A 115,343-nucleotide genomic window follows, 5' to 3' on the forward strand; every position below is an offset into this window, starting at 1 on the left:
TTTGCGGTGTCTGGTACGTTCGAACACCTTCCGGTTGATGAAGAAGAGTAGTCAGATCTAAATATTTTGCTTTCCAATGGCTTTGAGCTCGTTCACTTATCGTCAGGACATCAGTTCGGCCAACCATTTCTTCAAGGGTCCGGAAACCAAGCTCAGCCATGGTTTCCCGAACTTCCTCAGCAATAAAGCGCATAAAGTTAACAACATGGTCTGGATCGCCAGCAAACTTAGCACGTAATTCTGGGTTTTGGGTAGCCACCCCCACTGGGCAGGTATCCATATGACAAGCACGCATCATTACACAGCCAAGTACAACGAGAGGTGCTGTCGCAAACCCAAATTCTTCAGCACCAAGAATAGCGGCCATAACGACATCTCTGCCGGTCATTAACTTGCCGTCTGTTTCAAGGATAACCCGTTCCCTTAACCCATTTAGCATTAAGGTTTGATGAGCTTCCGCAAGACCGAGTTCCCAAGGCAGGCCCGTATGTTTAATACTTGTTTTCGGTGAGGCTCCTGTTCCCCCGTCATATCCGCTAATGACAATGACATCAGCTGCTCCCTTGGCAACACCTGCAGCAATAGTTCCAACACCAGCCTTTGAAACTAGTTTGACGCTAATACGTGCCTCTCGATTTGCATTTTTCAAATCATGAATCAGCTGAGATAAATCTTCTATCGAATAAATATCGTGATGCGGCGGCGGGGAGATTAAGCCCACACCAGGTGTAGAGCCACGAACTTCAGCAACCCATGGGTACACCTTGTTCGCTGGTAATTGACCGCCTTCACCAGGTTTTGCTCCCTGTGCTACTTTTATCTGGAGTTCATCGGCATTCACGAGATAATGACTATTTACGCCAAAGCGCCCTGAGGCAATTTGTTTAATTCCGCTGCGGCGGTTGTCACCATTTTCATCTAGCTTATAACGGCTTGGATGCTCCCCGCCTTCACCGCTATTGCTTTTTCCGCCTAAACGATTCATGGCAATAGCTAACGTTTCGTGTGCTTCTTGACTCAATGATCCAAAGGACATCGCTCCTGTCTTAAAGCGGCGAACAATGGATTCAACCGATTCAACTTCATCAATAGCAATGCTTTTAATACCTGGATTGAATGAAAATAAGTTACGTAAAAAACCAAGCCGTTCTTCATTAGCAAGGTGTGAGTATTGTTTAAATAAGGTGTAGTCATTCTTGCGGCAAGCCCACTGAAGGGTATGAATGGTTTTAGGATTAAATGCGTGATGCTCACCGTTTTTACGCCACTGAAAATCGCTTCCTGATTCTAAGGTTTTGTCATAATTATCTGCATATGCTGATTTGTGGCGAGTTAGTGCTTCGTCTGCGATCGTCTCAATGCCAATCCCGTTTAATTGTGAAGCCGTCCCTGTAAAATGCCGATTAATGACTTCCGAACTAATACCGACTGCTTCAAATATTTGAGCACCGCGATAGCTCTGAACCGTTGAAATCCCCATTTTCGACATGACTTTCACAATACCTTCTGTCATTGCGTGAACGTATTTACTCACCGCTGCTTCATAGCTGACAGTTAGTGCGCCTTCTTCTATTGCCTGTTGATAGCTCGCGTAAGCAAGGTATGGATAAATAGCATCTACACCATAGCCTATCAAGGCGGCAAAATGATGAACATCTCTTACTTCTCCTGATTCAACGATAATACTAACCTTCGTGCGATTCCCTTTGCGAATTAACTCTTGATGCAAAGCGCTTGCTGCCAGAAGAACTGGGATGGCTGCTTTTTCTTTATTCATATTTCGGTCTGACAAAATTAATAAACTAGCTCCCGCATCGATTGCAGCCGCTGCTTCTTCAAACAGGCTGACTAACCCATCATTTAAATGATCAGTAAATAAGGTTTGGATCACGCTGCATTTAAAAGCAGGGTCTTTGCATTCCTTTAGCTGCTTCATCTCGCTGCTTGTCAAAACGGGGGAAGTAATTTGAATCCGACGACAATTGCTCTCATTGGGATGAAGTAAGTCTGCTTCTGCTCCCAGATATGAGACGGTAGACGTTACAAGCTGTTCCCGAAGTGAATCAATCGGCGGATTCGTGACCTGAGCGAATAATTGTTTGAAATAATTGAACAATGATTGCGGCAAGTCTGATAAGACCGCGAGTGGTGTATCATTCCCCATCGAACCAAGTGGATCCTTTCCTTCGAGGATAACAGGCAGCAAATATTTATGAACATCTTCATAGGTGTACCCGAACGCTTTTTGGCGAGAAAGCAAATCGGATACTCTCTCTGTTTCAATGACTTCTTCTTTAATAAGAGTCACCATTTGTTCATCCAGCCATTTTTGATACGGCAGCTCTGCGGCCATCTCCGTTTTAATTTCTTCATCAGAAATAATGCGTCCTTGCTCTAAATCGACGAGCAGCATTTTACCTGGACTTAATCTGTCTTTATATAAAACATTTTCTGGTTCAACTTCAACCACTCCCACTTCTGAGGAGAAAATAATATAATCATCTTTTGTGACATAATAACGAGCTGGCCGCAGTCCATTTCGATCTAGGATTGCCCCAATTTGCGTGCCATTTGTAAAGGAAATAGCTGTTGGACCGTCCCACGGTTCCATCATCGTACTATGGTATTCATAAAAAGCTCGTTTTTCCGCTGTCATATGTGGATTTTCTGACCACGGCTCGGGGATCAGCATCATGGCAGCGTGTGCCGGTTTCCGACCGGCCATAACAAAGAATTCAAAAGCATTATCAAGAATAGAAGAATCACTGCCGTTAGCATCTAAAATCGGCAGAACCTTTTTCAAATCATCCCCAAAGGCATCAGAAACAAATTGCTTCTCACGGGCTTTCATCCAGTTCATATTGCCTTTAAGCGTATTAATCTCGCCATTATGAACCAAATAACGATTCGGATGAGCACGTTCCCAGCTTGGGAATGTATTCGTACTAAAGCGGGAATGCACTAAAGCAAAAGCCGACACGAAAGCCTCATTCTGTAAGTCCAGATAAAAGGCATCCACTTGTTCAGGTGTCAGCAGCCCTTTATAAACAATCGTCTGACTAGAAAGGCTGGCAAAATAAAATGTTTTAGTCTGAGCTTTTCCCCATGCTTCTGCCTGCTTACGAATAATAAATAATTTCCGTTCAAATAATTCGTTGCTTGTTTCGTCACTTGTTCCAATAAATACCTGTCGAATAACCGGGCAGGTATTCTTGCCGGTTTCACCAAGTTTAGTCACGTCGACAGGTACGGTTCTCCAGCCTAACACCTTTTGCCCTTCATTTTCTATATAGTCAGTTAATTTATTTTCAATTTCAACTTGTTCTTTGTGGTCAGTGGAGAAGAAGACCATTCCAACACCGTACCGCCCTTTTTCCGGTAAATTCATTTCGGGGCAGATCTGATGAAAGTAAGTATTCGGTATTTGCACCATTAATCCGGCACCGTCTCCTGTCAGTGGATCACTGCCCTGTCCGGCACGATGATCAAGCTGGCAAAGCATTTGGAGTCCTTTTTTGACAATATCATGCGTTGCCTGCCCTTTTATATGTGCATATAGACCGATACCGCATGCATCATGTTCAAATTCAGGATGGTAAAGACCTTGCGCTTTCGGAATTTGATTGTATGTCATTTTTCATCGCTCCCCGTTCGTTGTACTTAACACGGCTATGTTAGTTATTTACTATTTTAAGTTTTCAAAATTAAATAAACAATATATAATTCTACTAAACCTATCTCGGATTGAGATGAATGAATGATTGAATGGAGGAAGTGCATTGGAGTTACGTCAATTAATCTATTTTGTAGAAGTAGCTGAGCGAGAACATGTTTCAGCTGCTGCAGAACATTTACATATCGCACAGTCTGCCATCAGCCGGCAAATTGCCAGACTAGAAGAAGAACTTAGTGTACAGTTATTTGAACGAGTCGGGAGAAACATTCAACTCACACCAATTGGGAGAATCTTTTTGATTCATGCGAAAACAGCCATTAAAGCAATTGATTATGCCAAACTTCAAATTGATGAATACCTAGACCCTGAGCAAGGATCCATTAAAATCGGTTTTCCAACTAGTCTTGCCAATCATTTGCTTCCTACGGTGATTTCCGCTTTTCGTGAAGAACAACCGAATATATCGTTCCATCTTAGTCAAGGTTCGTATGCCTCGTTAATAAAGTCGGTAAAGAATAACGAAGTCGGTCTTGCTTTTCTTGGGCCGGTACCAGCTGATGACTCTCTCATTAAAGGAGATATTCTGTTTACAGAAAACATGTCAGCTCTTTTACCCATTAGGCATCCTCTTGCAGACCGACCAAGCCTCCGACTCAGTGATTTGCGGAAAGATTCCTTCGTCCTTTTGCCTGATGGTTTTGTGTTACGAAAAATGGCGATTGAAGCCTGTAAGCAAGCTGGATTCGACCCGATTATTTCGTCGATTGGAGAGGATATGGATTCGATAAAAGGTCTTGTCTCGGCTGGCATCGGCGTCAGTCTTTTACCTGACAGTACTTTACACGAATCCACACCAAGATTAACGGTAAGAATTCCAATTGAAACACCTGATGTAAAGCGATCTGTTGGAATTATCACCTCAAAAACACGGGATCTATCACCGTCAGAAAAGGTTTTTTACCAGTTTATCATCGACTTTTATTCAGTTCTTGAACGGTATAAGTAAAGGATGATTAAACTATTTTCATGGAGTTTCCTTTCAGGTGCTGTCCTACCGGGGTTAAAAACAGCTAACAATTACTGATCTTTTCTCGGTATTTAGTAAGGAAATTAGAGACTATTCTTTTTCTCCTTACTAAATGTTCCGGAAAGTATTTCTATAACAAACCAATACACCAGTAAAGCAGCTGCATTATGTACGGATACGATTCCTGCAAAAAACAGGTGCACGAATGAAAACCCGCCCAGCAAAATGAGACATCCTGGGAGTATACCGGCGAGCATAAATAATCCTAACCTCTTAAAAATAGAAACATTTAGCTGATTAATCCATATAACAAGTGAGGCTCCAAATAAGAAATATACAGGCGTTGCTACTAATAGAGTAAACTCCAAAAATTCCAAAATTCTTGGAAAATCATTAAAATTTAAGATACTGCTATAAATAAATGAAGAAATAATCGCTGCATATAGCGTCTTTAGCAGGTACAATCTATTAACTGGCTTTATCACTTAACCCACCTTCTTTTTTATATTCAATTTCTTATTGCACACTTCTATCCCGCCCACATATCTTGCATATAGGCTGAAAAATTCGGAGTAGAAAGGATACCTTTATGAGTTCAACGATTGACTATACATCGCCTTCCACCCAATTCTTTTTTGACTTAAATAAAAATACTAGCTTTAAAAAAGATAATCAAAATTTCATTAATGAATTAAGTATTGATCAGGTAAACACATTAAACAATACGGCACTGCTGGATATATTTTTAAGTGCCAATAACCTGATTGAACCCCATTATCACCAAAATGCTGCGGAACTCGTGTATTGTATTTCAGGATCTGCTACGATTTCCGTACTTAATCCATTTACAAAGCAATTTAATCATTACCCGATTACACCTGGTCAAGTTGTAAATATTCCTCAAGGCTGGTGGCACTACGATGCTGCGGATGTTGATGATACCCATTTACTCGCTATCTTTAATGCACCTACCATCGATACCGTTTTAGGTTCAGATCTTTTAGCGTTAACGCCTGCCAATATTATCGCTCACACCTATTGTTTAGATGAAAAACAATGGAAGAAAGCGGTTGGACCTGTTCGACCTGGAACCTTTATTGGACCTCGCAGGAACTGCGAAGCATACAGCATCCATCATCCCCATCCAAACGTCCAACATTCACAGCCATATAACGCTCCCATATTTCCATCACACTATGAGTCTGCTTATCCAATCCAGCCAAATGCACACTACTATCGCTACTAGCTAAATATAGGCGTGGAACCTTTCCATGCCTGCTTATATGTTAGGACTCCTTCGCAGATTGGCAGCCTGTTCAAATGCAAACCCAAGCTTGATTAACATCCCTTCACTAAATGCCGTACCTGCCATGGTCACACCAAAAGGCCGGCCGTTTTTCTTATAGCCTGCTGGTAGGGCGATTGATGGATATCCAGCCTTGGCAGAGATTGTTGAGCCAATATAGGCTGGAAATAGAATGGCATCAAGGTTATATGTTTTTAAGGCTAAATCAATTCCTTGTTCTTGAGAAAAATATAAATCTTCTAATCTTGCGTTTATGTATTCAGGATTTCGTAATGTATTGGGAAAGTGCTCTCGCTTTTCCAATTTATCTTGACCGTACTTTAGGGCTTCTCCTGCTCTACTTTTATTAAACTGAATTAATTCTGTAAGAGAATGGACAGGCAGCTGCGGTGGTAATTCTGTTAGATAGTTCTCTAAGCTGTGTTTTAATTCAAACATAGAAACATCCCAACTCCATTCTCGGTGAAAAGAAGGAATATCTATTTCTTCGTTCACTTTAGCTCCCTCCCTTTTTAGTACATTGATCACATCCTCAAACAGTTGATCGTCGTATTCAGCTGATTTATAAAACTCAACTGGCCCTTTCCTAAATACACCGATCTTAGCACCTGATAATCCCTTAGAATCCAAATACTTTGTATAATCCTGCTCTATTCTTCCTACACTTTTATATGTAGCAGCATCATTTTTATCTACACCCGTTAATGCACTTAATAAGATTGCTGCATCTGTTACAGTTCGTGCGATTGGTCCTGCCGTATCCTGTGAATAGGTAAAGGGGATCATTCCCTTACGGCTGATTAACCCCACAGTTGGTTTGATCCCAACCACAGAATTCGTAACAGCTGGACTTAAAATAGAAGCATCTGTTTCTGTTCCTACAGATAAAACAGTTAGATTTGCCGCAACGGCTACTGCAGAGCCTGAACTTGATCCTCCAACAAATAAATTGCTATCTCCATACGGATTCACTACCTGTCCGCCTCTTGCACTGTACCCCGCCCACATTTCAGATGACATCCCATTGGCTAGTTCTGTCATATTGCTTTTTCCTAAAATAACAGCACCAGCTTTACGCAATTTTTCCACTAAGAAGGCATCTCTAGGGCTCAAATGATTTTCAAGGGCAAGAGTACCTGCGCTCGTATGCATAAAATCATTTGTTTCAATATTATCTTTCAACAGAACTGGAATACCATGTAACGGTCCTCTAGCACCGGATATTTTCCGTTCTTGATCTAATCCTTCGGCAATAAAAATAGCTTCGGGATTTATCTCCAGAATAGAATTTAGTTTGATTCCACCCTGATCGTACTTAGCTATGCGATATAGATAAAACATGATCAGCTCTTTTGAAGTAATCTCCCCGTTTTCCATCGCATGCTGTATTTGGTGAATCGTCAATTCCTCTTTGAAAAAATCGTTAAATTTAATTTCCATTAAAGTTCTCCTATACCATATTTAGTTATTTTATTTTATTTTACATTACTTTGGAAATTAAAATGGATTTTTTACTATACGAGGTACCTACATGACTTTGACAAAACTATTACTTATCAGCAGCGAGCCATTTAAAGCTAATAAGAAGACAAGCACCTTCAAAACGAGAACAAGATCTGCTGCAAAGACTGTTACTGAATGCCAAGGGGCCTGAACAATCATGACAAACAGTGGGATAAGACAAATAGATAACGTTAAGCAAAGGATACCGAAAATCCTATAGCGTAGTGCAGAAGTCTTTCGATTTCTTTTTTTTAGGTTCCCAAATAACCAGCAAGATAATATAAAAAGTAAACAAACGATGAAGCCTAAAAGCAGTTGAACAATGGGTCTGCTTTTTGATATTTTTTCTGGAGGATGTCCATTAATAATCCGAATGATTCCTTCTTTTAAATGAACAAGCTGTTCCTCCTCGAGAATATGATTTTTATTGGTTAAAATAACCCCGCTCCACTTGGTTTCAGGATACATAAATACTTCTGCGCGTGAATCAGGTGTCGATCCAGCATGCCAAATACTTTTGTCTTCCTGTTCTATATTAGAAAACCTCCAGCCAAAACCGTAAAACTTATCATTTAATTGACTAAGCGGAGATAAATAAGCCTTCATAGACTCATTGCTGAGGATATCACTTTGTTCATCCCCTGAATTAAACACCGTAAGAAATTTCAACAGATCTTCTGTACTAGCAGCCATATACCCGTATGGAGAACCTCCGTTATCATAAGGTACTTGACTTTTAATCGGCATGCCAAACCAAGACTGGTAGCCCGCTGCATACCCATTTTCATACACGGTAGGACGATCAGCACCTGCTTGATTCATGTCTAATGGGAGAAAAATATGCTGTTTTAGGTATTCAGAAAAGGATAACCCTGAAATATGTTCAATAAGAGTCCCAAGAATTAAATAGTTTGCATCGCTATATTGATAGATTTCTCCAGGCTTTTCAGTCAGTTTAACATTTGCTAGTTTTTTAATACCCTTTTTAATTGTATTATTTTCTTCGTTTCCTCTGTCCGCGATTAATAAGCCATTGGAACGGCTCAGACCGCTGGTATGGGTAAGGAGCTGTCTAATCGTGATCTGTGAAGCATCTTCTTGATCGTTGAGAGTAAACCATGGAAGATGCTTTACAATAGGATCATCAAGTACAAGCCCATCTTCTTCTACTAGTTTCAATACTGCTAATCCTGTAAATGCCTTACTAATGGAACCAATTAAAAAAGGCGTTTCTGTTGTGACTGCCTTCTTTCCTTCCCCTGTTATCCCCCATGCATTGGCATAAAAAATTTCATCATGATGAGAAATTCCAACAGATGCACCTGGAATTCGATTATCAGCTAAGAATGTTTCAATATATGTATCCAGTGTCTCTTTTACCTTTTGCCCTGCCATTGCTTCTTCAGGGGCCAGTAAAGCAAGGAAGCTTATTGTAAAGAGAAGAACATATTTTTTCATACCATCACCTCATTTTTATTAGTTACACTTAATAGTAGAAGTTAGTAAGGAATGAACCCAGACGCATGAGACGTATTTCTGGCTAAGACTTCAGTCTTATTTCAAAATACTGGCAAAAGGAACGATCGTTGAATACCATACTATACCATCTCTTTTAAGGAGCGTTTCCTATGACTATTCGCGGCGAAGACCTCCTTATTACAGGAGCATGGGCACTCCTTATAGGTGCTATTGTTGATACAGTTGGGCAGACTCAGCAAACGTTAACGAGTTCAGATTTAGGCAAGGATTTAGTCATCAAAGGAAATGAAATCGAAGCCTTTGGAAATGCTCTGCAAGCTATTGGAAGAACGAAATTACTGGCATCCCCAGCGGAATTACCTGCTATTTTCACGATTTTCGGGAGTTGGATTGAAGGTGCTGGTAATACAGCGAATGCGATTGGTGTAAATATTGAAAAGAATGTCGATGAGGATGAAGGCTTAAAAATTGATGCCCTAGGAAGCGGAATACAAGGTCTTGGATCAGCCTTTGAAGCAGTTGGCGCCTATATAGCAACAGACTCATCCTTTCGATCACTCAATATTACTGCTAATAGTCTCGTTACGTTAGGTTCTTTTATAGAGTCCACAGGGGATATCTTTCTTCTTCAAGATAAAATCAAAGCCGGTGAATACCTTTTATTAATTGGAAGCTGGATACAATTATTTGGCATCATCATTTTACTCGTTGCAATTACTCTTGAGGTCGAAACGATAAGCGTTAGGTAGAAACAAAAAACCCAGTCAAAGGACTGAGTTTTTGTTTTAGTTGATTTCATATACCTGTAGATCATGAATAGACAACCCATGATTCATCTTGCTTTGCTGTTTCGATGATGTGATCATTGATTCACCTTTATAAAGAGTTTTCCCCGTTTTTAAATCTGCGATTAATAGTTGTAGAGGCTTGTACGTATCAAATTGGCTCTCGTGTTCATTGAAGCCAAGCAGATACATACGTTCATTTTTTATTGAAAAGAGGAAATCATCATATAGCAAATCAAAAGAAAATTCATCAATAATCGTTTGATTGCTTAAGCTAAATGTTATCAAATGAATTTGTTGGTCACTAACTTCATAAAAATAGATGTTATTGCTAGTATAAAAGATTTCCTCATCAGGAATTAAGTCTTTTTTTGGAAGTGTGATAGTCTCTTCTTTTCCGGTCTCAAAATCATATTTATAAAGTGTGGTTTCTTTCGGCACAAACTCATCTGATTCTGAATAGGTACCTTTCACTAACGAGTATAAAAATACATGACTTTCTCCAATAGTGTTTGAAGCAGTCGGATAGTGTATTTGTACAACGTTATCCATAGCATTACTAGTTAATTCTGATAGAATTACCTTGTCATTTATGACTTTTTTATTAGCTAAGTCAAGTGTATAAACATGAATCTCCTCATTCGAATCCTGTGATTCAACCTGATTATTAACGACTACCTGAAGCTTTGAATCTATCATTTGAACGTCTAATATCCTTAAATACTCTTTTTCTCCTTGCTCACTTACATCCAGTTCAAAAGAAGATTCTTTTTTAGTTTCTTTTTCTAGTAACGATATCTCAAATGTAGTTACATTTTTATTATTACGATACTTATTAGTCAATGAAGCATAAGCAAGAAAATCTTCATCTTCGTAAAAAGAATCTAAATCATGTTTCCCACGTATAAATGATTTATATTTCTTTAGCCGCTTTTCTACCTCATCTTCTCCACTGAATTGCTCTACCAAAGATTTTTCCCTTTCATAGGTTAACTGATTCCCCTCGAAGATAATTGGTTCAGAAATACTGTCTTTATTAGCGAATCCCCTTAGAATGACTGGTTTCAATTCTTTTTCATTTCCTTCAATTGTTTTAAATTCGTACCCCGGAAGGTTCGCTAGGGAAGCTGCTTGTGTACCATAATAGGTGCCGATGCTTCCGATAACTATAAGTGTCAATACAAAACTGCTAATATATCGTTTCAAGCTATATCACTCCTTTTTTTAAAACTATACGGTAATTTTTTTGATGAGCAGCCAACGACTGACCCAAAGCGTTAATCCAGTTATGCATATACAAAGAATGAGTAATAAACCAAATTTTTCTTCAAGATACAGATAGTCTCCTCCGAAGTACACAGGTCCCACAATCATGGTAGAAGCAGCGACTATGTACAAAACTCCCATAACAATCCCTTTGACACGGTAACTTCTTTCAAACAAAATGATTGCAAATAGGATAAACATAATCATTAACACCATGCCGCAGTAAATGAGGAATAAACTGAATGATTCTGGAATAATAATACGTAATAGGTCACTTGAATTAATAATTGAATTAATAGTGATACTAGAATTTAAAAAAGTTTCCGGAATCATCCATTCACATAACTTATATTCCAGTGGAAGAATCATCAATTGAAAAGCAACTAATCCTAGAACCATTAAAAATATCGCTGTAGCTTTTGATAGATAAACTGACATTCTTGATGTCGGAAGCATTAACAGCCGATAAACAAAAGTGTTTTTACCAAACCAATCTCGGTACCAAATCAAGAAAATGTAAAAGATAAGAGCTACTAATGAAAGAGCAAACGGTCCGATGAACAAGAGGAAATCAGTAATATATGAAAAATAAAACCCTCCATATTCAAGGACATAAGCTTTTTCTGTTAAATTTTCTAGTTTCATAATTTCAAAAGTACGTTTAAGATAACTCCTTGTTTGGAATAGTACCGCTGCACTTTGCGAAAGTAAGGTAAGGACTAACAAAGTAAAATAAATCTTTTTAAAACGGTTTAATTCAAAATTCACAAGTTTCAGATATCTAATCATGCTCGATACACCTCTCTCATTACATCGATGACATTTTTCCCTTCATTCTCACGCATGTCTTCTGTGTGGAACTCTTTAAGAACTTTGCCATTATCCAATATCACGACTTTATCGATTAAATGCTCAATGTCACTGATTTCGTGTGTGGTAATGAGTACTCCCCTGTCCTCAATCAAATGACTGGTAAATACTTCAGCAATTTGTTCTCTACTGAACATATCGATTCCTGAAAATGGTTCATCCATTAATATATAGTCAACATCTAAAGCCAGGCCCATTAGTAAATTAACCTTGGCTACGTTCCCTTTTGATAATTCTGAAATGCGCGTTTCTAACTTGAGTTTGAAAAACTCTAGCATTTGATCCGCTCGATCTTGGTTCCACACTGTATAAAAATCACTCATAAACTCCATCGCTTGTTTAATCGACATTTGCGGTAACATAATCGCCGCATCTGGAATGAAGGTGATTTTTTCGTATGTATGTTTCGTTAATTTTTCATTGTCGATGAGAATGTCGCCGCTATAGGGGGTCAATCCCATAATCGCCTTGAGTGTAGTTGTTTTACCAACCCCATTTATGCCAATTAAACAGGTGATTTCTCCTTTATTTGCTGTAAAAGAAACACCATCTAGGATTGTCTTTCGACCAAATTTCTTACTGATCTGCTTAACTTCAATCATTGGTCTCCCCCTGCTTTCCTTCATTTATATATTTTTCTGTAACCACTTGAAGGAGTTCTTCAATTGGTACATTGATCGGTCGAATTGTCTCAACAAAGGACTCAACGGCTGCAAAAATTAGTTCCTGTCTAATCGACTTCAATATCCTTTCATCGGTTGTGATTTTGCTCGGGAAATTCCGTTCTGTATGGATCAATCCCTGTTCCTCCATTTCTTTATACGCTTTTTGAGCAGTATTCGGGTTAATATTCAGTGTTGCTGCCAGCTCTCTACGGGAAGGAATTTCTTCACCAGCCACGATCCTGCCTGTTGCAATTTGTTCCTTGAAGTACCGAACCACCTGTATATATACAGGCTCTCTTGTATTAAAATGACTGTTCAAAATGTACCTCCTATTTACCATAAAATCCTCTGAAAATCACATGATGTATAGTGTATGTATTATGTGGTTCATACACCTTATATATGTACTATACGTGTAATACACCTAATCAGTCAACCATAATTTAACTTATTTTCCTATAATCTAGTATTTTGTGAGAATAGAGAGAAAAACATACATGCTTCTTCCGCTATTTTCATATATATGTATAAAGCAAATCACCCTAATTAGAAAGGGAGTAAGGCATTGTTTAAATTACTAGGAAGAGTCATCCCAACTGATAAAAATAGAGAGGTCAAACCAGCTGTTTCATTGAAAATAAAAGAAACGTTGCTGCGTATCTCCTCTATTACACATACATCTGTTCATGAGGTTGCGATTGAAATTTGTGAATCAAGCGTCGTGTCAAAAAAAGTCATTGATGAAATGTCCCCACATTTTCAGCATTCCATTTGGCTGGATCAAACCCTATATAGAGGAAGCCAATCTTGTCCATCTGTAAAAAATATCACGATTACAGGACCTAGGGAACGAATCCCTATGCAGTTTTCTGAGATTTCTTTTGAAAATATCAGAAAACTCAGCTATGCATTAGATGTAACCCCTAGCACAGCCGCTGAAGCTCTTCTTGATATAAGTCTAAAAAATGGTGAATTCATCAATGACTATGTACGCCATTTTTTTAACAAGCACGCCAATAAAAAAAGAATACACGAATTAAAACATACTTTTAAATTTACCAGTGCAAGCACTCCTTACGAAGAAGAACTGTCCAAACAAGTCCTCCTTTCTTATATCTTTGATGAAACAGCGGCTGCGTCTGAGCACTATATGGGGTTATAGGTTATAAAAATCGTGGGGGTATCTTGATGGATTTGGTGCTGAAAATGAATTATTCCCGCCTGCGGGATGCCAGCTTAAACTCCAAGCAAAAAATACCCCCTGCTGTATCCCATCTTTACAAGCGGACACAAGGGGGTTCTCTCTAAATACTTTCTTGTTTTAATCCATCGATGATATTTTCTTTTTTTACTTTTGAGCTGGAATAGAGCATAGCTGAACTGACGATGACAAATACGGCTGCAAAGCAATAGAGTAAACTTGCCCATGGCAGTGTGAAAGAATAAGTAAAACTACTTTGTGTTGCTCGATGGATTAGGATCATCACGATGATACTAAGAGGGATTCCATAAAGCAGGGATTTGATGCCATAGAACACACTTTCATAGTGAATCATTTTATTAAAGCCTTTTGGTGTCATGCCTACAGATTTTAACATCGCAAATTCACGTTTACGCAGTGAGATACTTGTTGAAATCGTATTGAATATATTCGCAATCGATATCGCGGTAATGAGGACAATAAACCCATAAGAAAATACCGACATTAACAAAATCATTTGCTCTTCTCGTTGTCTATTTTGGAACAAATTAAATATAGATATACCAGTTACTTTCATTTTTTCAATTTCCTGCTGCGTTTTTAGAGGATTGTCACTATTTAGAAAAAGTGACACCTGATAACTATTGTTGGCTTGCTTTTTAATAAGCGCGTTCATTACTTGTTCGGAGACGATAACATGTAATTCACCATATGATGTTGAAACAATTCCCATTGGTTTTTTATCAGTTAATGCAGCAATTTCCACTTGATCTAACTCTTTCTCTTCCCCTGTATCCTCATCGTTATATCGTAAATCCAGTGTTTCACCCTCTTTTTTATAAATTGTCTTTGTTTCTACTTTTTTGTTGGTACCCGCTTCCTCGTATTTCATCGTATCTATTAAAATGACACCATTTTTTTCTGCATCAACCAGCCGGTCATATGCTACCCCAACTTCTTTAGCATATGCTTTTAAGGCATCCTCTTTTAAAGAGTGAATGGTCATGTAATAAAGATATTTATCGTTAATGATACTTTGTTCATTTTTTGCTATTTCTTTTAAAAAATCTGACATTGACTCTTGATTAACCCAAGAGAGAGCAGATAATTCCTTCATTTCACTAAATTCTGTTACGTCTTCAAGGGATACAATCGGTTTCACAAATTGATCTGCATTAGAGGAATCCATATATACCTGGATATCATAATTCAAACCAGATTGGTTCAGTTCAACCGATTTTTTTAAACTGGTTGTGTAAAAGGAAACAACTAAAAATAAAAGTATACTTATAACAAGTGAAAATATGGTTGCTTGGTATCTTCGTTTGTTTCTTTTTAAATTTTTTAAGGCAAATTCTGCTTCAATTCCAAAGATTCTGCGGACGATTTTTGACGTTTTGACTGATTTTCGTGTCAGTTTAATATCGGTACTTTGCCGAATCGAATCGATAGCAGATATTTTAGAAGCCTTTATAGCCGGAAGAAGTGTTGAGATAAAAATGGTCAGTGCTGATACACCACTAGCAAGTAAAAGTGAGAACGGAGTGACTGTTACTGTTAGCTTTTCCGTGACTCCTAATGCAGACTGGATGACCGAGTTAATAAACAAAAAGGTGATCCCAATACCAATTAATCCGCTGATAACGCCAAGCGGGATACTTATCAAACCAATCAAAAAGCCTTCAAAAAAGACTGAATTTCTTTTCTGACGTTTTGTTGCACCTACACTTGAAAGCATGCCTAAATGACGAGTTCGTTCCGAAACGGAAATCGCAAACGCATTATAAATTAATGAAACTGATCCTATGATAATGACTGCCAAAATGATGAAGATTAATGAGTAGAGAGTTGTCCGTAAACTATCATTATTCGTTACTCCATAATAGCGTAATAACTCACCATGAAAGGTATAGGATTCTATTTTATTCGTTTTGGCTAATTCTTCTGCATGCTCATATAAAGAACTGGTGACTTTATTCAGGACAACCGAAGCATGGACTGTATCATTTTCTCCCATCAGCTGCTCATCTTTATAAGCAATGAGTGTATAGCCCGGTGCCCATGCCAGTTCCCAAGTTGGACGTTCCATGAAACCAACAACCGTATAACTAACAGCCTTTTTAGGTTTAAATTCTTCCAGGATTTCTCCATTATCTACTTCTAAGGAATATACCTGGTCCAAAACTTCGCCATTCTCATTGGATAATCGGTCACCTACATTTAATGTGATCGTGTCACCCATTTTATGAATAACCTTAGCGTTTGCGGCAACTTCCTCAGATATGATTACTTCATTAGCTTTTTTGGGCCATCTCCCTTTGCTTAATTGAATGGGAAACTCTTTGAATGCCTGGGGACTATATTCTTTAATAAACAGAAATGGCTTATTTTCATTCTGGCTTTCTTCTAATTTTGCATAGCCAAGATCATTTGAAAGGATTACCGATTTTGTATTTTCATCCTCTTTTATTGCTTTAAGCTGATCCTTATTCACATTTTTATATTGTACATGCCATTCCCCGTCATTTGCTATTGTCTGCCGTTGCATCAATTCCATAAATGAGACAGAAAGAGTGGCGACAGCAGTGATCATGGCTGCAGATATAATCACTCCCAAGATCGTAACAAGAGTTCTTTTCTTATTTTGTTTCATATGCCTTACTGTTACTTTATTAACAATGTTCATGTACGAATCACCTCATCACTAGCAATCCTTCCATCCTTTATGGTAAGAACTCGATCAGCTTGGAGAGCGATCCGTTCATCGTGAGTAATGATAATTAATGTTTGATTATATGTTTTATTAAACATTTTTAATAGTTCTATAATTTCTCCGCTATTCTGGCTATCTAGATTTCCCGTCGGCTCATCTGCCAGCATAATCGCTGGGTTACTAATCAGCGCTCTCCCAATCGACACTCTTTGCTGCTGTCCTCCTGAAAGCTGGTTGGGTAAATGATTTAATCGATTTTCTAAATTTAGGATCTCGACGATATGGCTGAATTGTTTTTTATCTACCTTATGCTCATCTAACAGTAAAGGTAGCGTTATATTCTCCTCAACTGTTAAAACCGGAATTAAATTATAAAACTGATAGATTAACCCGATTTGTCTGCGTCTGAAAATGGCTAGTTGTGTTTCTTTTAGACTGTAGATATCGGTATTTTCAATAAAAACTTTTCCGCTAGTTGGTTGATCTACACCGCCTAGCATGTGTAAAAGAGTTGATTTACCAGATCCAGACGGACCAATAATCGCTACAAACTCCCCTTTTTTCACTGAAAACGAAACATCATCAAGCGCCTTTACCGCCGTATCGCCTTTCCCATAAATTTTAGACAGATTTTCTATTCGCAACATCTCCATTGTGCGGCCTCCTTCATTTATCTTGACCCTATTAGCTTATCTGTCTAACATGACTATCAAGTGACTGTTACATGACTATTTAGTCACTTTACCGGTTTAGGATAAAATTTAATTAAAAACTGTGTTCCTTTCCCCTGTTTGCTGGTCACCTCAATATCTCCGTTTTGGCTTTTAACAATACTTTTGGCCAATGCCAGTCCAATTCCAATACTATCCTCGCTTGCGTTCTTTCCTTTATAAAAACGATTAAAAATATTAGGGAGGTCTTCTTTGGAAATCCCTTTCCCATTATCCGTAATGAGTATTTCCGTAAATAATACGTTTTTTGATATAGAAATCGTAATAAGTCCACCCTTTTGCGTATGCTCTACACAGTTTTTTAAGATATTAATAATCGCTTCAGCTGTCCAATTAAGATCCCCTATAAAAGTGACACTTTCTTCTCCTTCTATTAAAAGGGTCTGATCTTTAATGTCCATTGGGATGGAAACAGCCTCTACGGATTTTTGAATGAGTCTTTCAATCGGTATAACATTTTCTCTAAACGTCACGGTACCTGCGTCAAGTTTCGAAAGCTTTAGCAAAGACGCAACGAGCCAGTCTATCCGTTCGAGCTGATTGCTAATATTCCTTGTGAATTCCACTCTTTTCTCAAATGGGAGTTCTGGATTACTCAACAAGTCAGCCATTACCATCATCGATGTCAAGGGAGTCTTGAGCTGATGAGAGATATCTGATATAGCGTTGTTTAGAAGTAATTTATCGTTTTGTAAATATTCTTTTTGCTCTGACAGCATCAGGGTCATCTTATAGATGTCGCTCTTCAAAATACTAAGCTCCCCTTCATGATTATCACGAATATCCAGTGCATAATTCCCACCACTAATTTGACGCAAATAACCTGACAACTTTTCTATTTCTCTATATCTCCATCTCGTAAACAGGACACTACAGGTGATTAAGGCTACTGATGTACTTATAATCAATACAGCCGCTTCCAACGATAAAAAAAGAGCAGCAACAATTGCTGCCGCAAACGTAATACAGAACATAATGAGTAAGAGAATTCGAAATTCTAAATTACGTAACATGTTGTTCACCTACCTTATAACCTAATCCACGAACGGTTATAATCATAGTTGGATTTTGTGGATTATCTTCTAGTTTCTCTCGTAATCTTTTTATATATACGGTTAATGTATTATCGTTAACGAAGTCACCTGCCACATCCCAAATCTGTTCCAATAACTGATTTCTTGAGAGAACCTGACCAAGATGATTAGCAAAGACAAGCAATAAACGATACTCTAATGCCGTCAATAAAACTTCTTCATCATTTTTATGTACTTTTCCTGACAACGTATTAATCCGCACGTTTCCTATGTTTATTACATTATTTGCTGCAGGTTGTTTATGATATCGTCTTAAAACTGATTTTATCCGTGACAAAAGCTCGCGAATACGAAAAGGTTTAGTAATATAATCATCAGCACCCATATCAAGACCCATGACCACATTTACCTCATCATCAATCGCCGTTAAGAAAATCACGGGAATATCACTACGCTCTTTCACCAATTTACATAGGTCGTATCCGCTCCCATCTGGCAAAGAGATATCAAATAAACACAGCCCCAACTGATCTATTTGTTCTACTATTATTTCTTTTGCTGCCTCAACGTCATAGCATAAAACCGTAGAAAAGGATTCTTGCTGCAACGAATACTCAATTCCCGAGGCTATCGTTTTATCATCTTCAACTAACAAAATCTTCATTTATGACTCACCCAATTTCCACATTTGATTATCGGAAAATTATACATTTCTTTCATTCTAAACGAGGGCATGGAATCTATCAACAGCGACTTCACTTGCAACTAAATGGAGGAATACAAACTTATTATGTCTAAAATCCCCGAATATTTTCCCTAAATTATGGTATTATTTTCACATAAGCTAATTCGTTTAAAAAACAGGTAAAGGATAGAGGGGGAAATATAGATATGTATCAATATTTTAATGGGTTAGTACTTAGGGAAGGCACTGAAGGGGTACCCGCTGACTATGTTGAAGCTCTTTTTGAGGATGCTGGCTGGGCTAGAAATACTCCATCCTGGCAGAAAGAAAAGTTTTCTTTACTATTCAGTAACTCTACTTGGGCATTTACTGTTTGGGATAATGACAAAATGATCGGAATGATAAGAGTTATCTCAGACAAAATAATGGCTGCAAATATAATGGATTTGGTTGTTTTATCTGATTATCGTGGTAAAGGAATAGGAAAAAAACTTGTAGAGCTATGTCTTCAAAAGCTACCGCACGGAGATTGGTTTGCTCACACTTCGGCTAATAATTTCAAATTCTACGAGACGTGCGGATTCGAAGTAAAAGATTTATCGCAAAATGGAACCTGTGCATATTACGGTTACATTCAAGCACGTAAAGATGGACATAGGTTAAGGTAAGGAAATGGGCAGATTTTGATAGAATTTGGGCGGGATAATGTGGGAATCCCGTCTGGATTGGCATATTCCCGTCTGGCACATGGGTATTCCCGTCTGCGATCGGCATATTCCCGTCTGACACACCATTATTCCCGTCTAGACCTATATTTCAAGCCTATAATACCCCCTACTGTATCCATCCAATTAAAATGACTCGCTTTTTTTGACGGGCGGAAATCTCAGGGGGGGTATTTTGATAGTCTTGGTGATGGAAAATGTACTATTCCCGTCTGCGATTAGCATATTCCCGTCTGGCACATGGGTATTCCCGTCTGCGATCAGCATAATCCCGTCTGACACACCGTTATTCCCGTCTAGGTCTATATTCTAATCGTAAAATACCCCCTGCCGTATCCATCCATTAGACGGGCAGAGGATCCCAGGGGGTATGTCAAAAACTATTCCTGACACGCAAGCTGGAATAGGATCTATTCAAATAAAATAGGGACGAATCCGGCTGCGGAATCGTCCCTATTTCTTATTTACGAAGTATATAGTCTTTTGGTAATTGTGCTTTCATTAAAATGTCTGTTTCCCGCACTCGTACTGTATTATAGGAAGAACCTGCTAATAAAACTGTATCTAGATACGCGGGATGTGTCATAATTTCTAGACTTTTACCATTCGTTTCTAAAGATTGCAGATTAGCAAAATAATTGTCTACTACTCCTTCTCCGTAAAAATCATCCAAGAAGACATCGGATACCGTTTCTATATCTACAAAATGAGGTGCGGCCTTACGAACGGGCAGGTGATAGTGCTCTGAAAGCTTTTTCACGATTGGATAAAAAGCCTTTATTCCATGAACGTGATGATGGCTATCCAAATGTGTCGGTACAAGTCCGTTTGCTAGTAGCAAATCAATTTGCGCCGACCATTCTCTTTCTAATTCGTGAAGAGAAATCTCGGTTGGGTTCTCTATGAGTACCGATTGTTTTTTAAAGAATCCGTCGTCATCAACCAAGCTTGGTACATCAGATAATAGTGGTTTTCCCCATGTTAAAACCAGATGGACACCCACCTTTAATGTTGGAGTATCTTTAGCTAGTCCAATAGCATGCTGGGTCGCTGGGGCATTCATCATAATGGTCGTTGAATTGACAATTCCATACTTATGGCTATCGATAATCCCATAGTTTACACCACGACTGAAGCCGAAATCATCAGCATTAACAAGCAGGTCAATCATGATAGACTCTCCTCTTTTTTATCAAAAAACTGCGGTAAAAATGCCTTATGCGCTTCAAGCATTTCGTCCAGAATAAGTTTCGCAACACGGTCGCTTGGGACCAATGGGTTAATGGTCATCGCAAGCAGGGCACTATCGTAATCTCCTGAAATCGCAGCGTCAATGGCTACTCGTTCAAACGATTTAATTTGCTGAATTAACCCACGGACAGCTATCGGCAGCTTACCAACATTAATTGGCTTCGGCCCATCCTTAGTGATTACACAGCTCACTTCAACAGCTGAGCCATATGGTATTCCTTCGATTGCTCCATGGTTAATGGTATTGACTGCTTGGATATCACGTTTATCCGTATAGATTGAGTAAATTAATCTTACTGCTGCTTCACTATAATAAGCTCCCCCGCGCTCCTCCAGCTGCGGCGGCTTCGTTGCTAATTCCTTATTTTTATAAAGTTCAAATAAACCTTCTTCTAATCTTTGTACGACTTCGGCACGTGTTTCTCCTTTTTCAGCGTCTTTTAGCTCTTGAGCTAACACATCCCCTGTTTTGTAGTAATAATTATGATACGGACAAGGAAATAAATTGAGCGCACGAAGGAATTCAGGCTCCCATCCCATCGCGTGAATATTTTTCATCGTAATTGCTTTGTCCGGATCTGTAATCATTTCAATCACTTGATCCTTCACGCTTACTCCATCCACGAATACATCCAAACCGTAGACCATATGATTTAAACCAGCAAAGTCGATGCGGACTCTAGATGGATCAACCTTCATTAAGTCTGCAACACCGCGTTCCATTCCAATCGGTACATTACATAAACCGATTACTTTGATTTTAGTGTGACGAAGCACAGCTTCTGTCACCATTCCAGCAGGATTGGTAAAGTTAATCAGCCATGCATGCGGACAAACTTCCTCCATTTCACGAGCAATCTCAAGTATAACTGGAATCGTCCTGAATGCCTTGAAAAGTCCACCAGGTCCATTTGTTTCTTGGCCGATTACTCCGTGTTTTAAAGGGATTTTCTCATCAAGAGCACGTGCTGCCAGCTGCCCGACTCGTAGTTGAGTCGTGACATAGTCAGCTCCTTTGAGCGCTTTCTTGCGGTCCAGCGTTAGGTGAATTTCAATAGGTAAACCGGCTTTTTCAATCATTCTTTTTGCTAGGTTTCCGACAATTTCAAGCTTCTGTTTACCAGCTTCAATATCAACAAGCCAAATTTCACGTACCGGAAGTTCACTATAGTAATTAATAAACCCTTCTATTAGTTCGGGGGTGTAGCTGGATCCTCCGCCTATCGTAACAATCTTTAACCCCTTGCTCATTCTATCGTCCTCACTTTCCACTCATCTCTTGTCGCATATCTATCATTTCACTTGCCAGATCTTTCACCGTCATAGCTGTCATTAAGTGATCCTGAGCATGTACAAGGATAATGGGAATATCAAACTTGTCCCCGCCTGCTTCTGCCTGAATGAGCTGCGTTTGAAATTTATGGGCCTTCAGTAATTCTGATTCTGACTCGGCAATTTTCAACTTCGCAGCAACAAAATCCTTTTCCTTTGCTTCTTGCAAGGCTTCCATTGCCAGACTTCTCGCGTTTCCACTATACAAAATCAATTGAAAGGATAGCTGATATAACTCTTCTTTTTCCACTGTCATCACTACCTTCTTAGAGACTTAACGTATCTGAATCCTTAGTTAGCTCTGGTTTATTTTTTGAGTCGATTCTCACCTGTGCATAAACGAATGGTAAATAGATTAGAGTAGAAATCATCAAATTAATTCCGGCTAATATAGCACCCGATGCATGCCCGCCTGTCGCTAAATACCCGCCTATAATCGGAGGTGTAACCCAAGGAATCTTAGCAACAATCGGAAAAACTAATCCAGAACTTACTGCTAAATAAGAAATGACTGTTGTAATCACAGGGCCCAACACAAAAGGAATGAACCAGATAGGATTAAGTACAATTGGCAGACCGAATAGAATGGGTTCGTTAATCTGAAATATTCCTGGTGCTCCGCCAAGTGCAATCATTTGTTTATACCGTTTTCGTCCAGCAATAATCATCGCAATAATCAGACCTAGTGTAGCGCCTGATCCTCCTAGATAAACGAATGCATCAAGGAATGACCCAGCAAGTACTCCATATTCACTCATGTCGGTGACACCTTTAGCGTACAAATCAATATTGGTTACGCCTGATCTTTCAAATAACGGTGTTGTAATCCCACCAAGAATATTTGGACCATGGAGACCAATCATCCATAACAAGTGAACTAGGAAGACGAGCAAAATCGCAAATGGAAGGGAATCCACAGCACTTTGTAATGGTGAGACAATGACCTTACCAAGCCAATCATTTAAGATTTGTCCGTCCGTAACTTTGCGGAAAAGCAGACCGAAAACACCGGCAATGAAAATCGTGGCCATCCCCGGAATCAGCTTAGCAAATGAACGGGCTACTGCTGGAGGAACACCATCAGGTAGTCTGATGACCAAGAATTTAATTCTTGATAGTCTCACGAATATCTCTGTTGCAACTAGAGCGACGATAATACCCGTAAATAAAGCAGTTGCATTAAAGTAATTTACACTTACGAAACCCCATGCACCGCCTGAAACCGCTTCTTCATTGACAGTCAGCGTTACGTTACCAATTTGCGGTAATAGTAAGAAGAAACAAGCTGCAGCAACCAGCATAGCTTCAAATCCGTCATCATCGTAGGATCGTGCTAATTTGTATGAAATTCCAAATACAGCGAAGACCGTCATAAAGGCAAACGTTCCAAACCATATATCACCGCCAAGTGTTGACCATGCCGGCCCGAAAATGTACTCCATCATTCTACCGTATGGCTTGATTACCTGACCTAGATTATTAAATAAAACAGCAAATGATCCTACCATTGTAATCGCTATCATTCCAATCAAAGCATCACGAATGGCGAGTAGATGACGGTTATTACCTACCTTCACAGCAATCGGCATAATGTATTTTTCGATAAAAGTCATCATATCCTTATTCTCCTTTAATCAGAGTAATGGCTTGTTTTAGCACTTCTTCTCCATTGCATAGACCATAAAACATGGGATTGATTGTCGCTACTGGTATCCCTTTTTCTTTTCCTGACTTCTCAAGCTTCGTTAATAAATAACGGACCTGTGGACCTAATAAAATGACGTTGGCTTTCTCCATTTCTTTGTTGACTTCTGAAGAACCTACAGCCCAAATCGTACAATCGATTCCTTGTTCCTGTGCACTTTTTTCCATTTTGGTTACTAACAAACTCGTTGACATTCCCGCCGAACAACATAATAAGATATTCATGTTTACTTCCCCCTTTTAACTTTTTTTATTTTCAAAATTTTAACTAGGAAATATTTTCTTGCTTTTGTTATTTACATTGTAATTACAAATATCTAAAATATCAATACATATATTTATTTGTTATAACAAATTTACGTTTATAAGTTGATTATTTTTTCCAACCAAGATAATCTATAAGTAACTTTAAGCGTATATTTAGGAGGAAAATACTTTGGAGACCGTGAATAAAGATGGTGCTTTACACTCCATCATTAAGGATTCTATTATCGATTTGATTAAAAATGGCGAGTACAAACCCAATACCAAATTACCGACCGAAGCAGAATTTTGCGAAACGTATAAAGTCAGTAGAACCACCGTTCGAACGGCTTTGCAGCAATTAACTGTTGAAGGTTATATTTATCGTGTCCAAGGCAGAGGGACTTTTGTTTCAGAAAATAAAGTAAGACAATTTCTTACCAGCACGGTCGAACAATTTTCCGAACAAATTACCATGCAAGGAAAAAACCCCTCCATTAAAGTCCTGAGCTTAAAGGTGATTGAAGCAAATTCATTCCTTGCCAACCTCTTAGGACAAAACATTGGTGATCCCATTAATAAGCTCGAACGAATTCGCTACGTTAATAACGTCCCGCTTCAATATGAAATCGCCTACCTTCCTTGGTACAAAACCCCTGGACTTAATATTGAAGCGTGTGAAAAGTCATTATTTAAGGTGCTTGAATCTCAATTCAACCTTAAAGTAAAACACACAGTTGAACATTTAGAGCTGACTCATGCTGATGAGGTCATTTCAGAGAAATTGGACATTCCTGCAGGTTCCCCATGTTTCTTATTAGAGACACACACCTATACCGAGGATGGATTGGAGATTGAATACTCCAAGACAATATTCCGAGGTGACCGCGCTCACTTTGTCATTGAGCGAAATTATTAACTACTCTCTCTTTTTTAAAAAAATAAGATAAGAGCTAGTTTTAATTTCTTCAAAGTCTATTAACAATCTATCCACCTTTTGTTTGCCATTCCTATTAAAACCTGTTATAGTAAAGAAGAATTATTTTTGTTCAGTACTAGTATTCTTAAAGTTAAATCTTTTCGTATCATTGGTTACTTCGAGCAAGAATAGTTAAAACATGTGTGGTAACACACTAGGAGGCAACAAAAATGGAACAAGGTAAAGTAAAATGGTTTAACGCAGAAAAAGGATTCGGCTTCATCGAACGCGAAAACGGAGACGATGTATTCGTACATTTCTCAGCTATCCAAAGCGAAGGCTTCAAGTCTTTAGACGAAGGTCAAGAAGTAACGTTTGAAGTTGAACAAGGTCAACGTGGACCCCAAGCAACTAACGTTCAAAAAGCTTAATTCAACCTTTTAATCCCAGACAGATCCTGTTATACAGGATCTGTCTTTTTGTGTACATAAAAAAAACCCGTTCACAAATGAACAAGGTGACCTGGTACAAGTAAAGGAAAAACCGTTAAAGGTTCCCTTTAGTATTGCCTATCTTTTCTCCTCAAAACCAACTTCCCCAATTTTTAAAAAGATTAAAACCCCATCATGTTTTGTAAGAAAGGTTAATCGTTCTTTCCGAAATATCAAAACTCATCCCTAATATTGTTTGATCAGCGTGAACAACAAGACTAGTACACAATGAGAAGCGCTCCCTACGCTTGAATGCTTTCAATATATCACAGCAAAAAACTCACGCTAGCATCCTTATAAGGATTTTATGTAGGAAAACAACTTTACTCCGCAGTATATGATTAAGATCAGTAGACCTATTGAAGCTAGTGGTATCAAGGTATTAAACAGCAAGTATGATTCCTCCAATATGTTTTTTTCATTTCCTTTACTATACCATTTAGCTCTATCTTAGGTGTCAAATTGATGACATATTCTATATACTTTGCTTCCTTTTTGATATACAATTAAACAACCATTATTTAACATTTATGCATTGGAAGGAGCGGTTCATATATGAGCCTTAAAAGTGGTTTAATTATTATCACGTTACTTTCTGCGTTCTTCTTTTGTTCCTTCATCATTGTTGCCTCGCTTTCCCCTCTTGCTGACTTAGGTTCTGCAGCAAATACTTTTAACTCGTTCGGAATGTGGGCAGCTATTGGTTCCATACTCGCTTTTTACATCCCTCCTTTAACCTTATATATTTTTGGGGTAGATTCAATGAGGTTTGTTATGTCTGTCTTCTGCGGATTTGGGTTGTTCATTCACACTGCACTGTTTGTCTTTATCATAGCAATCGGTTCGATTGAAGGGATTATTCCGGATTTACGGGGTGTCTTGGGGATTTGTGCTGCTATGTTTATCACCAATGTGGTCTGGTTTTTCGTTGCTTACCGCTCCTCAAAGCTAGACGCTCAAAAGCCAGATATAATCGAAAACTCTCGATACAACGGTGAACCTAACTAACCCATATAGGAGTTAGTTAGGTTCGATCCGATTTTCTCCCATTTGAATCTGTTTGTCTCTATATAATTGTACTACTATGACTTTTTAAAAAAATAAAGCTCGTTTCTGATCCGACTGCTGGTACACGTTCAACCCACCTTCATCCTTCGCCATTATCTTCGTCAGAAACTCCAATTTCCTTTCTATATAAATTATCATCAACCTACATATTGTTTTCAGGTAAACTAATTGACCATAAGAGCAAGAATGAGGACGAGTTCTTTACGATTTTCTTGATAGAATAAAATAAAGAAAGGATGAGATGGGATAGATGGAACTGCTTTCGTTTGAAGAAATGTGGGAGAAAATTATAGCTTGTGATAAAAAATACGACGGTTTGTTTTTTACAGCAGTGAAAACAACAAAAATTTACTGCAGACCTTCTTGCCGGTCTCGAAAGCCTAAAAAAATAAATGTAGAATTCTACACAAATATAGAGGCTGTTGAAAACGCGGGTTATCGTGCTTGTAAACGGTGCCAGCCTGAAGTCGAACACTCGCCCCATATCGAACTAGTACAAAGTGTAAGGACTTTTTTAGTTAGTCATTCAAAGCAAGATGTTCGTTTAGAGGATATTGCGAATCATGTGGGAATCAGCTCTTATTATCTTGAACGGCTTTTTAAACAGGAAACGGAAGAAACTCCGCGAACTTTCTTAGAAAAAATTAGGATTGATCAGGCTGCACACCTACTGAAAACATCAAAACTGACCAATCTTGAAATTTGCTATGAAGCAGGCTTCCAAAGTCCGTCTAATTTTTACAGGGTCTTCCGTAATGTGAAAAGGTGTTCGCCCAGTGAATATCGAACGGCTATAAGCAGGACTTGTAATGAAATGGACTAATCATGAACAAACAGTTGAGATATTTCCTCCTAAAGAATTTAATTTTAAAGTGCCTTTGTTTTTTAAATCGATCTGATCAAGAGATACTTCACGAAATAAAAGATGGCATCTTATCTAAACTGGTTAAAATGAACGGAGATCTTATTTTAATAGAACTCAGCTGGTCTTCGCTTTCCATTATCGTAAATCTCCCACACTCAAATCAATCAATACTCGTTCGTAAAAAGATAGTGGCATATATCTGGGAATGGTTTGATTTGGATCGGGACTTATCAAGCTTTTATATACTAGCTGCTCAAGATAAGGTCTTGCACAACCTTGCCTGTCAATACAATGGTTTACGAATGATATGTATACCAGAATTATTTGAAGCGATAGTTTGGGCCATTATTGGACAGCAGATTCACTTAACCTATGCCTATACATTAAAGAAGCGTTTAGTTGAACAATTTGGCGAATGCCTTATTATTGAAGGAAGGACTTATTGGCACTTTCCTTCCTATCAAAAAATAGCTGATCTAGATGTAGACAGTCTGCGAACATTTACACATACAAGTAAAAAAGCTGAGTATATCATTGGCATTGCCAAAGCGATGATGAAAGGTGAATTAACGAAGGAAACCTTACTTATGAAACAAAACTGCCGTGATTACTTACTGACCTATAAAGGGATTGGGCCATGGACGGCGGAATATGTTATGATGAAATGTCTTCATATCCCTTCCGCCTTTCCCATTTCTGATGTGGGTCTTCACCAAGCATTAAAGCAGCAATTAGGTATTGAACGGAAGCCGACAATAGCCGAAATCAAAGAGTTGGCTGTCAATTGGGAAGGCTGGCTGGCATATGCCGTCTTTTATCTCTGGAGGTCATTATATGAATAAACTACATACCCTTCATTTTGCTTCTCCGATTGGGAATATAGAAATTATTGGGACAGACGAAGCAATCTGTTCAATTATGTTCACTGAGGACGTAAAAGATTCGGCCACAACCGGCGAACCCACTAATGTCTTAACGGATTGTTACCAACAGATGACTCAGTATTTTAATGGTGAACGTCAAGAATTTACATTTCCTTACGTTCAGGAAGGCACTCCCTTTCGTAAAATCGTCTGGGCTGCTTTAACAAAAATACCTTATGGGGAAACAGGTTCTTATAAAGACCTTGCAGCTTCCATCGAGAATCCTAAAGCCATTCGAGCTGTTGGAAGTGCCAATAGCAAGAATAAATTAAGTATTGTCATCCCCTGCCATCGTATTATTGGCAGTACGGGGAAATTAACTGGTTATGCTGGGGGCTTATGGAGAAAAGAATGGCTGCTTCATCATGAACAGTCCTTTAAAAAAGAAGCTGAATAGGGAAAGAGCGGCCAATTTAATGGCCGCTCTTTCTTCGGTATTAACGTGAAGTTTTAGGTGCAGAGCACTCAGAACAACTTCTTTGATTGCTGCCTTTGAACTTGGTCCAAGGCTTTTCAAAGGTATTCCCGCATGAACACTCAAACTGTAGTTTTTGCGAGTATCCAAGATATTCAGTGGAAAGTAATTTACTTTTTGAATTCTTTGAGACATAGTCACGAATATTTTCGATCGTCCACTTTTTATTCATATTAATACACCTCCGATAATGCAGGCGAAGTATCGGATAACTTCCCTTTAAGTAAAGAACTTATCTACCTGAACACCCTATTATAGCATTATTATCTGTATTGGTCAGCGTCTCATTCATGCTTATTCTTTAAATTTTTCCCCAATCAAAAAGGCCAATAAAAATTGGCCTTATACTAGTTTATAATAGTGATTGGAAAGCGTTTCTTACCACGTCTCCACGGCTGATTATTCCTGCCAATACCCCGTCGCGTTCAACAGGTAATTTTTTAATATGTTTATTTCCTAGGATGGAAGCAATATTTTCTGCACTTTCATTATACTGAACGGTAACTACCTTTTTCTGCGCAATTTCCATTACATTTAGATTCATCATTCTTTTTACTCGTTCTTCGAATTTTTCGTCATCGCCTCTTATGACATCTACAAAAAAGAACGAACTGATGACGATATCTTTGTGTTTTCCAATGAAACGCATAATATCTCCGTCGCTTATGTAAGCGACAATTTCATTTTTTTGATTAATAACGGGAAGACCGCTAATCCCATTTTCCAAGAATTTTTCAATAACTGAACGAACCGTTTCATTTTCCTGTACAGTTAATACATTGCTTTTCATAATTTCATGAGCTTTCATGAAAGTTCCCCCTACCATTTGGATAGTACTTTTATTTACATTATAAAAGGTAGTTCCTACTTATATTATACTCCTTATTACATGATATGGGATAGAAATACCTCATTCTATGTACTATTTTTCAATAACATTAAAAAAGATAGGTTTACGAACAAGCTGCCCTACGATATTGATTTACGTCTTTACCATTGATATATCATAATTTTAATATATTATCCTCCTTGAATTTCCTTTATACTTTTTCCCTCTAAATAAGCATGACCATTTTTCAGGTTCGCTACAGTTTGGAACCCATATTTTTGATAAATTTTCTCAATGGTTTCATTGATTGGAAAAACCCAAAGTTGCTTAATTTTCCGCTTTATTATTTCGTTTTGGATAAACTGAATAAGCGCACCTATGAGTCCTTTCCCCCGATACGCTTCGAGCGTCGCTACACTTTCAAGACGAGCTTGATCACCATCAACAAAGATACAGGCAGTTGAGCAAGCTATTCCTTCATAACGAAGCAGATAATGAGTAAATGCCGTGTGATTAAATTGTTCTTGAAATATATTTTTAATCGTTTCCATCCCGCCAAATTCAGTAATACTCCCTTCAATCTCCAAGGCCTCTTGATAGTTATCTACCGTTACCTTTTCAATCGTTACTCTACTGTTAGTCTCGATTTCGATGATTTTATGATTCCATAGCTTTACGGGATTATTGAATTCTTCATAATGATAATGTTTAGCTTTCGCTACTGAAATAAAAGCTTGAAGTTGTTCTATATTATAGAGATAGAATCTAGGAATCATTCCTTTGTCTTGATAAAAACTAGTAACTTCATCGATCACCGACATTGGATGATCGCATGTTCGTTGAATATAAGCGTGATTCGCATCATAATAATTCGGTTGGTTTTCATTATAAAAAAGCATTCCCCACGACGTATCGATTTTTGTAGTAAAGGTAGAGAGATATGCACAATCCATTTTAAAAACAGCTTCTAAACTAAACATTGATTTCCTCATTTCTATCATCTTCTGAATATTTCTGTTCGTACGAGAGCGGTGTTAAGCATCAAAAATGAGGCAGGTGAATTCACCTGCCTCCCTTTATTCTTTATAACCCAGCTTACTAGAGATTAGGCTGCCGATTTCGATGATTCGTGTTTTGAGTATATTCAGGCGCTCCTTTGTCATTCGCTCAGTCGTTCCTGAAATACTTACGCTGGCGTAGACGTTTCCTGAATGATCAAAAATAGGAGCGGCAATACATGTAATTCCGTGTTCATTTTCTTCTAAATCAAGGGCATATCCCTGCTCCCTAACGGCATCCAGCTCTTCCAAAAACTGATCTAGATCCGTAATGGTTTCATCTGTGTGCCGCGGCATTCCTTTTCTCTCTAAAATGTCGATGGCTTCCGCTTTTGGTAGATTGGCAAGAATCGCTTTCCCGACAGATGTGCAGTGCATCGGTGCGCGTTTTCCAACCCTTGAATGCATCCGCAGCAGTTCATTGCCTTCGAGTTTTTCAATATAGACTACTTCCCCTTGATCAAAGACAACAAGATGAATGACTTCATTTGTTTCATTTTCAAGCAGCTGCAAGTATGGTTTGGCTTCAGTTCTGAGATCAATCGATTCCAATAGCTGTGAACTAATGGTTAAAAAGGCATACCCAAGCTTATAGCGCCCGGTTTCGATATCTTGTTCGATATAGCCATATTGGACCAATGTTGAAAGAATTCGGTACACAGAGCTTTTATTAATATCCATCTGATTGGCAATCTCCGTAACCCCGAGGCCGCCTTTTTTTAAACTGACCATGGCGATAATATCGAGCGCTCTGCTTACCGATTTCACCATATTTTCCCGTTCCATTTGTCTCACCTCATGTCCACAAACTTACTTAGCTTGTACTAACGTATTCCGAAGCGTCCCAATTTCATGAATCACACATTCAATCGTATCGTTTTCTTGAATCAGCTCGGCACCCAACGGACTGCCTGTCAAAATGACATCGCCTGGGTGAAGGGTCATAACCGTTGATAAATAGGCAATCATTTTTTTTAATGGGATAATCATGTACTCTGTTGGACTATTTTGTTTTTCAACCCCGTTTACTTTGGCTTCCACGCGTACAACGGCCGGATCTAGTTCCGTTTCAATCACTGGACCCAGCGGTGTAAAGCTGTCAAATGACTTCCCTATCGTCCAGTGGCCATCACGATGAAAGTATTGCGGGGCGGTAACATCATTCCCAATGGTATAACCAAATACATAGTCTAATGCTTCATTTTCTTCAATGTTTTTTGCCGTTTTGCCAATTACAACTGCTAGTTCAGACTCGAATTTCACTTCATGAATATCCCTTGGGATGACAATTTCCTCTCCAGTCCCAATAACTGAAGAGACTGGTTTAAAGAAAAACACCGGTATTTCTGGTAGTTCATTCGGCAGATCCGCTTTGTTTCCTACATAATTCGCACCGATTCCAATAACTTGATTGGGTTGGACGGGTGCTAGCAGCTTAACTTCCTTTATCGAATACGTATCACCGGTATACGTCCATTGTTCAAATAGATTCCCTTGTATTTCGTTAATTTCTTCATTCTCTACGATTCCTATATGCTCTGAATGATTTACATGAAAACGAACAAACTTCATCAAAATCCCTTCTTTCACAAGAGTATGTACCAAGGGCATTCCAGACCAATGGAATGCCCTTAGATTGACTTAAATGGTAATCCCAAACTTCTCTTTGGCTTCAATTCTCCGTTTATGCAAAATGGGTTCTGTATAGCCATTCGGTTGGTCAAATCCTTTGAAGACAAGATCGCATGCAGCTTGGAAAGCAACTGACTCCTCGAAATGACCAGCCATATTACGGTACATGGAATCCCCAGCATTTTGTTCATCAACGACCTTCGCCATCCGCTTCATTGTTTCCAATACTTGTTCCTCCGTACAGATACCATGGTGCAGCCAGTTGGCCATATGTTGACTTGAAATTCTTAGGGTCGCTCTGTCTTCCATTAAACCAATATCATGGTAATCAGGTACTTTAGAGCAGCCAATTCCTTGTTCAACCCAACGTACCACATATCCTAAAATTCCTTGTGCGTTATTATCCAGTTCTTCTTGAATTTCTTCACTACTCCAGTTAATCTCCTTGGCAAGCGGGATTTCAAGAATTTCATCACGGCGGTCAGTTAGTTGTGCCATCAGATCTTTCTGTACCTTTGTAACATCAACTTGATGATAGTGAATCGCATGAAGGGTCGCTCCAGTTGGTGACGGTACCCATGCCGTGTTCGCACCTGCTTTCAAATGCCCAATTTTCTGTTCCAGCATATCTGCCATTAAATCGGGCATGGCCCACATTCCCTTACCAATTTGAGCAACACCTTGGAAGCCAGTTTCAAGACCGGTAGTTACATTGGATGCTTCATAGGCTTTCAACCATGTAGCCGATTTCATGCTTCCTTTACGAATCATTGGTCCAGCGGTCATGGAAGTATGAATTTCATCGCCTGTCCGGTCAAGGAATCCTGTATTGATAAAGACGATCCGTTCTTTGACTTTTTCAATGCAGGCTTTTAAATTAAGTGATGTTCTTCGTTCTTCATCCATTAAGCCAATTTTAATCGTATGTCGTTCCAAACCAAGCAAGTCTTCGATTCGGTCAAACAGCAGATTGGCGAATGCCGCTTCTTCGGATCCGTGCATTTTTGGCTTCACAATATAAATCGAACCCTTTTTGGTATTTTGATAAGTTCCTGTGCCGAGTAATGTATGTTTAGCGATTAAACTCGTCATGACTCCATCAAGTATACCTTCATGAATTTCATTCCCATCACGATCGAGAACCGCATTAATTGTCATAAGATGGCCGACATTTCTAACGAACATCATGGTGCGTCCTGACAGACTCATTTCTTCTCCTGTTGCTGAGGTATAGATTCGGTCTGGGTTCATGGTCCGTGTTGTGAGTTTATTCCCTTTCTTAAACGTTGCAGCTAATTCACCTTTCATAAGCCCAAGCCAATTTTTATAGACAAGCACTTTATCCTCTGCATCCACTGCTGTAACAGAATCTTCGCAGTCCATGATTGTCGTCACTGCCGCTTCAAGAAGAAGGTCTTTCACACCTGCTTTGTCTGTTTTCCCAATGGTATGTCCACTGTCAATCTGAATCTCAATATGCAGCCCATTATTTTTGATAAGAATTGCAGTCGGCTCTTCTGCTTCACCGTTGTATCCAATAAATTGTTCATCATTTTCTAAGTAAGCGTTTTCTCCATTTTCCAACGTAACGACAAGCTGAGCATCTACTACTGCATATGATACGACTTCACTGTGTGAGGCACCAATGATTGGGGCCGCTTCATCAAGCAGCTTTCTGCCATACTCAATGACTTTCTGCCCTCTGACTGGGTTATACCCGCCTGCTTTACTTGCTCCTGCTTCCTCACTGATCGCATCTGACCCGTAAAGAGCATCATATAAACTTCCCCAGCGTGCATTGGCTGCATTAATTGCATAACGAGCATTATTAATAGGAACAACCAGCTGTGGTCCAGCTTGAAAGCGAATTTCATCATCAACATATTTCGTACTGATTTTAAAATCTTCCGCCTCATTTTCTAAATAGCCGATTTCTTTTAGAAAGGCCTTATAGTTGGCTGCATCTTGAATATCATGTTTACGGTGCCATTCATTTATTTGACTTTGCAGTTCATCACGATGTTGAAGTAATGCCTTATTTTTCGGTGTCAATTCTTCGATCAAATCACTGAATCCGTTCCAAAAAGCTTCCTGCTCTACCTCAGAGTTTGGTAAGACTTCCTGATTAATAAACTCATATAATTCATTGGCAACCTGAAGTCTACTAGCCCTTACATAGTTCGTCATCTTGCATCCTCCTTTTATGTTTCTTATTACCAAACAGCGTTTCAATTAAATTCTATTTTTATTTTATCTCATTTTTCAAAATAATTCAAAATATTTTTTCTTTTTATAAAATGGCTGCTTTCTTTTCCATTTTTATCTCGACGCATTTGCCTGGTGAGGGAAATAGCTTGCCTGCATTTAGTAAATTCACTGGATTAAACACACTGCGGATAGTTGTTTGAGCTGCAATTTCTTCTTCATTAAAAACAAACCGCATTTCTTCTCGTTTTTCAATTCCTACCCCGTGCTCTCCAGTAATTGTTCCACCCACTTCTGCACAGGCCTGAAGACAAGCACTTCCAGCTTCTAATGCTTTCTCCGTCTCCCCAGGAATTTTCGCATCGAAGAGAATTAACGGATGCAGATTGCCATCACCTGCATGAAATATATTAGCAATACGGAGTCCTGAGTGTTCACTAATCTGCTCAATTCTCTCGAGAACCTGTGGAAGCTTGCTGCGAGGGATGACCCCATCTTGTACAAGATAATCTGGGGAGATAGCTCCCATAGCACCAAAGCCCGTTTTACGGTTTGCCCACCATCTGCCCCGTTCTTGTTCATCTTGAGCCACCTTGACATCTCGAACCTTAAATAGCCTGCAGACAGAAAGAATTTGATTAATTTGTTCTTCGATTCCTGCAGAAATTCCATCAACTTCAATTAATAAAACAGCAGCAATATTCTTCGGATGTCCGACAGGAAAAGCGGCTGCCTCGACTCCTTCAATCGCTGTTTTATCCATCATCTCAAGTGCTGCCGGGATAATGCCTGCCGATATAATTGCAGACACTGCCTGACTTCCGTCTGTAACATCATCAAAATAAGCCAAAACTGTCTGTTTTGCTTCTGGGTTTTTCAATATTCTAACCGTGATTTTTGTGACGATACCAAGTGTCCCCTCAGAACCCGTAATGAGCCCTAATAAGTCATACCCAGGTGTATCCGGTATTCCGTTATCGCCAATTTCAATAATTTCCCCAGTCGGCAGCACCACTTCAAGACCCAGAATATGATTTGTGGTGACGCCATATTTCAAGCAATGAGCACCGCCTGCATTTTCAGCTACATTACCGCCAATCGTACAGCAGGATTGGCTCGATGGGTCTGGGGCGTAATAATAGCCTTTATCTGAGATTGAGTTGGTAAGCTTCAGATTGACGAAGCCAGGCTCAACTACAGCTCGCCTGTTTTCTAGATCTACACTAATCAGGTTCTTCATTTTGACCAGACTAATAATGACCTCTCCGTTTAAAGGAATCGCACCGCCGCTTAAACCAGTTCCAGCACCCCTGGCTAAAAAAGGAAGCTCATTTTGACAGCAATAGCGAACCAATTCAGCTACCTCTTTTGTATTTTTTGGAAAGACGACAGCTTTTGGTAAATGCTTATGAATGGTGAAGCCATCACAATCGTAAGCAAGCAGGTCTTCTTTCTTATACAAAATAGAACGTGTATTAACTACAATCGCAGCTAACATTTGAATATGCTTGTCCTTACTCTGAATCTGCTTCACCTTCATTGCTTAGCCTCCTGATCTTCTTTTTGATAGGCCCAGTCGAGCAATTGAACCGTATGAACGACTTTTTGATTTTTGCCGTATTTTTTTACGCCCATCGCCATTTGTAACATACAGCCAGGATTCCCCATCGAGATCATCTCCACATCTTCAGGTACATTTGCCATTTTACTTTCTAGTACCTCTCCCGCCATCTCTGGGTTCGTTATATTGTAGATACCAGCACTACCACAGCAACGGTCCGCATTTGGCATATGAACCATTTCTACACCAGGAATATGCAAGAGAATATCTCTCGGCTGCTCCCTGACGCCCTGACCATGCGCTAAATGACAGGCATCGTGATACGTAATCTTTGTATTCAGCTCCGATTTGGGAATTTCATACCCGGTGTCATACAAATATTTGGATATATCTTCTACTTTTGCGGAAAAAGCCTCGGCGCGGTCGTACCATTCCTGATCTTCTTTAAACAATTCCTTGTATTCCTTCATCATGCAGCCACAGCCGGCAGAGTTTAGAATGATTTTCTCACTGTTTTCAAACGCCGTAATATTTTGCTTTGCAAGCTTTCTGCCCGTTTCACGGTCTCCCGCATGAACATGCAAGGCTCCACAACAGGTTTGTTTTTCTGGAATCGTCACATCATTTCCATTTCTGCGTAGTACATTAATGGTCGCTTCATTAATTTCACTAAACATGACATCCATGATGCAGCCCGTCATAAAGGCCACTTCCGCTTTGCTATCTCCTTTTGCTTTAAGTACTTGATCCTTCTTATATTTCTTTCGAACGGGTTTATTTACCTTCGGCATAATCGCTTCCATCTCAACCAAATGCTTAGGCATGATCTTCATCATCCCTGTTTTTCGAACAGTAGTCTGCAGGCCGCTTTTTTGGTAAAACCGAAGCAGACTTCCGACGGTATTTAAACGGTTTTCATGCGGAAATAATCCCTGTAGTAACAATTTACTAACGTTTCCCTTCCATCCTTTTAACGGAATAGCTTGACGAATCTGCCCGCGCGCCTCTTCAATCAACCCTCCAACATCAACATCCGCTGGACAGGCTGTCGTGCAAGCGCGGCAATCGAGACACGCAAAAACAGGATCTGCGAAAGACTCATTCAACGCGATTTTCCCTTCAGCTACGCTTTTGATTAAATGGACACGTCCCCTGGGGGAATGCTGCTCTTGTCCGGTGATTTCATAAGTTGGACATGATTCCAAACACATTCCGCAATGGACACAATCATCCCACTTTTTTTCATCGGGATGGTCTTTAGCAAAATAATTACTCAAACTAGTTTCAGCACATACTGGACTGGATTTCACTGCCGACTGAGTCGCCATTCTTAGATCCCTCCTACGTATCTTTTTTCATTAAGAACGTTATTCGGATCAACTTTTTCTTTAATGTTTTTCAGTAAGAAAAAGTAGGAAGGATTATCATCCCAAATATTGATCTTCAATCGCTCTGGAAACGGCAGATGCTTAACAATCGCATAACCGCCTTTGGCTGAGGTAAGCGTCCTAATTTCTTTGATTGCTGAGAGTATTCGATCAAATTCACCATAAAGATAAACTTGACTAATACCATGTCCCAGTCCCCCATGAGCAAGTATATGAAATTGGGAGCTGTTTAGCTTATCGGTTACTTCAAGTAATTCAAATACATCCATATTTTTAAGTCCAATTTTCACAGCTGCTGATTTGGTCTTATTTACAGTGTCCAATCCAGGGTACAAGTCATAAAAAGCTTGCCAAAATAAGTGAGCATCCTCCTGTTGAAGAATCGAGAAAGTACCCCCTTCAGGTTTCAAATTTTCCAGATAGGTAGTTTGATAGTGAACAGAACTTTCAACATCCTCGAATTGAATAGCTACGGTATACTCCTCTCGTCCGGTCAGCTTCGCTGCAAGAGTTGGGCTAAGAAGTTCAAGAGTTACTGGCTCCATCAACGAATCGAGAACGCTTACAACAAACTGTTTGATTACTTCTAGATTACCTGTCGGGAAAGAGAGTAAAACAAGGCTTTGATAGTTTGCTATCGGTCTTAACTTCAACGTAATTTCGGATACCACTGCGAGCGTTCCCATCGAGCCGATAAAGAGTTTATTCATATCGTATCCTGCTACATTTTTAACAACCTTCCCTCCAGCCCGGATCAGACTGCCATCAGGATAAACAAGCCGCATACCAATCACGACATCTCTCGCTGAACCGTACCCAAGCCGCTTCGGGCCGCTGTCATTCGCTGCAATCACCCCGCCGATACTTGTTTCCTCATTGGCAAAAGGATCAAGGGAAATCATCTGGTTAAAGCCAGCAAGATAGTTCTGTATCTCTAAAAAGGGTGTACCAGCTTTTAAAGTGATGGTCATATCTCCAGGATTATGCTCGACAATCCCCTTATAGTTCTTTAGAGATAGACAAATATCTGCATATTCCACCAGTCCGCCAAACCCCTTCTTTGTGCCGCCGCCTTCAATAATCACTTTTTTTCCGTTTGAATGAGCATAGGAAATAAGATTGCCAATCTCCTCTTCAGTAGTCGGTCGTACTGTCACCTCGGCTCGATTGCCAAGGTCGTGGCTGCTATCATCTAGTAAGATTTTTTCTTTGGAGAAAATAGTATTTAACTGATTCTTCACATTAACTACCAACATGCTCACCTCGCTTAATTCGTCATTGAACGATTCCTATATCATTCTCTTTCGGTCAACTTCTCTCTATTCGACGCATTTTTTAGGCTTTGTAAAAACAAGTCTTCTACAAACAATAAATGCTCGGTCATCATCTGTTTAGCCTCCACAGCACTGCCTGACTCAATGAAAGAAAGTAACTGTTCATGTTGCTGGTTAATTTCTATGATAGCTTGCCCTTGATCTGCAATATATCTGTAAAAGTCAATCATCGTTTGTTTCATGCTCTCTGAGATAAATTCACTCAACTGAATAAAAATATCATTACCTGTCGCAATAGCGATTAGTTTATGAAACTGGTAATCAGCTTCCCATCCATTCACATCTGACAAAAAAAGTGTTTCCTTCATTTTGCTAATATCATTGTCATTTCGAGTCTTCGCTGCGATTTCTACAATGCCTGTCTCCATGATTTTCCTGACCTGAAATAGTTCGGTTAAATCCTTAACGTCAACGGGTATGTTAGTCTGCTTAAAAAGCTTCGTTGAATCAAAACCGCATACATAGGTCCCTTCTCCTTGTTTTACATCAACGAACCCTTTTCCTTTTAAGGCGGTAATGGCGTCTCTAACTGCAGAACGGCCGACCCCGAATAATTCACAAAGCTCACGTACAGAAGGAAGCTTTTCCCCTGCTTGAAAGGTTCCTTCGGTAATCATTTTTTCTATTTTCTCACCAATACGATCCGAAACTTTTTTAATTTCTAACTTTTCAATAACCATGCATGCCTCCTAACTTTAAGTTATCACCTATCTGACAAGTCCCAATTCTACTACCATTAAAACACCCATTATTGGTCAAATCAATCATTTTTTTGAATAATTAAATAATTTTATTAACCTGTACTATATCAATATAATCATTACCGCTAAAGGTTTTATTATTTTTCTGTACAAATATCGACACCTGTTTTATAACAGTTATCCCCAAATCCATAAACTTAATAGAAGATTCAAATGAAGAAAAGAGGAATTCCTTAATATAGGAAGTCCTCTTTTCTCGTTTGACTAATAATTGTTCCAAGGTACTTTAAGATAGCCACTTGGAATCTTATATACCTCAATCGACAACTAAACTAGTATCTAGGTCGTATAAATGACAGGCGACAAAATGATTTTCAGAAACCTCTTGCCACTTTGGCACGACTTCTGAGCAAACCTGCATCGCTTTCGGACAGCGCGTGCGGAAGCGGCAGCCACTCGGGGGATTGATGGGACTTGGTACATCCCCTGTTAAAATAATTCGTTCTCGTGTTCTCTCCATTCTCGGATCTGGAATTGGAATAGCCGAGAGAAGAGCTTGCGTATACGGGTGAAGAGGATCATCATATAATGTTTCACTATCAGCGAGTTCAATCATTGAGCCTAAGTACATCACGATAATACGATCGCTGATGTACTTGACCATTGATAAATCATGTGCAATAAATAAATAGGTTAAATTTTTTTCTAACTGTAAATCCTGCATAAGATTTACAATTTGCGCTTGAATGGAAACATCTAATGCTGCAATCGGCTCATCTGCAATGATAAATTCTGGCTCTACCGCAAGCGCTCTAGCGATTCCGATACGCTGCCGCTGTCCACCACTAAACTCATGAGGATATCGATTTGCATGTTTTTTTGTTAATCCTACAGATTCAAGTAAATCATAGACTCTGCTCTCAATTTCGCGGCGACTTAGCTGCTCCTCATGGTTAGTAATTCCTTCTGCAATACACTCAAGTACCGTCATTCTAGGATTGAGAGATGAGTATGGGTCCTGATAGATCATCTGCATATTCTTCTTTAGTTTTTTACTTTCTTTAGCCGATATGTTCCGACTAATTTCATTCCCACCATAAATAACCTGTCCTGTTGTGGCTTGGTATAACTGAATAATCGTCCGACCGGCTGTTGATTTCCCACATCCAGATTCGCCTACTAAACCAAGTGTTTCCCCTTTATAGATATCAAAAGTTACATCATCCACAGCTTTTAATACTTTTCCTTTACCTACATCAAAATATTTCGTTAAATGTTTAACCTCTATAATCTTTTCTTTTTCTCTCATCCATTGTGCCTCCTGCTCAACCTAGCCACTCAACACGGGGTGCTCGCTCATCTTCTAACCAGCATGAAACGGTATGTGTTTTGGATACCTGAGTTCTACTAGGATTATGATTGTGACAAACCTTCATTACATAGGGGCATCGCGCTGCGAAAGGGCAGCCTTCTGTTAATCTACCTAAATCAGGTGGTGTTCCAGGAATGGGGATTAATCTTGTTGATCGACTCGCATGCAATTTTGGCATCGACAATAATAATCCTCGTGTATAGGGATGCTTCGCCTCATAAAAAATTTCATCGACTAGTCCTGTTTCGACTATTTCACCTGCATACATCACAGCAACTCGCTGCGCCATACTGGCAACTACCCCTAAATCATGCGTAATTAAAATAATCGCGGTTCCCGTTTTTTTCTGTAAATCCTTCATCAAATCTAAAATCTGTGCTTGGATGGTTACATCAAGGGCAGTGGTTGGTTCATCTGCAAGTAAAACATTTGGATTACATGCTAAGGCCATCGCAATCACAACTCTTTGCCTCATTCCACCTGAAAACTGATGAGGAAAGTCTGCCATTCTCTCGACTGCATTAGGAATTCCAACAAGCTCTAGCAGCTCGGTAGTTTTAGCAAACACTTCTTTTTTCCCAAGTCCTTGATGTTTTCTTAACCCTTCCATGATTTGTTTACCAATCTTCATCGTCGGATTAAGGGAGGTCATGGGATCTTGAAAAACCATCGAAATTTCTGATCCACGAATTTTTTGCATGTCTTTATTTGAGTAGGTTAAGAGATTAGTTTCTTCATAAATGATTTTCCCATCAGTAATTTTGCTATTTTGCTTAGGTAATAGTCTCATCAACGCTTTTGCGGTTACAGATTTTCCAGAGCCAGACTCACCGACAATCGCTAACGTTTCCCCTTTTTCAAGTTCAAAGCTAACCCCACGAACGGCCTTGATTTCCCCATCATCATGCGTTTTAAACGAAACATGAAGATTTTCTACTTTTAATGCCGGATTCTCCATACCGGTCTCCCCTCTTACTTTCTCATTTTAGGATCTAGTGCATCACGGAGCCCGTCACCCAGTAAATTAAAGCTAATCATTACCGCACTGATCACAATCGCTGGAAAAAGCAGTTTAAAGGAAAAGAAACGCATCGATTTATAGCCATCTTCAATTAAGACGCCTAAAGAAGCCAGTGGCGGCTGCAGTCCTAAGCCAATAAAGCTTAGAAAGGCTTCAAAAAATATCGCCGTTGGAATGGTGAACATCAGGGTAATAATGATGGCTCCCATCACATTGGGAAGTAAATGTTTCCATATAATTTTAGCATTGGACGTGCCGAGCGTTCTCGCTGCGAGGACATATTCCTGGCCCTTAAGCTGTAGGATTTGCCCGCGAACGACCCGGGCCATTCCTACCCACCCTGTAATCACCATCGCTAAAATGATCGATGTGATGCCGGGTTCGAGAATCAGGATGAACAAAATGATGACGATTAAATTCGGGATCCCAATGAGGACTTCTATAATACGTTGTAAGAACCCATCAACTCGTCCTCCAAAAAATCCTGAAATCCCTCCATACACCACACCAATAATCAGATCCAAGACGGCTGCAACAATCGCAATAAATAAGGAAATCTGAGTAGCCTTCCAGACTCTTGTCCAGAGATCACGACCAAATTCATCCGTGCCAAACCAAAAGTTACTGGTGATTTCTCTCGCCTCATATTGATCCTTTCCGTTCACATCCCTGCCATCAAATCCAAGCCACCCGAGTCCTTCGATCTTAGGAGGGAGGTTTGATAGAGCTAAATCTTGGTCATCGAATGAATGGTTGGATAAAACTGGACCCACTAGCGCCATCAACGAGAGGAAAATAATCGTTATCAGTCCAAGCAAGGATCCTCGATTTTTTTTTAACCTTCTCCACGCTTCATTCCAAAAAGTCACCGGTTCCTCAGGAAAATCCTCATGGATATTTTCCTCTAAAGGAGCATGAACAAATAAATCATCCTCAATCTCTTGCTTTAAACTGCTCACCTTCACGCCCCCCCTTTTATGCTAATACGAGGGTCAATGAGTCCATAAAGGATATCGACAATGAAAACTATCGCAATAAATAAGGCGCTGTACATTAAGGTAACACCCATAATGACACTATAATCATTAACAAGTATAGATTTTGTAAACTGCTCCCCAAGGCCTGGTACCGTAAATATTTTTTCAATAACCAACGTACCTGTCATAATTGCCACTGCTAGTGGTCCCAGCATCGTCACAACCGGAATAATCGCATTACGGATGATATGCTTGAATACAACAGCTTTCTCACTAAGTCCTTTTGCTCTAGCCGTAACAATATAATCCTGACCTAACACTTCAAGCATTTCCGTACGGATAAATCGTGCAACCGTTGCGATGACGGTTACTGATAAAGCCAATGAAGGCATGATGGTATTTTCATACCCCTCCCATAAGGCAGCTGGGAGCCAGCCTAACTTAACCCCCACATAATATTGCAAAAGAGCGGCGAAAACAAAGGATGGAATTGACATCCCCAACACCGCAATCGTTACAGAACCATAATCTAAAAAACTATTATGTTTTAGTGCCGAGATAATCCCAAGCAGCAGACCTACGATCGCACCAAAAATGAGCGCTTGGGATCCGATTAACACAGAAGGACCGATTCGTTCACCGAGAATTTCGTTTACAGACCGTCCTTCATATTGATAAGAAATCCCTAAATCACCTCTAACAAGGTCGCCTAAATAGTTGAGATACTGAATAGCTACAGGCTTATTCAGACCATATTTTTCATTCATAACCTCTAATTGCTCAACCGATAATTTTTCAGGATTTGTAAACGGTGTTCCCGGAAGATACTGCATTAAAAAAAAGGTAATAGACACAACGATAAACAGGGTTATGAACATATAGCCTAGACGTTTAGCTATATAGGTCTTCATCATTTCACCTCTTAATCTAGTTTTGGAAATAAAGACTTATGGTGCTATTCAGCATCTATTTTCGTCCATTTAAAGGAAAAATCCGGTCCACTCGGATGACGCACTAAGCCGTTTATTGTTGATTTTTGCAAAACAGCTAACCCTCTTTGATATAAGGGTGCAATAGCCGCATCTTCAAAAAGCATCTTCTCTGCTTCTAACATCATTTCATAACGCTTGGCTGTATCTTCTTCGCTAGAAATGTTCTTCACCAGAGCATCATACTTAGGATTAGAATAATCCATTCGATTGGCTGACCCCTTCGTTACCCACATTCCGATATAAGTCATTGGATCGATATAATCCGGTCCCCAAGCCGAGATGACCATATCGTATTCAAGTGCCGACTCAAGCTCATACCTTTGTTCGACAGGCACAAGCTTAAGCTTAATTTTTACTTGTGGTAAGTTCTTTTCAAGTTGATTTTTAAGATATTCTGCCGTCTTATCATTGCCTTCTACTGCAGAAACCGTCAACGTAATATTCACTGAATCTTGACCAATTTCCTTTAAGCCCTTAGCGAGATAACTTTGCGCTTCCTTGAGATCCCCGTGATTCAACTCTCCATTTAGTTCTCTGAAGTCTTTACCATCTGGGGAAGTAGAAAAATTCTTTGGCACCAGTCCATACAAAGCTAATGATCCGTTATTTAAAATCCGATCAACATGAGCTTGCTTGTCCCAACTCATATCTATCGCTCGGCGGATATTCTTATTTCCTAAGGCCTTATGATTATGGTTAAAACGCAGAAAGAATATTTCCGAATCAGCCAAGGAACTAAAGTTCTTGTCATCCTTATACTGATCCACAGAGGCTGAGCTAAGATTAATACTATCGACCTTATTAGTATCATAAAGATTTAGCTGGGTTGCAGCTTCTTTCACCACAAATACATTTAATTCATCTAAACTTACTGTATCAGCATCCCAATATTTAGTGTTTTTCTGATACTTCCAACTCGCATCATGTTTCCACTCTGAGAGGATAAATGGACCATTGTATAAAAGATTATCAGCTTCTAAGGCATACTTTTCGCCTTGACTCTCCACAAATTTCTGATTTTGAGGTAAGAAAGTTGGGAAGGTTAATAATTGTCCAAGTAATGCATTCGGAGTGGTTAAGGTAACCTCAAGTGTTTTTTCATCTAGGGCCTTAACACCAAGGCTCTCAGCCTGCTTTTCCCCTTTTACAATTTCACTTGCATGTAAGATATTTGCTGTTTCAAACATACTGCCATATTGTCCTGTTTCTTTAAATACACGTTGCCATGCAAAAACAAAATCAGCAGCGGTAACCGGATCACCATTACTCCAATTAGCATCACGGATCGTAAAGGTATGCACTAAGCCATCCTCGCTTACCTGATCATCCTTAGCCATTGCCAGTTCAGGCTCACTTGCTTTCCCCAATCGATAAAGACCTTCATTAACATTGCTAAGCACCGTAAAGGAAACATTATCATGAGCAAGCGAAGAATCCATCGTTGGAATCTCAGAGGCTTCGACCATATTCAATACTTGCTTTTTTTTAGTTGTTTTCGTATTTTCATTATTTTCTGAAGTAGTATCCTTTGATGAACTGAAGTTACAGCCAGTAAGTACCAGGCCAACTAGTATAAATAACATAAAAAACTTTATCAGTACATGATTACTCAATTAAATCTCCCCTTCCAAAAATTAGTTACATGACATCTTACGGGAAATAAGAGGTTGGTAATCATTACATGCTATAATCTTAGATAGTACGGGTTAGGAGTTGTCTAGCATGCATCGTTTTGTCTATATCCTTTTAGGAACCCTTTTTCTATCATCTTTGGTATCCTTCTTTACTCATTCTTTCAGCCTATTGGTTTGGATCAATACACTTTTTAATTTTTCACTGCTGTTAACCATTATTGGCGCGGCAATGTTAGTCATCCAAGGTGGGTTTTTCAACGCGATAATCAGAAGTTTCAGAACATTTTTCAGAAAGATAAATCCAATGAATCACGTGCTTGAAGAGATTGAAGGAAAAAAGGAGGAATCAACTACCTATCGCATGGCCTCCTTTAGACTAACGCTTCCTTTGGTAGTTTCCGGTTTTGCCCTTTTATTCTTTTCAATTATTTTTTCATGGTATATTTTTTAAATTGGGCCGATGATTAAGAAAGTTCTGATAAGCAAAACCTTTAACTTCCTCTTCCTTATAATGTTTTAATAGCTCGTTAATTAAATTTTGATACATCGCTGAATTCTCTAAATCTTTAATGGTGACCTCCACTCCATCAAAGTCTGAACCTAAACAAATATGATTTACTCCTCCGATTGAACAGAATTGATCAATATGAGTAATCAAATCTCCAATGCTGACCATACCTTCAACTTTTAAATAAAGCGGGTAAAACCCGATGCCAACAAAACCATTCCGCTTAAAAAGGGCTTCTGCCTGTTGATTGGATAAATTACGAGGATGGTCGTAAAGAGCTCTAGAGTTAGAATGACTAGCAATGGGATAGTCTGCAATTTCCAATACACCCCAAAAAGATTTTTCACTTAGATGGGATACATCAGTCTGTACGAACTCCTGATTATTTAAAGTAACAACCATTTCACCTAACTCTGTTAAGCCCGCCCCTCTTTTTTCTTGTACTCCATCTGCACAGAGGTTAGCCCCGTTCCAAGTTAACCCAATTGACATAACGCCCAAGTGATAGAGGATTCTTAATTTAGTCAAATCATCACTAATAACATCTGCACCTTCTAATGTTAGCATCGCACCGATTTCATTGGGTTTGAGATGATCAAAATCGTCCCAACTGGTAATATGTTTCACATTTGAGTGTTTGGCCAAAATTTCTTTGTGAAATATATCAATTTGCTCTAAAGCAACTTGAAATTTTTGTTCCGTTTTTATATAGGCTGGAACAAAGATCGCAAAGCATTGCGCAGACACTTCTCCCGCCTGCAAGCGGCTTAAATTAGTATGAAGCTCTAGTGAATCACTAAATCTCAGCTCTTTAGGCTTATTCCATAAACGTACAAGCGCATCACAATGTGTATCAATAATCTTCAAAAAACTTCATCTCCTTTCACTTCCAACATATGCCCAAATAGCTGTAATAGCGAAGATGAATTACCAACTTTATGCAGATTTTCCTACTACATAAACGGCCTGTTTAGAAGTGTAATTGAGACTTTTCTCTCCTTCCCTAAAAGTTTGTGTAATCAGAAATATATAAATTGTAAAATATTTTCTAAACTTACAAAATATTCAAGTTAGTTGTTCAAGTATAGCATAGTTAGCGTGTTTTAATGTTAGTTAGCAGTTATCTATAAAAATAAGACAAACCCTTATGTTGCGGGCTTGTCTTGGTCATAATGAAGATATACAGGACCTACTTTACTTTTTATTCAATTTCATAGACCATCCAATCAGATTTTTTTCCACCCATTTTGTTATATAACCCTTGAGCGATATTGTTATCTTTTGCTGTTTCCCATGTCATATAAGCGAAGTTTTGCTCCCTTATATACGTTAAACAGGCAGTGAACAATTCTTGTCCTACTTTCTCACCTCTGCTTGATTCGAGGACAAAAAGGTCATTTAAAATGGCGGCTCTTTTTACCTGAAGCGTACTAAAGGTAAAATACAGCGTGGCAAAACCAATAAGCTTTCCGTCTTTTTCCGCTACATACTGTAGGCCAATAAAAGGATTATTGAATAGGTGAGTAATCAGTTGTTTCAATTCAGTTTCATCAGGCTGCGGTTGTTTGTAGAAGTCTACTATGTAGTTGACCATTAAATCGTATAATTGCGAAAGATCATTGGGAACCGCCGTTCGGTATAGGACAGATGACAGTTGAATCAGCTCCAGACTACTTATAATTTTCAGCTAAATATCATGGCTTTAGATGGCTTTTAACACGCTAAGTAAATGTTCTTTGAACGCCTTCCGGTTAATTTCTTTCCACCTCCTCATTCTATCGTATACCTAAAATTATTTCCTTTTTTATGATTGTAGTAATCACAATCCCAATCATCATAATTTCGATTATTTCTTTTGGTTGCATTAAATTTCCTTCCGATCAATAACGTAATAGACTATTTCTATACGTATCAAAAATCGGAAACCTCTTGTCATTTACAGGCACTCAAAACAATTCAGCAAAAGCCATAAAAAAAACAAACCAGGCGATTAGCCAGGTTTGTTTTTTAGTTGAACAGCTTAGCCGCGTCTTCCGCCTCTGCCGCCACGTTTTGTTTCTGTGCTGCGTTTAAGTGTAGTTAAGTTCTCTTCGCTTGTTTTCAAGAAGCGAACCATTTTATCTTCAAAGTTCTCTTTTGGTTGGAACTTACCTTTTGAGCGTACATCTTTAGAACGACTGTCTCCAGGTCTTCCCGGACGTGCTGGACGTTGGGAATAAGAAGAAGTTTGTCCTTCAGGTCTATCAATTGCTTTTTTTATCGACAAGGCTGTTTTACCATCTTTTTCGCTGATTACTTTTACTTCAATCTGGTCGCCTATTTTTAGATGGTCATTAACGTCTTTTACATAACTGTCGGCTACTTCACTAATGTGCACAAGACCTGTTAAGCCTCCTGGTAGTTCTACAAACGCACCAAAATTAGTGATACCCGTTACTTTACCTGTTACTTTACTGCCTACTTCGATTGACATGGAAATAATAATCCCCCTTAATAATGTTTAGCACACTTTATTATACCAAACTGAAAAACCAATTCCACTACTTTTACCTTAATTCCATAGATAAACTGCGAAATGTTCCATTTAAAGCACATTGATGATGCTTAACCAGCCCTTTTATAAATGCTTTTAAGTAACAAAAAAATAATCAGTAACTTATCATCGTATTTTTTTGCCGTATATTGACTATAAATGGACTTGCAAACAATTCATTCATGCACAAAAAAACGAAAAATTATACCTATCTCCATTATATATCAAATAATTCTCTTTACAAAGCCCTTATTGACATCCGAGGAATATTTTCATAATTGAAACGAAGTTCAGAAGTGAAAGTTGTGAGCATCCAGAGTGCGAGGAAATATGTCAGTGAATACCTATCCTATTTATTAAATGACACGATTAAAGATTTCTCCGCCGCCATTTGTATGAATAATTTTTAGTCGGTTCGTTTTTTTAACAAAGATTGATTTATATTGATGATCGTCACCTTTTAATAAAAGGACACGCTTTCCTGTATTTTCAGTTACGGTACTAATCGTATAATCCTGTTTATCAACTTGTTTCATAAGCGTTTTATATTCAGGTAAAGAAGACCAATTATTCTGGTTAACCGTAGCTGTACTAAGATTGACTTCATTTTGAGTATTATTTTTTTGCTTTCGTCAGCACTAGTACAAGCGGTTAGCAAGGTTGCAGCCGCAGCTAGTGCAATCATTGATTTATACATTCTTTTAAACATCTCCTAATCGTTCTTTAAAAAGTAAAAAATATTCAATAGGTATTCAATGAATCTTTAGTATGATAATTGCCAGCACAAATCTAAAAAAGTGAGGATAAACCCTCTCCAGGTTAATCCTCACTTTAGTTATAAATCATTAGTAGAAAACGTGTCTCCACCCTTAATAGTACCGTTTTGGAAGCCTTTATAAAACCAACGCTTTCTTTGTTCAGAGGTTCCGTGCGTAAAGCTGTCTGGGACAACATATCCGCGGGATCTCTTTTGAATCGTATCATCACCTACACCACTTGCTGCCTTGAGCGCCTCTTCTAAATCACCTTCTTCGAGAAGATTCTCGCCTTGTACGTGATTTGCCCAAACACCAGCAAGGTAATCAGCTTGTAATTCTAATCGCACAGAATATTTATTGTATTCCTTTTCACTCACACTCGAACGACTGGGCATTTCCTTTTCTGATGTCCCTAGAAGAGTTTGAATATGATGGCCAACTTCATGAGCAATCACATATGCCATGGCAAAATCCCCTGGTGCCTGAAATTGATTTTTCAGCTCTTGATAAAAACTTAAATCGATATATAATTTCATATCACCTGGGCAGTAAAATGGTCCAACGGATGAACCAGCTGTTCCGCACGCAGAATCAACACTGCCGCTGTACAACACCAACTTCGGCTCTTTATATTCTAATCCTTGTTCACGAAATTCCTCGGTCCAAACTCGTTCCGTATCTGCAAGTACGACCGAAACAAATTGGGCAAGTTCTTTTTCTTCTTGCGTTTCATCATAAGGCGCGCTGTTGTTTTGATCGGTAGACCCGATATTTCCTAATAATTCACCTGGATCTCCTCCAAGCAGCGTAACTATAATTACAATTACTAAGCCAAGACCACCGCCAATACCAGCGATTCCCTTACCGCTCATCCCTCTTCGATCCTCAACATTTGAACTTGCTTGCCTTTCCTTCCACTTCATACTACTTCCTCCTAAGCAACTATATGTAACACGTCTTTCCTCCTTCTCTATACCCGCTGTTCAGAAGCAGGAAAACCTTTCTCAAAAATAAAGAGGAAAGCAAATTCGGTATGACCCGTATTCACAATCCTCTTAATTAATCTATGTAATTATTTTAGGATGATTCTGCCTTGAATATCCGTTTTTTTCTTTACCGTAACTGTTTTAACTTTCCCAGTTTTCGACTTTCTTCCATCTATACTGAACCATTGCTGCATTTTTACATTATAAGTTTTATATTGATTCCGTATTTGGAATACTCCGGTTTTTCCCTTTGGAATTTTTCTGGTAACCGTAGTAGATAATGTCGATTCCCTTGTTAAATTCCCTTCAAGACCTATTTCAATTGCTTTAACTGGGAGTCCAGCACTTCCAGTAATCGACCAGCCGCTTTTCGTTGTATACTTCTTTTTCATAGTAGCTGCGCCAACAACTGTTCCTTTTTGACTTTTCCAATTGCTATACGATGTAGACTTATAGGTTTTCTTTCCCGTTTGCATCCAGTAGGTGTAGGTTGGTTCATTTCCGCTCAACGCTTTTGAGTTAGAAGGAGCTGCAAATACGGTTGATACGAGTAATACAAGCATAGCTAGAGTTACATATACGTTCTTTTTCAAAAAAACACACCTCATTTTATATAGTATGAATGACATTCACATTATAATAATATACTAATTAAATGAGGTGACATATAGGAATATTTACGTAATTTTACCAATATACCATTGCTTTCGAATAGGTACTTTTTTCCCACGAACTAAAAAAAGCTGCCGCAGCAACTTTTTTATTTAAATGACAATTCCATACTTTCTGCAAGAACGTTTGGAATTTCTGATAAGTCATGAACCGGTTTGTATAGTGGATGCGCTTGATCAATTTCATAATGATCAGCTTGCCAAGTGTCCCTCACTACATGAATCCCCATTATTTCGTTCTCTAAAGCAGGGTAAATATCACTCTTTAACGAGTTGCCAATCATGGCATACTCATTATGGCCATGTCTATCCATAACGGCACGTAAGGTACTGGGTGTTTTATACGGATAAACGTATGTTTCATCCATAAACTCTGCGACACCGGATTGTTCAATCCGTCTTTTTTGAACGGCTTCGTCACCTGCTGTTAAAATCGCCATCGAATATCCTTCATTCTTAAGCTGTTGGATTACCTCTACTGAACCCGGGACATTTTCATACTTCCGAATATAAATATCCTGAACTACTTCCTTTATTTCTTGCTGAAGAGAAGGATTCGACATCATTCCATGTTCTTTAAAATATTCAGCAGAAGTCGTTAACCAGCTTTGTTCATATCTCGGTGGTAAAAAACCATACTTTTCAATTAAACTTATATCAATCAGAGCTTGACGATTTAAAATATCATTTACCTGAAGGACGTCACCGAACAACTCCCTTGAGATAATCTCAGCACAAAGCGTATTAGATTTTTTGAATTCTGGATACGTAGTAATAAGCGTATCGTCTAAATCCCAGATTAAGAATTTCTCTTTCATGATGCAGCAGACCTCCATTATGAATTTACAGAAACTACTTCTCTATTAAATGAGTTTAGCCTGTTTATCTTCCTATTCTACACCTTCTAGCAGAGAAAGCATTTACATTTGCTTAGTATACCTAGACATGATTTCATCCGCAACATCCTCTATTGACTTTCCATTCGTATATACCACCTGCTTCGCCAGAACTTTGTTTGATGGATGCCTTATAAAGTGTTCATTCACATCTAAAACCTCTTGATCCGTCGTAAACTCGCGCAGCCGTTGATTTAAAACCTTTACAGACTCCTCATCGTCCGGACTTGGAAGGAGCAAGAAAACATGCTGAAATTTTTCTAAAGCCCCTTTTACTTTTTCTAATAGTTTCGCCTCTTCATACACCGAATGTCCTCCGTCAAAATCAATAACATGGTTTTCATAGTCTTGCATAACCCGAACAACAGTATGGGCTTCAAATGGCTTCCAATACTGATAGACACCACTAAACCCATCTCGTTTCTTAATTTCATCTTGAACTTCTTTCTCATAACCGATTTCCTCATAGTAAGAAAACCGAACATCATCTATCGAACATAGTGGAATAATTAATTTTTCCGAAATGATTTCCGCTACTGATGTTTTTCCAGAACAAATTGGTCCAATCAAAATAATCGTTTTATCAGCCGCCATATTCATCACTCCTACACATGGCTATCTACCATAATTATCCTACCAACTATATTACTATACAATCATCTCTTCCATCGAGTTTTTTGTTAACAAAATGAATAGTTTGGTAAATAAACAGAGAAGCTAGAGTAACGTAGGAGGTAAAAAAAATGAATAACACTTATGAGGAATGTATCCAAGCTTATTTAGTCTGCATAATTCCATGTATTCGCACATCTAGGTTTCTAGAAGTCTCCCTAATCCCTCAGCAGGTATCTTGTTTGCTGTTTTTAAAAATGACTCGCTTTCTTTGATCGCTGCCTAATTAAGGCGGGGAACTCACGTTGAATTTCCTGAAAACCTCAATAATCCCGTCTGAAGTCTTCATATTCCCGTCTGGGCCTAGCGTATTCCCGTCTACGCACCACGGATTCCCGTCTAGCGGTGTGTTATTCCCGTCTGAGGGTCTGGAAGCTTTCGTGAATCCCCCAGCAGGTATCTTGTTTAGCAGTTTTTAAAAATGTCTCGCTTTCTTTGATCGCTGCCTCATTTAGGCGGGGAATTCACGTTGATTTTCCTGAAAAACAGTCAAGTCCTTATTATTGTGTAAATTCGTTAACAATGTTTTCACTCTGATTAATTGGACGCTTTCAAACGGATAAAAAACTGTTTTTAGAGTTGCACAAAACCCTAACCTTACACTTTTTTTTGGAAACTTCCATGGCCATTTTCTCTCGCATTCGGGCAGAGCTGTCAAAGGCTTTTCACTTTGACAGCCCTGTTTGAATGTGAAATGATTCATGATGGAAGTTTTGAAAAATAACTACTTCGACAATGCTTTTTTCTTGTCGTAAACTGTGTCTTGATATTGCATTAAGAGAGCACCTACTAATCGGAAAGCAGATTGGGTATTAGGAAAGATCCGGATTACTCTTTCTCTTCTGCGTACTTCTTGATTTAAACGCTCCAGCGAATTTGTACTACGAATGTGCTGCCTGATTTTTTCAGGGTGATTCATGTATTGAATGGTGTCTTCGAACCCTTCATCCAAAATTTGAAGGGCTTTTTCATATTTTGATTCCTCACCAAATTTATTTATTAACTCCGTTTTAAATAGACGAATATCATCTATCGTGACTGCTTCAAATACCCGTTTAATCATCAAGCGAATATCAGATGATCCCTTTTTAGGCAGTTTTTCGATAATGTTCCGTTTAAAATGGACATTGCACCGTTGCCAGCTGGTCCCAATGAATTCCCGTTGGACTGCTTTGACTAACCCTTGATGGGCATCAGAAATCACCAGTTTCGGGGATTGAAGACCGCGGGATTTTAGTTGCTTAAAGAACTGTGACCAAGATTCAAAGCTTTCTACATGATCTACATGGAGCCCTAGAATCTCTCGCTTATTCTGTTCCGTAAGGGCAGTCGCAATATATACGGCTTTTGAGACAACTTGATGGTGCTCACGCACCTTGATATACATGGCATCTACGAAAACAAAGGGGTAGTACGTGGTATTGAGGGGCCTCCCTGCCCAGCCATTAACAATGGGATCAAGCTTTTCAGTCAGCGATGAAACGAAGGATTTTGAGACATTTTCACCGCATAGCTGTTCGACAATATGAGTAACCTTTCGTGTAGAAACTCCATTGATTACCATCTCTAACATGGAAAGGACGAGCGCTTGATCGACCCGAGCATATTTTTCAAATACAGAAGGGGAAAAGTCGCCATTACGTGTTCTAGGGACCTTCAATTTAATCTTGCCAATACTCATCGTAAAATCACGTTCATAATAGCCATTTCGATAATCCTGACGCTCGGTAGAGCGCTCATAAGATGAAACTTGTAGATGGTTGTCTCTCTCTTTCTCCATAAACTCATTTAAGATCAACACAACCGCTGATTTAATCACGGCATCAAGATTAGAATTCATAATGGAAAGTTTTAAAAGATCGATATCAAGGTTAAACTGTAACTGAGTCATTATATTCCCTCTTTTCAATGTGTTTTCATGGTGAAAACATTGTTTCCAAGAGCGAATAAAATGACTCTCTTTTTTTACACAATTATATGGACTTAATCTGAAAAACGTATTAATCCCGTCTAAGGTCGTCATATTCCCGTCTGGGCCTAGCTTATTCCCGTCTTCACACCATGTATTCCCGTCTAGCGGTGCGTTATTCCCGTCTGAGGGTCTAGATGCTTACGTTAATCCCCCAGCAGATATCTTGTTTAGCAGTTTTTTTAAAATGACTCGCTTTCTTTGATCGCTGTTGGGGAATTCACGTTGATTTTCCTGAAAAACGTATTAATCCCGTCTGGGCCTAGCGTATTCCCGTCTACGCACCACGGATTCCCGTCTAGCGGTGCATTATTCCCGTCTGAGGTCTGGGTTTAGCTGTTTGTCGGGGGGGGCTACTATCATAATTACTTCTTTTTCTTTAGTTTCTCAGGGTTTTTCACTTTTATCGAAACGACTTCTCCGCAGTCTAAACAAACGGTAAAGATTCTCTCTGAGCCAATGGACAGTTTCTTATCCATAGGGCGAAGATTAACGAAGTCCATTGCTTGTACAAAGGATTTCCCTTCACAACTTTTGCATTGCATTGCTAAATTAGTCATTTTTATTCCTCCTTTTATATCTCTTTTTACGTTTATTAGTGTAATAGGTTTCATGTCCTACTTACGTTGTCTAACATATTGATAGTTCTCGTTTGAAGTACTTTCATATACACTTAAAGAATATGGATATTGGGAGGAAATCGCATGAGAAAATTTTTAAAAATTAGTGCCCTACTTGCAGTCATTTTACTCGTTGGCGGTTTTGCTGGGTTTTATTTCTGGTCACAATTTACGTACGATGGTACGGATCAGTTAGAAACGCTTGTCCCTATTGATGAGATTGACGTAGTCGATAATTGGCTGGTACTCACTCCCGAGGAGAAAGCAGAAGGAGGAATTGTATTATATCCAGGAGCAAAAGTGGAACCTGCTGCCTATCGATATTATGCACAAGGATTGGCTGATGCCGGTTATCTGGTTGTTATTCCACAAATGACATTTAATTTCGCTATCTTTAATCAAAATATTGCGGAGGATGTGATGGAGCAATACCCTGAGATAAAAAATTGGTATGTGGAGGGTCATTCTCTTGGGGGTGTGGCTGCATCAGGTTTTGCCTATACCCATCAAGAAGAAATTAGCGGTGTTATATTACTAGGTTCCTATCCGGCTGATTCAACTGACTTCTCTGATACTGACATACCGATGCTTTCATTGTTTGCCGAACATGATGGATTAACCACCCCAGAAAAAATTAAAGAAACAAAATCCTTATTATCTACCGATGTATTATTACATCAAATTGAAGGCGGTAATCATGCTGGTTTCGGGATGTATGGGTCACAAAAAGGGGATAAGAACGCCACAATCTCTGTAAAAGATCAACAGGATGAAATGATAAAAACGACTACGGCTTGGCTCAAAAAATATGATAAAGAATAACCCTTCTGCTTCTGCAAGAGGGTTATTTTTTACTTGAATATTGCTTTAGCAGGCTGCTCCGTAAACTAGAAGATAAGGCATCCACTGCTAAAACTTTTTCAAGCTTTTCTTTATTTATTTTATCAAAAAACTTCACGTCATTGACCAATGAAACAGGTACTTGCTCTGCATGTGGTTCAAGAAGTACTAAATTATCTTGTTGACTCACGTTTCCTTCTTCTAAAACTCTAAATAGAAATCCAGTATAGCCAGTGTCTCTCATACGTACAACTAAATCTGGGACCTCATATTTGGCGGCTAATTTGTAGCAGGGATTTCTTGGTTCAGATACTTGAATGACTGCGCCTCCGAATGAAAATACATCTCCAATGTGTGCCTCTTGCTCAGTCAATCCCACAACCGTTATATTTTCACCAAACAAAGCCACTTCTTCCATTCTTGTAAAAATACCATTCCAATAGCTGTAGTAATCATAAGGATACAAACATAAAGCTTTATCTTCACCTCCATGATCCTTAAACGCCTGCTCATCACCTTGTAAGCCTCTTTTCCCCAAAAAAACAGGCCCTTTAATCGATTGTTTTCCAATAGCAGATTCAAAACTACGCTTCCCATACGTATGTGTTTCAATCTTGCCTATGTTAAGTGACTTCACCTGATAACTTGTTTTTTGCACATAATCCCCCCATCTCTTTTAATTCCCATTTTATCCTACATAAATCAGATTTTCTATGTTCGATAAGTGATTTTTTAATTAAATACATATAAATCTCATTGAAAAATCTAGCCTTCATCCTTAAGTTCCATAAAGGGTCGTGTACCCACCTCAGCTTTTTGTGTCAGAATATTCTTTTCTTCGCCTTTCTTACATAATCAGTCGGACTATGGAAAAAATGAACAGTATACATTTATTGTTTTTTTGAAAGTGGGTTTGTTATGCCTTTTCGTCGTTTTAAACAAAAAAATACTCGTGACTCTAATCAACTTTCTTCTAATTTAAATCAGAATATACATACATTTAAGCTTGCTTTTGCGGATTGCTCAGATATCGTATTTCGTCCGTTTTTAATTAATGGTGAAAAAAAAGCCATGATGATTTATTTTGTAGGGTTGGTTGACTTTCCAGAATTAGATACAAATGTACTGTCACCATTAATGGAGAAGAACGAATCGCAAGAAAAAGATATGGCACAGTGGATACAGGAAAAACTATCTGTTGCCAAGGTATCGGCAATAACCTCCATTGAAGCGTGCATCCAGGAAATCTCAATGGGAAACACCCTTTTACTTGTCGAACACGAAAAAATGGGTGCAGCCATTGAACTAGTTGGATATGAGAAACGTTCTATAGAAGAGCCATCTTCTGAGCAGGTAGTAAAAGGTCCACGAGATGGATTTACTGAAACCATAAACGTAAATATTGCTTTAATTAGACGAAGAATCAGAAATCCAAAATTAAAAGTAAAAACGTTAAAAATTGGACGGAGCAGTCAAACCGATGTTTCCATGATGTATATAAGCAACCTTGCCAATGAATCATTAGTTACTGAAGTCTATGACCGTTTAAAACGGATTGATATCGATGGAGTAATCGAAACACAATCTATTGAAGAACTGATAGAAGATCACCCTTTTTCTCCGTTCCCACAGATACTTAGTACAGAACGACCTGATACCTGTGCAGCAAGCCTTTTAGAAGGCAGAGTGGTTATTCTGGTTGATGGAAATCCCTTTGTAATGATTGCGCCCACTACACTTTTATCGCTGCTTCAATCAAGTGAAGATTATTATCAGCGGTATATTTTAGGATCTGCCGTGCGACTTTTACGATATTTTTATGTTGGGATTTCTTTACTGCTTCCGTCACTCTACGTGGCTGTTTTAAGTTTTCACCAAGAAATGCTGCCGACTAAGTTAATTATTAGTATTTCTACCTCTCGGGAAATCGTTCCTTTCCCCGCAATTGTTGAAGCAATAATAATGGAAGTTACCTTTGAAGCTCTTCGCGAGGCTGGGGTAAGACTTCCGAAACAAATTGGGTCAGCCGTCAGTATTGCCGGTGCTTTAGTTGTTGGTCAAGCAGCGATTCAGGCTGGGATCGTTTCGCCTCCAATGGTGATGGTGGTAGCATTAACGGGAATCGCCTCCTTTACGATTCCTAGATACAATCTTGGAGCAACATTTAGGCTATTGCGCTTTCCAATGATTGCGCTCGCTGGAACATTAGGCATCTTGGGAATCATGCTGGGTCTGCTCGTGATTCTGACACATCTATGTACGTTAAGATCATTTGGGGTACCTTATCTTTCTGGTATAGCTCCTATGCAAAAAAACAGCTTCAAGGATTTCCTAATTCGCGCTCCATGGTGGATGCAATCAACACGTCCTCATTTTACCGGTAAGTACAACAAATTCAGACAAGGACCTAATCAAAAACCAGGTCCTCAACAAGGCGGTGATTAATCTGGACAGATCCGAAAAAATTTCATCCTTTCAATTAGGGATACTCATTTATTCAGCTATAGCCGTTACGGCCATTCTCTATTTACCCGCAGCTAGTTATAGTTCTGCCGAACGAGATTTTTGGTTTTCCCCAATTATTTCGTCACTTTTTGGTGTGCTTACCGTCTTTTCAGTCACTCAATTAGGCAGCTATTATCCAAATGATACCTTAATTCAATACAGTAATAAAATCATTGGAAAAATTGCCGGTAAAATTTTGGGCGCACTATTCCTCATATATACCTTAAGTGTAGCTATTCAAGTAACCTGGCAATATGGGGAGTTCGTCAATGCTTACTTTCTCCCGCGTACTCCCCGGGTTGTTGTACTTGGAAGTATGGCCTTGATTTGTGCCTATGCCATTCGTCAAGGGGTTGAAGTCATTGCAAGACTGGCACAAATTCTAACGCCCGTTATCTTTCTTGTGTTCATTTTAGTATTTATCCTACTTCTTCCGGATGTAAATATAAACCATATTTTCCCCATCTTTGGTAACGGGCTGATGCCAGCCATAAAAGGAGCATACTTTTCTAATCTTTGGTTCGGTGAATTTATTGTACTGGCTTTTTTCCTTCCTAGATTAAAAGACCAAAAAAATATAAAAAAATGGTCCTTCATATCCTTATTATTTGTCACCATGACCTTGGTATTAATGAATATTATCTCCCTTTTAACCTTAGGGACTTCAACTGGGGAGTTGAATGCTCCGCTCATTAATGCCATCCAATATATAGATATCGGCAATTTCGTAACCCATATTGAAGCGGTTGTCATGGCGTTTTGGATTGCAGGAGCCTTTATCAAAATAAATGTATTCTATTATGTGCTGACAATCGGCACCTCTCAATGGCTGAATCTAACTGACTATCGACCAATCGTATTTCCAGTATTATTTTTAAATGTATTACTGGCCATTTGGTTTGTACCAAATGTTTCAGCTTATCACGTATACATGCATACAATTGTTGGAATACTCGGTCCGATCATTTATACGTTTCTCCCCTTATTTCTTCTTCTTATCGCTTTTATAAGGAAAGGATGGTAAGACAGTTATGACCTATAAGCCGATCTGCCTGATTCTAGTAAGCTCTTTGCTGCTTACTGGGTGCTGGGACCGTAAAGAGCTAAATGAGATAGCTTTAGTAAGAGGCATCGGAATTGATATGCTCGAAAATGGCCAAATCGAAATAAGTGTTGAAATATCTGTTCCGAAAACTCCTAGCGGGGCTGGAAGTGAAACCGAAGGAACGGCTCTCGGCAGTGGAGGAATTACGCTTCCTATCGTTCGAACAGGACGTGGAGTGACCATTCCGGATGCATTAGAAAAACTTCAGAAAGTCGTTCCTAGAAAAATTTTTTGGGGACACACAGAGGTCATCATTATCAATGAAAAACTTGCAAAGACTGGGCTGAGAGACAAAATGGATTATTTTGTGAGAAATCCGCGGTTTCGTCTTCATGCATATGTATTTATTACAAAAGGAAAAGCCAAAGATATGTTAGGGCTAGAAACTTCTCTTTACAGCCCGTCAGAAGTTCTTTCAGATTTCTCAGAAGAAACAGTGATGTTACATGTGACTTTAATCAACTTACTAGACATGCTTAATTCAGGTGATGTGTCTATTCCCATGATTAAAAAAGTTCCACCTCAAAAGAAATCCAAACCGGAGCAAACCATTCCGTTTATTCTGGAATCAGCCATTTTTAAAGATGATAAGATGGTAGGTACGATTGATGACAAATTAACAAGAGGTGTAAAATGGATACAAAACGATATAGAGGAATCTCAGGTAACTGTCCATACTAAAAATGGGAACGGATATATTTCCATGACGCTCCTGCGGGCCGAGACGACACTAGAACCCGTCATTAAGGATAACAAATGGAAAATGATCATCAAAGCTCATACGGAAGACGATATCATCATGAACGAAAGTCAAATGAACTTAAAAGACCCAAAAAATATCATAATTATTGAAAAAGAACTAGAGGGGAAGCTAAAAGCACGCTTGCAAAATACGTTAGACAAAGTACAAAAGGAATACAGAGCAGACATCTTTGGATTTGGTGAAGCGTTTCATCGAAAATATCCAAAACAATGGAATGAATCAAAGAATCATTGGGACGACATTTATCCTAACCTAGAAGTGGAATATGATATCCATGCTAACGTACTAAGAACCGGAGCGGGATCTGCACATTAATGAGGTGAAGAATATGAAATGGCTATATAGTATTGCGGTCACATTCGTGATTGTTCTGATTGCCTTATTCGAATGGCCCCGCTTGAAAAAGGATAGAAAGAAGGAAAAACAATTTTTTTTAGTGATATTGGCCTTAGACTGGGTCTTTGCGATTATTCTTCTTTTTTATCCAGATCTGCCCAGTCCCTATCTTAAACTGATCCCTTTAGCAGATTACATGGAAAATAAGCTAAAATGAAAAGGAATCTACTTATCCTCGTCGAATACTACCTTAAAATGTGTTAGTTGAGGAGGAGTCAAGTATGAAAAGACAGGTATGTTTGCTTCTTATCATTGCCTTTTTAGCTGGGTGCAGCGAAAAGACAGATCATGAGACCACTACGTCACAAACAGACATAAAACGATTAGAACAACAGGTAGAGAGTCTCATAAAAGAAAGAGATCAATCCATTCTCGTACAAGAAGCATTTGCTGAGACGAGTTCGCTTTCCTTTGATTTTATGACTGCTTTGAAAACAGCTGATCTTTCCCTGCTAAAATCCGTCATTTCCACGGAATTTGAATATAAAATTACGGATGACCAGTGGTTATATAGATTGAGTGAAAAAATTGACGGCAACTCTCACATTCCGATTTATGATAAAACGAAAGAAATTGAAAATTGGCATATAACGTACTACGGAGCTCTGGATGAAAATATCGGCAATAGCATTCGTGTATTCATTAAAGGGAATGACGAGTCAGGCCCACCTGCGATGATTAATTTAAACTTTAAACAAGTTGACGGTGAGTGGAAAATTATTGGTTTAAATACGGATGTTTAACGTTGAATCACACAAATTTTATAGCTTTTTTTACAAATTTTCCATTTCTTCGAATGCTCTCCCCTAACACACATAAAGTCTCTCGACGAACTGTACCCCAATGATACGTAATTGAACCATTGGAGGTGCAGTTTTCTATGCCTAGATTTACTTCTAACAAAAAAATATAACAAATTTCATGTTGACTCTAACGTTACGTCATGTTTTATAGTTAGTAAGTGAAGGGAGTCGCGAGCAATGAAAGTAAAAGAAGTCTCACAGTTAACTGGTATCAGTGTACGTACACTTCATTATTATGACGACATTGGCTTGCTTACACCGGATCATACGACCGAGGCTGGATATCGTCTTTATTCGGACGATAATTTAGCGACGTTACAGCAAATATTGTTCTTTCGTGAACTCGACTTTCCTTTAAAAAAGATAAAGGAGCTGCTGAGGAGTCCTACGTTTGACAGGCAGAAAGCCTTTGAATTACAGAGAAAAATGCTCATCACAAAACGTAAACAGCTTGATAGGATGATCCAAACGATTGATAAGTCAATCCTAAATGGAAAGGGTGAATTAGTAATGACCAAAGAAGAGAAGTTTGAAGGCTTTGATTTTAGCAAGAACCCCTACGAACAAGAAGCCAGGGAGCGTTGGGGTGACAAAGCGGTAGATGAAGCGAACAAAAAAGGACCGGAACTAAGAGAAAAAATGAACGAAATTTACATTAAACTAGCAGGTCTTCGCCATTTACCCCCGGAATCCCCTCAAGCACAAGCAGGAATTGAACAATGGTTTACTTATTTGAATAAAATAGGCACATACTCATTAGCGGCCTTCGCAAGTTTAGGACAAATGTACGTAGATGATGAACGATTTAGGAAGAATACCGATCAGTTCGGCGAGGGACTGGCGGAGTTTATGCGTGATGCTATGGAAATGTATGCAAAATTAAATAATGGTTAGTAGAACTTTGGAAGAATCAATTTCCACTACGTTCACACGAAAATGAACGAACTTAAAAAGCCCAAATTCTCAATGGACTACTGAGAATTTGGGCTTATATCTTTAATTTCGGATTAGATAATCGAATGCACCTAAGGCAGCAGTCGCACCTGATCCCATGGAAATGATAATCTGTTTATATGCACTGTTCGTACAGTCGCCTGCAGCAAACACCCCTGGTAAGTTTGTAGCTCCACGTTTATCTACTACAATCTCACCACGTTCACGCTCAATCGTTTCACCCAACCAATCGGTATTAGGTACAAGGCCGATTTGAACAAACACACCCTGCAATTCAATATGACTGGTTTCTTCTGTATCGCGGTCAACGTACGTAATCCCGTTTACCTTATCAGTACCAGTAATTTCTTTTGTTTGAACATTCTTTATGACTGTTACATTCGGCAGACTGTAAAGCCTCTCCTGCAGGACCGAGTCTGCTTTCAGCTCTGGCAAGTATTCCAGAACGGTTACATGTTTCACAATACCTGCTAGATCAATCGCTGCCTCAATACCAGAATTACCGCCGCCAATAACGGCTACGTGTTTTCCTGCGAACAATGGACCGTCACAATGAGGACAGTATGCTACCCCTTTGTTCTTGAATTCTGCTTCGCCAGGTACTCCAACATTGCGCCAGCGGGCACCTGTTGAAAGGATGACTGCTTTACTCTTTAAAACAGCCCCGTTTTCAAGTTCAATTTCAATCAATTCTTTCTTTTCTAATCTTTTGGCACGCTGTAAATTCATGATATCAATATCATACTCTTTTACATGTTCCTCAAGCGTTGCTGCAAGCTTAGGACCTTCAGTATATTTCATACTGATAAAGTTCTCAATCCCCATGGTGTCCATGATTTGACCGCCAAAGCGTTCAGCCACAATACCTGTACGAATACCTTTACGTGCTGCATAGATTGCTGCACTCGCACCGGCTGGACCTCCCCCAACAACAAGCATATCGAATGGTTCTTTATTAGCCAGCTCTGAGGCATCGGGAGTACTACCTATTTTCGCCAGCATTTCTTCAAGTGTCATACGTCCACTGCCAAACGATTCACCATTTAGGAAAACTGTTGGTACGGCCATTATGTTTTTGCTTTCCACTTCTTCTTTGAAAGCTGCACCGTCAATCATGGTATGTGTAATGCCAGGGTTCAGGATGCTCATCAAGTTCAGGGCCTGCACAACATCGGGACAATTGTGGCAAGTTAGACTAATATACGATTCAAAGTGATAGTCGCCTTTAATAGCTTTCACTTGATCAATTACTTTTTGGTCAACCTTTGGAGCTCTTCCGCTAACCTGTAGCAGAGCTAATACTAAAGAAGTAAATTCATGTCCCAAAGGGATACCAGCAAACGTTACCCCGGTATCTTCACCGATACGATTCACACTAAAACTTGGTGTTCTTTGTAATTCTGTTTTCTCTATCTTGATTTTGGATGACATGGATGCTAATTCTTCTACCAGTTCTAGCATGTCACGGGAGACATTATCTGAGCCTGCACTAACTTTTAGCAGCACGTCGCCTTCCAAAAGTTCAAGATATTGCGCTAATTGTCCTTTTATATCTGTATCTAACATATTTATCGCACTCCTTAAATCTTTCCAACAAGATCGAGACTTGGTTTAAGTGTATCAGATCCTTCTTTCCATTTTGCTGGGCAAACTTCTCCCGGATTATTACGAACATATTGAGCTGCTTTAATTTTATCAACAAGTGTACTTGCATCACGGCCAATACCATCTGCATTAATTTCAACTGTTTGGATGATACCATCTGGATCGATAATAAACGTACCACGATCAGCTAGACCTTCCTCTTCGATTAACACATCAAAGTTACGACAAAGTGTATGTGATGGATCCCCAATCATCGTATAAGTTACTTTACCAATTGCATCTGAAGTATCGTGCCAAGCTTTATGTGTAAAATGAGTATCAGCTGAAACAGAATATACTTCCGCTCCAAGTGATTTCAATGTTTCGTAATTATCTTGTAAATCTTCAAGTTCTGTTGGACAGACGTATGTAAAATCTGCTGGATAAAAACAAACTACACTCCATTGACCTTTAAAGTTGGCTTCTGTAACTTCAACAAATTCACCATTTTTGTAAGCTTGTGATTTGAATGGTAGTATTTCTTTTCCTATTAATGACATAAGTAAGTTCCTCCTAGGTGTATGGTGTTGATAATCAAAACAATAATTAATTATAATAATTATAATTATGTTCTTATTATTAAATAAAAAATTGTTATTTGTCAATAATATTAACCTATGCTTTTCATTTTTAATTAGTCATTACAAATAAATCGTAAATATGAATAACTTTCAGGTAGGTCCTTTGTCACAAGCAGTATGGCACACCACCCTTGCCTTGTCCCCTCATCATCAGCACACTACAATCTTCTTCCAAACACTATTCAATTGTTAGTTATAACATTATTGGAAAATACCGTCTGTCTTTATTTATCCGTTTTTCCGATTCCTAATCCGTTTTGAAATGGTTCTTCGTATGCCAACTTCTCAAATTAACGACACAACTGATAATCACTATAAGATGAAAAAAACATCAAAAGTAAACCCGCGACATTTATATCGCGGGTTACTTACCAGATGTTTAGATCTACAGTGTAGGCTTAAGGATACTCTATTCATCCTTTCACAATGTATTTTTATCCTCAGTTAGCAGCCCATTTAACATGTTTGACATCTGAGGGAAGGAAACTTGTTTTATCATATTTACCATTTCATCTCCGATTAAATCTTTTTCTTGTTTAATGACAGCGACCTTTTTATGCAAGTCTTCCATTTTTTTATCCAAATCTGATGCCGTCTTAGCCGCCTCTTTTAATTCGATTAATAATTCTTCGGGAACTTCCTGATTGTATTTATAATAAATTTTATGTTCTAGACTTGCCCAGAAGTCCATGGCAATGGTCCTGATTTGAACTTCCACATAAACAGACTCTTCCCGGTCTGACATGAAAACGGGAATCTTCAAGATTAAGTGGAGACTTCGATAACCATTTGGTTTGGGATTCGTAATATAATCCTTTATATCGATAACCTCTATATCCCGTTGTGACTGGATCATTTCACTGATTTGATAAATATCTGATCGAAACGAACATGTAATACGAATACCAGCAATATCTCTTATATTATCTTTAATATGATCAAACGATAATGGAATATTTTTTTTAAGGACTTTTTTTATTAAACTATCTGGTGATTTCAAGCGCGTACTAATATGCTCAATTGGATTATAGTCATGTATATAGCTAAATTCTTCATTTAAGATATTAAGTTTCGTTGTCATTTCATCTAAGGCGAACTTATAAGCCATCCTGAATCGAGTAAATTCTACCTTTAATTCTTTTATTCTTTCCTGAGTAATATCAATGGGAAAATTCATTACACCGCTGCCTTTCTGACATGCATAGGATTTATAATGAAAGAAGAACGTTTTATTCTAGTTTCTTCATTCTCCATATATTTTACTATATCTTTTAGCTTACTTAAAATTTAATATACCTTTATATTAACTTTCGGAATAGTGTATAATTTTGGAAAAGGAGTGGAATAAATGGCGCAAATTATAGAGGAAATCCTTACATGTATGCCTTCTTCCAATAACATTCAAAAAGTCCAAACACAGCATCGGCTTACCATAGCTGAAACATGGGAAATCAAAAAAGGCAATAAAATACTAGAAATAGGCTGCGGACAAGGTGACACTACCGCCGTACTTGCCTATCTAACCGGTGAGAATGGACTTGTACATGGAATCGATATCGCATCGGCTGACTATGGAGCGCCGCTGACATTAGGTGAGTCGGTCACTTTTTTACAAAATTCAGCACTCGGCAGCCGAATAAAGATTGATTTTGAGACAGATATATTAACAGATCCACATAGGTTTCCAGACAATTATTTCGATTATATCGTCTTATCACATAGCTCATGGTATTTACGTTCTTTTGAGGAATTAGCGAAGATGTTAAAGATATTAAGAAAATGGGGAAAGCAGCTTTGTTTTGCAGAATGGGACCCCTCAATCAATTCCGTTGAGCAATACCCCCATTTTTTAGCTGTTTTAATTCAAGCTCAATATGAAGCCTTCAAGAAAAACAGCACGGCCAATGTACGCACACTGTTTACCCCCGAGGATATTCGGAAACTTGCAAAAGATGCGGGGTGGGAAGTCATCAAAGAACAATCGATCCATTCGCCTGATTTACAAGATGCGGATTGGGAAGTACATATGACATTAGCTGATTATCAAGAAGAATTAGCAGCGATTGAAATGCCTGAAAAACTGCGTTATCTTATTGAATCAGAAATCCATTTATTAAAAGCAAGCATTGAAAAAATCAAGCTATCCCCTATGTCTACCTATACGTTTATTGCAACGTAGAATTTAACCATCAAAAAAAGAATCCTTAGCCCTATAGGCAGAGGATTCTTTCGTTTAATCATTCGACAAACTCTTATAATGTTTTACTTCTAGCTGTTTTTATAAAGAATGAAAGTATTAAACCAACGATGGCAACAATCAAACCAAAAATGAATGCATTTTGAACACCCGCTGCTAAAGAAGGACCTATATTACTAGGATCAGTTGGGTTTGACAACTTATTTAAATACGTTTTTTGTGAAGCAGACATTATGGTCATGGCAACAGCCGTACCAATTGCTCCTGAAACTTGCTGGAGGGTATTCATTAACGCAGTACCGTCAGGGTATAGGTTTTTAGGTAGTTGATTCAATCCATTTGTCTGTGCAGGCATCATGACCATTGAAACACCAATCATTAAAACCGTATGCATAATAATCACACTAAGAATAGATGTTTCCGTTGTAATATTAGACAAGAACCATAACATGATAATCATAATAATAAATCCTGGAATAACTAATACCCTTGGTCCGTATTTATCAAAAATTTTCCCTGTTATTGGTGACATAATTCCGTTTAGTACACCACCAGGTAAAAGGACAAGGCCGGCTACAAACGCAGTTAAGACTAAACTTGCTTGTAAATATAACGGTAAAAGAATGGCTGAAGACATAATAACCATAAACGTCACAAATACGCTAAGAACACCGATTGTAAACATAGGATATTTAAACACACGTAAATCGAGCATTGGTTGCTCCATTTTAAACTGTCTTAATGAAAAGAGTAAGAGTGCGACAAGACCTATAATAATCGAAGAAATAACGATACTGCTTGTCCAGCCATTTTCACCCGCACTACTGAAGCCATAAACAATTCCACCAAAACCAATCGTCGATAAAACAATAGATAGGACATCAATTTTAGGCTTCGTTATTGTAGAGACATTTTGCATATATTTCAAGCCGAACAATAAGGCAATGATAAGGAACGGTAAACAGATCCAGAAAATCCAGTGCCAACTAAAGTTCCCTAGGATTAAACCAGAAATTGTGGGTCCGATTGCGGGAGCAAACATAATGACTAATCCCATTAACCCCATAGTAGCTCCTCTTTTATGTACCGGGAAAATCACTAAAATAGTATTAAACATGAGGGGCAGCATTAATCCAGTACCTATTGCTTGAATAACACGGGATAATAGTAAGATCCCAAAACTAGGTGCCAGTGCTGCGATTAACGTTCCAATAATCGAGAATGCTAATGAGACAATAAATAATTGACGAGTCTTGAACCATTGAATTAACAGCCCAGATACAGGGACTAAAATTCCCAACGTCAATAAATAACCTGTTGTTAACCACTGAATCGTTGAAGAATCCACGTTAAATATCTGTATTAGATCCGCAAGCGCCATATTTAAAGCCGTTTCACTAAATAATCCGATGAATCCAGCAATTAAAAAGGAAATCAAGATAGGGGTCGTTCTGATCACTTGGGTGTTTTGCTGTGTTGCTGTTGCTGACATGAATAAATCCTCTTTTCTAGGTTGTAATCCTTACTTATTCTATTTCTTTCTTTAACAATAAGGGTATCTGTCTGGCAATGGTATGGAGTGGTTCTCCGGTTTTGTTTGTCAGACAAAGAATGATTCCACCTTCAATCATGGCGTTTATTACCAAAGCCAAATCCTTTGCTTGTTTTTCACTATAGTTTGCCGCAAGTAACTTTTCTATATAAAGAGATTGCCAATCTTCGAACGCAGCCTTACATGCAAGGCGTATAGCTTCATTCGTTAAGTATGTTTCACAAGCAATCGTTCCTACTGGCATTCCTAAAATTGAGTCTTTACTAAACTCTTCTGCCAGATGGGATATATGAGTTTGGAAAGCTTGAACTGGATTTTCAATTCCTTTGAGACTCACAAGGGTACTTTTAAAAACAAATTCTTTCGTATGCTCTATGGCTGCAATGGCTAATTCCACTTTTCCTTCAGGAAAATAATGATACAATGATCCTTTGGCCGTTCCACTTTCTTTAAGAATTTCTTTAAGTCCAACACCATGGTACCCATGCAGACGAAAAAGCCGAGAAGCAGCCTCAATAATATCCTCTCTTGCCTTATTTTTATTTGTCATAGCTTCAGATCCCTTCAAAATTATAACGAACGGTCAACTAATGTTAAAGGCTAGTGATCGATAAGTCAACTTAAATCCAGCGCAGGATGTATTCTATTAAATTTCTGCCTATACTATGTCTCTCCCTTACAGCCTTTATACTTTCTAGTTCGTTCTTCCGTTCCCATTGAAAAAAGAGAACTGAATTTCTCAGTTCTCTTTTGTCTGATCAACGGACTATTTTGCTATCTTTTCTACTAGGTCTGGCAGCCATGAAGACAATTCGCTAAATTCAAAGCCTGCTTTTTCTGCCTTTTCAGAGGTCATATACCAATCATTTGGTATGGCATAAGGAGACTTCTCTACTGTATTGTCTTCTTCCAGTGTGATGATTGCTTGTTTTCCAGTCGCTTGCTCCACTAATGACAGTAAATCACGTAAAGAGATTGACCCTTTTGCTGTCGCATTAAATGGACCTTCAATATCAGAAAACCCTGCCCACTCTAAGAATTCGGCTGCTTCGTCCGCTAGAATGAAGCTCATTTTAGCATCCAAATTGATAAATGCCATGCCTTCACCCTTTTTCACTTTTTCTGTATGGAAATGTAAACGACGTGTATAATCATCTTCCCCCATCACGATTGGAAAACGAACGGCCACAACAGGGAAAGAAGCATATTTAAAGAATACAGCTTCTGCCTGCCTCTTACCCTCGCCGTAAGAGAAGTCCTTTTGGTCTCCCATTTTAATATCATAATCGAACGGATTAAAATCCTCCTCCTGCTTGACGCTCCCATCTATTTCATATGTAGATAGGGTCGATGTGAAGATTAATTTCTGAGTCTTACCCTCCAATATCTCGCAGAGGACTTTAGCTTCATTAGGGGAATAACAAATATTATCATATACCAGATCCCATTGACCTTCTAATGCTCCACGAAATGCCGCTTCATCAAGACGATCCACTTTAATATGCGAAACGTGTGAATCAAATGGAACCTCACTTTTACCACGGGTAACAATGGTCACCTCATGACCAGCTTTAGTTAACCTCTCCACTAATTTTTTACCAAAAAACCGTGTTCCGCCTAATATTAAGATTTTCTTCATATCGCACATCCTCTTCTTTTTCAATCTTTACTCATATGTATACATCATCCAAAACCCAATATCTTCAAAACCAATTTGCTTATAGATGGCTCCAGCAGCTGGATTATCATAGAACAAACAAAGTTCTTTTTCTTCACTCAACAATTGACTGCATAGTTTTACCATACACTTAGTCGCATGACCCTTTTTCTTATAGTCTGTATGTGTCGCTACACTTACAACCATGGCTGATAAGGAGTTTTCTGCAGTGGTTGACGCGGTTGATACCATGATCCCGTCTTCTTTGATAAAGAATGTACGTGAAACGCCTTCTTCCAACACACGCTTCTTTCTTTCTACTGTCATCTTATTACCACTAAACTCAGGAATGGAATTTAATAAGCCAATCAATTCTTCCGAATCGTCAGGGACTGCTAGTTGTACATTTGAGACATCAACACCCTTTGAATCTGTCTTCAATGTCGTACACTTTGCATAGTAGGTCTGCCTTTTTCTTTTGGTTTTTTCTATTAAGTAGGGTTCGAATTTTTCTGTCACCTGTTTAAGACCTGACATCATTTTAAGACTAGGATCGTTTCGTAAAATCTCCGCAAATCCCTCAACATCAAAGTCACCAGGCGCATAAGGAATATAATTATCTTCGTATTTTAATAAGACAGCGATTAACGCCCCCGTATCATCAAACTCTCCCCAAAGCTTCTGAAACTCCTGCTCGTACCCATACGCCTCAATATCCCCTATGATAAAAAGGTTCTCCGCACGCTGGTTTTTAATAAGGTTAAAGCAAACTTCATGATCTGCACTCGTTAACCGTCTAATCATCATTCTCTCTCCTAATCTAATTATACGAATATTCTATAATATTACTGTAAAAATGAACCAATAGAAAGTTATTTACTATAATATGTCTTCTTTTCTATACAAACTGCCATGGTAATCAAAGGGGTTGATTATTTTAGAGATGACCTCTTTATTGGATCACTTGGATAATTCAGAAGATCTCTTTTGCGTTTTTATGTACTCCATTAAGATTCTAGTTCCTGCAATATTCAAGATTATACTTATTCCAAGTGAAACTGCCAATACTATAGCTGGCAAAGATACCGTTAATAATAAAAGTAAGAAAGTAATACCTATCAAGACAAAGATAAAACCCATATAAATTTGTTCAATACAATCTCTTCTTTCAATAATAGTTTAACAGAATTCACCAAATATATAGATTTCAATTTAAAATCTCTAAAATTCCATATATGATCAAATTTCAGATGTTCATAAAATTACAAGAAGACACGACCTCTCTGTGAAAAGTCGTGTCTTCTTCTTATTCTTTACTTAACTGGTATCCAAATTTCCGAGTAATAGTTTGAAGCGGCTGGATCGTCCTCAGGATAGACTTCCAGTTCAGGTGTTCCTGCATGTTTATAACCGCTTGTCGGGAACCATTCAGTGAAGATTTGCTGCCATGTTTTCTGCATTGCCTCAGGCATCGGGCCATGAACCTCGAAGACCACCCATTTGGAGGCAGGGATGGTTAAAGTAGAAAAGCCCTCTGGTAGCTTCCCTTGATGTTCGGCTGCAATCCAGTAATCAATTGCGTCCTGGTAACCATCTCCCCGCTTATCGACACATACCCCAAGGAGACCTTTGATTTGACCATTAATCAGTTTTTCAATTCGACCGCTCGTGCCATCAGCGTTCACTTGATCCCACAGAACTGGAATCCCTTTTAAATTCTCACCATTTTTCAATGAATACTCCCGCTTGATTCCTGTTACCGTAAAAGACTCTCTCTCCAACACATTGTATTTCATGGGTTCTGCCCCTTTCAATTTCACTTGGATAACCAAGCGTTCATAGAATGTCAGCCTTCCCATATACTTTCGCGCCTCGCTGGGATTCACCCCATGCTGACGTCGAAAAGCCTTTGAAAAAGCCTCGGGAGTGTCATAGCCATACTTGTACGCTAAATCGATCATCTTGCAATTGGTTTTGGATAACTCTTGAGCAGCCAATGTTAATCGCCGCCGCCGAATGTATTCCCCAATTGATGTATCTGTTAAGATTGAAAATGTCCGGTGAAAATGAAAAGCAGATGCATTCGCCTGCCGAGCAATTTCTTCAATCGAGAGATCCTCTAATAAATGCTCCTCCATATAGTCAATTGCTTTCATAATCGATTCAAGCCAACTCATATCACTCACCCCTTGTATCCATCCTACCAAGCATTACCTTCTAAATCCTGTCAGTTTCTGCTCTCTTGTGTCAGATTTTTCTCCACTTTAGCATGATTATTTCTGTCATTAATCCCGTCTAGCGATACCAGATTCCCGTCTGAACTTATGATAATCCCGTCTGGAACATGCTTATTCCCGTCTGGATTTATTTGGGGAGTTATTCCGCCAGAGACTGTCTAAATACGACATAATCTGCTCTTGTTACTTACCTTATGAATGGAAAATATTTAAATTTATATTTATACTATATTTTACCAAACATTATTGGAGGTAGTTATGAAAAAAAATGTCCTTTTACTTTTATTACTCTCTATTGTCTGTACGGCATGCTCTGATGAGAAAACAGAACCGGTGAAAAAACCGCAAGAAACGGCGGTTGCTACTAAAGAACCAATCTATGAAAAGAAGGAAATTGAGTATTATGATACAGATCAACTATCTAGGCCTTTAACCGAAGAAGAGAAAATATTTTTTCGAAAGCCTGGTTTGTACAGCGGGGAAAAGTATGATGAAGCATTAGTCAATAAACAGTTAGATACCCTTCCTATAGATTTAACAGCTGATGAATATTTTGATGAACTACTGTATCTTCTTGCAGAGGATTTTCATGAGGAAGTTGAAACATTTGTAAACTTTGATTCTACAGTAGCCGTTGATATTGAACGTCCGGATGAATCGATAGAAACACCTGATTTAAAACAAACCCATTATGCTATTTTAATTGATGCGAGCGGCAGCATGCGCGGAAAAGTCAGCGGAAAAGTGAAAATGGAAGCAGCTAAGTCCGCGGTTAAAGAATTCACAAAGAATATTCCAGAGAGCTCCACTCTGTCACTGACCGTGTACGGTCACAAGGGAACAAACCAAGAAAAAGATAAACCAATATCCTGTAAAGGGATTAAAACGATTTATAATGGACATTACCAGGAACAAGCCGTAACTAGTGAAATCGATCAGATTAAGCCAGCCGGCTGGACGCCTATCAGCGCTGCATTGACGAGTGTAGCAAAAGACATACCTGAAAATGCCGGTGATGTCGTCGTTTATGTAGTCAGCGATGGGATTGAAACATGCGGCGGGGATCCTGTAAAAGAAGCATCTCACTTGGCTGAAGCAACTATCAAAACAGTAGTGAACATTATTGGATTTGATGTCGACAATGAGGGTCAAAAACTTTTGAAAGAAGTGGCCGATGCAGGGAATGGGGAATTCACCTTTGTGAACTCCGAACAAGAACTGAAAAAATATATGCGTATACAATATGAAGAAATTCAAAAACGCTGGTTAGAATGGAAGGAAGCCGGGAAGAAAGAAGCATTACGAATCAAAGAGGAAAAGAAAAAACTTGCCATCGATACAAAAGAAAGGATGAAAGCTAAAAGCGAGCGAGAAAAGGAACGTTTGAAAGCCGCTCAAGCATACTTAAAAGAAAAATTTGAGAAGAAAGATCCAAATCATTCAATTCGCCATACCGATACTCTGATTACTTTCTACTCTAGAGCGAGCATGACGTATGCAGTAACTTCAGGCAACAATGCAAATACTGATTCTATCATTAACGGCAACAAGGTACTAAATGAGTTCATCAACGAAGGAAATCAAAAAATCAATGAAACCATTGATAAGAAAAATAACGGTGACTAAAGAGAAAGATGACTTCGGAATGCACCGAAGTCATCTTTTTCCTGAGAAAGTCAATTCGAATACGAAGTTATTAACGAATCATCTAAACCAAAATAAGTCTCTGTTTCATCGTTTACCGCCTGAATTTCGATCAAGGTAATTTCATTTTTTGTAAGAGTTAGGTTCAGCTCACACATTCCTCCGACTGTTTCCAGCCGCTCCGTACTTACTTTCGGATGCGCGGCTTCTTTTAACGTTGCGACCGATTGCTTATCAGGAAATCTCGGTCTCCCCATTTGTTTCCAGACCTTCCATGGATTCGCATGATTCTCATCCACCGTTTGTCGTTTAATAAATAGGTCAGCTGCCGTAACGGGAATGGAAAGGGTGAGTTCTCTCTCGTCCTTGTCCCCGCTTTCCATCACTTCATTCCAGGCAATTAAAGCTATTGATCCGTCTTTTTTTCTTGTCACGATCACCTGTTCATCGCGATATAACTGTTCTTCTCCTAATTGATTGAAAAAGGAAAATAAATGGAATGTCGGCTTAGGAATGGCGTTTAACGCGAGTAAGCCAAAGCCGCCATAAAATTGAGATTTCGGTACATCCACCTCTTCAAATACATCACTAAATGTCCAGTATGAAAAAGAATCGACATAGTCTCCGCCTTCACTAAGAATCCTTGCCAAATACGCTGCATTTAAGGGCGTATCATGTACCGGATTAATGGGGCTGTAGGAAGTGTTGTACTCCGTAATATGAAAGGGCAGATTTGGAAAAGCCGACTGATTAATCAATTCACGGACTGTTTTGAACTGGGTCAACATTTCTGTATTTTTTACTAAATCCTGATAATAGTAATCAGGCGTAACTTTTTTAGGAGGTTCGGACGTATAGGCATGTCTGCTGACGAAGTCGACGGGTACTTCTTCCCGCTCACAAAAATTCAGAAAATCGCTAATCCAGTAATCTGCCCCTCCACATATGGCAGGACCGCCAACTTGCAGATCAGGATGTACTTCCTTCACAGCTTTGGCCGTCACTTTATACAATTTAAAGTATTCGGCTTGATCTGCATCCTTCCAAAAGTTTACTAAGTTAGGCTCGTTCCAAACTTCAAACGGCCACTTTTTCACTTCCTCAATACCATATCTATCAATAAAATGAGACACAACCGCGACGATTAAATCCTTCCACTTTTGATAATCATTTGGGGGCGTCACATTCCCTTTCCAATAAAAAATGGTCTGATCACCTGAAGCCAGTAACTTGGGCATAAAGCCAAATTCGATAAACGGACGAATGCCGATGTCAAGATAGGCATCGAAAATCCGGTCAATATACGTAAAATTGTAAAAAGCTTTTACCTCTTCACCAACCTTCATTTCCCGGTAGATGCCAACATCATCAGAAAGGAGACCGTGTCCACGAATGTACTCAAAGCCAATTTTCTCCTTCGCGATTTTCAGGTGATCTAAATACTCCTGTTGGAGTGCAAGACCGAGTCTCCCCGTTCCCACACAGAACTTCCAATTTTTCTTAAAAACGCTTCCTTCTTTCGAATCGACGATTATGTTCTCCATACACAGTCCCTCTCCTTTCTTTAATAAATCGTTCGCTTATGCACATCATCAATGCCTGACTTTCGGTAAAAGTACGTATTTATGATATCTCTCCATTCCTTCGAATGCTCCACTTGAAAATCCAGTCTCTCTAATACTTCTTGATATGATTTTTCCTCTATCTTGCCTGCGAGCTGACTCCAGCGGTATTTCAGTTCCTCTGCTTGTTCAACCCCTTTAAAATGCGTGTCATAAATATGCTGAATGACTGTCTTTCCCGATTTAAGTGTATGGGTATACGGAACATGATGGAAAAACAACAATAGTTCGTCCGGACAACTTTCAAGAGATTCATAGATTTCGGTATTTTCCTTACCATACTGGCCGGTAAAACCTGTTCCACTACTTAGGGTCCGATTGACGCCGATTCCCTTGTGATCAGCAAAATGATACGTTCCCCATACGGAATATTCATACCCATCAACTGATGGACCAAAATGATGATTAATATTAACCATCCAACCGACACTAAGCGGGGCCGTATAATTTTCATAGATTTCACGTGAATCGGCTAACATCCGTGGAACTTGTTCAAGAACGTCTAGATCATCACCGAGTGTTTGAATGGTCCACTCGTTTGATATTTGCTCTTCGGTTAAGTCTGGATTCCAAATTAATCGTCCATAGCCATATAAATTGGCTTGCGCAAGCTTATGTCCTGTCCAGTTTGCATCATCCCCAATATTGGTTACTGCTGAAATACCGCTGTATGTATAGGGATAAAGAGAACCATCCACGACATGCTTAACAGCAGAGCCCTCTCCTTTTGCATAGGTATCAAAATCCAATACCTCTTTCCACTGCGGAACTAAATAGCAGAGATGTTTCTGCTGTCCCGTATATTCCTGCGTAATCTGAAACTCAAGGATTTGATTCGTTTTTGGCATCGCACCAAACAGCGGAGAAACGGGTTCCCTTACTTGAAAGTCCATCGGTCCATTCTTTATTTGCAAAATGACATTATCTAAGAACTCTCCATCCAGCGGTTTAAAATGATCGTAAGCAGCACGAGCTCGATCCGTTGTACGGTCGCGCCAATCCTGGTGACAATTGTACACAAAACATCGCCAAATCACGACTCCGCCAAACGTTTCCAAAGCTTTTGCTAACATATTCGCCCCATCAGCATGTGTTCGATTATAGGTAAAGGGACCAGGACGGTTTTCCGAATCAGCCTTCACAATAAATCCGCCAAAGTCTTCAATCCTTTGGTAAATTTCCTCCGCTTTTGTCCCCCACCACTTCCCGACTTCTTCATCGAGCGGATCGGCAGTATTTAGACCGCCAATAACCATTGGACTGGCGAAATTCACGCTTAGAAACGTCTTAATCCCATAGGCTCTAAAGGTGTCTGCAACGTTTGCCACCTCAGGCAGAAATTCATCTGTGATCAATTTCGTCTCTGTTTTAAATACATTTACATTATTAATTGAAATACCATTAATTCCGACAGATGCCATTAAACGGGCATACTCCTTAATCCGGTCATTATTTTCAATAAATTGATGATCTCGATAAAAAATCGACGCCCCGGCATAGCCCCGTTCAATGCTTCCGTCCATGTTATCCCAGTGGTTTATCATTCGCAGTTGTACTTTAGGATTTTCAACGATATCGAACGGGCTTTCTGTACCCATTTGTAACTCTCTAAGTAAATGAAAAACCCCATAAAGCAGGCCTTTATCTGTCTTACTAACCACAAATAGTTGTTCCTGCCCGTCGTGAATCAACGTTTTAATCAAGTACCCTTCCTCATTCAACTCCCGTTCAATTGCGCCTTTATCCAGTACATGAGGAAAAAACGGGTTCTGTATCGTTGTTAGGAACAGATGAGGTGTTTCCATTTTGTCAGGCAGTACTTCTGGAACCACACCATAAAGGGACCGTAATCCATTGACTAATTCCTCAACCGCGGATGTGATAAGTACCGATGTTTCCTGCACAACGATTGTTGAAAGAAAGGCTGGTGTTTTACTTCCAGGTTTGCTTTTATATTGGAGCCAACATTTATCCATCTCTACATTCCTCCTCTTCATACTCCTGAATAAGCCATAAATCCACCATCAACAGGAACGCTTATTCCTGTCACAAAGCCGCTCGCCTGATCATCAACCAGCCATAATAATGTGCCTAGTAAATCTTCTGGACTGCCTAACCTCCTCATTGGTGTATGCGCAAGTATTTTTTCTGTACGTTCTGTATTCGTTCCGTCCTCATTTTTCAAAAGAGCCTCATTTTGTTTGGTTAGAAAGAAACCTGGGGCTATCGCATTCACCCTAATGCCCGCTTCTGCCATATGTACGCTCAGCCACTTCGTGAAATTCTCAATCCCTGCTTTCGCTGCACTATAAGCCGGAACCTTCGTCATTGGACTTTTCGCACTCATCGAGGAAATATTAATGATTGTTCCTTGGTTCCCAATCATTCTTTTCGAAAAAATTTGAGTTGGGATAAATGTCCCGATGAAATTGAGATTATAGACAAATGAAAATCCCTCAAGCGTCAAGTCAAAAAATGTAGATAGCTGGCCATTCGTAAGATCCTCTTTTTCTACTATTTCCTTTGTTGTTACCCCATTGGGATGGTTTCCACCGGCACCATTAATCAATACATCACATCGCCCGTATTCGTTAAACACCATTTCCTCTGCCCGTTTCACACTTTCCACTTGAACCACATCACACTCAATCGCTATGGCTTGACCACCCTGTGTTAGAATCTCTTCCACCGTTTTCATGGCCTTTTCATAGGTGCGATTTAAAACAGCCACCTTCATCCCCTGTCTGGCAAGTTCTTTTGCCATACAACTGCATAGGACGCCGCCTCCGCCTGTTATAACCGCCACTTTTCCTTGAAGATTCTTATTGATTGGTAACATTTTCACTGCTCCTTTCTGCCTTCTCCTTTTCACTCCTTTGTTCAAGACTGTCCCATAAGCCGAGAATGTACATGATTCCCATTGCCCGATCATATAACCCATATCCCGGTCGTGCGACTTCTCCCCAAATCATCCGACCATGATCCGGGCGGAAATAGCCCTTGAAATCATAATCATGCAGTGCTTTTACAATTTCATAGAGATTAATTGATCCATCACTGCTGCGATGGGAAGATTCTTCAAAATCTCCATTTTCATAGATTTTCACATTCCGAATATGAACAAACGGAACCCGATCCCTTTTTAAAAAGTAGCGTAAAATTTCCGGGATATTGTTGTTAGGATTTGCTCCAAGCGAACCTGAGCAGATGGTCAGACTATTTGAAGGACTATCTACCATGTTCACAATTCGTTCTAAGTTTTCTTTATTCGTGACAATTCTCGGCAATCCAAAGACACTCCACGGTGGATCATCCGGATGTAACGCCATTCTAATATTCTCTTCTTCCGCAACAGGGATAATTTGTTCTAAGAAATAGCGGAGATTATCAAATAGATCTTCTTCTGATACCTGGCTATACAAATGAAAAAGCGATTTCAACTGACTTAAGCGTTCTGGCTCCCATCCAGGCAATGAAAATCCATTTGAGTCATTCTCCATTTGTTCCACGATTAGATCTGGATGACTATTTTCGATTTGTTCCTTAGAATAGGCGAGAACCGTTGAACCATCAGGGAGTTCCTTTGCCAAATCAGTTCGGGTCCAATCAAACACTGGCATAAAGTTATAGCAGATAACCTTTACGCCGGCTTTAGCCAAATTCCGAATCGTTTCTTGATAATTCAGAATATAAAGTTCGCGAGTTGGCAGACCGAGTTTAATATCTTCATGAATATTCACACTTTCAATGACATCTAAATGTAACCCTCGACTTGTAATTTCATTCTTTAACTCAAGAATGTTTTCAAGCGGCCAAACTTCTCCAACGGGTATGTCATATAAAGCACCAACGATTCCATTCATTCCTGGAATCTGTTTAATATGCTCTAGGGATACGCTATCATTTTGATGACCAAACCATCTGAAATTAACTTTCACGATCAACACTTCCTTCCTAATCTACCAGGTTAAATAAAATAATGCGGATAGGCTTTTCTTAATTCGTTCTGTTCAATGACCACTAAATTCAAGTGTTCTTCCATCATCTTACGTGCATGATCCACATCCTGGTTCAGAATCAGTCGATATATTTCATGATGCTGAGAGATAATAATTTCCCAGTTCAAGCTCGATGATAACCTAAGCAGACGCAGTCGATTGAAATGATTATTAAGCATTTGCAGCATTTCCCATGTACGAGCCTTTCCACAACTACTAAATAAAATTTGATGAAATTCTTCATCTAATTGAAAAAACTCTTCATCTAACTGTAAATTATGAAGGTTCTTTTTATCTGAACAGAGTCTCTGCATGGCTAAATTACTTTCCAGTTTAAACCGATCATCTTCCGCAAACTTGCTGCAGACAAGTGTGACAATCTCTTTTTCTATTTTCTCTCGGATAAAACGTCCCTCTTCTACATGTTGCAGATTAATTTTAGAAACCACTGTCCCGCTCTGCGGAATAATGTCTAAAAGCTCTTCTTGTGCTAACTTCATAAACGCCTCACGAATTGGTGTCCTGCTTACGTTTAATTCATCCGCCATTTCCTTTTCAGATATTTTAGTCCCAGGCTCAAGTTCTAACCGTAGTATTTTCTTTTTTAGTATGTTATAGGAGTAATCCCTTGTTGAACCACGAACATTCTGACGGGCTGTCACTCGTTTCCCTCCTCATGTACCACATAATTTCATATAATTTGAAAGGGCTGATCTTCAGCAATGGGATAAACCGGAATATGCGGGAACATTCCTGAGATCAAATCAGCCAAGTACCTCATGCCTGGTTTTTCACTTGCCGCATGGCCTAAAAGGATGAATGCTTTGTCTCTGCCTTGATAGCCTGCATCACGAACAAATTCTGGCGTTTCCCATTCAGGACCCTCCCCAGCAAGAATGACGTCCACATTTTCTTCCATGAATAGAGGGATTGCTGCTTCGCCCCCTCCCCTGTATCCGACCAATACGCCTACGCGTGAACAGATCATTGACAGATTCCCTGCTACTCGGACAAAGGGGGTATCCAATTTGATTTTCACATATTCACCAAGCTCACGAACGGTGAGCGGAGGGATGGAAAACACAGCGGAAGTTGGTTTGCTTTCCATTAAGTAAGACTCCCATTCTAAATCTTGAATGAATCCAGTCATAATTCCATCAGGCTGATATCGATGCCAATAATCATGGAATCGATAGATTGCCAGTCCAGATTCTTCAATCACCCTGCATTTTTTTTGGAAAACAGGATTATCTTTCAGAAACTCCGTATGGTTATGGTGACTATAAAAAGTTCCCTCATGGGTAATCACTAGATTAGCACCTAGCTCTTTCGCTCGCTGCAGCACATAATGAGAAGCCATAAATGTAACCACTATCCCCTTTACCTCTTGGTTAGAAAGCGCATTTGGCATAAGCACATCCACCGTATCATCAAGCTTTTGTACGGGTTTGGTTAACGTATTTATTACCTCCTGAATGGTTAGCATGCTGTCCCCCCAATTCAATTTTCAAAAATAAGGACGTCTTTTGAAGCCACTTTTACTTTTTCTCCTGCTTTATGGCTCTTCTTCGTTAGGAGGGAATAATAGTCTTCACCTAACACAATTTCTGTTTCCGCTTCTTGATGATTCATCACAAATACATACGTTTTATCACCCTTGTGCCGTTCCGTAATTTCGACACCATCTTCAGCTTCTATCGAACAAACAATTTGATGTTTATCAAGGATTTTCTTAAATAATTTTTCTAAAAAAGGAAGATCAGGCTGGCTGCCAAGATACCAGGCATCTCCTTTTCCAAACCTGTTTTTGGTAATGACCGGTGTCTGCGCATAAAACTCTTTTCCATACGCCGCCACTGCCTCTGCACCTTCTAGTTGAATCACATCAAAGATCAGCCGGCAATCATAGGTTCCTTTAAGGTCTCCGTCCTGAATACAAATTTCATTCGTAACCGTTGGTTCCAGCGTATCTGTTTCATCAATGCGAATGCCAAGCAGATTTTTTAATAACCCAGGCCGGTCCTCTAAGATTGCCTGATCATTTTCATCCACAATCCCGCTTAGATAGGTCGTAATAAAACTGCCTCCTCTTTCCACAAACCGCTCAATTTTTTGATGAAGCTGTTCCTTCATCATATGTAATAGAGGAGCAAGGACGACGTCGTATTGATCTAAGTCCTGGTCAATACTGATTACATCAATCGAAATATTGTGTTTATACAACCCTTGATAGTAATGGATCATAGTTTGCTGGTAACTAAGGTGACGTGTGGGACCATCCGATAATTCAACTGCCCACCAGCTATCCCAATCAAATAGCAGAGCAACTTTTGCCTTCGTTCGAGCACCGACTACCGCATCACCCAACAATGTGAGCTCTTGACCTAATTGTTTTACTTCTTTAAATACCCGTGTATCATTTCGCCCGCCATGATTGATAATGGCTCCGTGATATTTTTCAGAAGCTCCCTTAGAGTGACGCATTTGGAAAAACAAGACTGAATCTGAACCATGGGCCACTGCCTGATAACTCCATAATCGCATAACTCCCGGCCGCTTCACTGGGTTGACATCTCTGCAAGCCGTGGTGCTTGGTGTTTGCTCCATCAGCCAAAATGGCTGCCCTTGTTTCAATCCTCTCATGAGGTCATGAGTTAACGCCATTCTTGCCTGAGATTGCATGGTTGGCGGATAATTATCCCAGGAGATGATATCCAGATGTTTTGCCCATTTAAAATAATCCAGGGTCTTATATAAGCCCATCATGTTTGTTGTGACGGGTAGATCAGGCGTTATTTCTTTCAAGTGTTTCTTTTCTCCAATGAAATTTGCGAGCATACTATCCGAGTTAAATCGCAGATAATCCAAGCTGATACCTTGAAAGGCTGTGACATTTTCTCTTCCATAGTGTTCACTCAGCGCATTCGGGACGACAATCTCATCCCAATCATAAAAATGATGAGACCAAAAAGTTGTATACCAAGCCTCGTTTAGCTTTTCAATTGTTTTATATTTCGCTTGCAGCCAATTACGGAATGCCTTGGCGCATAAATCACAATAACAAATCCCTCCATATTCATTATTAATATGCCAGGCAATGATGTTGTCATATTTCCCATATCTCTCAGCCATTTTTCTAGCCATTGCTTGAGAATACTGTTGATAAACCGGACTATTTGGACAAGAATTATGACGTTGGCCGAAAGTATGTTTTCTTCCCTCAAAATCCACTCGCGTTACTTCAGGATACTTCTTTGCCATCCAAGCTGGATGTGCCGCCGTTCCAGTTGCCAGACAAACCTTTTTCTTTTCTGCATGAAGGCGTTCCATGATTTCATCCATGATAGAAAAGTCATAGGTATCCTCTCCGCTTTGAATAAGGGCCCACGTAAATACCCCAACCGTGACCGTATCAATATGTGCTTCTTCGAAAAGATTCATATCTTCTGTCCAAATATCACGCGGCCATTGTTCGGGATTATAATCCCCGCCAAACAATATTTTTTCCATCTTATTGCCTCCCTGTCTGTATAGCTTGACTGGTTTTCAAGAAATTACTTTCAATATCATTTAACATCCCTTTAGCATTTACTATCAGCAGATAGGCAACGATACTGGAAATAAACAGGATAAGAAAATTCGTTGTCAGTACGGTAAGGACACCTACTAGAAAAATAATGAACATACCGCCAATCGTATTTTTGAATTTATTAAAACTATAGTAGACTGCAAGCTTATAGATATCTCGTATTCTAAATTTAAATCGCGTATTAATAGCGAGGATATTCATAGTCAACGTGGCTCCAATGATCATTAGAAGAAGCATAACATTGGCAAGGATTTGGTTCGATCCCTGTAAATATTGAAAATCAACGAGTAAAATAAAGAACACGCTGAGGATTGGAATCCATAGTAAAAGGGTATCTTTCAGATTCTTTTTATATCCTTCAAAAAAATCTTTCGTTGGAGATAACTCTTTCGTTCTAATTAATTTTTCCATTGAATAATATAAAGCGCTAATGGCAGGTCCTGTTGGAATCAATGCTAGAAAATATAAGATAATATTTGAAAATGATTGCTGCAAAGTCATAAAGAAAAAAAGAAAGATACTATTCGCTAGAATAAAATAGATATTACTAAGAAACAACCAGTAGATATAGTTCGTTATGGTATACAATATGCCTTGACCGAATTCTTGTTTTGACTCCATTAATCTCCACTCCTGTCTTATTCCAAAAACATTATGTAAATCAAGCTGCCCGCCAAAAAGGCAGCTTGATTCATTATTTACTTTTTGCTGTCTTTATACGTTTTATTGGCTAATTCTAGATACTGATCTAACCCTTGAGAATGTAATTCTTCTACATATTTATCGAATTCACTTAAATCACGATCACCGATAATAAATTGCAGTGTATTTTGGTCAGTGAAATCTTTTAATGGCGTACTAAGCAGCGTCACTCGTTCCTTGTCTTCAATTGAGTATGGAATAGGTGGTTCAGCCGGAAGTACAGTTTTTACTTTTTTCATATCTTCTTGGAACTTAATTTCTTCTTCAGCCATCATCGATTGTAGAAGATCAGTTGTTCCACCGTAAGCAAATACTCCTCCAGAGAACCCATAATCAATACGTAAATCCTTTGTTCCTGCTGGATTTAATCCATTGTAATTAACACCTTCAGCTAATTTTCTTACGCCATCTGTTTTCGTATAGGTCGTACCTTCTACGCCCCATTTAGAGAATTCTAATCCTTCATCACTGTAATATAACCAGTCAATAAATTGGAGAATCGCTTCGAAATTCTCGCTTTCTTTTGCTTTAGATGAAATCATGACACCATTCTCTAAACGAGATCCAGACATCAGCTGTCCTGCTGGTCCTCCTGGAACGGTAATTTTGGCTACCGAGTATTTCCCTTTCCCAATTAGTTTGTCCATATCTGTACGGTGAAGCACAACGGTCTGCGAATTACCGTTGATAAAAAATGATTTTCCTGAAACAAATTTTTGCACAGCTTGTTCATCATCTTGCGTAAAGCTTTCTTTATCCAATAAACCTTCTGAGACTAATTTATTAAAATAAGTGAGCATTTCTTTATACTCATCTTTTGTGGAGACATACTCGAATTTATCTTCCGATTCATTATATTTCAAACCGGATCCAAATCCCCAGCCGCCTTTTGTGCCAAAACTAGTTGCTGCGATATTAAGGGTACTATTAAACTGAAACCGATCAGAAAATGGTGTAACATCGGGATAGATTTCTTTTAACTCCTTCATCACTTCATACAGTTCATCCCATGTTGTCGGTATATCCAGCTTATTTTTTTCGAGTATATCTGTTCTGACAAGAAGGGTATAATCCGGCCAAACTTCCTCATGCAGGCCAGGCAGGACATAGAATTTTCCATCGTTCTGACGAAGGGCTTCTAATTCGGGTTCCATGTTCCATTTTTCCACTTTCTCTTTAAAGTGAGGCATTTTATCCATATAATCACTTACTGGAAGAATCGCTCCGGAAGAAACAAATGGAGCTTCTTCACCAGGATATGTTTTCGGAATAATTAATGGAGATTTTCCTGAACTAATTAACAAACTCCTTTTCTGCGGATAATCACTCATTGGTATAATGGTAGGTTTCAACGATACATTTGTTTTTTCCTTTACTTGATCCCAAAACAACCAATCCTTCTTATATGGATAGGTAGGCTGATCAGAATACATGATTGACAGTTCCATTGGCTCCTCTGCTTTGAATGTATCACCCACTGCATAAGACTTCATAGCCCCTTTTTTCGTTTCTCCGTCAGCTTCACCTGAAGACTTCTTGTCATCTGAGCATCCAACTAGTACCAACATAAATAGGGTAAGTAAACTAAACGCACCTAACCACTTTTTCACTTTCACTTTCTTTCCCCCTTACTACAATTTGTTTTATTACTTAACAGATCCCAGCATGATTCCCGATACAAAATACTTTTGTACAAAAGGATACACGACCAAAATAGGTAAAATGGTCAATACCATCGTGACGGATTTAATATTTGCTGAAATCTGAGTTAAGCTGTCAGCGGATGTTGCTCCTGCACCAAGCCCTCCAGTAGCACCTGAAATCATATTTCTAAGATAAATAGTGACTGGGAATAATTCTTTTTGATCTAAGTATAAAAAGGCACTAAACCATGAATTCCAGTAAGAAACTGCGTAAAAAAGGATCATAGTAGCCATAACCGCCTTACTTAGCGGTAAAATAATTTTCCAAAGGATCCCATAGGTGCCTAATCCATCAATGGAGGCTGCTTCCTCTAATTCCTCTGGAACATTTTCAAAGAATGATTTCATGATCAGCATATTATAAATACTAATGGCACCAGGAATAACAATGGCCCACATGGTATTGCCAAATCCCAAACTATTAATCAATACATAGTTAGGAATTAATCCGCCATTAAAAAACATGGTAAAGACTGCAAATAGAGTTAAAAATCTACGCCCTTTCAATCTTCTTTTCGATAAAGCGTAGGCGAACATCGTCGTTAAAATCATCGATATCGTCGTTCCAACAATTGTATAGACAACGGTGTTTTTATAATTGATCCAGAACATCTTATCGCTGATGACTGTTTTATACGTATCAATATTGAACCCTTGAGGATATAAGGTAACCTGCCCTGCATTAATACTCGTCTCATCACTAAACGACTGAGCAATGACATTAACAAAAGGATAAAGCGTGCAAAAAATGATTAAGAGTAAAACAATTACATTAAATACTTTGAAAATTTTATATTCTACGGATTCTTTCATCGATATTCCCCCTTACCACAAACTTCTATCGGTCATTTTTCTTGAAAGCGTATTAGCTGATAAAACGAGAACCAACCCAATGATGGATTCAAATAATCCGATGGCCGTTGCATAGCTAAAATTATTTGCTTCAAGTCCAACACGATATAAGTAGGTTGATATGACGTCTGATTTATCGTAGTTAAGAGGATTATAGATTAAGAGAATTTTTTCAAAACCAACTGCCATAAAGGAGCCGATATTTAAGATAAGCAAGGTAATAATGGTCGGTAAGATCCCAGGAATGGTTATATGAATGGTTTGCTTCCAGCGATTTGCTCCGTCAATTTTCGCCGCTTCATATAAAGTTTCATCAATAGTTGTTAAAGCAGCTAAATATAAAATGGCTCCCCATCCGAGTCCCTGCCAGATTTCTGAAGTAATATAAATGGTTCTGAACCATTCTGCTTTTTGCATAAAACCGATACGCTCTCCTGTGAAAAATTCAACAATAAAGTTAATGGTCCCGTTAGAGGCTGTTAACTGTAGAATCATTCCCGCAATGATGACGATAGACAGAAAGTGAGGAAGATACGATGCGGTCTGAACAAATTTCTTAAATTTTTTCGATTTTAATTCATTTAATAATAAGGCGAAGATAATCGGCATAGGGAAACAAAATAACAAGGTCAACCCGCCTAAAGTAAGTGTGTTCGTAAACACTTTCCAGAAAGTCGGATCCTGAATGAAAATCTTAAAGTAATGAAGACCTACCCATTCTTCTCCGAAAATACTGCCTCCAGGCATAAATCGTCTAAATGCAATCACATTTCCCAACATTGGACCATATTTAAAGATTAACAAATAGATAATGGGCAAGATCAGCAGCGAATACAACTGCCAATCTTTTACTATTCGTTTGAACTTTCTTGATGTTTCTAGTTTTTTTACTTTTTTCGTTTCCATTTTGAGTTCCTGTCTAATCGCCGCCACTATAGCCCTTGCCTCCTCTTCTCAATAGTTGAAGCTGTTATTCAATTTCCTCATAATTGAAATAATCAAAGTCTGCATGAAGTCTTCTTCCTGATGTATCTTGGCAGTGCATACCGACAAACGCCCCTGTAAAAAAACCACCATGAGTAATATAATCATCGGAGAGTTTATAAGATTCAAATGGTTCGGAAAGATGAGTCCAATCACTGCCATCAAATGAATACATGAACTGGAAAGTCTCTTTTCGTACTTCCACCTTTAAATAAAGCGCTTTCAAATCATCCGGTAACGGGACTTCTTTTCCGGCTAACGGAAAACTCGATGCAACTCGATCATATACCATTAAATCAAGGATTCGTCCTTTTTCTTCATTCCATGTAACATGAGCGTATACCCAGTTTTTTGTATTGTAGTAGCAAAGTAACCCTGCCATTTGCTGAAAGGATTCTGGATTGAACTCTACCTTCGTTTCCGCATCAAAGTAAAAGCTTTGCCAACGCCGAGCCACATGAGCTTGTGTGAATACTGAGTGCAATGACTCTCTACCGTATAAGCGCAAATATCCAGGTCGTTCTGTCAGCGAACCGATTTCTTCATTAAATGGAATCCGCAGTGTTTGAAAATGGTGATTTAAAACAGTTGAATTGAAATCATCTTTTGTATCAAAGTCTTTTTCCCATTTTTCTTCAAGAAGATTTGGACTTTCTACTTCCCATGAAGGTGTGTTTCCACCAATTACATATGGCCAGTTATCCCGCCATTCAAGCGCTTGAATCGCTGTTTCCCTTCCCAGCGGACAATACCCTCTTTCATACACCGGTTTCTCTTTTCTAATCGGCCGTCCAGTTAAGTGGACTAAGTACCACTCGCCATTTTGTGTTTCCACTATCGATGCATGTCCAGCTTTTTGTAATGGGTTTTGAGGATCAGTCCACGTTGTAATGAGTGGATTTTCTGGATGCACCTCATAGGGACCATTCAAGTTTTTTGAACGTGCGATTGTGGCTGCATGCTCATATTTTGTCCCGCCTTCAGCCGTTAATAAATAATAATAGTCGTTTATAAAATACAGATGCGGCGCTTCCGTTAATCCCCAGTCTGTTCCCTTAAATATAATTTCCGGCTTTCCAATCAACTTCTTCTCCGCATGACTATATTCTTGCAGGACAATTCCATAGAAACGATGATTATACCCTCGTTGATCCCAGACCATATTTACTAAATATTTTCGGCCGTCCACATCATGAAACAGTGAAGGATCAAAACCAGAGCTGTTTAAATAAATGGGTTCACTCCATTCACCATCTATTTCATCACACGTGACTAAATAATTATGCCCATCCTTCCAAGTGTTCCCATCCACAACTTTGATATCTGAATAAATCAACCAAAACCGCCCATCTGAATAACTCAAACAAGGCGCCCAAACACCACCTGAATCAGGATTTCCCAACATGTTCAACTGACTAACACGATTCAACGGCCTGCTGATCAAATGCCAATTTTTCAAATCCCGAGAATGATGAATCTGTACCCCCGGAAACCACTCAAATGTTGAAACAGCTATGTAATAATCATCCCCCACTCGGCAAATACTTGGATCCGGATTAAACCCTTTTAAGATCGGATTCTGAATCAAAAATAATCCCTCCTTCATTTATAAAGCGCTTACATTAAAGGTAAAAAAATTTTATAAAAGTAGAAATACCATACTAGTATGGTAGTTACCTATATAATAATCAAAATTTTACCAATTAGCAATACTTTTTTCAGAAAATTCCAACAGGAAGCTGAATAACTCAGCTCCCTCTTATAAGGTTATAATTGTTAGAAGTAGTTTTACACAAATAACAAATAATAAAACTAAAGGAGTGAAAACATGAGAGAAAATGACAAACAAACCGAAGATACATTCACAGTCGCTGGTACGAATATTGATGCCGTTAAAAGACAAAACGAACGATCAGGGATGTCATATAAAGAAGTACAAGAATTACTAGCCAGAACCACTGGCGGACATGGAACAGCAATCTATAGTGACACCAATATAGAAAAGGTGAAAGAACAAAACCAACAATCAACAGACTAACTGCTGGAAACAGCGCTCTTCTTTTTTAGTCTATTCATCAGATAACTAAAGAAGGGTGTCATAAAGAGAACGCCTAACACCATAATAATAATGCTAGGAATTATATACTCGGTATCCATACTAAACAATACTTTATTTCTAAACCATGATTGAAAAGGCAAACCAAACCCAAGCAGCACCGCAAAGAATACAATCTTAATCAGCCAGCTCTTCCCTTTCATTTTTTTAATCGAGCTGTTCACAAACACACGCAATAGAGCTAATCCCAAACCAACAGCAAAGAAAATCGGTAAATACACCTTCACATCATCATTGACTACAAACGCCCAAGCCATCATTCCAACAGCCATTAAAAGCGATACTAGCATAACAATATAAGACTTTTTCACAACAATCACCCTTCCTATTTGGCAATCAACACACTGTTGATTGGTATACACTCATTCTAAGTACTTATAAAAACCAAAGCAATAAACAACACAACCCCATCTGTTCAGTCACTCTATTCCGGATCGATGTGATTCACACATTATTCCCGCCTGGCGTCATTCTATGCCACCAGAAATCCCCCCCACTCAAACCTTGTGGGGGTATTCCTTTCGTATTTTGCCAATTTCAGGATATTCCCGTCTGTTGATGCTGTATTCACGTCTGGTACATGCTTAATCCCGTCTACGAACCACGTATTCCCGTCTAGATCCCTCATATTCCCGTCTGGCAGCTTCAATATACCCATGAGGGTATCTCATTGAACCTGGTTTTTTTAAAATGAGTCGCTTTCTTTGTTCCCGCTCAAACCTTGTGGGGGGTATTCCTTGCTAAAAATGACGGTTTGACTGGATATTCCCGTCTGCGGATGCTGTATTCCCGTCTGGTACATGCTTAATCCCGTCTACGAACCACTTATTCCCGTCTAGACCCCGCATATTCCCGTCTGGCAGCTTCAATATACCCATGAGGGTATCTCATTGAACAAGTTTTTTGAAAATGAGTCGCTTTCTTTGTTCCCGCTCAAACCTTGTGGAGGTATTCCTTGCTAAAAATGACGGTTTGACTGGATATTCCCGTTTGGTACGTGCTTAATCCCGTCTACGATCCACTTATTCCCGTCTAGACCCCGCATATTCCCGTCTGGCAGCTTCAATATACCCATGAGGGTATCTCATTGAACTGGTGGTTTGAAAATGAGTCGCTTTCTTTAATCCCGCTCAAACCTTGTGGGGGTATTCCTTGCTAAAAATGACGGTTTGACTGGATAATCCCGTTTGGTACGTGCTTAATCCCGTCTGCGAAACACGTATTCCCGTCTAGACCTCGCATAACAAAAACCCCATTTTGATTAAAATGGAGTTTGTCTTTCTACCTTAATGAAATTGGGCAAACTTACTGTTGACTCACGAACTCTTGTATTATTCTTTTTCCATCTTCTATTCGTTCAGTATATTGTCCTCCTGTGTATTCCTTAATAACGTTTCGCCAAAACAATTGTGCTGTTTCATTGTTTTTCATTTGAAAAACTCGCCAATTCCCTTTATGTATATGAAGTATTTCTTTAGCGACTGATTTGCCTACACCTATTCTTCGATACATTTTCATAATAAAGAATTCAGCGATGGAAAAATAGACTCCCGTTTCTGCTTCTATCCTTTTTACTAAGACGAAGCCTGCATATTTTCCATTGATCCTAATTAAATAAGCGAAATGATTATTTTCTGTCCAATAATCGTTTAAGGGATACTCACTGAATCTCCCATTTTCTTCAACGTGTGCGTCAATAAACTCTGAAAAATCGTAGATGTAAAATTGTAGTAAGTTCGAAATTGTTTCCTTATTATCGATAGTCGCTTTACTAATTTCGTAGATCATCGGCAGCACCTTCTCCCCATACATTCAAAAAAAACCTCATACCCGTTTTTGATCAACAGCTCGTGCACCTGCATAAAGCAACAAGATCATCAGAAAAATCGTTACGAAAATACTTCCAGGTAAGCCGTTCGTCGGTTCGTTAATTAACTTGCTCATGGCGTGGCTGCTTAGTTCTGCTGGACTCCATTTTAGGAAATCCGAAAACAGACTGCTGGCAATCGATAAGACAGAGAAAAACAAGATATTCACAATTGCAATGGCTCCATTGCTCGTTAATAGTGCACTGCTGAAGATGACACAGACAACAATGAACAAGCAATATAAGCTATAAATCAGCATGCTTTCGATTACTTGATGCAATGGAATGGTAGTAAACAAAATAACCGTATAATAATAGGATAAGAGGTAGCCGCAGATAAATGATCCTACCACTATTGATCCTTCCGCAAGTGTTTTACTGCCAACGATTTGCAAACTAGATACGGGCCGGATGAGGATAAACGTTAACGATCCACTTTTTCGTTCATCTGAGATTGTTGACATTACCGCTACCACTATGACGAGAACGCCTAAAGTATTCAACTGTGACAGGACGGATGCCATGACTTCCCCTGCATTAGGTACAGGCATTTGCAAAATAGAACCTTCCGGAAGCCCGCCGCCCATTTTTAAAATATCCTCCATGTAATACAGAGTGAGCGGCTGGGTGAGCGTCATCAGCATAAAAACGATGGGCAGCCAGATAATTTTTTTACTACGGATAATCCCTAAGTATTCTTTGTTAACAAGTGTGAAAAATCCTCTCATGGTTTCACCGCTTCCATAAATAACGTTTCGAGCGTTTGTTTATTTTCTTGAAACGAAACGAGATTGATATCTTGGTCCACACACCATTGTAAAAACTGTTTTTTCTCTTCAATAGAATCAAATGAGACCTCTGCTTTATTATGCTTGAGCAAATTTAAGTTAAAGTTATTGTCTGCTGGAAATGCAGATGAACTTTCGACTACATACACATTGGAAGTTTGAGATAATAACTGTTCCAGCGTTCCATCTGAGATGATTTCTCCGTTCTTCATCAAAAGAATATCATCACTAATTTCTTCTGCATCGTGCAATACATGCGTCGAGTAAAGAATCGTCGTCTTTGCTTTCAAGTTGGACAGAATAGACATAACCTCACGCCTGCCTACAGGATCAAGTGCAGATACAGGTTCATCTAAAAACAGAAGAGCAGGTTCATGGAGAATGGCTTGTGCTAAACCGAGTCGCTGCTTCATACCGCCTGAAAATCCTTGAATTTTCTTATTCCTTACATCAGTAAGTCCTGTGTCGGTAAGAACTTCCTCAATTCTCTGAGATAAAAGAACTTCGTCCATCTTGGATAAGCCACCTACAAAACGTAAAAATTCCTCTGGGGTCATCCACTCATAAAAGTAGGGAACCTGCGGTAAAAAACCGATATCCTGCTTCCATTCTTTTTCTTTTTGGAATGATATTTCTCCCTGTTTATATGCAATCAAACCTGTTAACATCTTCAATAGTGTCGTTTTTCCAGCTCCATTTGGACCAATCAAGGCCACACAACGACCGTGTTCCAATTCAAAACTTACATCATTTACAACCACTTGATCATTAAATGTTTTTGATAAGTTCTTCACATAGAAACTCATGTCCTCCGTCCTCTTTTTCCAAAAATAAAGAAGACAATCGGACCGATGAGATTGACGAAAAGGATAATCAGAACCCACATCCATTTCGGACCATTTGTATATTCCGTATTTTTCAAGCTAACCAGCGCGGTAACGACTAAAATAAATTGCAAAATGATAACGGGCACTAAAAGCTGAATCAATAGAGTATTATCCATTTTTCTTACGCTCCTTTCGTTTCTCAGGATAAATCACAAATAAATAATAAAAAATAGTACCAGACGGAATATTTAATAATCCTATAAACCCCCAAAACCAGGGATTTTTACCGCGTCTTCTTGCAGAAATAAAGATCGATGTACTTTGGATAAGCAATAATAATCCAATCCCGATAAACAGAATAAGTTGATTTTCTACTGAAAGATTCTCTATATTTATGTTCATAGGACTGAATCACCTTGTTCTGATTTTTTATTTCTCCAAATCATGACACAAGGTACGGAAACGATTCCCAATACTTGAATGCCGATATAAAGAGTAGGTGCATTTGCTAAAACTAACGTTAGAATGATAATGCAGAAGCAGGCGATCAGCATAAAAAACATCAATTCTCTATTTAACCTTCTCTTGTGTTCCGATTTTTTCTTATTCAACATCATCGATAATGTCGCTAGATTCGGGGGTGAACTTTCTAATCCTTCCGTGATTTTTTCAAATGCTTCTTTAATTTGCTTCTCTTCATCGACCTTCATCTTCTTGCATCTCCTTTCTAACCAGTTTTATGCTTTTATTGACTCTAGATTTCGCGGTACCTTCCTGACAATTTAGAATTTCACCGATTTCAACATAGGTGAATCCATAATAATGCCGTAATAATAAAGGAATACGATACAATGGTTTTAGTGTAGAAATCGCCTCCATCACTTCATTGAAGTCAACTTTTTTCAGCTGTAATTCCCACTTTAGTGAAGAAGAATGTTCATCCGCTGCTCGTTTGAATAACCCTCGTTCTCGCTTTTTTTTGCGCAATAAATCAATATAGGTCCGAGTAGCAATCGTAATTAACCAGCTGGTAAACTTGCTCTGATGATTGAAAGAAGTAATTTGAAGATAGCATTTCAGCATAGTTTCTTGTAGTAGCTCTTCAGCAATCATAGGATTAAAAGTCATTTTAATTAAATAATTATAGATAAAAGAATAATGCCGTTGAAAAAGCGCAGTAAAAGCGGCTTCATCCCCTTGCTGAGCAAGTGTGATGAGCTGATGTTCTTCAAACTCCTTCAAAAGTAAACCTCCTACTTTTCCGACTTACTAGTAATACGATCCTCACTAGACAAACGTTCACTTTTTTTAAAAACAATCCGTTTTTTACTAAAGCCCCTGTTAGTTTATTAAAATTCTCAAGATTACCACAAGAATAAGACACAGGATATTCGAAGCTTTTCCAGAGAGAATAATTCTTCAATTAGTACAAATTTTTTTTAGAGCATGTTTTCTGCAACGAATAGTATATTCTTGGATTTTTATTATTTACTTTTTATATTACTATACAAGAATGAGCCGTTTTGACCGGCTCACGTTTATTTAGAAATCAAATTATAAGACAATATATACGCTTAAGTATATTATAAAAATTGGAGACAGAAACGGAAAGAAATACATAATAAAATGACAAGGGGTTAACGAAGTGACAAATCAAAAGAATGTATTTAATAGAGAGATAAAAGACCACTGGTATGTAAACTACACTGAAAGAGAATTTCCTCATGTTCAACAAGCATGGGTTCTCCCCCCTGAAAGGAAAAAGGATTTCGATCCATTTATCCTATTAGCAGAAGACTGGTTCAAAAGAGGTACCTTTTCTGACCACCCTCATCGTGGTTTCCAAACAATTACTTATGTAATCGATGGGAGATTGGAACACATTGATAATGCAGGAGGACATTCCATATTAGAAGCAGGAGATGTTCAATATATGAATGCTGGATGGGCAGCTAGACATGCAGAGGAAGCGGTTGATGATGACCTAATTCATACGCTACAGTTGTGGTTAAACCTTCCGAAAGCCTTAAAGAATACAAAAACTACCTATCAAGATATATATGTAGAAGATGTACCACTCGTTCCATTTGAGGGAGGAGCTGTTAAGGTTTATTCAGGCGACATTGCAGGAGTGAAAGGGCCTATGAAAAGCTTGGTCCCAATAACAATGTCTGAAGTTACATTTAGTGAAGGAGCAAGTTATACACATGTTTTACCGGAGAATCACAATGCTTTCCTATATATTCTATCAGGTGAACTTGAGTTCGGTGGAAGCAAAACCATCCTACAAAAAACAGGAGTGGCTACTCTTACTTTTAATGAAGAGGGAACGGGCGATAGCGAACTACTTATAAAAGCAAATAAACGGTCTAAAGTTCTTATTTATTCAGGAGTGCCGATTAATGAAGAAACGGTAGTATACGGACCTTTTGTTATGAACACGATGGAAGATATTAACCAAGCTTATAAAGATTATCACGAGGGTAAATTTGGAGCTCCAGCCGTTAAATAACATAGAAGTTAGTTTTAAAACACCCTAATGATTCTAGCGTTCTTTTTCAGGAACTATTATTTTAAAAAAAAACTGATTCATCCTTTCTTGTAAAATATCGTGAAATTTGAATAAGACGCCTCTTGGGGTCTTATTTTTTTGGCAATGTTACTGCTTGTTGAAAATCATAGATTCCCGCAAGTGAATACATAGGGTGATAATCTGGACTATCCATCCAATTACACAAGAATTCTTCATAGTATCTGTATCACAAGAAAACTCAGGATAAGTGGCTATTACCCCGGCACATCTACCTTCATTGTTAATTGCCTCTCTTAAAGATTTGACTAGTTACTTTTCATTTTAAAGTTTCATCCAAAGCAAAAGAGTACCAATAGTTTTACCTATTGATACTCTCTAATGTATTAATGAGTTTTCTTTGAAGATAAATATGCGACAAGGACGTACCGTTCTGGTGCAGCCCCTATAAAAGTAAAGGGATAGCAGGTACTAACCGTCAGGGTTGCACGTGGTTTCGGAACGATGACGGTTCGATTATCTTTATCTACAATCCGAACTTTGTTAATTTTGTAAGTGAACTCTCCTGCTGACGTTCTTGCAATCAACAGGTCTCCTTCCCCTACTTGTCCGAGACGACGAAATACGGTATCTCGATGACCGGAAAGAACCGAGTTGTCCTTTTCGCCTGGTAAGACACTATCTGCAAAATGCCCTACACCTTTCTCCAATTCATCCTCATTCGTTCCATGGAAAATAGGAAGGGTTGCATTTAGCTTAGGTATATACAGTTCCCCAATTTCTTCTCCCATTTTTGGCCGGACAGGATATAGCTCTTTTTTCGTTGTTACGATATCTGCAGATGGTTGTGTTGGTTCATGTATTTCACCACTAGCACTATGGGTCTTGAATAGAAGATAGCCTTTTGCAAACTTATACATATTCGTTGTAGAAAACCAAATACCAAATAAAATCATAACGCATGTACAAGAGAGCAGCAGTACTCGCTTTTTGTTCTGCATGTTAAGCTTTCCTGACTTTTCGATACATCAAGCTTCCTAATAAGATGATGAATAAACCAATAAGGCTATTAGTCAAATAATCCGAAGCGGTATCTGGAAGTTTAGCTCCTTTTACTGTTTTATATTCGATTGTCTTGTTATTTTGTTTACTTACAGCTGGTACCTGCTTGATGGTCTTTTTCACCTCATTAGAAGAGTAATACATTTGCTGTCCTGCATTCGTAATGGTATCAGAATCCACCATATCGCTCGTAATCAGAAGATCAGCTAAGAACTTTCCATCTGTCGTGTAAATCATTATTTTCAGGTTAGCATCCGTTAATTCTTCCATTTTCATTAAATCTGTAAGTGACATAGGTGATTCTTCACCATTTTTCACAAGGGAATAGGTTACCTTTAGGTTGAAAATAGAAAGTAATTCTTCATAAATTGATGCAATTTCAGCCAATTGTTGTGCTGTTAGCTCCGTTGCTACATCAAATTCTTCGAAAGCCATCATGCGATCGGCCAGACTTTCTAGTCGTTCAATGGTTGCTGGATCGGAAAAACGTTCTTCTAAGGACATTAAGTGATCCTCTATTCGCTGTAGTTCCTCATTCGTTAGACCAAGCTCTTCCTCAAAAATAGGCAGTAAATCTTCAGCAATATCCCCTTCAAAATCTCCACCCTCTAAAACCCAAACTGTTTCTTCAAGGTCATCTATGTAGATGTAATCGTTAATATCTTCGCCATTATCTTGCAGCAATTGAAGCAACGCTTGTTTATCCAGCCCAAAGTTCTCATTAAAATAGGACAAGTTGCTTAAATCAGCCTTGATAACTTCACCCATGAACTCATTTAGCTCCTTAACAGATGCAAAGTCTTCTAAGCTAAATTCATAAGACGCTAATAAAGCGCTGAACGCTTCTTCAGTAATTTCAAACCCTCTTTTCTTGCTTACTTCAGCTAAATATATGACGAAATCTTTGTCAAAGTTTGGATCGCGCTCAATGGTCTCTTCTGCATAAAAATAAACAGATTCCTCGAGGTCATCGATAAAAATATAATCAGTAAGTTCTTCACCATTATCCTTTAATAATTGGACTAAACTATCTTTAGTAAGACTATATTCTTTATAAATGAAATCCAGATTACTTGAATCTGCTTTAATTATTTGACCTAATTCCAGCTTTAGTTCCTTAATAGATTGAAAATCTTCAATACTCTCATCATAATAAGATAGAGTCTCTTCAATATCGTCCTTCGTTATCTTAAAACCTCTTACCGTAGAAGCTTCTTTTAAAAATTGAGTAAGTTCTTGTTCGAATTTCTTGCTTTGCGCAGCTGATGTGAGTGACGGGAATAAACTAATCACTAACGTAAGTGAAAGTAAAGCCAACCATATTTTTTTCATATTTTCTCCTATTCAGTACATTTCTATGATACTAGAAAATTATATCGTTATAACAATTTTTTTACAATAACATTATCATTTGTTTCCACACAAAAAGGGGCACCTTCAAGATGCTCCTTTTAGTAAACTATCTATTTGTTTTACTATTTTGAATCAGTTCAGCTGCTTGGTCTAATTTTTCTTCAATTCGGTTTAACTGTTTCTTCCGTTTCATTAAATACAAAATGAATAAAATAACACATGCAATAATAATTAACATAACAATTAGAAAAATGAAGTCGCCGCCAACCATGTTTAATCGCCTCTCTTTTTATACTCTGTCTAGTAATATTACACTATAGAAAAAGAGTAAAATTTTTTAAGTCACTTTTTTATTACGGAGTATCAATAATGTGATAATCTCCACCCCGGACACACCCTTATTCTATAGGAGAAATCTCTTCTACTCGATCTAACCATTCATTCACTAACGTGGTAAATAGCTCGGGCTGCTCAATTTGTAAATTGTGACCTGCTGTATCCAGTACAGCAAATGTTCCTCGTGGATACCGATTCATTAAGGCAAGAGCATCTTTATAACCGACCGAAGAGTCTTGTTTTCCTAACAGGAATAGACTAGGTTTACTGAAGTCATATTGGTCAATTTCAAAAGAAAATCCATATTCATTCTTTATCTTATTGAGAAAATTTTCATCTCCCATTTTACAACCGCTTAGAATTTCTTTGTTGTATCTCAACCAAGTATACTCATTCAGTATAATGTTATTGTTCTTAAAATCTTCTGCCTCTTCTTTTGTTAGTGTTTCAAGAAAATTAGCATCTGTTCTCATAATGGTATGCGGCTCAACTTCTCTATCTTTTAGAAGAGGAACAATAACTGGACATATACATACTGCACCCAGTATTTGTTCAGGTTGCTTTTCAATTAACCCTCTCGCTAGATAGCCCCCATACGATTCCCCTGCAAGTACATATTTTTGGTTAGGAAGGATATCCTGAATAAAATCTAACAACGCATGTAACATATCATCTGAACTGCTGATTTCCCTATATTCTGTTGTTAACCCCATTCCAGGCAGGTCAAGATAAATTCGTCGCCACCCTTCCCTCTTGGTAAAAATAGGTTCCATACACCCGCTCATTAATCGATGGTCAGGACCATATCCATGTATCATTAAAATCGGGGTCCCTTCCCCTAAATCTTCGTAATAGATGTTAGCTTGGCGAACTTGACAATATGGCATATAAATCCTTCTTTCCTATGTATTCTAGCTTATTGAGCCGAGCTCCATTTTAGTAACTCCTAAACAAAACAGAATTGTAGATAAGAATTTAAATTTGGAGTAGCTGATATACCTTGTTATACTCAAATAGTATAATTTTTTTACATGATGCGGAGGAATAGAAAATGAGTTACATAAAAAATCAAATTAACATGACGCGGGGCAATTTATTAAAAGAAATAGATGGATTATCTCCAGAGTTCATGGATATTCAGCCTATCGGATTCAATAATACTATTCATTGGCATCTGGGCCATGTACTTAGTGCTTCAGAAAAATTCTTATTGGACTCACCCAATAACAGCAGCTTGCCTGAAAACTATGGACAACTATTCGGATATGGTTCTAAACCGTCCGACTGGTCAGAAGGTGTTCCTTCTACTGAAACATTAAAACAACAGTTACAGGAACAGCTTGATCGTCTGCTTGCCATTCCAGAAGAGACATATAATGATAAAGTGGCTGCTCCTTTCATGGGTATGGAAACAGTCGCGGATTTCATTAGCTTTGTGATTTTACATGAAACAAATCATATTGGACAAATACATGCGATGAAACTTGTTATTCAAGCTTCTAACTGATAGCCCTAAGCCTAACACACGGATGATTTAGCTTATCCTGAGTGTTAGGCTTTTTTATTGAAAAGCAGCGAAATATCTCACTGATAATTTGAATATCTCTTTATGAGTCACTAGCCCGTACAAATCAGTCGATGCGTACATACCTTACAGTAGCAAGTCCGTAACAGGAAGAAGGTGAAGTAAATGAACTTCTCTAGAAGATCAAACCAAGGGTTTTGTGTACCTGGGTATAGATGGTGCGGCCCCGGCTGTTCCGGTCCTGGTGCACCTACTAATGCAGTCGATTCCTGCTGTATGTTACATGATAAATGTTATGAACGATTCGGCCCTACCAGGCAATGCGATCAACAATTCCTAAATTGTATGCGTCCAAAGATCAACCCTCGAACCAAAATGGGAAGAGATGCTGACCTTTTTTCTCGAGTCATCGGATCACGAGGAATTCTTTGGTAGTATTTATTCACCATATTTCCCATTACTCGTAATCTTAATAAAGCCATCATCGCTTTTCACAGCAAGGGATGTCTGTTTATCAACGTGTTTAATAGAGTAAAACGGCGTTCCTTTTTTGAATTCATTTGAAAAGATTGTACCGTTTGGGGCATTCATCTCGTTATCTGAGTATTTTTGAATTTCCCCAACTTTTTTATCCAATTCACTTTCTTTTAATTGTTCTTCTGTCACAATATAGTTATAGCCATGGTAAACGACAAAACCATACTTCCAATCCTTTCTAGACCCTTCATTATTGCTGCATGACACAACGACTATCATCAGTGGAAGCAGCCAATAAATCAATTTCTTCAAATTTTCCCCTCCATATTTTTATTTAAGAATTTTCACCTGTTCATACGCTTCAAGAAGGTCTTCGATTGGAATGTCATTAATTTTCATTCCGGAAAGTTCGCAGTTTACGATATTTACATTCGTAAGATTACTATCAATCAATGTGCTTCCGGTAAAATCACATCGGTCCACCAACAACGGTTCGTTTTCATCTCCAAGATTTGTATCGCTGAACGTAACACCACTTAATGTTACAAGTGAAAAGTGACTATTTGATAGATTGAGATCCGCGATAAGTGTATGCCTGAAATTAATATTCTGGAACTTCGAATTACTAAGATTACAATTATTTACGGTACTATTTGCAAGATTACTATTACTAATCGAACTGGCTTCGAGATTCACACCATAAAAATCACTCTCAGCCATATTGCATTCTTCATACTGTGTTTTGGTTAGGTCTTTCTGCTCAACTAGGTTTTCAACGGATATCGAGGGATTGATCTGTTTTTGATAGCAATATTCATCCTCTGTTTTAAAGGTAGTTTGGTAGCCATTTTTTTCATAAAAGAAATGATTGTTAATTTGCCTGCTTGACGTTTCCAAATCCCAATTTGTTATGCTTGGGTAGAGTGCTTCAATTAATGCGATAACTTTCGAACCAATTCCCTTACCTTGATAGTCTGGCTCTATAAAAATACGGTCGATTCTGGCAAACCTTTTTCCTGCAAGGGTAAGAATGACGCCCCCTACCACCGCTCCGCTGTACATAACCTTATAATAAGCTAATTCTCTAATACTATATTTGGTCATTTCAATGGAATCATAGTTGGGCGGCTGTATATTGTAATCACACACTTTTTCATCGGATGGCAGCCATCTTCTCGCTTCTTGATCAAATGTTTTTTTCATAAGCACTGTTAAACATTCCGCATCACTGAGTACGGCTTTTTCAATCGTTGTTATCGACATCTTTAGTTCTCCATTTCTTACTTTTTATCTAAATTATACCAGTTATTCTCTATAGAAGGACTCTTTTCCTGTGAGCAGACTCTTCTTTTAAGTGCTTAGTGAAGATGAATGATCATTCGCTTTCGATCCACTGGAATCCAACCCCATAATGTATAATAAAAAGGCATTCACCTAATAAAGATAAATGCCTGATTGAACTTATTTAGGATTTCCCATTATTCTTGGAATTCACAATACGCTCATTTCCTCTTTTAAAATTCCCTGTTATCTTTGCCAATATAAGTTGAACTGCTTTTTCATCTTCAGCAATTTAATTTTTTCTAAAATTTTTTCAGCATCTTTACCTTTTAATAATTTAATTTGTTTTCCCTTATAATCAATGAGTACAGTATTATTTTTGGTAACTCTGTAACTAAACGGAGCTTCCTCTAATCTTTTTCTTTTATCAATATTCCCCATTTACAAACCTCCCTAACTGAATGTAAATCAAGGTTGAGGAATCCCTCCCAAATCATTTTATATGATTACTAACATTCGAGAACTTTTACCTATTTCCTCTAAGAACTAACTATATCGATTGTTCAATAATTACTTTATTATCTAAAGCAACAATCTATACGAAAACAACCATAAAAAAACCCTTCCTAATAGTAAAATGTACCCTACAAGATAGACACTTTGAAAAAAGTCTATCTTGTAGGGTATTTTTATTTATAATGAGAAAAAAGATACGGGAGCGGAACCGAATGACAAAAATCTACTTAACTGAAAAACAACAAGCGCAATTAAAATGTAATCCCTACGTACAGGCAGTTAGTGAAAAGGCCATTACCTATACAGATGAATTTAAGCGCCATTTTATTGCAGAAAATGAGAAAGGAAAGCTACCAAGAATCATTTTTGAAGAAGCGGGATTAGATGTCGAATTAATCGGTTTGGAGCGTGTGAGTTCTTCCGCAAAACGTTGGCGAGCAGCGTATCGAAAAGCTGGTATAGACGGTTTACAGGATACACGTAAAACGAATTCAGGACACCCACTTGAACGGGAACTAAGCCTGGAAGAAAAATACGCACGATTAGAAGCGAAAATGCGATTACTTGAGGCAGAGAACGAACTACTAAAAAAGCTGGATCTACTCGAAAGGCAGATGAGGAAGAAGAAATCACAATGGAAGCGAAAATAAAATTTGAACTGATTTATGGCGCCATCAATAAATACGGATTGAAGCGCATGGTGAGCTACTTCTGTGAACTGATGGGGGTTTCTCGCTCAGGTTATTACAATTATTTTGATGAACGCTCTGCACAAAACCGTGCAGATCAAGATGTGGCAGATGAAGTGGTGAAAGAAATCATTTTAAAGGCGTATTATTTCCGAGGACGCAAAAAGGGAGCACGCCAAATCAAAATGACGCTTCAAAATCAATATAGTGTCACATATAACTTAAAACGAATTCGCCGTATTATGAAGAAATTCGATATTATCTGTCCAATTCGTAAGGCCAATCCCTATCGACGCATGGCAAAAGCAACGAAAGAACATCGGACATGCCAAAATGAACTAAACCGTAACTTCAAGCAAGGTGTGGCAGGAAAAGTGTTATTAACAGATATCACGTATTTGACGTATAGAGGCGGAAAACGTGCTTATTTATCAACGATTAAAGACGCAGAAACGAACGAAATTTTAGCGTATGAGGTGTCCGATTCCTTATCGCTGGATATCGCCCTCCATACAGTAAAGAAATTGAAAAAGCATAAGCATTTAGCGAAAGATGCGTTTATCCATTCGGATCAGGGTTTCCATTATACGAGCCCTATTTATCAAACCTTAGTAAAGAAAATGGGCCTAGGCCAGTCGATGTCACGCCGTGGCAACTGTTGGGATAATGCGCCCCAAGAATCCTTCTTTGGGCATTTTAAAGATGAAGCCAATCTAAAGGAATGTGAGACATTAGAAGCAGTGAAACGAGAAATTAAAAGTTATATGACGTACTACAATCATTATCGAGGCCAGTGGAATTTAAAAAAGCTGCCGCCTGTAAAATACAGACAGCAGCTTCAACAAGTTGCCTAGGCTTTTTCAAAATGCCCTTTACAAAGGGTACACTTTATAGAAGGGCCTGGGTTATATTTTGGATTATTCGACAACCAATCCTAATAATCCTGCAAAACCAATAGCTTGATCGGGTGTCACAATGCATCCTCGGATATCTTCAACATCAACCATCAGTTGACTAAACATACACGTTCTAAGATCGATTCCTTTAAGGGAAGTACCACTGAAACTCGTTTCATTTAAGTCACAATCATCAAACGCTACTTTGGTGAAGTTTGATTCATAAAAATCAGCGTTCCGGATTGAGCAATTCTTAAACTGCACCTGTTTCATTTTACTATATCCAAATGATGTTAAGTTCGCATGGCACTCTTCAAACAACGTATTGTGAATCGTTGCATCCGATAAATTCATTCCTAAAGTCTTTGAATCACGGAACTCTACACGGTGAATAATCGCATCACTAAAGTTGGCATTTGATAAATCACACTTTTCAAAAATGACATCGGTTAATTCGATATTTTTAAAATTCACATCGATGAAACGAACATTTTTAAATACAACCTGCTCAAAACGAATACGATGGACCTCTTCGCCTATAACGGAACAATTTGATATTTCAAAGAGGTTGAAATACGTTTCTTCCATATCAAGCGTGTTCGTAGGTGTAAGTTCATCTGTAATTTTAGGTTTCTGAATTTTAATTACTGACATCTAATCATCCTTACCTTTTAATTTAACTGGCTGTCCTATTGTAACACCTTATAAAAATCATTTTCACCCTAGACTTTTTCTAATGATTCGCTAGCGCTTGAACTTTTTTATCAATTTATCTAGAATTCTACTACTTTTTGCTTCAATCTATTCATAAGAATTTCCTGGCCAAAAAATGAAATTCATCATCCTACTTCTATATTCATTCCAAAATAAAATTCTAACCACCTCTTTTACTCCTGTATCTAGACCCTATCTTCTCCACATGGTAAAATTTAGATATATTTTCAGTAGGGAGTGATTCATAATGAATAATCGTGAAATTATTATAGAGATTGATAAGATTACCTCAGGAAAAAATAACATTATATCTTTTGTGAGAAATAACGAACAAATTAACTTTCCTCCCTTGACTCTCAAACCTTACTCAACAATATCTGAATATAACTATAATCATCACTTTGATAAAGAAGACCTAATCAAACTTAATAAGCAGTATCCCTCAATACACCCCAATGATACGAACGAAAATATAAATATATGGGCTAAGAACATTAAAGCTGCCTTTAAACAGCTAATCCAAACAGGTGATTTTGATAGAACTTACAATTACCATGGTGATAAGGTTTCTGTAAAATATATATGGGTTAAGTAAAGATTAAATCCGAATAATCCACAAATAACACAAAAAAACCTGTCAAAATCGACAGGTTAATCGTTTCTATTTACTTTGACTGGTTTTCACCTTGCTTTATATTTACGAATAATCAAAAACACGCCGAAAAGGACACCGAGGAAGGACATGGCCGATATCGTGAAGTAGAAGACATGGCCGCCAAATCCTTTATATAAATATCCTCCAGCATAGGAAGCGATAATGCCGGACATTCCAAAGAATAAGAGGGCTAGTACGGTTTGGCCTGTTGCCCGCCATTCTTTCGGCATAATTTGATACAAGTATTGAATCGCTGCCGTATAAAATACTGGGAACGTTAACATCTGCAGGATTTGCAGGAGTGTTAGCAGCATAGGACTTGAAACGAATGCTGATGCAAAAAAGCGTAGAAAATAGAAAAACGTCGCAATCGTAATAATTTCAAGTTCTTTTCCTTTTCGCAGCCACCAAAAGCTTAAGGCAAAAATCACAATTTCACTAGTAGCTGATAAAAAGAAGGCCATTCCTACTAATGAGGTGTCTCCTCCAAGGGTCAGGATATGTATGCCTAAAAACGTGTCATTCATACGAGCCGGCACAGAACTGATAAAGACTAAGCCCAGGAAAAGCAGCATTTCTTTATTGGTGAGTACTTGCTTTAATCCAGCTATTGTTACAGGTTTAGTTGAAGCCTGTACTTCTGGCATCAGCCAGATGACACCAAATGAAAGGATCCCTAATACCACGAATAAAATGGACACACTGCTCATCCCAAAATAATCCATCGCATAGCCTGCAATTAAGGACAATACCGCGTAGCCTAATGCCCCATATGTACGAACCGAACCGTAGCTGATACCGGCAGTTTCTGATACCGTAAAATTCATACTCTCAGTCAACGGATCCAGTGGCATTAAAAAGAAATAGACAAAAAGGGCAAATATAATGAGTAATAAAAAACTATCTACACTAAATAAGAAATAACCGAAAACAGCTGTACAGCTAACGAGGATCAACATGACGATTCGAATGGTTTTCGTTTTGTCACTGATAAAGCCCCATAACGGCTGAGCAATCAACGTCACCAAGCCGCCAGTCCCGATAATGAGACCAATCTCACTAGTTGATAAACCCTGTTGTCCTAAGTAGACAGGTAAAAAAGGAATGAAAAGTGCAAGTAATCCAAAAAATAAAAAATTATATCCTTTTAATAAATAGGCCGTTTTCAAACAAATTCCCCTTCCCAGGCAATGCAAGCAAACCCAGTTATTCTCGATGCGGTAAACCATCCATTATTGTAACTGATTTGCCTAGGAATCACCACACAACTTATGATTCTTCACAAAATTCTTAGAACTCTCTTCAAAAATATCCCATAGAAAGAAAACCTGGTATATAATTCATTACAACACGAATCAGTAGGAAGGTGATTATCTGAGTAAGAAGAATCTTTTGATGTGGACTTCCTTAACAGGAAATGTTCTTTTAGCGATCGTATTAATCACGCATTACTTAAACCAGAATACTGTGCATGAAGAATTATTTGTAGAAGTACAGTATTCATTGGTTGAGTTAGATGGAGTCATTCAACATCAACAAACTAATGAGTGGTCTGAACCAAATTTAGTAACCACTAAGGTTAACGAAGTGTTACATCGATTAGAGACAGCAAGGAACAGTGGAAGTTATTCAGGTTGGCTTTCGAAGACTGAAAAAAAAATAATGGAGCAATTTTATCTGACATTAAGCCTCTTCCCTCATAATCACTCATATGAATTCAGTGTTTTGAATCAGAGCGACATTCAACGTTTTGAAGCATTGCGTTCATCACTTCGAATCGTAGGAATTGGAATGGAATTACAAAGTATGGATTGGGAAAGCTTCATTTCCGCAGTGGAAAGATTAGAAATTCTTATTCATACATAAAAGGAGCCCTGCAAGATGATGTCAATCTTACAGGGCATTTTTTAGTTTTCGTCTATCTCGCTACGCGTCAAATACTCGAATTATCTTTTAAGTTAACATAAATTCACACAGCTTTCTATCGCTCTGGATGGAAACATTCACTTGCCAAATTCACCTCGGACAGTTCGACTCATATCAATGACTTTGGTCATTTGATTGTATAAGTTATTAATCTGTTCATCCTTATCCACTTTCTCCAAAACCTGACTTTGGTGCTCCTTATTATGATATCGGTTAATTTCTAACATAAGGATTTCGTTTTCGTGTAGTTCAACAGCTGATTCCATTCCTAAACAACCATATTCCGATTGAGTGGATGCGGCAGTATATGTTTCACTTTCGATCGCCCCATACTCTTTGTATATACGTTCAGCTTCAAGATTGATTTTTAAAAATTGTTCTTTGTTTTCTTCTAGTACAGGATACAGGTAAATTTCTACATACACGATTATTCCTCCTTTGATAAAATGGGTAGGATTTAGTTTAGCACATAAATTCCAATTATATCCATATTTAGATAATCAAACGAAAAGAAAAAGCCCCGCAAGATGATGTCCATCTGATGTGACCCCTAAAAGTTAGAGTTTTATATTACGCAGCCAATTGGTTGGTTTGAAGACGGTATTGTACCGGACTCATTCCAGCCAATTTCTGTTTAATGCGTTGGTTATTATAATAATAAATGTAGGACTCGATAGTCCGTTTCAGTTCCTCGTACGTGCGAAGTGGTTCACCATAATACATCTCTTGCTTTAATAATCCGAAGAAGTTCTCCATAGGCGAGTTATCTAAGCAGTTTCCCTTTCGGGACATGCTTTGGAACACGTTATGTTTTTTCAATGTATGGACCCATTTTCTATGCTGATAATGCCAGCCTTGATCTGAATGGATGGTCGTTCGGTATCTTGCCTCTTTTACTACTCGAAGAGTTTCCTTCAAAGGCTCTATTACAAAGTCCAGTGTCGGATGCATACTCATCCCATATGAAAGAATTTCACCATTATACATATCCAAAATCGGACTGAGGTAGAGTTTACCTCCATCCGCACACTTGAATTCTGTGATGTCGGTGGTGAGTTTTTGATAGGGAATAGGGGTCTTAAACCGGCGATGGATTCTGTTCTTCGCTACCGTGCCAATTGTTCCTTTGTACGAACTAAATCGACGTGATTTACGGGTGAACTTATCCCCTTTCAATCCAAGCTTTCTCATGATGCGTTGTACTTTCTTATGATTCACTAGGAGCCCCTGGTTCTTTAACGCTAAACGAATCCTGCGATACCCATAGTTGCCATTATGCTCTTCAAAAATAGCTTGAATGATTTCTTCTACTTCTTGATGAGGGTTTTCTTGCTTCATTTTTTTCACATGGTAATGATAAGAAGATTCGGGAATACCTATGAACTGAAGTACATCCTTCAGTCGGAATTCTTCTTTGAGTTCGTATGATAGCGCTGCTTGTGCTTTTCGAGATAACCGTCCGGATCCATCTGAAAAGCGCGCAACTTTTTTAGGTACTCGTTCTCCAAACGCAGAAGTTCATTTTCCCTTTTGAGTTTCTGTTCAACGGTCATCTCTTTTACAGGCTGTTTTCTTCTTTGATTGTTCTTCGCTTTGTCTGACATGGCTGGCCGTCCTTTCGGTTTAAGTAGGCCTTCCACACCACTCTCAAGGAGTTTTCCTTTCCACGAAGCAATCAAAGGTGGATTGGTTAACCCGAAGTGAAGAGCCGTTTCAGTGTAAGAAGCGCCTGTCCTTTTCATAAAGCTTAGTACATCAAGCTTGAATTGAACAGAGTAAAATTCATTGGTTTTCTTTCTAGAAAGTCCAACTGCGCCTTGGTTCTTGTATATATTTACCCAATTTCTTAATTGCGTAGGTGATTTTATCTCGTATTTACGAACAAGTAGTTTGAAGCCAAGTGGACCATTCAGATACTCTCTCACAATCATCAACTTAAACTCATCGCTATATTTAGCCATACTAAAACACCCCAAAAGTTAGATTATGACTCTAACTTTTGGGGTGCACTTCAATCTTACAGGGCTTTTATTAGTTTTCTTCTATTTCACTGCGTTTTTTCTTAAACAGTTTTGAAAGTACTTCGTAAACGATTGGTACAATCAATAATGTTAATAAGGTTGAACTTGTTAGTCCGCCAATTACAGTAATACCAAGACCTTTTGATATAAAACCGCCGCCGCCTGAGCCAAATGCTAGTGGCATTAATGCTCCGATCGTTGCAATGGCAGTCATTAAAATTGGACGAAGTCGGGTTGCGCCTGCCTCGAGAATGGCTTCACGCATACTCATACCATCACGTTCCATATGAATAATACGGTCTACCAGTACAATGGCATTGGTTACCACGATACCAATTAACATGAGAAGTCCCATCATGACCGATACAGAGATTGTTTCACCTGCGATTAATAAACCGACAAATGATCCAATGACCGCAAACGGTAAGGAGAACAGGATAGCAAATGGTGCTACACCCTCACGGAAAGTAACCACAAGGATAAAGTACACGATTGCGATTGCAGCAATCATAGCTAAACCAAGTTGTGTAAATGTTTCCGTCATATCTGCGGCTACACCAGCCACACCGATTTCTACGCCTTTTGGTAAATCTAATTTATCAATCGCTTCATCTACTTCAGATGTTGCTTTTGAAATATCTTTATCCGTGATTGTTCCTGAAACCGTTGCATAGTATTCACCTTTACTACGCGCTAACGTATTTAAGGTAGTTCCTTTTTCTACTTTAACCAAATCAGAAAGTTTCATTTCAGCACCAGTTGCTGTTGGTACTTTCTTAGCTAAAATATCATCAATCGATTTTGGTTGTTTTTCTTGTTCTTGCTGAACAATAACATCTATTGAATTACCATCTTTCTCAATGGTTGTTAATACTTCTTCTGTGGTAGAAGGGCTTAACATCATAACGATTTGACCCGTTGTTAATCCATATTGCAATAATTCATCTTGTTCTACTTTGAATGTATATTCAACATATGCATCCTCTGTACTTGCAGTAACATCTTTTAAGCCGTCATTTTTCTTTAGAACGTCTTCTACTGTTTTTACAGAGTCATTTAGTTTTTCTAAATCTTCACTGTAGAACGTGTAGCTGACTTCATCACTTGCAGCCGACATAGAGGAGAAGTTTTGGCTCTTCCATTCGCCTGATTGACCAATATTAAACACATATTCTTCAATTTCTTCACGTACTTCAGGGAAGTTTTCCATTTCCGGATCAAAGATGAGGTACATTAGAGCACCACCTGCTCCGCCGCCGCCCATCATCGCAGCCATGGAATCTCCGCTGTCTGATAGAGATAATTGAACGATATCTATGTCTTCATGTTTTAGTAACTTTTCTTCCACCACTTCAAGGTTCGCCAAGGTATCATCCTTGAGCTCTCCTGTTTCTGGTGTGTATGTTAAGTACATCACTTTTTCTTCTTCGCTGCCTAAGAAACTAAAACCAATTAATGGTGTTAATGCAATACTGCCTGCTAATAAAACAACAGAAATAATGGACGTAATCACCTTATGGTTTAATGTCCATCTAAGCACACCTTTGTACCAATTAGCTAATTTACCAGAATCTTTATGACTGCTTTCCGTCTTTTCACCATATAACTTCTTCTTAAATAGGAAGTGAGATAATGCTGGAACGATTGTTATAGCTACAATTAACGAAGCCACAAGAGCAAACGTCATGGTTAAAGCGAACGGCATGAACAATTCGCCTACCATGCCTCCAACAAAAATAAGTGGTGCGAATACCGCAACAGTAACTAATGTTGAGGACAGGATTGGTTTGAACATTTCAAGTGTCGCTTCACGTACTAGTGCACGCCCTGTTAATGTTTCACCTTTTAAATGCATGCGTCGGAAAATATTTTCAACAACGACGATTGAGTCATCAATTACACGACCAATGGCAACCGTAACCGCACCCAACGTCATAATATTTAACGTAATACCCAACCCATGTAAGATTAGGAATGCGATTAAGATCGAAACAGGAATGGAAATGATTGATATAATCGTCGATTTAATATCACGTAAGAATAGTAGGATGATTAATACCGCAATAATCCCGCCAAAAATTGCTTTTTCAAACATTGTTGACACGGATTTCTCGATAGGCGCCCCTTGATCAAGGGTGACATCTACGACAAGACCATCAATTTTTTTCTCTTCCTCTTTTATTAAATCCTTCACATCGTTAACCACGTCAACGGTGTTTGCTTGCTGACCTTTAACAATTTGGATGGCAATCGCATTTTCACCGTTAGTTCGTGAAACTGATTCTTCTTTACCAATGACTTCAATTTTAGCAATATCGCTAAGTTTCACAAAAGGTGCAGGATTACTAGCCGAAGGTGTGACAGGAATCAGCATTCCCTTTAATTCATCAGCTGTCATGAACTTACCGTCTACTGAAACAGCTTGCTCTCCTTCTTCAAATTCGTAAAGACCTAATGAAACCGCTAAATCACTTGCTTGAATCATTTCCTTTACCTTATCTTCTGTTATATCCAGTTTAGCCATTTTTGCTTCATCATACGTTAATTCAATTTCTTCTATATGCTGACCGGTAATCGTTGCCGATGCAACACCATCAATTTTCTCAATTTTTGGAAGCAGACTTTCCTCAACTGTTGACGTTAAATCAACAATATCCTCTTCTGTACTGCTTACACTTAGAGCCACAATCGGCATCATGTTTAAGCTAATCGCTGTAATAGTTGGTTCTTCTGCTTTTTCCGGTAACGTTACCCCATCAATAGCCGATTCTAAAGCACGTTTAGCCTCATCCATATCAACACCATAATCGTATTCCACTTGAAGGTTTGACATATTGGAATAGGAATTGGAATAGACAGCTTTCACGTCATCAAGTCCTTCAACCGCTTCTTCTAACGGAATTGAGACCTCTTCCATCACTTTTTCAGGAGTTGCTCCAGGGTATACATCCATTACCATAAGGTATGGAATAGAAATTTCTGGAATCGTTTCCGTTTTCATTTGTGTACCTGAATATATACCAGACACAGTAATGATGATTGTCAGCAGCCAAACTGCCAGTTTGTTTCTTAACACAAAATTAACTAAACCTCTCACCTTTACACCTACCCTAAATTGACTTATTAAACATAATTATTTATACTAATGACTAATTAGTCATTTGTCAACAATATGACCTAGGAGAGAATGAAATGATTAAAAAAGAATTAATCATGGAGAAAGCACTCGAACTCTTTGCTAAGCAAGGATTTGAAGCCACATCCGTACAACAAATAACCGAGCACAGTCGTATCTCTAAAGGCGCTTTTTATTTATCTTTCAAATCAAAAGATGAACTAATATTAGCGCTTATTGATCATTTTATGATACAGATTACATCAGATATTGACCACATAGTCAAACATGCTTCAGATAAAGAACTTTTATATGAATTTTTCTATGCATCCTTTAAATCCTATCGAGATCATTCTGACTTCGCAAAAATTTTTATGAAAGAACAAGCACAGTCATGTAACGAAGAACTCATAAAAAAAATCCATTACTATGAAGGAATTAATGAGAAAAACATTCTTTTGCTAGTCGATCGTCTCTATGGAGATGACATCATTCAAACAAGGTATGATTTAGTTTATTGTATAAATGGATTCTTAAAACATTATGCCGCGCTATTTTTATTCTATAATATCCCTTTAGATTTACATCTTCTCACGCAATCCCTTGTGGAAAAAACAAATGTACTAGCTAAACATATTTCCATCCCTTTTATTTCACTTGACCTGGTTGAAATGATCAAGCCAGCCACCCATGAAGAACTGACCAAAGATCAAATTCTTAAGCTTATGGATAATAAGTTGGAAGAACTAGAAGAGTCCATTGAAAAAGAATCCTTGACGCTGCTTAAACAACAGCTGGTCGAAGAAACTTTATCACGCCCCCTAATAAAAGGGTTAGTAGAAAATATCCATTATCATCCACATTGTAAACGGCTGTCTTATTTATTACGCCAATATTATCAATTTTAATCCTTAAAAGTCAGAGTGCTTACGCATTTTGGCTTTTTCTGTTTACCATTGTTCGTACGTACACTTTTCACATGCTGTCTTCTATTTTAGCATAAATTTCTAATTTTCATTCACTGGAATGTTCTTTTCATGGATTTCGTCTGATTCTGGCATTTCCCAAACAGCACTTTATAGTTCCACAGCATTTTTTGAAAAAAGAAAAAGCTCTCTGAAAAGTCATATGGCGACGACCTTTTGGAAAGCTTTGAAGACTACATACTTGCATTGATATTATTTGAATGAGACCGATTCTTAATAATATGGTTCACCTTTTCTGAACTCACAAACATACCTAAAATAAAGACTAGGATAAATATTGGGAAAATCCATAATGATGTCTTCGATGCAACGATCCCTAGCAACGGTGGTAAAAAGGTTGTTCCTGTATAAGCTAGTGCCATTTGATAACCAATAATAGACTGTGAATGAACTTTCCCAAATCTGATGGGGGTTTCATGTATTAAACATGGGTAAATAGGAGCTAAGCCAAGTCCAACAAAAATAAAGCCAGTTAAAGATAGCGATATCGGTAATGGCAGCAGGATGAGTGCGACTCCAAAAAGCGCCGTTAGTTGTCCAGAACGGATGAGCACCTTGTTACTGACCTTCATGGTGATAAACCCTGCAACCAGTCTGCCTACCGTCATTCCAATAAAGAAGAAAGACACCCATTTAGCCGCTTCTGCAGCAGATAATTCCTTGGTATTTACCAAGTAACTACTGCCCCAAAGTCCCATTGTCGATTCTGCGCCGCATAAGAAAAAGAAGGTGATTAAGGCAAATTTAACTCCTTTTATTTTCAGGGGTTTAATCGTGGGATCTACTACTTCACTGAATCCCTCTGGCTCGCTTTCGTTTGGTGATTTTCTTGCTACTAACGCCCACAATGGAAGAGCAAATAATAAAAGAATAGCTAAGCTGAATTGGATGATTGCAATGGTTAAATAACCTGACCTCCAAGAGCCTTGATTAACAATATAAAAAGCCATTACCATCGGTCCTATACTCGCTCCGACGCCCCAAAAACAATGGAGCCAGCTCATATGATGGGCTTTATAATGAAGTGCAACATAATTATTCAACGAAGCATCAACAGCGCCGGCACCCAGTCCAAGCGGAATGGCACAAATGATCAGCCAAATTAGGGAAGGTGAATAAGTAAAACCTAACAAAGCTACAGCTGTCATGGTCACACTGATAAATGTTACTTTCCCCGTTCCTAATTTATTATTCATCCACCCGCTGGCTAAACTTGAGACAATGGTCCCTGCAGCAATACACATATATAGATAACCAGCCGTTTCGAGTGGTTCCCCATAATCTGATTGCATAACCGGCCAAGCTGCCCCCAGTAAAGAATCAGGAAGTCCGAGACTAATGAAAGCCAAATAAATCATAATTAATAAGAAAGTAGCGATGGAGCCCGCCTCCAATTCATTTAAGTCTAGTATATTACCCTAGTCTTAAACAATAGCATGATTTCCTCTTGGAAGGAACCTCCATTTTACACAAAAATCCCCGACTAGATTTCTAGTCGGGGACAATAGTGAAACAGGTATTTAGTATGCGCTCCAACCTGAATCTGCTGAAATAACTTGCCCATTAACAAAGCTTGAATCATCAGAAGCTAAGAATACGGCCACTTTAGCAATTTCTTCTGGCTTGCCATTACGTGGATTGGTTGCCATTCCTGTTTGTTGACGAGAAGCACCAAATTGATTGATACTTGTCATAGAAGATGTAATGTTTGTCATAACTCCACCAGGTGCAATTGCATTACAACGGATGCCCTTTTCCGCATACATGTATCCAGTGTTTTTAGTGAAACCAACAACTGCATGTTTAGAAGCTGTGTAAGCGCCGCCTGCACGAGCTCCGAATAAACCGCCAGCTGAAGCGATATTTATAATCACACCGCTTTCTTTTTCCAAGAAGATTGGCAGAACTTTACGAGTAGAATACATAACACTGCTCGTATTAATGGCAAAAATACGATCCCAATTTTTTGTTTCGATATCAGCTGCTGGTTCCATATTATCCATAATCCCAGCATTATTTACTAAAATATCAACTGTACCGTAAGTACTAACAGTTGTATCAATTAGTTCATTAATTTCTTC

The 115,343-nt window shown here is 38.6% G+C and carries 115 protein-coding genes and 2 pseudogenes (2 of these 117 cut by a window edge); 29 read left to right on the plus strand and 88 right to left on the minus strand.

Annotated features, from left to right (window positions below; all coding sequences use genetic code 11):
• On the minus strand, positions 1 to 3,634 hold the 5' portion of the coding sequence (gltB, locus tag MHI18_RS00275) for a glutamate synthase large subunit (protein WP_340845399.1). Its footprint begins 908 nt before the window's first position; only the first 3,634 of its 4,542 coding nucleotides appear in the window; its start codon is at positions 3,632 to 3,634; the stop codon falls past the left edge of the window.
• A gap of 145 nt (positions 3,635 to 3,779) precedes the next feature.
• Between gltB and MHI18_RS00280 the strand changes: the two genes are divergently transcribed.
• The gene (locus MHI18_RS00280) at positions 3,780 to 4,682 is read left to right on the plus strand and encodes a LysR family transcriptional regulator (RefSeq protein WP_340845400.1); all 903 of its coding nucleotides are present in this window, start codon (positions 3,780 to 3,782) and stop codon (positions 4,680 to 4,682) included.
• Positions 4,683 to 4,786: 104 nt separating this feature from the next.
• On the opposite strand, the gene MHI18_RS00285 is transcribed toward MHI18_RS00280, so the two are convergent.
• Complete coding sequence (locus MHI18_RS00285) at positions 4,787 to 5,188, minus strand: hypothetical protein (RefSeq protein WP_340845401.1); 402 nt, start codon at positions 5,186 to 5,188, stop codon at positions 4,787 to 4,789.
• A gap of 104 nt (positions 5,189 to 5,292) precedes the next feature.
• On the opposite strand from MHI18_RS00285, the gene MHI18_RS00290 reads away from it, so the two are divergent.
• The gene (locus tag MHI18_RS00290) at positions 5,293 to 5,949 is read left to right on the plus strand and encodes a cupin domain-containing protein (RefSeq protein ID WP_340845402.1); all 657 of its coding nucleotides are present in this window, start codon (positions 5,293 to 5,295) and stop codon (positions 5,947 to 5,949) included.
• A gap of 33 nt (positions 5,950 to 5,982) precedes the next feature.
• On the opposite strand, the gene MHI18_RS00295 is transcribed toward MHI18_RS00290, so the two are convergent.
• Both MHI18_RS00295 and MHI18_RS00300 read right to left on the minus strand, forming a co-directional pair.
• Positions 5,983 to 7,449: an amidase family protein gene (locus MHI18_RS00295; RefSeq protein WP_340845403.1), complete on the minus strand. Its 1,467-nt coding sequence runs from the start codon at positions 7,447 to 7,449 to the stop codon at positions 5,983 to 5,985.
• An 87-nt stretch (positions 7,450 to 7,536) separates the two neighbouring features.
• On the minus strand, positions 7,537 to 8,970 hold the full coding sequence (locus MHI18_RS00300) for a serine hydrolase domain-containing protein (protein WP_340845404.1): 1,434 nt from the start codon (positions 8,968 to 8,970) through the stop codon (positions 7,537 to 7,539).
• 170 nt (positions 8,971 to 9,140) lie between these two features.
• On the opposite strand from MHI18_RS00300, the gene MHI18_RS00305 reads away from it, so the two are divergent.
• Positions 9,141 to 9,740: a DUF6944 family repetitive protein gene (locus MHI18_RS00305; protein WP_340845405.1), complete on the plus strand. Its 600-nt coding sequence runs from the start codon at positions 9,141 to 9,143 to the stop codon at positions 9,738 to 9,740.
• 36 nt (positions 9,741 to 9,776) lie between these two features.
• On the opposite strand, the gene MHI18_RS00310 is transcribed toward MHI18_RS00305, so the two are convergent.
• From MHI18_RS00310 to MHI18_RS00325, 4 genes are read right to left on the minus strand one after another with little or no spacing between them, the layout of a single operon-like run.
• Entirely contained in the window at positions 9,777 to 10,982 is a 1,206-nt protein-coding gene (locus MHI18_RS00310) for a hypothetical protein (protein WP_340845406.1), read from the minus strand.
• 24 nt (positions 10,983 to 11,006) lie between these two features.
• Positions 11,007 to 11,831: a hypothetical protein gene (locus MHI18_RS00315; RefSeq protein ID WP_340845407.1), complete on the minus strand. Its 825-nt coding sequence runs from the start codon at positions 11,829 to 11,831 to the stop codon at positions 11,007 to 11,009.
• Positions 11,828 to 12,514 carry an ABC transporter ATP-binding protein gene (locus MHI18_RS00320; protein WP_340845408.1) on the minus strand — a complete coding sequence of 229 codons (687 nt, stop codon included), beginning with the start codon at positions 12,512 to 12,514 and terminating at the stop codon, positions 11,828 to 11,830. The genes MHI18_RS00315 and MHI18_RS00320 overlap by 4 nt, the downstream gene beginning before the upstream one ends.
• Positions 12,507 to 12,896 (minus strand): GntR family transcriptional regulator, encoded by a 390-nt coding sequence (locus tag MHI18_RS00325; RefSeq protein WP_340845409.1) that lies wholly within the window; start codon positions 12,894 to 12,896, stop codon positions 12,507 to 12,509. The genes MHI18_RS00320 and MHI18_RS00325 overlap by 8 nt, the downstream gene beginning before the upstream one ends.
• Positions 12,897 to 13,142: 246 nt before the next feature.
• Here MHI18_RS00325 and MHI18_RS00330 point away from each other — a divergent pair, with 246 nt between their 5' ends.
• A complete protein-coding gene (locus MHI18_RS00330; RefSeq protein ID WP_340845410.1) occupies positions 13,143 to 13,739 on the plus strand; it encodes a hypothetical protein in 597 nt (198 codons plus the stop codon).
• A gap of 142 nt (positions 13,740 to 13,881) precedes the next feature.
• Here the strand turns inward: MHI18_RS00330 and MHI18_RS00335 are convergent, their stop codons facing one another.
• From MHI18_RS00335 to MHI18_RS00350, 4 genes are all read right to left on the minus strand, one after another.
• The gene (locus MHI18_RS00335) at positions 13,882 to 16,464 is read right to left on the minus strand and encodes an FtsX-like permease family protein (protein ID WP_340845411.1); all 2,583 of its coding nucleotides are present in this window, start codon (positions 16,462 to 16,464) and stop codon (positions 13,882 to 13,884) included.
• Positions 16,461 to 17,144 (minus strand): ABC transporter ATP-binding protein, encoded by a 684-nt coding sequence (locus tag MHI18_RS00340; protein ID WP_340845412.1) that lies wholly within the window; start codon positions 17,142 to 17,144, stop codon positions 16,461 to 16,463. Before MHI18_RS00340 ends, MHI18_RS00335 begins: the two co-directional genes overlap by 4 nt.
• An 83-nt stretch (positions 17,145 to 17,227) precedes the next feature.
• Complete coding sequence (locus MHI18_RS00345) at positions 17,228 to 18,235, minus strand: sensor histidine kinase (RefSeq protein ID WP_340845413.1); 1,008 nt, start codon at positions 18,233 to 18,235, stop codon at positions 17,228 to 17,230.
• Positions 18,225 to 18,920 carry a response regulator transcription factor gene (locus tag MHI18_RS00350; RefSeq protein ID WP_340845414.1) on the minus strand — a complete coding sequence of 232 codons (696 nt, stop codon included), beginning with the start codon at positions 18,918 to 18,920 and terminating at the stop codon, positions 18,225 to 18,227. The genes MHI18_RS00345 and MHI18_RS00350 overlap by 11 nt, the downstream gene beginning before the upstream one ends.
• 227 nt (positions 18,921 to 19,147) lie before the next feature.
• On the opposite strand from MHI18_RS00350, the gene MHI18_RS00355 reads away from it, so the two are divergent.
• A complete protein-coding gene (locus MHI18_RS00355) occupies positions 19,148 to 19,609 on the plus strand; it encodes a GNAT family N-acetyltransferase (protein WP_340845415.1) in 462 nt (153 codons plus the stop codon).
• A 517-nt stretch (positions 19,610 to 20,126) separates the two neighbouring features.
• Here the strand turns inward: MHI18_RS00355 and chbG are convergent.
• Genes chbG through MHI18_RS00380 form a run of 5 tightly spaced genes read right to left on the minus strand, consistent with a single transcriptional unit; the run spans position 20,127 to position 24,178 of the window.
• Positions 20,127 to 20,837 (minus strand): chitin disaccharide deacetylase, encoded by a 711-nt coding sequence (gene chbG, locus MHI18_RS00360; protein WP_340845416.1) that lies wholly within the window; start codon positions 20,835 to 20,837, stop codon positions 20,127 to 20,129.
• Complete coding sequence (locus tag MHI18_RS00365; protein ID WP_340845417.1) at positions 20,834 to 22,168, minus strand: 6-phospho-beta-glucosidase; 1,335 nt, start codon at positions 22,166 to 22,168, stop codon at positions 20,834 to 20,836. Before MHI18_RS00365 ends, chbG begins: the two co-directional genes overlap by 4 nt.
• 10 nt (positions 22,169 to 22,178) lie before the next feature.
• Positions 22,179 to 22,505: a PTS lactose/cellobiose transporter subunit IIA gene (locus tag MHI18_RS00370; protein WP_340845418.1), complete on the minus strand. Its 327-nt coding sequence runs from the start codon at positions 22,503 to 22,505 to the stop codon at positions 22,179 to 22,181.
• Positions 22,506 to 22,515: 10 nt separating this feature from the next.
• Positions 22,516 to 23,865 (minus strand): PTS sugar transporter subunit IIC, encoded by a 1,350-nt coding sequence (locus MHI18_RS00375; protein WP_340845419.1) that lies wholly within the window; start codon positions 23,863 to 23,865, stop codon positions 22,516 to 22,518.
• A gap of 4 nt (positions 23,866 to 23,869) precedes the next feature.
• Positions 23,870 to 24,178, minus strand: coding sequence for a PTS sugar transporter subunit IIB (locus MHI18_RS00380; protein ID WP_340845420.1), 309 nt, complete (start codon positions 24,176 to 24,178; stop codon positions 23,870 to 23,872).
• 220 nt (positions 24,179 to 24,398) lie between these two features.
• Between MHI18_RS00380 and MHI18_RS00385 the strand changes: the two genes are divergently transcribed.
• The 6 genes from MHI18_RS00385 (at position 24,399) to MHI18_RS00410 (ending at position 28,859) form a co-directional block, all read left to right on the plus strand.
• The gene (locus MHI18_RS00385; protein WP_340847533.1) at positions 24,399 to 25,115 is read left to right on the plus strand and encodes a GntR family transcriptional regulator; all 717 of its coding nucleotides are present in this window, start codon (positions 24,399 to 24,401) and stop codon (positions 25,113 to 25,115) included.
• A 230-nt stretch (positions 25,116 to 25,345) separates the two neighbouring features.
• Positions 25,346 to 25,546 (plus strand): cold-shock protein, encoded by a 201-nt coding sequence (locus MHI18_RS00390; protein WP_029714163.1) that lies wholly within the window; start codon positions 25,346 to 25,348, stop codon positions 25,544 to 25,546.
• 615 nt (positions 25,547 to 26,161) lie between these two features.
• The gene (locus tag MHI18_RS00395) at positions 26,162 to 26,614 is read left to right on the plus strand and encodes a DUF5391 family protein (RefSeq protein ID WP_340845421.1); all 453 of its coding nucleotides are present in this window, start codon (positions 26,162 to 26,164) and stop codon (positions 26,612 to 26,614) included.
• Positions 26,615 to 26,924: 310 nt separating this feature from the next.
• Positions 26,925 to 27,497 (plus strand): bifunctional transcriptional activator/DNA repair enzyme AdaA, encoded by a 573-nt coding sequence (locus tag MHI18_RS00400; protein WP_340845422.1) that lies wholly within the window; start codon positions 26,925 to 26,927, stop codon positions 27,495 to 27,497.
• 128 nt (positions 27,498 to 27,625) lie between these two features.
• Positions 27,626 to 28,381 carry a DNA-3-methyladenine glycosylase family protein gene (locus tag MHI18_RS00405; protein ID WP_340845423.1) on the plus strand — a complete coding sequence of 252 codons (756 nt, stop codon included), beginning with the start codon at positions 27,626 to 27,628 and terminating at the stop codon, positions 28,379 to 28,381.
• The gene (locus MHI18_RS00410; RefSeq protein ID WP_340845424.1) at positions 28,374 to 28,859 is read left to right on the plus strand and encodes a methylated-DNA--[protein]-cysteine S-methyltransferase; all 486 of its coding nucleotides are present in this window, start codon (positions 28,374 to 28,376) and stop codon (positions 28,857 to 28,859) included. The genes MHI18_RS00405 and MHI18_RS00410 overlap by 8 nt, the downstream gene beginning before the upstream one ends.
• A gap of 40 nt (positions 28,860 to 28,899) precedes the next feature.
• Here the strand turns inward: MHI18_RS00410 and MHI18_RS00415 are convergent, their stop codons facing one another.
• The 15 genes from MHI18_RS00415 to MHI18_RS00485 all read right to left on the minus strand — a co-directional run bounded on the left by MHI18_RS00415 (position 28,900) and on the right by MHI18_RS00485 (position 45,620).
• Positions 28,900 to 29,109, minus strand: a complete 210-nt coding sequence (locus tag MHI18_RS00415; RefSeq protein WP_340845425.1) for a hypothetical protein — start codon at positions 29,107 to 29,109, stop codon at positions 28,900 to 28,902.
• Positions 29,110 to 29,289: 180 nt separating this feature from the next.
• Positions 29,290 to 29,745: a CBS domain-containing protein gene (locus MHI18_RS00420; protein WP_340845426.1), complete on the minus strand. Its 456-nt coding sequence runs from the start codon at positions 29,743 to 29,745 to the stop codon at positions 29,290 to 29,292.
• A 212-nt stretch (positions 29,746 to 29,957) separates the two neighbouring features.
• Positions 29,958 to 30,746: a GNAT family N-acetyltransferase gene (locus MHI18_RS00425; RefSeq protein ID WP_340845427.1), complete on the minus strand. Its 789-nt coding sequence runs from the start codon at positions 30,744 to 30,746 to the stop codon at positions 29,958 to 29,960.
• Between the two features lie 96 nt (positions 30,747 to 30,842).
• Complete coding sequence (locus tag MHI18_RS00430) at positions 30,843 to 31,610, minus strand: IclR family transcriptional regulator (protein ID WP_340845428.1); 768 nt, start codon at positions 31,608 to 31,610, stop codon at positions 30,843 to 30,845.
• Positions 31,611 to 31,634: 24 nt separating this feature from the next.
• Positions 31,635 to 32,396, minus strand: a complete 762-nt coding sequence (locus MHI18_RS00435; RefSeq protein ID WP_340845429.1) for a fumarylacetoacetate hydrolase family protein — start codon at positions 32,394 to 32,396, stop codon at positions 31,635 to 31,637.
• A gap of 69 nt (positions 32,397 to 32,465) precedes the next feature.
• Positions 32,466 to 34,643, minus strand: a complete 2,178-nt coding sequence (locus tag MHI18_RS00440) for a malate synthase G (RefSeq protein WP_340845430.1) — start codon at positions 34,641 to 34,643, stop codon at positions 32,466 to 32,468.
• Between the two features lie 103 nt (positions 34,644 to 34,746).
• Positions 34,747 to 36,201, minus strand: a complete 1,455-nt coding sequence (locus tag MHI18_RS00445) for an FAD-binding oxidoreductase (RefSeq protein ID WP_340845431.1) — start codon at positions 36,199 to 36,201, stop codon at positions 34,747 to 34,749.
• Positions 36,198 to 37,550 (minus strand): (Fe-S)-binding protein, encoded by a 1,353-nt coding sequence (locus MHI18_RS00450; RefSeq protein ID WP_340845432.1) that lies wholly within the window; start codon positions 37,548 to 37,550, stop codon positions 36,198 to 36,200. Before MHI18_RS00450 ends, MHI18_RS00445 begins: the two co-directional genes overlap by 4 nt.
• Positions 37,551 to 37,552: 2 nt before the next feature.
• Positions 37,553 to 38,866: an FAD-binding oxidoreductase gene (locus MHI18_RS00455; RefSeq protein WP_340845433.1), complete on the minus strand. Its 1,314-nt coding sequence runs from the start codon at positions 38,864 to 38,866 to the stop codon at positions 37,553 to 37,555.
• 38 nt (positions 38,867 to 38,904) lie between these two features.
• Complete coding sequence (locus tag MHI18_RS00460; RefSeq protein ID WP_340845434.1) at positions 38,905 to 39,624, minus strand: FadR/GntR family transcriptional regulator; 720 nt, start codon at positions 39,622 to 39,624, stop codon at positions 38,905 to 38,907.
• Between the two features lie 337 nt (positions 39,625 to 39,961).
• Positions 39,962 to 40,954: an ABC transporter ATP-binding protein gene (locus MHI18_RS00465; RefSeq protein ID WP_340845435.1), complete on the minus strand. Its 993-nt coding sequence runs from the start codon at positions 40,952 to 40,954 to the stop codon at positions 39,962 to 39,964.
• A gap of 16 nt (positions 40,955 to 40,970) precedes the next feature.
• Positions 40,971 to 41,975: an ABC transporter ATP-binding protein gene (locus tag MHI18_RS00470; RefSeq protein WP_340845436.1), complete on the minus strand. Its 1,005-nt coding sequence runs from the start codon at positions 41,973 to 41,975 to the stop codon at positions 40,971 to 40,973.
• A gap of 14 nt (positions 41,976 to 41,989) precedes the next feature.
• The gene (gene opp3C, locus MHI18_RS00475; RefSeq protein WP_340845437.1) at positions 41,990 to 42,997 is read right to left on the minus strand and encodes an oligopeptide ABC transporter permease; all 1,008 of its coding nucleotides are present in this window, start codon (positions 42,995 to 42,997) and stop codon (positions 41,990 to 41,992) included.
• Between the two features lie 2 nt (positions 42,998 to 42,999).
• A complete protein-coding gene (gene opp3b / locus MHI18_RS00480; protein ID WP_340845438.1) occupies positions 43,000 to 43,926 on the minus strand; it encodes an oligopeptide ABC transporter permease in 927 nt (308 codons plus the stop codon).
• Positions 43,927 to 43,970: 44 nt separating this feature from the next.
• A complete protein-coding gene (locus MHI18_RS00485) occupies positions 43,971 to 45,620 on the minus strand; it encodes a peptide ABC transporter substrate-binding protein (protein WP_340845439.1) in 1,650 nt (549 codons plus the stop codon).
• Between the two features lie 109 nt (positions 45,621 to 45,729).
• On the opposite strand from MHI18_RS00485, the gene MHI18_RS22090 reads away from it, so the two are divergent.
• Positions 45,730 to 46,092 carry a DUF3899 domain-containing protein gene (locus tag MHI18_RS22090; protein WP_445669921.1) on the plus strand — a complete coding sequence of 121 codons (363 nt, stop codon included), beginning with the start codon at positions 45,730 to 45,732 and terminating at the stop codon, positions 46,090 to 46,092.
• Here MHI18_RS22090 and MHI18_RS00490 read toward each other — a convergent pair.
• The 10 genes from MHI18_RS00490 to MHI18_RS00535 form a co-directional block, all read right to left on the minus strand.
• Positions 46,075 to 47,016 carry a dipeptidase gene (locus tag MHI18_RS00490; RefSeq protein WP_340845440.1) on the minus strand — a complete coding sequence of 314 codons (942 nt, stop codon included), beginning with the start codon at positions 47,014 to 47,016 and terminating at the stop codon, positions 46,075 to 46,077. The two genes, MHI18_RS22090 and MHI18_RS00490, sit on opposite strands and share 18 nt — an antisense overlap.
• 334 nt (positions 47,017 to 47,350) lie before the next feature.
• Entirely contained in the window at positions 47,351 to 47,803 is a 453-nt protein-coding gene (locus MHI18_RS00495; protein ID WP_340847535.1) for a GNAT family N-acetyltransferase, read from the minus strand.
• A gap of 366 nt (positions 47,804 to 48,169) precedes the next feature.
• Positions 48,170 to 48,622, minus strand: coding sequence for a S1 domain-containing RNA-binding protein (locus MHI18_RS00500; RefSeq protein WP_340845441.1), 453 nt, complete (start codon positions 48,620 to 48,622; stop codon positions 48,170 to 48,172).
• A gap of 416 nt (positions 48,623 to 49,038) precedes the next feature.
• Positions 49,039 to 49,218, minus strand: a complete 180-nt coding sequence (locus MHI18_RS00505; protein WP_340845442.1) for a hypothetical protein — start codon at positions 49,216 to 49,218, stop codon at positions 49,039 to 49,041.
• A 299-nt stretch (positions 49,219 to 49,517) separates the two neighbouring features.
• On the minus strand, positions 49,518 to 50,363 hold the full coding sequence (gene ypfJ, locus MHI18_RS00510; RefSeq protein ID WP_340845443.1) for a KPN_02809 family neutral zinc metallopeptidase: 846 nt from the start codon (positions 50,361 to 50,363) through the stop codon (positions 49,518 to 49,520).
• Positions 50,364 to 50,512: 149 nt separating this feature from the next.
• The gene (locus MHI18_RS00515) at positions 50,513 to 51,019 is read right to left on the minus strand and encodes a hypothetical protein (protein ID WP_340845444.1); all 507 of its coding nucleotides are present in this window, start codon (positions 51,017 to 51,019) and stop codon (positions 50,513 to 50,515) included.
• Positions 51,020 to 51,186: 167 nt separating this feature from the next.
• Positions 51,187 to 51,915, minus strand: coding sequence for an HAD family hydrolase (locus tag MHI18_RS00520; protein ID WP_340845445.1), 729 nt, complete (start codon positions 51,913 to 51,915; stop codon positions 51,187 to 51,189).
• A 102-nt stretch (positions 51,916 to 52,017) separates the two neighbouring features.
• Entirely contained in the window at positions 52,018 to 52,587 is a 570-nt protein-coding gene (locus MHI18_RS00525) for a shikimate kinase (protein WP_340845446.1), read from the minus strand.
• 802 nt (positions 52,588 to 53,389) lie between these two features.
• Positions 53,390 to 54,556, minus strand: a complete 1,167-nt coding sequence (locus MHI18_RS00530) for an IS256 family transposase (RefSeq protein WP_340845447.1) — start codon at positions 54,554 to 54,556, stop codon at positions 53,390 to 53,392.
• Positions 54,557 to 54,999: 443 nt separating this feature from the next.
• Entirely contained in the window at positions 55,000 to 55,194 is a 195-nt protein-coding gene (locus MHI18_RS00535; protein WP_340845448.1) for a hypothetical protein, read from the minus strand.
• Between the two features lie 144 nt (positions 55,195 to 55,338).
• Here MHI18_RS00535 and MHI18_RS00540 point away from each other — a divergent pair, with 144 nt between their 5' ends.
• Positions 55,339 to 56,076, plus strand: coding sequence for an alpha/beta hydrolase (locus tag MHI18_RS00540; RefSeq protein WP_340845449.1), 738 nt, complete (start codon positions 55,339 to 55,341; stop codon positions 56,074 to 56,076).
• A gap of 22 nt (positions 56,077 to 56,098) precedes the next feature.
• On the opposite strand, the gene MHI18_RS00545 is transcribed toward MHI18_RS00540, so the two are convergent.
• Positions 56,099 to 56,752: an MOSC domain-containing protein gene (locus tag MHI18_RS00545; protein ID WP_340845450.1), complete on the minus strand. Its 654-nt coding sequence runs from the start codon at positions 56,750 to 56,752 to the stop codon at positions 56,099 to 56,101.
• Positions 56,753 to 57,012: 260 nt separating this feature from the next.
• Between MHI18_RS00545 and MHI18_RS00550 the strand changes: the two genes are divergently transcribed.
• The 6 genes from MHI18_RS00550 to MHI18_RS00575 all read left to right on the plus strand — a co-directional run bounded on the left by MHI18_RS00550 (position 57,013) and on the right by MHI18_RS00575 (position 62,560).
• Complete coding sequence (locus tag MHI18_RS00550) at positions 57,013 to 58,539, plus strand: spore germination protein (protein WP_340845451.1); 1,527 nt, start codon at positions 57,013 to 57,015, stop codon at positions 58,537 to 58,539.
• Positions 58,532 to 59,623, plus strand: a complete 1,092-nt coding sequence (locus MHI18_RS00555) for a GerAB/ArcD/ProY family transporter (RefSeq protein WP_340845452.1) — start codon at positions 58,532 to 58,534, stop codon at positions 59,621 to 59,623. Before MHI18_RS00550 ends, MHI18_RS00555 begins: the two co-directional genes overlap by 8 nt.
• A gap of 7 nt (positions 59,624 to 59,630) precedes the next feature.
• Positions 59,631 to 60,782 carry a Ger(x)C family spore germination protein gene (locus tag MHI18_RS00560; protein ID WP_340845453.1) on the plus strand — a complete coding sequence of 384 codons (1,152 nt, stop codon included), beginning with the start codon at positions 59,631 to 59,633 and terminating at the stop codon, positions 60,780 to 60,782.
• Positions 60,783 to 60,795: 13 nt separating this feature from the next.
• The gene (locus tag MHI18_RS00565; RefSeq protein ID WP_340845454.1) at positions 60,796 to 61,020 is read left to right on the plus strand and encodes a hypothetical protein; all 225 of its coding nucleotides are present in this window, start codon (positions 60,796 to 60,798) and stop codon (positions 61,018 to 61,020) included.
• A 64-nt stretch (positions 61,021 to 61,084) separates the two neighbouring features.
• Complete coding sequence (locus MHI18_RS00570) at positions 61,085 to 61,606, plus strand: hypothetical protein (protein ID WP_340845455.1); 522 nt, start codon at positions 61,085 to 61,087, stop codon at positions 61,604 to 61,606.
• 237 nt (positions 61,607 to 61,843) lie between these two features.
• A complete protein-coding gene (locus MHI18_RS00575) occupies positions 61,844 to 62,560 on the plus strand; it encodes a MerR family transcriptional regulator (protein ID WP_340845456.1) in 717 nt (238 codons plus the stop codon).
• Between the two features lie 102 nt (positions 62,561 to 62,662).
• Here the strand turns inward: MHI18_RS00575 and ahpF are convergent, their stop codons facing one another.
• The 3 genes from ahpF to MHI18_RS00590 form a co-directional block, all read right to left on the minus strand.
• A complete protein-coding gene (gene ahpF, locus MHI18_RS00580; protein ID WP_340845457.1) occupies positions 62,663 to 64,186 on the minus strand; it encodes an alkyl hydroperoxide reductase subunit F in 1,524 nt (507 codons plus the stop codon).
• A 14-nt stretch (positions 64,187 to 64,200) separates the two neighbouring features.
• The gene (gene ahpC, locus MHI18_RS00585) at positions 64,201 to 64,764 is read right to left on the minus strand and encodes an alkyl hydroperoxide reductase subunit C (RefSeq protein WP_340845458.1); all 564 of its coding nucleotides are present in this window, start codon (positions 64,762 to 64,764) and stop codon (positions 64,201 to 64,203) included.
• Between the two features lie 502 nt (positions 64,765 to 65,266).
• The gene (locus MHI18_RS00590; protein WP_340845459.1) at positions 65,267 to 66,022 is read right to left on the minus strand and encodes a GTP pyrophosphokinase; all 756 of its coding nucleotides are present in this window, start codon (positions 66,020 to 66,022) and stop codon (positions 65,267 to 65,269) included.
• A 171-nt stretch (positions 66,023 to 66,193) separates the two neighbouring features.
• On the opposite strand from MHI18_RS00590, the gene MHI18_RS00595 reads away from it, so the two are divergent.
• The gene (locus MHI18_RS00595; RefSeq protein WP_340845460.1) at positions 66,194 to 67,024 is read left to right on the plus strand and encodes a class I SAM-dependent methyltransferase; all 831 of its coding nucleotides are present in this window, start codon (positions 66,194 to 66,196) and stop codon (positions 67,022 to 67,024) included.
• 73 nt (positions 67,025 to 67,097) lie between these two features.
• On the opposite strand, the gene MHI18_RS00600 is transcribed toward MHI18_RS00595, so the two are convergent.
• The 5 genes from MHI18_RS00600 to MHI18_RS00620 all read right to left on the minus strand — a co-directional run bounded on the left by MHI18_RS00600 (position 67,098) and on the right by MHI18_RS00620 (position 72,428).
• A complete protein-coding gene (locus MHI18_RS00600; RefSeq protein ID WP_340845461.1) occupies positions 67,098 to 68,534 on the minus strand; it encodes a DHA2 family efflux MFS transporter permease subunit in 1,437 nt (478 codons plus the stop codon).
• A gap of 34 nt (positions 68,535 to 68,568) precedes the next feature.
• Positions 68,569 to 69,144 carry a TetR/AcrR family transcriptional regulator gene (locus MHI18_RS00605; RefSeq protein WP_340845462.1) on the minus strand — a complete coding sequence of 192 codons (576 nt, stop codon included), beginning with the start codon at positions 69,142 to 69,144 and terminating at the stop codon, positions 68,569 to 68,571.
• 216 nt (positions 69,145 to 69,360) lie between these two features.
• Complete coding sequence (locus tag MHI18_RS00610; RefSeq protein ID WP_340845463.1) at positions 69,361 to 70,233, minus strand: NAD-dependent epimerase/dehydratase family protein; 873 nt, start codon at positions 70,231 to 70,233, stop codon at positions 69,361 to 69,363.
• A gap of 27 nt (positions 70,234 to 70,260) precedes the next feature.
• Entirely contained in the window at positions 70,261 to 71,055 is a 795-nt protein-coding gene (locus MHI18_RS00615; protein ID WP_340845464.1) for a GNAT family N-acetyltransferase, read from the minus strand.
• A 509-nt stretch (positions 71,056 to 71,564) separates the two neighbouring features.
• The gene (locus MHI18_RS00620; RefSeq protein WP_340845465.1) at positions 71,565 to 72,428 is read right to left on the minus strand and encodes an AraC family transcriptional regulator; all 864 of its coding nucleotides are present in this window, start codon (positions 72,426 to 72,428) and stop codon (positions 71,565 to 71,567) included.
• A 318-nt stretch (positions 72,429 to 72,746) separates the two neighbouring features.
• Between MHI18_RS00620 and MHI18_RS00625 the strand changes: the two genes are divergently transcribed.
• Positions 72,747 to 74,114: a vWA domain-containing protein gene (locus MHI18_RS00625; RefSeq protein ID WP_340845466.1), complete on the plus strand. Its 1,368-nt coding sequence runs from the start codon at positions 72,747 to 72,749 to the stop codon at positions 74,112 to 74,114.
• Between the two features lie 50 nt (positions 74,115 to 74,164).
• On the opposite strand, the gene MHI18_RS00630 is transcribed toward MHI18_RS00625, so the two are convergent.
• From MHI18_RS00630 to MHI18_RS00685, 12 genes are all read right to left on the minus strand, one after another.
• Positions 74,165 to 75,676 (minus strand): GH39 family glycosyl hydrolase, encoded by a 1,512-nt coding sequence (locus MHI18_RS00630; protein WP_340845467.1) that lies wholly within the window; start codon positions 75,674 to 75,676, stop codon positions 74,165 to 74,167.
• 20 nt (positions 75,677 to 75,696) lie between these two features.
• Positions 75,697 to 77,730, minus strand: a complete 2,034-nt coding sequence (locus MHI18_RS00635; protein WP_340845468.1) for an alpha-glucuronidase family glycosyl hydrolase — start codon at positions 77,728 to 77,730, stop codon at positions 75,697 to 75,699.
• 17 nt (positions 77,731 to 77,747) lie between these two features.
• The gene (locus MHI18_RS00640) at positions 77,748 to 78,593 is read right to left on the minus strand and encodes an SDR family oxidoreductase (protein ID WP_340845469.1); all 846 of its coding nucleotides are present in this window, start codon (positions 78,591 to 78,593) and stop codon (positions 77,748 to 77,750) included.
• A complete protein-coding gene (gene uxuA, locus MHI18_RS00645) occupies positions 78,577 to 79,692 on the minus strand; it encodes a mannonate dehydratase (RefSeq protein ID WP_340845470.1) in 1,116 nt (371 codons plus the stop codon). The genes MHI18_RS00640 and uxuA overlap by 17 nt, the downstream gene beginning before the upstream one ends.
• Positions 79,693 to 79,721: 29 nt before the next feature.
• Positions 79,722 to 80,414, minus strand: a complete 693-nt coding sequence (locus MHI18_RS00650; RefSeq protein WP_340845471.1) for a GntR family transcriptional regulator — start codon at positions 80,412 to 80,414, stop codon at positions 79,722 to 79,724.
• A gap of 29 nt (positions 80,415 to 80,443) precedes the next feature.
• Complete coding sequence (locus tag MHI18_RS00655) at positions 80,444 to 81,238, minus strand: Nif3-like dinuclear metal center hexameric protein (protein WP_340845472.1); 795 nt, start codon at positions 81,236 to 81,238, stop codon at positions 80,444 to 80,446.
• A gap of 14 nt (positions 81,239 to 81,252) precedes the next feature.
• Positions 81,253 to 83,262 carry a beta-galactosidase gene (locus MHI18_RS00660; RefSeq protein ID WP_340845473.1) on the minus strand — a complete coding sequence of 670 codons (2,010 nt, stop codon included), beginning with the start codon at positions 83,260 to 83,262 and terminating at the stop codon, positions 81,253 to 81,255.
• A gap of 1 nt (position 83,263) precedes the next feature.
• Positions 83,264 to 83,962 carry a DUF624 domain-containing protein gene (locus MHI18_RS00665; RefSeq protein WP_340845474.1) on the minus strand — a complete coding sequence of 233 codons (699 nt, stop codon included), beginning with the start codon at positions 83,960 to 83,962 and terminating at the stop codon, positions 83,264 to 83,266.
• Between the two features lie 77 nt (positions 83,963 to 84,039).
• A complete protein-coding gene (locus MHI18_RS00670) occupies positions 84,040 to 85,659 on the minus strand; it encodes an ABC transporter substrate-binding protein (RefSeq protein WP_340845475.1) in 1,620 nt (539 codons plus the stop codon).
• A gap of 30 nt (positions 85,660 to 85,689) precedes the next feature.
• Positions 85,690 to 86,559, minus strand: a complete 870-nt coding sequence (locus MHI18_RS00675) for a carbohydrate ABC transporter permease (RefSeq protein ID WP_340845476.1) — start codon at positions 86,557 to 86,559, stop codon at positions 85,690 to 85,692.
• Between the two features lie 12 nt (positions 86,560 to 86,571).
• On the minus strand, positions 86,572 to 87,504 hold the full coding sequence (locus MHI18_RS00680; RefSeq protein WP_340845477.1) for an ABC transporter permease: 933 nt from the start codon (positions 87,502 to 87,504) through the stop codon (positions 86,572 to 86,574).
• A gap of 64 nt (positions 87,505 to 87,568) precedes the next feature.
• Positions 87,569 to 89,188 carry a glycoside hydrolase family 43 protein gene (locus MHI18_RS00685; RefSeq protein ID WP_340845478.1) on the minus strand — a complete coding sequence of 540 codons (1,620 nt, stop codon included), beginning with the start codon at positions 89,186 to 89,188 and terminating at the stop codon, positions 87,569 to 87,571.
• A 222-nt stretch (positions 89,189 to 89,410) separates the two neighbouring features.
• On the opposite strand from MHI18_RS00685, the gene MHI18_RS00690 reads away from it, so the two are divergent.
• Complete coding sequence (locus MHI18_RS00690; protein ID WP_340845479.1) at positions 89,411 to 89,620, plus strand: gamma-type small acid-soluble spore protein; 210 nt, start codon at positions 89,411 to 89,413, stop codon at positions 89,618 to 89,620.
• Here the strand turns inward: MHI18_RS00690 and MHI18_RS00695 are convergent.
• From MHI18_RS00695 to sigY, 10 genes are all read right to left on the minus strand, one after another.
• Positions 89,617 to 90,009, minus strand: coding sequence for an MFS transporter permease (locus MHI18_RS00695; RefSeq protein WP_340845480.1), 393 nt, complete (start codon positions 90,007 to 90,009; stop codon positions 89,617 to 89,619). The genes MHI18_RS00690 and MHI18_RS00695 overlap by 4 nt on opposite strands.
• Positions 90,010 to 90,170: 161 nt before the next feature.
• The gene (locus MHI18_RS00700; RefSeq protein ID WP_340845481.1) at positions 90,171 to 90,356 is read right to left on the minus strand and encodes a hypothetical protein; all 186 of its coding nucleotides are present in this window, start codon (positions 90,354 to 90,356) and stop codon (positions 90,171 to 90,173) included.
• 82 nt (positions 90,357 to 90,438) lie between these two features.
• Complete coding sequence (locus MHI18_RS00705) at positions 90,439 to 90,576, minus strand: hypothetical protein (protein WP_340845482.1); 138 nt, start codon at positions 90,574 to 90,576, stop codon at positions 90,439 to 90,441.
• Between the two features lie 427 nt (positions 90,577 to 91,003).
• On the minus strand, positions 91,004 to 91,510 hold the full coding sequence (locus MHI18_RS00710; protein WP_340845483.1) for a GNAT family N-acetyltransferase: 507 nt from the start codon (positions 91,508 to 91,510) through the stop codon (positions 91,004 to 91,006).
• 12 nt (positions 91,511 to 91,522) lie between these two features.
• The gene (locus MHI18_RS00715) at positions 91,523 to 92,293 is read right to left on the minus strand and encodes an ABC transporter permease (RefSeq protein ID WP_340845484.1); all 771 of its coding nucleotides are present in this window, start codon (positions 92,291 to 92,293) and stop codon (positions 91,523 to 91,525) included.
• A complete protein-coding gene (locus MHI18_RS00720; protein ID WP_340845485.1) occupies positions 92,290 to 93,147 on the minus strand; it encodes an ABC transporter ATP-binding protein in 858 nt (285 codons plus the stop codon). Before MHI18_RS00720 ends, MHI18_RS00715 begins: the two co-directional genes overlap by 4 nt.
• Positions 93,148 to 93,155: 8 nt before the next feature.
• The gene (locus MHI18_RS00725; protein WP_340845486.1) at positions 93,156 to 93,356 is read right to left on the minus strand and encodes a PLD nuclease N-terminal domain-containing protein; all 201 of its coding nucleotides are present in this window, start codon (positions 93,354 to 93,356) and stop codon (positions 93,156 to 93,158) included.
• Complete coding sequence (locus MHI18_RS00730) at positions 93,349 to 93,582, minus strand: transcriptional regulator (RefSeq protein WP_340845487.1); 234 nt, start codon at positions 93,580 to 93,582, stop codon at positions 93,349 to 93,351. The genes MHI18_RS00725 and MHI18_RS00730 overlap by 8 nt, the downstream gene beginning before the upstream one ends.
• Positions 93,579 to 93,890 (minus strand): YxlC family protein, encoded by a 312-nt coding sequence (locus MHI18_RS00735; protein WP_340845488.1) that lies wholly within the window; start codon positions 93,888 to 93,890, stop codon positions 93,579 to 93,581. Before MHI18_RS00735 ends, MHI18_RS00730 begins: the two co-directional genes overlap by 4 nt.
• Positions 93,877 to 94,422 carry an RNA polymerase sigma factor SigY gene (gene sigY / locus MHI18_RS00740; RefSeq protein WP_340845489.1) on the minus strand — a complete coding sequence of 182 codons (546 nt, stop codon included), beginning with the start codon at positions 94,420 to 94,422 and terminating at the stop codon, positions 93,877 to 93,879. The genes MHI18_RS00735 and sigY overlap by 14 nt, the downstream gene beginning before the upstream one ends.
• A 403-nt stretch (positions 94,423 to 94,825) precedes the next feature.
• Between sigY and MHI18_RS00745 the strand changes: the two genes are divergently transcribed.
• Complete coding sequence (locus tag MHI18_RS00745; protein WP_340845490.1) at positions 94,826 to 95,692, plus strand: pirin family protein; 867 nt, start codon at positions 94,826 to 94,828, stop codon at positions 95,690 to 95,692.
• Between the two features lie 404 nt (positions 95,693 to 96,096).
• Here the strand turns inward: MHI18_RS00745 and MHI18_RS00750 are convergent, their stop codons facing one another.
• The 4 genes from MHI18_RS00750 to MHI18_RS00765 form a co-directional block, all read right to left on the minus strand.
• The gene (locus tag MHI18_RS00750; protein ID WP_340845491.1) at positions 96,097 to 96,711 is read right to left on the minus strand and encodes a class D sortase; all 615 of its coding nucleotides are present in this window, start codon (positions 96,709 to 96,711) and stop codon (positions 96,097 to 96,099) included.
• A gap of 1 nt (position 96,712) precedes the next feature.
• Positions 96,713 to 98,104 (minus strand): processed acidic surface protein, encoded by a 1,392-nt coding sequence (locus MHI18_RS00755; protein ID WP_340845492.1) that lies wholly within the window; start codon positions 98,102 to 98,104, stop codon positions 96,713 to 96,715.
• A 127-nt stretch (positions 98,105 to 98,231) separates the two neighbouring features.
• A complete protein-coding gene (locus tag MHI18_RS00760) occupies positions 98,232 to 98,396 on the minus strand; it encodes a hypothetical protein (protein ID WP_340845493.1) in 165 nt (54 codons plus the stop codon).
• A gap of 127 nt (positions 98,397 to 98,523) precedes the next feature.
• Positions 98,524 to 99,348 carry an alpha/beta fold hydrolase gene (locus tag MHI18_RS00765; RefSeq protein WP_340845494.1) on the minus strand — a complete coding sequence of 275 codons (825 nt, stop codon included), beginning with the start codon at positions 99,346 to 99,348 and terminating at the stop codon, positions 98,524 to 98,526.
• Positions 99,349 to 99,512: 164 nt separating this feature from the next.
• Here MHI18_RS00765 and MHI18_RS00770 point away from each other — a divergent pair, with 164 nt between their 5' ends.
• The gene (locus MHI18_RS00770) at positions 99,513 to 99,968 is read left to right on the plus strand and encodes a DinB family protein (protein ID WP_340845495.1); all 456 of its coding nucleotides are present in this window, start codon (positions 99,513 to 99,515) and stop codon (positions 99,966 to 99,968) included.
• Between the two features lie 183 nt (positions 99,969 to 100,151).
• A complete protein-coding gene (locus tag MHI18_RS00775; RefSeq protein ID WP_340845496.1) occupies positions 100,152 to 100,421 on the plus strand; it encodes a Parvovirus coat protein VP1-like protein in 270 nt (89 codons plus the stop codon).
• 3 nt (positions 100,422 to 100,424) lie between these two features.
• On the opposite strand, the gene MHI18_RS00780 is transcribed toward MHI18_RS00775, so the two are convergent.
• The 3 genes and pseudogenes from MHI18_RS00780 to MHI18_RS00790 form a co-directional block, all read right to left on the minus strand.
• On the minus strand, positions 100,425 to 100,775 hold the full coding sequence (locus MHI18_RS00780) for a hypothetical protein (protein WP_340845498.1): 351 nt from the start codon (positions 100,773 to 100,775) through the stop codon (positions 100,425 to 100,427).
• Between the two features lie 18 nt (positions 100,776 to 100,793).
• Positions 100,794 to 101,726, minus strand: a complete 933-nt coding sequence (locus MHI18_RS00785) for a GNAT family N-acetyltransferase (protein ID WP_340845499.1) — start codon at positions 101,724 to 101,726, stop codon at positions 100,794 to 100,796.
• Positions 101,727 to 101,928: 202 nt separating this feature from the next.
• Positions 101,929 to 102,185, minus strand: a pseudogene (locus tag MHI18_RS00790) (hypothetical protein).
• Between the two features lie 287 nt (positions 102,186 to 102,472).
• Between MHI18_RS00790 and MHI18_RS00795 the strand changes: the two are divergent.
• Positions 102,473 to 103,803, plus strand: a protein-coding gene (locus tag MHI18_RS00795; RefSeq protein WP_340845500.1) for an IS3 family transposase whose coding sequence is annotated in 2 segments (ribosomal slippage) — positions 102,473 to 102,857 and positions 102,857 to 103,803 — 1,332 coding nt in all. Because the reading frame shifts where the segments join, the coding sequence is not laid out codon by codon here.
• A gap of 63 nt (positions 103,804 to 103,866) precedes the next feature.
• On the opposite strand, the gene MHI18_RS00800 is transcribed toward MHI18_RS00795, so the two are convergent.
• Positions 103,867 to 104,499 (minus strand): pentapeptide repeat-containing protein, encoded by a 633-nt coding sequence (locus MHI18_RS00800; RefSeq protein ID WP_340845501.1) that lies wholly within the window; start codon positions 104,497 to 104,499, stop codon positions 103,867 to 103,869.
• A gap of 307 nt (positions 104,500 to 104,806) precedes the next feature.
• Between MHI18_RS00800 and MHI18_RS00805 the strand changes: the two genes are divergently transcribed.
• A complete protein-coding gene (locus tag MHI18_RS00805) occupies positions 104,807 to 105,154 on the plus strand; it encodes a hypothetical protein (RefSeq protein ID WP_340845502.1) in 348 nt (115 codons plus the stop codon).
• An 86-nt stretch (positions 105,155 to 105,240) separates the two neighbouring features.
• Here the strand turns inward: MHI18_RS00805 and MHI18_RS00810 are convergent, their stop codons facing one another.
• Positions 105,241 to 106,383 carry an MFS transporter gene (locus MHI18_RS00810; protein ID WP_340845503.1) on the minus strand — a complete coding sequence of 381 codons (1,143 nt, stop codon included), beginning with the start codon at positions 106,381 to 106,383 and terminating at the stop codon, positions 105,241 to 105,243.
• Positions 106,384 to 106,609: 226 nt separating this feature from the next.
• Between MHI18_RS00810 and MHI18_RS00815 the strand changes: the two genes are divergently transcribed.
• Positions 106,610 to 107,080, plus strand: coding sequence for a hypothetical protein (locus MHI18_RS00815; RefSeq protein ID WP_340845504.1), 471 nt, complete (start codon positions 106,610 to 106,612; stop codon positions 107,078 to 107,080).
• Positions 107,081 to 107,217: 137 nt separating this feature from the next.
• On the opposite strand, the gene MHI18_RS00820 is transcribed toward MHI18_RS00815, so the two are convergent.
• The 4 genes and pseudogenes from MHI18_RS00820 to MHI18_RS00835 all read right to left on the minus strand — a co-directional run bounded on the left by MHI18_RS00820 (position 107,218) and on the right by MHI18_RS00835 (position 112,258).
• Positions 107,218 to 107,565, minus strand: coding sequence for a DUF1428 family protein (locus MHI18_RS00820; protein ID WP_340845506.1), 348 nt, complete (start codon positions 107,563 to 107,565; stop codon positions 107,218 to 107,220).
• Between the two features lie 145 nt (positions 107,566 to 107,710).
• Positions 107,711 to 108,544, minus strand: a pseudogene (locus MHI18_RS00825) (IS3 family transposase); the annotation flags it as partial.
• Positions 108,538 to 109,101 (minus strand): helix-turn-helix domain-containing protein, encoded by a 564-nt coding sequence (locus MHI18_RS00830; RefSeq protein WP_340845507.1) that lies wholly within the window; start codon positions 109,099 to 109,101, stop codon positions 108,538 to 108,540. The gene MHI18_RS00830 and the pseudogene MHI18_RS00825, both read right to left, overlap by 7 nt.
• A gap of 70 nt (positions 109,102 to 109,171) precedes the next feature.
• On the minus strand, positions 109,172 to 112,258 hold the full coding sequence (locus tag MHI18_RS00835; RefSeq protein ID WP_340845508.1) for an efflux RND transporter permease subunit: 3,087 nt from the start codon (positions 112,256 to 112,258) through the stop codon (positions 109,172 to 109,174).
• A 95-nt stretch (positions 112,259 to 112,353) separates the two neighbouring features.
• Here MHI18_RS00835 and MHI18_RS00840 point away from each other — a divergent pair, with 95 nt between their 5' ends.
• Complete coding sequence (locus MHI18_RS00840; RefSeq protein WP_340845509.1) at positions 112,354 to 113,184, plus strand: TetR/AcrR family transcriptional regulator; 831 nt, start codon at positions 112,354 to 112,356, stop codon at positions 113,182 to 113,184.
• 251 nt (positions 113,185 to 113,435) lie between these two features.
• Here the strand turns inward: MHI18_RS00840 and MHI18_RS00845 are convergent, their stop codons facing one another.
• Positions 113,436 to 114,641, minus strand: coding sequence for an MFS transporter (locus MHI18_RS00845; protein ID WP_340847537.1), 1,206 nt, complete (start codon positions 114,639 to 114,641; stop codon positions 113,436 to 113,438).
• A 141-nt stretch (positions 114,642 to 114,782) separates the two neighbouring features.
• Positions 114,783 to 115,343, minus strand: the 3' portion of a protein-coding gene (locus MHI18_RS00850) for an SDR family oxidoreductase (protein ID WP_340845510.1). Its footprint extends 198 nt past the window's final position; 561 of the gene's 759 nt are visible here — the last part of the coding sequence; the start codon falls outside the window, past its right edge; the stop codon is at positions 114,783 to 114,785.

Source organism: Peribacillus sp. FSL H8-0477 (assembly GCF_038002765.1).
Taxonomy (GTDB): domain Bacteria; phylum Bacillota; class Bacilli; order Bacillales; family DSM-1321; genus Peribacillus.

What these genes read in the sequence shown, in the direction of transcription:
- MHI18_RS00290 (WP_340845402.1), top strand. Translation starts at nt 5,293, where the DNA reads ATGAGTTCAACGATTGACTATACATCGCCTTCCACCCAATTCTTTTTT.
- MHI18_RS00295 (WP_340845403.1), bottom strand. Translation starts at nt 7,449, where the DNA reads ATGGAAATTAAATTTAACGATTTTTTCAAAGAGGAATTGACGATTCAC.
- MHI18_RS00300 (WP_340845404.1), bottom strand. Translation starts at nt 8,970, where the DNA reads ATGAAAAAATATGTTCTTCTCTTTACAATAAGCTTCCTTGCTTTACTG.
- MHI18_RS00305 (WP_340845405.1), top strand. Translation starts at nt 9,141, where the DNA reads ATGACTATTCGCGGCGAAGACCTCCTTATTACAGGAGCATGGGCACTC.
- MHI18_RS00315 (WP_340845407.1), bottom strand. Translation starts at nt 11,831, where the DNA reads ATGATTAGATATCTGAAACTTGTGAATTTTGAATTAAACCGTTTTAAA.
- MHI18_RS00320 (WP_340845408.1), bottom strand. Translation starts at nt 12,514, where the DNA reads ATGATTGAAGTTAAGCAGATCAGTAAGAAATTTGGTCGAAAGACAATC.
- MHI18_RS00335 (WP_340845411.1), bottom strand. Translation starts at nt 16,464, where the DNA reads ATGAACATTGTTAATAAAGTAACAGTAAGGCATATGAAACAAAATAAG.
- MHI18_RS00340 (WP_340845412.1), bottom strand. Translation starts at nt 17,144, where the DNA reads ATGGAGATGTTGCGAATAGAAAATCTGTCTAAAATTTATGGGAAAGGC.
- MHI18_RS00345 (WP_340845413.1), bottom strand. Translation starts at nt 18,235, where the DNA reads ATGTTACGTAATTTAGAATTTCGAATTCTCTTACTCATTATGTTCTGT.
- MHI18_RS00350 (WP_340845414.1), bottom strand. Translation starts at nt 18,920, where the DNA reads ATGAAGATTTTGTTAGTTGAAGATGATAAAACGATAGCCTCGGGAATT.
- MHI18_RS00355 (WP_340845415.1), top strand. Translation starts at nt 19,148, where the DNA reads ATGTATCAATATTTTAATGGGTTAGTACTTAGGGAAGGCACTGAAGGG.
- chbG (WP_340845416.1), bottom strand. Translation starts at nt 20,837, where the DNA reads ATGATTGACCTGCTTGTTAATGCTGATGATTTCGGCTTCAGTCGTGGT.
- MHI18_RS00365 (WP_340845417.1), bottom strand. Translation starts at nt 22,168, where the DNA reads ATGAGCAAGGGGTTAAAGATTGTTACGATAGGCGGAGGATCCAGCTAC.
- MHI18_RS00370 (WP_340845418.1), bottom strand. Translation starts at nt 22,505, where the DNA reads ATGACAGTGGAAAAAGAAGAGTTATATCAGCTATCCTTTCAATTGATT.
- MHI18_RS00375 (WP_340845419.1), bottom strand. Translation starts at nt 23,865, where the DNA reads ATGATGACTTTTATCGAAAAATACATTATGCCGATTGCTGTGAAGGTA.
- MHI18_RS00380 (WP_340845420.1), bottom strand. Translation starts at nt 24,178, where the DNA reads ATGAATATCTTATTATGTTGTTCGGCGGGAATGTCAACGAGTTTGTTA.
- MHI18_RS00390 (WP_029714163.1), top strand. Translation starts at nt 25,346, where the DNA reads ATGGAACAAGGTAAAGTAAAATGGTTTAACGCAGAAAAAGGATTCGGC.
- MHI18_RS00395 (WP_340845421.1), top strand. Translation starts at nt 26,162, where the DNA reads ATGAGCCTTAAAAGTGGTTTAATTATTATCACGTTACTTTCTGCGTTC.
- MHI18_RS00400 (WP_340845422.1), top strand. Translation starts at nt 26,925, where the DNA reads ATGGAACTGCTTTCGTTTGAAGAAATGTGGGAGAAAATTATAGCTTGT.
- MHI18_RS00405 (WP_340845423.1), top strand. Translation starts at nt 27,626, where the DNA reads ATGAACGGAGATCTTATTTTAATAGAACTCAGCTGGTCTTCGCTTTCC.
- MHI18_RS00410 (WP_340845424.1), top strand. Translation starts at nt 28,374, where the DNA reads ATGAATAAACTACATACCCTTCATTTTGCTTCTCCGATTGGGAATATA.
- MHI18_RS00415 (WP_340845425.1), bottom strand. Translation starts at nt 29,109, where the DNA reads ATGAATAAAAAGTGGACGATCGAAAATATTCGTGACTATGTCTCAAAG.
- MHI18_RS00420 (WP_340845426.1), bottom strand. Translation starts at nt 29,745, where the DNA reads ATGAAAGCTCATGAAATTATGAAAAGCAATGTATTAACTGTACAGGAA.
- MHI18_RS00425 (WP_340845427.1), bottom strand. Translation starts at nt 30,746, where the DNA reads ATGTTTAGTTTAGAAGCTGTTTTTAAAATGGATTGTGCATATCTCTCT.
- MHI18_RS00430 (WP_340845428.1), bottom strand. Translation starts at nt 31,610, where the DNA reads ATGGAACGGGAAAATATGGTGAAATCGGTAAGCAGAGCGCTCGATATT.
- MHI18_RS00435 (WP_340845429.1), bottom strand. Translation starts at nt 32,396, where the DNA reads ATGAAGTTTGTTCGTTTTCATGTAAATCATTCAGAGCATATAGGAATC.
- MHI18_RS00440 (WP_340845430.1), bottom strand. Translation starts at nt 34,643, where the DNA reads ATGACGAACTATGTAAGGGCTAGTAGACTTCAGGTTGCCAATGAATTA.
- MHI18_RS00445 (WP_340845431.1), bottom strand. Translation starts at nt 36,201, where the DNA reads ATGAAGGTGAAGCAGATTCAGAGTAAGGACAAGCATATTCAAATGTTA.
- MHI18_RS00450 (WP_340845432.1), bottom strand. Translation starts at nt 37,550, where the DNA reads ATGGCGACTCAGTCGGCAGTGAAATCCAGTCCAGTATGTGCTGAAACT.
- MHI18_RS00455 (WP_340845433.1), bottom strand. Translation starts at nt 38,866, where the DNA reads ATGTTGGTAGTTAATGTGAAGAATCAGTTAAATACTATTTTCTCCAAA.
- MHI18_RS00460 (WP_340845434.1), bottom strand. Translation starts at nt 39,624, where the DNA reads ATGGTTATTGAAAAGTTAGAAATTAAAAAAGTTTCGGATCGTATTGGT.
- MHI18_RS00465 (WP_340845435.1), bottom strand. Translation starts at nt 40,954, where the DNA reads ATGAGAGAAAAAGAAAAGATTATAGAGGTTAAACATTTAACGAAATAT.
- MHI18_RS00470 (WP_340845436.1), bottom strand. Translation starts at nt 41,975, where the DNA reads ATGGAGAATCCGGCATTAAAAGTAGAAAATCTTCATGTTTCGTTTAAA.
- opp3b (WP_340845438.1), bottom strand. Translation starts at nt 43,926, where the DNA reads ATGAAGACCTATATAGCTAAACGTCTAGGCTATATGTTCATAACCCTG.
- MHI18_RS22090 (WP_445669921.1), top strand. Translation starts at nt 45,730, where the DNA reads ATGCATCGTTTTGTCTATATCCTTTTAGGAACCCTTTTTCTATCATCT.
- MHI18_RS00500 (WP_340845441.1), bottom strand. Translation starts at nt 48,622, where the DNA reads ATGTCAATCGAAGTAGGCAGTAAAGTAACAGGTAAAGTAACGGGTATC.
- MHI18_RS00505 (WP_340845442.1), bottom strand. Translation starts at nt 49,218, where the DNA reads ATGAAACAAGTTGATAAACAGGATTATACGATTAGTACCGTAACTGAA.
- ypfJ (WP_340845443.1), bottom strand. Translation starts at nt 50,363, where the DNA reads ATGAAGTGGAAGGAAAGGCAAGCAAGTTCAAATGTTGAGGATCGAAGA.
- MHI18_RS00520 (WP_340845445.1), bottom strand. Translation starts at nt 51,915, where the DNA reads ATGAAAGAGAAATTCTTAATCTGGGATTTAGACGATACGCTTATTACT.
- MHI18_RS00525 (WP_340845446.1), bottom strand. Translation starts at nt 52,587, where the DNA reads ATGGCGGCTGATAAAACGATTATTTTGATTGGACCAATTTGTTCTGGA.
- MHI18_RS00530 (WP_340845447.1), bottom strand. Translation starts at nt 54,556, where the DNA reads ATGACTCAGTTACAGTTTAACCTTGATATCGATCTTTTAAAACTTTCC.
- MHI18_RS00535 (WP_340845448.1), bottom strand. Translation starts at nt 55,194, where the DNA reads ATGACTAATTTAGCAATGCAATGCAAAAGTTGTGAAGGGAAATCCTTT.
- MHI18_RS00540 (WP_340845449.1), top strand. Translation starts at nt 55,339, where the DNA reads ATGAGAAAATTTTTAAAAATTAGTGCCCTACTTGCAGTCATTTTACTC.
- MHI18_RS00550 (WP_340845451.1), top strand. Translation starts at nt 57,013, where the DNA reads ATGCCTTTTCGTCGTTTTAAACAAAAAAATACTCGTGACTCTAATCAA.
- MHI18_RS00560 (WP_340845453.1), top strand. Translation starts at nt 59,631, where the DNA reads ATGACCTATAAGCCGATCTGCCTGATTCTAGTAAGCTCTTTGCTGCTT.
- MHI18_RS00565 (WP_340845454.1), top strand. Translation starts at nt 60,796, where the DNA reads ATGAAATGGCTATATAGTATTGCGGTCACATTCGTGATTGTTCTGATT.
- MHI18_RS00570 (WP_340845455.1), top strand. Translation starts at nt 61,085, where the DNA reads ATGAAAAGACAGGTATGTTTGCTTCTTATCATTGCCTTTTTAGCTGGG.
- MHI18_RS00575 (WP_340845456.1), top strand. Translation starts at nt 61,844, where the DNA reads ATGAAAGTAAAAGAAGTCTCACAGTTAACTGGTATCAGTGTACGTACA.
- ahpF (WP_340845457.1), bottom strand. Translation starts at nt 64,186, where the DNA reads ATGTTAGATACAGATATAAAAGGACAATTAGCGCAATATCTTGAACTT.
- ahpC (WP_340845458.1), bottom strand. Translation starts at nt 64,764, where the DNA reads ATGTCATTAATAGGAAAAGAAATACTACCATTCAAATCACAAGCTTAC.
- MHI18_RS00590 (WP_340845459.1), bottom strand. Translation starts at nt 66,022, where the DNA reads ATGAATTTTCCCATTGATATTACTCAGGAAAGAATAAAAGAATTAAAG.
- MHI18_RS00595 (WP_340845460.1), top strand. Translation starts at nt 66,194, where the DNA reads ATGGCGCAAATTATAGAGGAAATCCTTACATGTATGCCTTCTTCCAAT.
- MHI18_RS00600 (WP_340845461.1), bottom strand. Translation starts at nt 68,534, where the DNA reads ATGTCAGCAACAGCAACACAGCAAAACACCCAAGTGATCAGAACGACC.
- MHI18_RS00605 (WP_340845462.1), bottom strand. Translation starts at nt 69,144, where the DNA reads ATGACAAATAAAAATAAGGCAAGAGAGGATATTATTGAGGCTGCTTCT.
- MHI18_RS00610 (WP_340845463.1), bottom strand. Translation starts at nt 70,233, where the DNA reads ATGAAGAAAATCTTAATATTAGGCGGAACACGGTTTTTTGGTAAAAAA.
- MHI18_RS00615 (WP_340845464.1), bottom strand. Translation starts at nt 71,055, where the DNA reads ATGATTAGACGGTTAACGAGTGCAGATCATGAAGTTTGCTTTAACCTT.
- MHI18_RS00620 (WP_340845465.1), bottom strand. Translation starts at nt 72,428, where the DNA reads ATGAGTTGGCTTGAATCGATTATGAAAGCAATTGACTATATGGAGGAG.
- MHI18_RS00625 (WP_340845466.1), top strand. Translation starts at nt 72,747, where the DNA reads ATGAAAAAAAATGTCCTTTTACTTTTATTACTCTCTATTGTCTGTACG.
- MHI18_RS00630 (WP_340845467.1), bottom strand. Translation starts at nt 75,676, where the DNA reads ATGGAGAACATAATCGTCGATTCGAAAGAAGGAAGCGTTTTTAAGAAA.
- MHI18_RS00635 (WP_340845468.1), bottom strand. Translation starts at nt 77,730, where the DNA reads ATGGATAAATGTTGGCTCCAATATAAAAGCAAACCTGGAAGTAAAACA.
- MHI18_RS00640 (WP_340845469.1), bottom strand. Translation starts at nt 78,593, where the DNA reads ATGTTACCAATCAATAAGAATCTTCAAGGAAAAGTGGCGGTTATAACA.
- MHI18_RS00655 (WP_340845472.1), bottom strand. Translation starts at nt 81,238, where the DNA reads ATGCTAACCATTCAGGAGGTAATAAATACGTTAACCAAACCCGTACAA.
- MHI18_RS00660 (WP_340845473.1), bottom strand. Translation starts at nt 83,262, where the DNA reads ATGGAAAAAATATTGTTTGGCGGGGATTATAATCCCGAACAATGGCCG.
- MHI18_RS00665 (WP_340845474.1), bottom strand. Translation starts at nt 83,962, where the DNA reads ATGGAGTCAAAACAAGAATTCGGTCAAGGCATATTGTATACCATAACG.
- MHI18_RS00675 (WP_340845476.1), bottom strand. Translation starts at nt 86,559, where the DNA reads ATGAAAGAATCCGTAGAATATAAAATTTTCAAAGTATTTAATGTAATT.
- MHI18_RS00680 (WP_340845477.1), bottom strand. Translation starts at nt 87,504, where the DNA reads ATGGAAACGAAAAAAGTAAAAAAACTAGAAACATCAAGAAAGTTCAAA.
- MHI18_RS00685 (WP_340845478.1), bottom strand. Translation starts at nt 89,188, where the DNA reads ATGAAGGAGGGATTATTTTTGATTCAGAATCCGATCTTAAAAGGGTTT.
- MHI18_RS00690 (WP_340845479.1), top strand. Translation starts at nt 89,411, where the DNA reads ATGAGAGAAAATGACAAACAAACCGAAGATACATTCACAGTCGCTGGT.
- MHI18_RS00700 (WP_340845481.1), bottom strand. Translation starts at nt 90,356, where the DNA reads ATGGGTATATTGAAGCTGCCAGACGGGAATATGAGGGATCTAGACGGG.
- MHI18_RS00705 (WP_340845482.1), bottom strand. Translation starts at nt 90,576, where the DNA reads ATGGGTATATTGAAGCTGCCAGACGGGAATATGCGGGGTCTAGACGGG.
- MHI18_RS00710 (WP_340845483.1), bottom strand. Translation starts at nt 91,510, where the DNA reads ATGTATGGGGAGAAGGTGCTGCCGATGATCTACGAAATTAGTAAAGCG.
- MHI18_RS00715 (WP_340845484.1), bottom strand. Translation starts at nt 92,293, where the DNA reads ATGAGAGGATTTTTCACACTTGTTAACAAAGAATACTTAGGGATTATC.
- MHI18_RS00725 (WP_340845486.1), bottom strand. Translation starts at nt 93,356, where the DNA reads ATGGATAATACTCTATTGATTCAGCTTTTAGTGCCCGTTATCATTTTG.
- MHI18_RS00730 (WP_340845487.1), bottom strand. Translation starts at nt 93,582, where the DNA reads ATGAACATAAATATAGAGAATCTTTCAGTAGAAAATCAACTTATTCTG.
- MHI18_RS00735 (WP_340845488.1), bottom strand. Translation starts at nt 93,890, where the DNA reads ATGAAGGTCGATGAAGAGAAGCAAATTAAAGAAGCATTTGAAAAAATC.
- MHI18_RS00750 (WP_340845491.1), bottom strand. Translation starts at nt 96,711, where the DNA reads ATGCAGAACAAAAAGCGAGTACTGCTGCTCTCTTGTACATGCGTTATG.
- MHI18_RS00755 (WP_340845492.1), bottom strand. Translation starts at nt 98,104, where the DNA reads ATGAAAAAAATATGGTTGGCTTTACTTTCACTTACGTTAGTGATTAGT.
- MHI18_RS00760 (WP_340845493.1), bottom strand. Translation starts at nt 98,396, where the DNA reads ATGGTTGGCGGCGACTTCATTTTTCTAATTGTTATGTTAATTATTATT.
- MHI18_RS00765 (WP_340845494.1), bottom strand. Translation starts at nt 99,348, where the DNA reads ATGCCATATTGTCAAGTTCGCCAAGCTAACATCTATTACGAAGATTTA.
- MHI18_RS00770 (WP_340845495.1), top strand. Translation starts at nt 99,513, where the DNA reads ATGAGTTACATAAAAAATCAAATTAACATGACGCGGGGCAATTTATTA.
- MHI18_RS00775 (WP_340845496.1), top strand. Translation starts at nt 100,152, where the DNA reads ATGAACTTCTCTAGAAGATCAAACCAAGGGTTTTGTGTACCTGGGTAT.
- MHI18_RS00785 (WP_340845499.1), bottom strand. Translation starts at nt 101,726, where the DNA reads ATGTCGATAACAACGATTGAAAAAGCCGTACTCAGTGATGCGGAATGT.
- MHI18_RS00800 (WP_340845501.1), bottom strand. Translation starts at nt 104,499, where the DNA reads ATGTCAGTAATTAAAATTCAGAAACCTAAAATTACAGATGAACTTACA.
- MHI18_RS00805 (WP_340845502.1), top strand. Translation starts at nt 104,807, where the DNA reads ATGAATAATCGTGAAATTATTATAGAGATTGATAAGATTACCTCAGGA.
- MHI18_RS00815 (WP_340845504.1), top strand. Translation starts at nt 106,610, where the DNA reads ATGTGGACTTCCTTAACAGGAAATGTTCTTTTAGCGATCGTATTAATC.
- MHI18_RS00830 (WP_340845507.1), bottom strand. Translation starts at nt 109,101, where the DNA reads ATGGCTAAATATAGCGATGAGTTTAAGTTGATGATTGTGAGAGAGTAT.
- MHI18_RS00840 (WP_340845509.1), top strand. Translation starts at nt 112,354, where the DNA reads ATGATTAAAAAAGAATTAATCATGGAGAAAGCACTCGAACTCTTTGCT.